The sequence below is a fragment of the Paenilisteria riparia FSL S10-1204 genome, assembly GCF_000525995.1.
GTDB classification, from domain to species: domain Bacteria; phylum Bacillota; class Bacilli; order Lactobacillales; family Listeriaceae; genus Listeria_A; species Listeria_A riparia.
In genome coordinates, this window is record NZ_AODL01000033.1 from 1 (window position 1) to 83,999 (window position 83,999).

The following is an 83,999-nucleotide window of genomic DNA, read 5'->3' on the forward strand; positions in this document are numbered from 1 at the left end:
TTGTGAAATCCGGCCTTACGCGCTAGCTCTTCGGAAACTTCACAGCCTCCGCAAAAATCAAAAGAGGATTTTCACTGTCGCCTGCTCCAGTCTTCTGTCAGAGCTGGACGAGCGCGTGCGGCACTTTGTGAAATCCGGCCTTACGCGCTAGCTCTTCGGAAACTTCACAGCCTTCGCAAAAATCAAAAGAGGATTTTCACTGCGCCTGCTCCAGTTTCTGTCAGAGCTAAACGAGCGCGTGCGGCACTTTTATTAAAATTTAGCTGCTAGTTCTCCTGCTTTTTCTATGCCAGCTGCGATTAAGTCTTGGGCTTGGTCTGGAGCTGCGTTGTGGCCTTCTACGATTACTGATTGTGGGTTTGTGATGCCGAAGTGTGCTAGTATGTTTTTCACGTAGTTAAGGGACATTTCCCAGCTTGCCATTGGGCCGTCTGAATATACGCCACCACGTGCGTTTAGTAGTACAACTTCTTTGCCTGTTACAAGACCTACTGGGCCTTCAGCTGTGTATTTGAATGTTTTGCCTGCTTGATTCAAGTAGAATAGGTATGTTAAGAACTGGGCTGGGATGCTGAAGTTCCAAAGTGGGAACGCCATAACAATTTTGTCTGCTGCTAGGAATTGCTCTAAATAGCCATTCGCAATGTCAGCTAAGCGTTGTTCTTCATCAGTCAATGCATCGCCTGTCGATTCTTTGAAAAGTCCGCTCATCATTGTTGCATCATAGTAAGGTAAATCTGCTTGGAACAAGTCCAATTCTGTAATTGTGTCTGCTGCGTTGTTTGCTTTATAGTTTTTCAAAAATTCCTCATATAACTTCACACTCACGGAACGCTCCGCTGGTAAACCATTTGCTTTAATAAATAATACATTTGCCATTTTATAAATTCCTCCAATTACTATATGTTTTAATACTTTTCTAGTGTAGCGTATATTATTTTACACTTCAAGTAATATGCTTACAAAAAATTAGTTTGTTATTAAAAATAAGTGGAAGCGTTTTCGTAAACAAAAGTTATAAAATTATGCTAAAATAAAGGAGAAATGGGGTGTTGTCATGGAATTACGAGAAATAAAGGATTCCGAAATTGGGAAAATTAAAGAACTACGTGATTACGCGTTTCGCTTCCCAGCATCCGGAGGCGAGGCAGACTTTCAATATTGGGCAGAAAATGCAAGAAGATTAGGACTTTTTTACGGAGAGTATTTGTTAGCGCAAGTTTTGACATATCCGTTAGCAGTATCGATTTTAGGGGAGCGTTTTTCAATGGGAGGCGTGGCTTATGTGGCGAGTTTTCCAGAATATCGCAACGCAGGGTTGATTCGCCAGTTGATGGAGGCGTCGCTCGAGCAAATGCGGGACAATGGGCAAATCGTGTCTTACTTAAGCCCGTTCTCGATTCCGTTTTACCGCAAGTTCGGCTACGAAGTATTTACAGAAAAAGTGGAACTTGAAATACCAGCACACGCATTGCCAGATATGGGGACAGTGCCAGGTCGAGTAATGCGCATGACGAGCGATGACGGTACAGGAATTTCTGTCGTTCGGGAGCTCTACAACCGATTCGCCTTAACGAAAAAAAGTGGCATGATGATGCGCGACGACGCTTGGTGGTTGCGAATGGCACGCCGGAAATATACGAAAGAAATCGCTGTGTATTGCGATATGAACGGCACGACAATGGGCTATATGTTGTTCACACTTGACCATGAAGTATTTAAAATTCACGAGCTAGTAGCCCTGAATTATGAGGCAGAGAAAGGACTTTGGCGTTTTGTAAGTTCACATAACATGATGGTAGACCGCGTTGTCGCGAAAAATGTTGGTTCCTTGCGTGACATCGCCCTTGCTTTCCCATCCCCAGACTTCCAAAAACGCGAAATATTGGATTTCATGATGCGAATCGTGGACGTTCAAGCCTTTTTAGAGAAGTACCGCTTTGTCAATCGCTCAGAAACAGTGCTTTATGTGGAAGTAGAAGACGAGACTGCGCCTTGGAATGAAGGTCTTTTTGAAATACGAGGAAGTATGGTGAGCCGCGTCGAAAGACCAGAAGGTGCAGGCGTGCTATCCATTACGATTCAAGGCTTAGGACAAATGATGATGGGCTTTGTGCGACCACGAGACCTTGTCTACTACGAAAAAGCCCAAGCCAGTGAAATAACCATCGAAGCCTGGGAAAAAGTAATCCCCCACATGCGCAGCGATTTTTATGACGCATATTAAATAAAAAACTGGATTTTTCGAAAAAAAATGCATTAGAATGGAACTTGTAATTGTTCAAGCCAAGCCATTTAGGCCTGTGACAACAACATTGCATTTTGGGGAAATACCCAAGTCCGGCTGAAGGGGACAGACTCGAAATCTGTTAGGCGGTTCCGGCCGCGCCGGGGTTCGAATCCCCGTTTCTCCGCTTAGAAAGAACGGAAAACACTGTAGATCGCTATGTAAGATGCGGTTTATGGTGTTTTTTTGTATGTTAAATATGGTATGATAAAAGAAGAAATTAACAGTAGGGAGGTGTCATACATTTGGCAAAGAAGATACAATTACCAAGCGGTCGATTAGCGGAACACGCCAATGTGATTCAAGCAACGACGAATACACTAACGTTACAGGCTAAGCCGAACGTGTCTTATTCGACAGGTAGCGCACAACAACTGGTGGAAAGTGCTATGGCATTCGCACAAATGACAACAAGCATGCCAATCGCGTTTCAAAAAGATACAGCAAATCTAAAACGGGTTGAAAAAGCCTTTGTCGCATCAGAAAAAGCGTTGGGCGATAGGCTCCACCAAGGCATCGCATGGATGGAACATAAAAATAAGTAAAGGAGATACATACCTATGCAACCAAGACAACGGGAAGGCGAAAAATGGGCAGAACAAATCAAAAAGGAACGACAATTCGAAGAGCTAGAACACTTATTTTCAAAAGCAAAACGAGCACAGGAAAATGTCTTGCATCTTTTTCATGAAGCATGGCAAGGAAATCGTTCTCAGCAACGTTTGGGATTGGTAGAAGATATCATGACAGAAGAATGGCAACAACGAAAAAAGCAACTGTATGCCATGGATGAAGTCTTACAAGAAGCACGTCGAGCGCACCGTCAGGAAGCCTTCGCAGCGAAGGGAGCTGGGACAGATGCCACGGATTGATATCGGGGAAGTCTCTTATTTTGTAGGCCAATTTACAAGAGAAAGTGAGCGCTTACGAGGAGCATTAACGGATTATCGGAAAGCAGTAGCGAAACTCATAGCCGATGATGCAATACAAGGTGAATTTGTCACTAGCGCCAAAAGTTACTACGAACGCATACACTATCCTATTGTAGACACAACTATCGCGTGTTTAAGCGAGGCTGACACGATTTTGAAGAAGTATGTAGCCGATTACGCCGCACAAGTTGATGATGCCACGAATTCACGATTAGATTCTGACCGATTCGAAGCGCTGTATACAGAAATTCGACGCTCGGAAAACGCGTTGGACGACTTAACCCACGCCATGGAATCGATGGCAAGTGGATTGAATATAGGGCAACAAATCGGCATGAAATTAGGTTTAGAAACAGCGATGGGACAAATCAAAGAAGAAATCAAAATTTTAGAGCGCTATCTCGATTTTGAAAACAGCCACATAAACGTGATGGATGATGTGTTGACACGGATGTACCAAGTGAAGGTCGGAGTGAATGAAATCCTAGCTGGGAAGGCATTTAACGGCACAACACACACCTATGATTCCAGTAAAATGCAATTAGGCTGGCTAGACCATTTGGTGCCAGAAAAGAAACCAGAAAAAGCCTATAACTTTGAGGAGTACACCAAGGCATTCGTGGATGGTTACTGGATTTTAAGCAAGAATGGGGTGACAGATCAAGAAGCAGCAAAAGCAACCGTTGCTTACAATGATGCTTTGAAAGATGGTACAATGAAACGTGAAGTAGGAGATGCAGATATAGACTTTGAAACAGAGTATATGTTGGCTGCAATGGAAGGCTATAATCTACTCACAGGTGAGCCAATCACGAAGGCACAAAGCTTTTCTATCATATCAGCGGTACTTATCGGTGCTGTTGCAATGAAAGGCAGAGGTATTAAAGTTCCCAGAAATAGCTTGAGCAAGATACAAAGTGACTTGAAAATCAAAGCAACTAAAGATTTAGAAATGAAAAATATCAGCAAGAAAATCATGCGACGAAGCCATTGAACTCTCCAGTACCAGAGAAGTGGCTGAAAAAAGGTGGCAGTATTTCTATAGATAGTAAAGGCACATGGAGTTATACCAACAAGAATGGTCAGACGGTGAGGTACCCGAATGGTTATCCAGACTTTAAAGATTACAGACACCCCAATGTTGAGCCTGTTACGATAAAGGTGGCTTCGCCTAAGAACCCTCAAGCCGATTTCAGAGCCGCAAACCTTGAAGCAAAATTAGATAAGAATTCGCAACCACCTGTTCCTGAATTGAGTAAGCCACCGATAGGATATACTTGGCACCATCATGAGGATGGAAAGACAATGGAGCTTGTTGAAGCGAAAATTCATAAAGATTTTAGGCATATTGGCGGACAATCTGCTGTAAATGGAAAAGTAAATAGGAGCGTGAAATAATGTTTAAGATGAACAGTGAAAATAAAAAAATAACTAGTAAGGATATTGAAGTATTTGAATCTAAGCATGGTTTAAACCTACCGCAAGAATATAAGACTTTCTTGCTTGAATTTAATGGTGGGTACCCTGAAAAATCTAATTTTATAATATCAGATGATGAAGGCGTTAGCTTAGTTAATAAATTTTATGGCATTGGAGAAGAATCAGGGGATTTAGGTGAGACATTTGAAATATTGGATGGTGAAATACCAGATGGTTTTATTTCTATTGCTGACGACCCTGCTGGAAACGAAATCTGCATAGGAACAGAGAAGAGCGAGTATAAAGGAAAAGTTTATTTTTGGCGACACGATATGGAATCTGATTCGGAAATGGAGAATATGTTTTTGCTTGCTGAGGATTTGAAAACATTTTTGAATAAATTATATGGAGATAATGATGAGTAGTTGGTACTTAAAAGCAGAAGAGGACTAAAATATACAGAAAGCTTGTTCTCCGTCTATTTCAGATTTAAAGTACCTCAAAACAGAAGAGGACTAAAACATACATTGCGATCTACGTAATCCATTTTGGGATTTAGAGTACCTCAAAACAGAAGAGGACTAAAACTCGAGTAAAAAAAGCTAGTTAGTAAAATAAGATTTAGAGTACCTCAAAACAGAAGAGGACTAAAACATGTTGTTCTATTCCTGTTCCAGTTATTAGGATTTAGAGTACCTCAAAACAGAAGAGGACTAAAACAAAGATAAATGTGGTGTGCAGGTGGTGGCTGATTTAGAGTACCTCAAAACAGAAGAGGACTAAAACATATAGAGAGGCTGTTATTGTAGTAACCATGATTTAGAGTACCTCAAAACAGAAGAGGACTAAAACCTCTGCTGTGGATAAGTGAGGAATAATATTTCCAATTACAATGGCTGTGAAGAGAACAAGTCAGCACACAACAAAGAAGATGACGAACAAAACCTCTCACCATCTTCTTAAAATTATTTGCCACAAAATTGCCACACAGCCAACATTATAAGCGTTGAAACCAGCACCACGAATACATTTCATCCAACTATCATAATCCCCGTCTCTCCACTTAGAAAGAAGGGGAAACACTGTAGATCACTGTGTAAGATGCGGTTTAGGGTATTTTTTGGTTGATTTAGTCCGGGAAATTATTACTTAGTACGTGTGATTACGCGAAGATGCAGAGTTACTAATAATTTGGTATAGTTAAACTGTTGAAAGTAAAATAGATATGTATTACAACCTCAAAACAAAAGAGGACTAAAACGTGCGGCTTTAGCTAATTCATATCTGCTGTGATTTAGAGTACCTCAAAACAAAAGAGGACTAAAACGTTCACGGTCATCCAACGGGTCGGCAAAGAGATTTAGAGTACCTCAAAACAAAAGAGGACTAAAACCTCTTCTGTGGATAAGTATTCGACAATAAAGCCATAAAAACTGTGATTCAAAGAATTGGATCAGTAGTTTTTATGGCTTTATTCAATTATTAGCAAAGTGGATAATTGCCAATGGATGTTGTTTTGCGCAATACCTTCTTGTATAATGAATATATTGATAAATATTAGCAATATCAGACACGTATGAAGGTGGAAACATTTAGCTATACAACTATAAAACTAAATGGAGCTGAGCAGACAAATGAAAATCACCAAAATGAGAGTTGATGGAAGAACTATCGTAATGGAGAGGACAAGTAAAGAAGGCCAGTTGGTTTATGAAGGTATTGATGAGAACAAGACAGAAGAAATTATATTTGATAAAAAGAAAGAGTCGTTTTATAAGAGTATTCTCAACAAAACAGTGAGGAAACTCAATGAAAAAGAAAAAAAATAAACATAAAATAGCAATCAATAAAGAAATAACAAAATTAATGTCAGCGGTATTACACCAAGAAAAACCAAACTTAAAGTTACATAATTTAAAGAGCTTGGATAAGAACGCTTTAACTCAACTATTTAAGCACGATTTCCAAAAAACTATGTCCTATCCACCCCATAAAAATGCTGAACATGTTAAATTCTGTCTTGCAGACTTAGCAGTAGAAGCAATCCAAGCATAGACGCCACTAATCCTGACTGGGCAAAACTTTTTGAAACGCTAAAGCCATACACAGATTGGGTAGAATCATATATTCACTTTAAACAAACAACAATTCAAAAATCGATTGAACAAAACAAAATACAATCAGCTCATTCACCAAGGAAATTGGTATTACACAAATACGCAACTGCTTTTTTGGAAGGAAGAGTGATGGGGTATGAGAGCTTAGCCGCTAAGTACCAATTAGCAGATTTAGCAGAGTCTTTTAAAGTAGTAGATTTAAATAAAAATAAGAATGCGAACTATGAAATCAAGAAAATTTTGCAACAACATCAACGAAACATTTTGGGTGAATTAAAAACCGACCCGGAGCTAAATCAATATGGAATAGAAGTGAAGAAGTATATAGAAAGATATTTCCCAATCAAAAGCAAACCGAAAAGAAACAAACATTCGCGGGCGGATTTCTTGAAGAAGGAATTAATCGAGTCTACAGTAAAGCAACAATTTAAAAATGCAGTGTATCATTACGTATTAGAACAAGGTAAGCTGGAAGCGTACAATCTAACAAGTCCCAAAACAAAAGATTTGCAAAATATTAGAGCTGGCGAGGCATTCAGTTTCAAATTTATTAACGCTTGTGCCTTCGCATCAAACAATTTGAAGACAATTTTAAATCCTGAATGTGAAGAAGATATTCTAGGTAAGAATTGTTTTATACAGAACTTACCAGACAGCACTGCCCGACCTAATGTCGTGCAAAAAATGATTCCTTTTTTCTCTGATGAAATTCAAAATGTGAATTTTGATGAAGCTATTTGGGCAATTAGGGGTTCGATTCAAAAAATTAGAAATGAAGTATACCATTGTAAAAAGCATGCTTGGGAAAAAAATACTCAAAATAAAAGGCTTTGAATATCGCCCCAACATGAAATATGCAGATACAGAAATGAAAGATTTGATGGACAATGACATCGCCAAAATTCCAGTATTCATCGAAGAAAAGCTGAAAAGTAGTGGAGTTATGAGGTTTTACAAACAAGAAGATTTGCAGTCTATCTGGGAAAGAAAACAAGGATTCTCATTGCTGACGACTAATGCACCGTTTGTCCCAAGTTTTAAACGTGTCTTTGCGAAAGGTCACGATTATCAGACTTCTAGAAATAGAAAGTATGATTTAGCGTTAACTATTTTCGATCGTTTAGAATATGGCGAAGAAAAATTTCGGGCACGCTATTTTCTGACGAAGTTGGTTTATTATCAGCAATTTATGCCGTGGTTTACAACTGATAGTAGTGCATTTCGAGAAGCTGCTAATTTTGTATTGCATTTGAATAAAAATAGACAGCAAGACGCAAAAGCTTTTACTAATATAAGAGAAGTTGAAAAAAATGAGCTGCCTAGAGATTACATGAGCTATGTACAAGGCCAAATTGCGATACATGAAGATGCAACTGAGGATACACCCAATCATTTTGAGAAGTTTATTAGTCAGATCTTTATTAAGGGTTTTGACAAATATATGATAGCTTCTGATTTAGTATTTATTCAGTCTCCCGAAAATCAGGAATTAGAACAAAGCGAAATAGAGGAGATGCGCTTTGATATTCAAGTTACACCATCATTTTTGAAAAACAAAGATGATTATATTTCATTTTGGACGTTCTGCAAAATGCTTGATGCCAAGCATTTAAGTGAGCTAAGAAACGAAATGATTAAGTATAATGGTGATCTAACTGAAGAACAAGAAATTATTGGTCTGGCATTGCTCGGAGTGGATTCGCGAGAAAATGATTGGACGCAGTTTTTTAGTTCGGAACAGGAATATGAGGACGTTATGAAGGGCTATGTCGGGGACGCATTGTATGAGCGCGAACCATACAGACAAAGTGATGGCAAAACACCAGTTCTTTTTCGCGGTGTAGAGCAAGCTAGGAAGTACGGCACTGAAACAGTGATTCAACGACTCTTTGATGCTAACCCTGAGTTCAAGGTATCGCAAAGTAACATAGCTGAGTGGGAGCGGCAGAAAGAAACCATTGAAGGGACTATTAAGAGAAAGAAAAAATTTGCATGATGCTTGGGCTGAAAATCCAAAAAAACCGCAAAGTGATGCATTTTTAAAAGAGTACAAAGCATGTTGTGAAGCTATTGACACGTATAATTGGCATAAAAATAAAGCGACACTTGTGTATGTCAATGAATTGCATCACCTGTTAATTGATATTTTGGGAAGACTTGTTGGCTATGTAGCAATAGCTGATAGAGATTTTCAATGTATGGCGAATCAATATTTAAAGAGTTCTGGACATACCGAAAGAGTGGATAGCTGGATTAATACTATCAGAAAAAACAGGCCAGATTATATTGAAAAGCTGGATATTTTCATGAACAAGGCAGGGCTATTTGTTTCTGAGAAAAATGGAAGGAACTATATAGCACATTTAAATTATTTATCACCAAAACATAAATATTCGTTATTGTATTTATTCGAGAAATTAAGAGAAATGCTTAAATATGATCGCAAATTAAAGAACGCAGTTACTAAATCATTAATCGATCTTTTAGATAAGCATGGTATGTGTGTTGTGTTTGCTAACTTGAAAAACAATAAACACAGATTGGTGATAGCAAGCCTAAAACCAAAAAAAATTGAGACATTTAAGTGGAAAAAAATTAAATGACAGTTATATTGAAACGAATCAAGTTTCAGAAGAGTATTGTAGTATAGTGAAGGCATTATTGGAGATGTGACGTAGGGTATTTCAATTATTAATAAAAGAATAAAGTATTAAAATACCTCAAAATAGAAGAGGACTAAAACGGACCGCATGAATCAAAAATTCATCCATATGATTAGAGTACCTCAAAACAGAAGAGGACTAAAACTGGCAATTGTTGACGAAATGATTGTTGAAAGATTTAGAGTACCTCAAAACAGAAGAGGACTAAAACAGTATATCCAACGGAACTAATTGGCATCGCGATTTAGAGTACCTCAAAACAGAAGAGGACTAAAACCTCTACTGTGGATAAGTGGGATAAGTTATTTCTAATTAACGGAGGTTAGTAGCCATAGAAAATAGAGCGTTCAAAGTGATGCTCATCCAATCGGTAGTCAATGATGCAGTATTTACTTGCAAAACAATGATGTATCCTATTTTAGTTTCGAAAGCAGTTAGGAGTACAAAAATGATAAAACTTACTTTTTTCCTCGACTCACGAGACAGTCTAAACAGTCTGATGAAGTAGAGCTAGAGCTATTCAATTCTATTTTTAACAAGGAGTTCCAAGAAAGTTATCTCTTCGTAAAGGAGGAGCAAATAGTTCTTGATGCTTTTTACCTGGAAGATTCGCTAGAACCGTTTCTCAAAAATGATGAGGTTATACGTTTATTGAAGAAAGATGATAGCAAAGCGTTACCTATCACACTTCAAGGTGAAGAAATCATTAGTACAAAGAAACTGCCAAGTGTTGATGATTTTTCGGAGATATTTGATATGGGGATATCTGTACAGTATTCTGATGACATTAGCGGCACCCAAACGCTTGCACGGAGAGGATTTTTAGCACAAAAATTAGGAGTATAAAATAAACTGCATAAACAATGAACCTAGGATTCATTATTTACACAGTTTATTTTACACTCCCTTATCTACACAGTTTATTTCATACTCCTATTATTTTTTAAATACTTTCAGAGCAAAACCTTCCATCTTTTTTACGGTTGTTAGGTTAGAACACATTAATTCGACATGGAGTACGCTACCTGATTCAATACGAACCTCACCATACTGACATACGGGAACTTGACAATTGTTTTTGAATCTTTTATCAGGTGAGCAGTTCTTATTAACTTTCAACCATTTTAATAATAATGAGAACTAATAAACTTTTTCAATAAGCATGGAGTAGAAAAATATTAGCCACTATTTTTAAAATATGTTACTAATCCTTGTAAATTGTTTCACAAAAATAATTATAACATAAAAATGAATTCAATGGATTTTAGCATCTAGTTTATGATTAAAGTGAAATTTACAATTAAATCATATAGATATTTACACATAATTGCAATCATTGGCATTATCCTAAAACAATGGTACAATTGAATTTGTTCATAAAATCACAAAAAATGAAATCATTCCCCTTTACATGCTTAGGAAAATCGGCAACTAGCTACTAAACAGGCTTTAAAATGCTTGGAATTATCAATCTATAGAAAAAAATATGCTTAAAACAATGTTTTTTGCTACAACCTTTATACATATTGGAGGACTTATATATGAAAAAAGTAACGATGGTTTTATTATGCGTTATGTTGTCAATAACAGCGACAATCGCAATTTTATTCTTCATTGGAATGCTGGATAAAACTGAGAAAAATCAAACCCAGATTAGTAAAAGCAAACAAAAAAACGCTTCAGCTAAACGAAAATAAGTTTGATCAATTACCAGATGAGCTACAGGCTGTATTAATAGCAACAGCCATGGACGAAAGAAGTATACCACCAATCAATGGCGTTATCGTATATTACAACGAAGACAGCGACCATACACTCATAAATGTCCATTCGGGTGCTGGTGTCGGACATCCAATTTATCTTGTGACGAAGAAAGAGAATGTGATTGCTCCGATAAAATCCGTTGCCTATCATGGTGTAGACGGTTACGAAAAAGCAGAAATCAAAGCCAATCCAATCTCTAAAAATGAGCTTTACGAGCAATACATTGCGGATAAAGACTTATACGATGCCGCCTTAGAAAAAACAGAACAGAATCCAGACCTAACACTAGCCGATTTCAATGAAAAATATGCCTCTACTTCTAGCGATAATACAATAGACACCACCAAATTATCAGAAGAACAAGTAAAGAAGTGGGTCAATGCCATTATGCAACACCGGTTTGATAATCATGTTTTGAAAGAGTTCCCATACACAGTCAGCATTTCATTAGACGAAAATAGACATGTTAAAGCACAGATAAATGCTACAAATCCGGAAGATACTGGCGATAGTGTGGGTTATTTTAAAATTAATGATAAAGGTCAGTTGGTTGAACCAGTACTTGGCGAGGATTATGATGAAGTTATCGCCACAAAATACATGCAAGTCGAGAATTTCTAGCAAACAAAAAAACACACCATAAACAATCCGTCTACAATGTGTCTACTTCACTATATCTTATCAAAAGCACTATGATACAAATCCTCCGCCCAATCACACCAGGCGAGTTCTTCCCTACAAATATCATCACGACGCTTCACAATCAGGTAACGCCCAAAGGAATTGCGCCATTCTTCTTTGCGGGTTGGGTCGTTTTGCAGCGCTTCTAGTTCTTCGAGTTTCGGTTTGTTAATCGAGGCTCTTTTTTTGTAGTGTCTGCGGCGGTCGTTGAATAATTGGATGACGGTGCTTTTGTCCATCAGTGCGATGACGTAGATTTTGGCTAGGAATTCATCGCGGTTGATTGGTTCTGGGGTGTCTTCTAATACCCATTCGCTGACGGCTTCGATGCCTTTTTGGGTGAGCGAGTAGGTTTTTTTCGTTGTTTCTGTGTCTGCTTCGAATTCCACGTAGTTCTGGGCTTCAAGCTTGCCAAGGACGGTGTAAATCTGACTGTGGTGTGCTTGCCAGAAAAGTTCCATATATTGTTTTAATTCATAGCCCGTGCAAGGTTTCCGCGCTAACATGCAAAGTAGGACATAACTTAGCGTATTCAATCTAAATCCCTCCAACACATCATTTATTCGTTTAGTATAACATATTCTTTTCTAAAATACATGTTAAAATATATATGTCAATATTGACATAACGGTAAGTTTAGGCGTATACTTTTAACGAGGCAATTTAAAAAACAGGAGTGGTAAACGTGGTAGAAGGAAAAATAGAACTAAAAGAGAAGGATGGCATTTTGAAAAGTTTGCTGCACCAGCCAAAACCAGTATGGGCAGTGGCTTTTTCATGTGTTGTAGCCTTCATGGGGATTGGATTAGTCGATCCGATTTTAAAATCAATTTCAGAACAATTGCATGCAACGCCTGCACAAACATCGTTATTATTTACGAGCTATATGTTGGTGACGGGGATTGTCATGCTATTTACAGGCTATATTTCAAGCCGAATCGGGGCAAAATTAACATTGCTCATTGGACTCGTTGTCATTATTATTTTCGCAACGCTTGGTGGACTTTCACAGTCTGTTGGGCAACTCGTAGGATTGCGGGCGGGCTGGGGACTTGGAAACGCGCTCTTTATTTCGACGGCGCTTGCAACAATCATCGCGGTTAGTTCGGGTGCAACGGAAAAAGCGATTATTATGTATGAAGCGGCAATGGGACTCGGCATGTCTGTCGGACCACTGCTTGGTGGCGCGCTCGGTAGTATTACATGGCGCGCACCGTTTTTCGGAGTGGCGACGCTGATGGCGATTGGATTCGTAGCGATTATTATGTTACTTGAACCAATTCCAAAGCCAAAAGTGAAATCAAAATTCTGGGGCTCTTTGATGGCATTGCGACACAAGGGCTTGTTAGTCACAGGTTTGACGGCATTATTTTATAATTTTGGATTCTTTACATTACTTGCTTATTCGCCATTTTTGATGGAAGGGTATAGCGCGATTCAAGTTGGGTTAGTATTTTTTGGTTGGGGTGTGTTGCTCGCGATTTCGTCTGTTTTCGTGGCGCCGCGATTGGAAGAAATATGGGGAACGAAGGCTGTCATGATTGGTGCGCTTGCTTTTTTTGCGATTTGTTTTGATCGTTATGGGTGTTGGCGCGAATCATAGTATGGTGATTTCGGTTTGTATTGTGATTGCAGGATTTTTCCAAGGGATTAATAATACGTTGATTACGTCGGCGGTCATGGTTGTTTCGCCAGTGGAGCGCTCGACAGCATCTTCGGCATACAGCTTTATTCGGTTCACAGGTGGTGCGATTGCGCCGTGGCTTGCCGGGAGTTTAGCTGTTTGGTTTAACCCGCACGTGACGTTTTATGTTGCAGGACTCGCTGTTATTATCGGCATTTTAGTGTTATTCATCGGCCGCAAAGCCTTGGTAGCACTTGATTAATTGGAGGGGATAGAAATGAAACTCGCAGTATTACTCGCAGACGATCAACTATCAAAAAAAATCTTAGAAAAAAACAAATCGGGCTATGCCAAGCGTTCGCAGAAGCTCCAGAAATCACGCTAATTCACGTCATCAATGCTAGAGCAATCGCGGAAGATGTCGAAGTTGGCGCAGATGTTGAGGGCAATCTGGCATTCGATGCCGAAAAACTAATAGCTGAGAAAGGAGCCGTTCTTGAAAAAGCGGGAATCTCCTATAAAACGGCTATTTTAAATGGCTTTCCAGCAAAAGAAGTAAATCGATATGCAAAAGAAAAAGCACTAGATATGATAATTATGGGACATCATGACCTTTCACTCGTACAGAAAGTTACGATTGGCAGTGTTGCCAATAAAGTAGTACAACAAGCAGAATGCCCAGTATTATTAATCAAGTAAACAAAATGAAGCAGTTTTAAAGTGTGTAATATAAATAAAAAAAAGTTGTGTATAAAATGAATTTATTTTCGTTATATATACAGCTTTTTTGCGTGCAGAATAATTGAAAGGTTAGGGTACGCCAATGTTCTACCGTATTTCCAATATGTAAGAAATAACCGTTGTAACAGAAAATACAAGATAAAGCTGTAGAAAGTGTCAAGTTGCTGTTTTTATTTCATGCTAATTTTTATAGAATGATAAAGTAAAGCAAACAGCACATTTCTCGCAAGGCGCATATTAAACGACAGCCTAAGAAAGGGGTTATTGATGTGAATGGTTTAATGGAACTGTACGAGAAAAAAGAAGTGGAGCAACTATTTAGCGAAAAGAAATTGATAAATCTTTTGATGAGTGAACATCGACTAATCCCAGAGGAAAAAAAAAATAAATAAAAAACAAATCATCATGAATGAAGGCGAAAAAAATGAATATGTCTTCTATATCAAACAAGGAATTGTCGCTTTTAAAAAAACAAGATACGTTCTTGAGTTTTTCCAAAGAAGCACATTTTGTCGGATTAGAAACGTTCTTATTCAATGATGTGCAACCATATACCGTAGAAGCAATGGAGAAATTAGAAGTACTAGTTTTTAAAAAAAATTGAGATTCTGGATGTACTAATGGCTATGCAAGAAGGCTGGTTATATCTATATCTTCTAAATAAAGAAGAGAAAATTAAGATTCAAAAAAGTTGCTCGTATCTACATCTTAAAGGAAATCATAGATCAAAGAAAATGTTGACAGAATTAGCGAAAGATTTTGGCTTTTTTGACGGAGAAGCTATTATCCTACCAAAATGTTTTGGGAAAAAATGCGTTACAAACTATTTAGGATTGAGCTTTAATACAGGAAAAGCTTTATTTGAAAAATTTAGAAGAGAGGGCTTTCTACTACCGCCAAATCAAGAAAGCGCCTTTCGAATTCACCGAGATAATTTATAAATAAAATTAAGAATAATCATTCTATATATCATTTGAAATCAGATAACAAGGGGGAGAATTGTATGTTTTTAAAACAATCACTCAGACCTGATTCCAGCTAAGTAGGGAAATAACCAGGTTAAATAATTCAACATAAAAAGGAGGCAAAACAATGAGTCAAGGTGGTAATTTAAATCCGTTGGTACCAATGACAGGTGGTGGTCCAATTATTGGCGCAGCAATGCTCCAAGGATACCCGCTAATGGCAGCAACGATTGGTGTCGGAATAGCAGCTGTGACGGCCGTTCTCTTGTTCGCTAAGAATAAACACAAGCAACACGATCATGCATAATTTAGAAAGTTACTAAATTAGAATAACCAACATTTTAGGAGGAAACACAATAATGCAGAAAAAGACACTAATGAAGAAGTGGGGTACAGGCGTACTTACTGGTGTATTAGTACTAGGTAGTTTAACCCCAGTTATTCAACCATACCAACCTGTATCCGCAGCTGAAAATACTTTAAAACAATTACAGGCGAGTGGCCAAGGTAGCGTCAGTGACGTGATGTTTGAAGATCTAAATGGCAATGGCAAACAAGATGCGGGTGAAAATACAGGAATCGCTGGTATCAAAGTAGAACTTCATAATGATCAAGGAACACTCGTAGGAACAGCAACAACAGGAGCAGACGGCAGATATAGTTTCACTGACTTGCCAGATGGTACTTACTATCTGCATGTTGATATGTCTACTCTTCCAACAGACGAAAAGCTATACACAACAGAAGGCATCAACGGTTCTGATGGAAATTCAACCTATTTTACAATTACTAATGGTAATGCCGTAACAGGTTATCATTTTGGTTTTTATCCAAACGAGGCTCCTAAACTAGGTAGTGTTAGTGATGTCATGTTTGAAGATTTAAACGGTAATACGTCACAAGATACAGGTGAAAAAGGCGTTGCTGGCATTAAAGTTGAATTGCGCAACACACAAGGCGAATTAATTGCTACTACAACAACAGGAGCAGATGGTCGTTACACATTCTCAGACGTATCAGATGGACAATATTACATCCACGTCGACCTAACAACAATTCCAAAAAATGAAAAACTATACACAACAGAAGGCATCAACGGAGCAGATGGCAATTCTAGCTACTTCACTGTTTCAAACGGTAATGCAATCACAGGCTTCCATTTTGGCTTCTATCCACAACAAGGCGCTATCCAAAGCTATGTCTATAACGATGCAAATGGTAATGGACAAAAAGACGGCGGAGAAGCTGGAATCAGCGGTGTTCACATTGCATTATACAACGAAGCAGGAACAAAAGTGGCAGACGCAACAACAGATAGTGCTGGCGCATATCATTTTGACGCACTTGATCCAGGCAGATACTATGCAAAAGCAGATATTCCATCCAACTATAAATACCAATCAAGCACATACTTTGGTGCTGACGGGACAACAGGTTACTTCTCTGTAGCTAGCGAACAAACAATTCATAATGAGTTAAACTTAGGACTTCATACAGTAGACAACTCAGCAGTTAGCGGAAAAGTAACAGACGCATCAACAGGAGCTGGACTTGCAGACACACGTGTGGAACTACATGACGTGCAAGGCAATCTAGTTGAGGCACAACAAACAGACGCAAGCGGTAACTATAACTTCACGAACGTATCAGAAGGTAATTACTATACAAAAGTAATTATTCCAAGTGGATACGAATACGCAAGCAGTAACGGTTACGGCAATGATGGAAACAGTAACTACATCCAACTCAATGGTGAAAACACAGCAAGTGGTTACTCTATCGCATTGAGAAAACAAGTAACAAACAACTCAGCAATTAGCGGAAAAGTAACAGATGCAGCAACAGGAGCTGGACTTCCGAACACACGCGTAGAACTCCATGATGTACAAGGAAACACAATTGATACACAACAAACAGACGCAAGCGGTAACTACAACTTCACAGGATTAGCAGCAGGAGATTACTATACAAAAGTAGTTATTCCAAGCGACTATGACTTTGCAAGCAGTAATGGCTACGGCAGTGACGGAAACAGTAACTACATCCAACTTGATGGTCAAAACACATCATCTAACTACACGATTGCCTTGAGAAAACAAGCCAACACAACGATTTCTGGTGTTATTAATACACCAAGCGGTCAAGGTGTCAGCGAAAACGTATCACTTTACAACGTAGACGGTACACTTGTGAAAACTGTTAGCACAAACAGCCAAGGTCAGTTTAGCTTTGATGGTGTAGCAGCAGGCAACTACTATGTGAAAGCTTCTATTCCAGAAGGCTACACATTCGAATCTTCAGAAGGATTTGGTAGCGACGGAAACAGTTACTACTTGCAAGCTGACGGCACAAGCAACATCTCGAACTTGCGCCTAACACTAGCACAAAAAACAGGTCAAATCCGTTCTACAGTCTTCAATGATTTAAACAAAAACGGTACGCAAGAAGCAGGCGAATCTGGTATTGCTGGAGCAACAGTAACACTTTACAGCAACACAGGTGCTGTTGTCGAAACAACTACAACAGATGCTAACGGCTTGTACAAATTCGAAACAATCACACCAGGAACTTACTACGTGAAAGTAACAGCACCAACAGGTTATGACGTATTAGCCAACACAGCATTCGGTGACGACGGCGTATCTGGATATATCAATATCAATGCAGAACAAACACGTACAGATATGAACGCATCACTTGTAGCAACAGCTGATCCAACAGCCGTAGCAAATGCGAAATGGATTTATCATACTGGCTTTGCACCAGACACAAATCTAGCTGAAGGTGGCGAAATCTCTGTATCGAACACATACAAAGATGGCTACAACAATAACAACGTAGATGTTGCATTCTACAATAGTTCAGACAAAATTGTAGATCCTAGCTCGTATACAACAACGCTATCTAATCCAGACCTATTCTCTGCTGTAAAAGCTAATGGAACACACATCGCGTTTACACATACAGAGAAAACAGGAAGCTCATTAGTAACTGTAAAAGACGCATCAGGCAAAGTAGTACGCACATTTACAATCACAATTACTGCCGATCCAACAGCCGTAGCAGATATGAAATGGACATATAACAAAGATGGTAGCACACCGGTGATTAACAACAACGGAACAATTGATATCACTAATAAATACAAAGACCTTAACAACTACAACAATGTAAATGTTCAATTCTACAACCAAGCAGGCGCAACATTAGATACAACAGGATGGACAACAACATTATCAGACCCATCATTAGTAACCGTTAAGAACACAGGATCACTGCTAGCATTCACACACACAGAGAAAACAGGAAGCACATTAGTAACAGTGAAAAATGCATCAGGAGAAGTAGTACGCACATTCACACTTAACATTACTGCCGATCCAACAGCAGTAGCAGACATGAAATGGACGTATAACAAAGATGGTAGCACACCGGTGATTAACGACAACGGAACAATTAACATCACGAATGCATACAAAGACCTTAACAACTACAACAATGTAAATGTTCAATTCTACAACCAAGCAGGCGCAACATTAGATACAACAGGATGGACAACAACATTATCAGACCCATCATTAGTAAGTGTTACTAACTCTGGATCACTGCTAGCGTTCACGCACACAGAGAAAACAGGAAGCACATTAGTAACAGTGAAAGATGCATCAGGAGCAGTAGTACGCACATTTACACTTAATATCACACAATCCAACGCAGTTACAGATGTTAAATGGAACTTCAATAAAGACGGTGTATCACGCCCAGTTAATAATAACGGCGTACTTGAAATTCCAAACACTTATATGAATCAATACAATAAACCACACGTAGATCTTCAATTCTACAACAGTACGGGAACACTAGTTCAACCTGCAGGATATACTGTATCATTCTCAGATCCAAGTATTGCAACAGCAGATTTAACAGATCCAAACTTGATTGCCTTAGTGCATAACGACAAAGCTGGTAGCACAAATGTAACAATTCGTGATATGGACGGAAATATTGTACGCTCATTCACATTCAAAGTTACATCAACAGATGTGGCAGCAACAGACCTTACGCTAGCAACATCAAATATCACAGCAAACGTAAATGACACAGGCAAAATCGATGCAACAGTAGCACCATCGAATGCAACAAACAAAACATTAAGCTATACTCCAGCAGACCCAAGCATCATCACAGTAGATGCGAACGGAAACTGGACAGCTAAAAAAGCAGGAACAACAACAATTGCAGTGAAAACAACAGATGGCTCTAACATCACGAAAACGATTAATGTAACAGTTGCTGATCCAAATGCAGTGGCAAGTATGAAGTGGATATACCAAAATGGATGGGCTCCAGATACGAACATTGCGAATGGCGATAACATCACGGTATCAAACACTTACAAAGACGGTTATGGAAATAACCAAATCGATGTAGCAATGTATAACAGTGCAGGAACACAGTTAGATCAAAGTCAATTCACCTACACCTTATCCAATCCTAGCCTGCTATCCGTGAGAAAAGCGACATGGCTTACAGTATTTGAACACACGGATCAAACAGGAAGCACTTTGGTAACTGCGAAAGACGCAAAAGGAAATACAGTGCGGACATTTACAATCAACATTACTGGACCAACAAACGTTTTAGCAACAGACCTTACCTTAGGAGCATCAAACATCACAGCAAACGTAAATGACACAGGTAAAATCGATGCAACAGTAGCACCATCCAATGCAACAAACAAAACATTGAGCTACACACCAGCAGACCCAAGTATCATTACAGTAGATGCTAATGGTAACTGGACAGCGAAAAAAGCAGGAACAACAACAATTGCAGTGAAAACAACAGACGGGTCTAACATCACGAAAACAATCAATGTCACTGTTAATAAGAGCATTGCTGATCGCGTAGGAAGTGTAGACTTTGAATTGGTACTCGGTCGTGGTACACCAAGTGCAAATAATGCCTATGTGTACCCACATGTTGCAGACGTTCCAGCAGGAGTAACGTATAGAGTAGTAACAACATTTAGTGGATACGATGGCACAATCCAAGTAGGAACATCGGATGGCACGTATCATCAAGAGATTCGCAGTTACGAGTCAACTGGCGCATGGGGTTATAGTGGAACACACGTCAAACTGGTTGCAAACTATCAAGGCGTTGACTATGTAGTTGCCGAAGGTGACACTGGTGACTTCATAAAACCAGCATATTCTAACCATGTATTTACAGACTGATATGTTATTTAACATTTCAAACCTAGTATTTGCATAAAAAACAAGAAAAGCTGTGGCTTTACCTTCGCATTCGGCATCACGAATGCCACAGCTTTTTATAAATTGTAACAAGGAGGAACAACGTGCTGAAAAAAAGTTTAACAGGAATTGCACTATGGATTCCCGCACTCATGATGCTTTTCGCACTCGTTAGCACGGCTATTTTACTACCATGGCAAGCAAACGGTGAATCATCTATCTGGGTGATTACAGGTATAGCAGCAGGCATCATACTTGTTTTAATAATGAGTATCTGGGGTTTTACAAAACTCTATCAATGGAAAAAAGGCTATTTCTATCTCGCATTAGGCGCCCTGATTATCGTTCCAAGAATCATTTGGATTATCTGGATTCCAACACATGCCGTTTCTGACTTTTACTACTATCATGTTATCGCAAGCTACGTCGCGGATAATAATAGTTGGACAACGCTATACGATCAAGGCATTCTATTCTACGCGCCTTATTTCACACATATACTCAATTTCTCTAAAGTACTATCGACTGTTTATCATATTTTTGGAAACAGTTATCTTGTCGGACAACTATTTAACAGCGTCTTGACATTAGCAGGAACATTTCTACTTTTTAAAGTCGTTAAAAATTGGTTTCCGCTTGGCGTTGCTGTAGGTAGCAGTTTGATTTTCGCCTTATGGCCAGCCTACTTTATGTACAGTACATTGCTTGCGACTGAACCGTTATTTATGTTCTTATTTGTTTTAGCACTTTTCTTGTATCAGCAGGTCGAGCAACACGCACCGAGCTTTATCTGGTCATTGCTGCTTGCGCTTACACTAATCGGCTTAAACATGATTCGGCCACTCGCTGTGGTTATACTAATTGCCTTTGTAATAACTTCTTTCTTACTTCGACCAAAACGCAAAGAAACACTGAAAAGATACACCATAGTCGTACTCTTGTTTCTCGTTTTCCTCGCTGGACAATCCACGATTAACAAATTGGTATACCATATCCCAACTTCCAACAGTACCATCGGATACAATGTGTTCGTAGGTGCCAATGAAAAGTCTGGAGGACAATGGAGCGAAGCCGACAGTAAGACGTTCTGGAAATTATACAACGACAATAAAACAGACGCCTCAAAAGCAGACAGCGCTCTACTTCAAAAAGGAATAGAACGCTATCAAGATATGGCTAGTAACGGCAAATTAACCGACCATATCATCACTAAAATGAAAAACTACAGTAGCGAAAGTTATGGCTACGATTGGAATGTCTACAGTGACGCACCAGAAATTTGGTATCACTCCAAAATCATTCTTGCCATTTGCAACGTATTTATGTACATCATTTTAGGATTAAATGTCCTTGCCGTCGTTCTCGCACTTTGCTTACGAAAAATAGCAGACATTTATTTATTCACCTTACTACAAGTTGGATTCACATTATCAGCGCTTCTCGTAGAAGTACAAGGTAGATATCACGTGCCTTTAATTATCGGTTACAGTGTGATTGGCGCCTGGGGTTGCTGGCAATTATATCGAATTTTAGTAGGAAAAAAATAAAAAAGAAGAAAAAACCAGTCATGCTCGAAGGTTACGACCGTCCAGAGCTACCACTGTAAAAAGGAATTCATTGTATGGAGATGAACCGATATATGAAGAAACCACGATTAGAAGAAGTCGCGTACGAATACGTATTGAAATGTATTCAAGACAACCGTCTAAAAATGGGCGACTTTGTTAGCCAGCAGGACTTGGCGCAAGAACTCAATATGAGTCGAACGCCAATCCGAGCCGCCATTACCAAACTAAGCGGCGAAGGCTACATCCGAATGTTGCCTTACCACGGGGCTTTCGTAGCCTTTTATAAAGACTTACCAGCGAAAGGATGGGATCAAGGATGAGAACACGGATTATTGCCGCAACATGTATTTTAATGCTGTTGGTGAGCGTTATTATCACCTTTGACTACATCAATGCCAATTCAGAAACACTACCAAAAGGTAACCAAACAGCCGAAATTGCAACCATTCCAAAAAGCACAACAAAAACAACAGACACAACAGCCGAAAAAAGTATCATGCCAACCCAAATCATTTTTCGCAATGGAACAAAAACACAAATTGAAAATCCAGTCCGACCTGTAGGAACAGACAAAGATGGCCGAATGGAAGTACCAGACGGAATTGACGCTGTCTATTGGTATAAATTTGGCCCATCACCTGGTGATAAAGGCAACGCAATTATTGCAGGGCACCGCGATTGGGGCGGCGAACTAGGTCTATTTAAATACCTAGAAGACATCACACTAGGTGAAAAAGTCATCATTGGCTATGAAGACGGCACACAAAAAACATTTGCAGTAAAATCAAAAAAATCCTACGCCTTTAAAGATTTCCCACAAGAATTAATGGATACAACAAAAGGTAAGCAAGTCACATTAATCTCATGCACGGGAACATTCAACCGCTCCCTAGACGGTTATCAAAATCGTGAAGTAGTCATACTTCAACCAGTAACCAAATAGAACATTATTAGGGGTTGCATACAATACAAGGAGGAATATATGAACGGATTATTAACAATTATGGCCGGAGTCAGTGTATGCTTAATCTTTATTTATTTTTCGTATACGAGCTTAATTTTGCTACTCCCCCCATTTGCAGGAAATAAAAACAAGGTGAGTGAACAAGATGACAGTGATTTAGAGTATGTTTTTCTAATCCCCTGTCTAAACGAAGAAGTTGTCATTGAAAAGACGATTCGATCGATATTAGCTTTGTCTTATCAGAAGAAGATGGTAATTGTTGTCGATGATGATTCATCCGATAATACGGTTGCTATCGTCCGCCAAATGAATCTTCCTAATGTCCGGGTTATCGAGCGCAAAAAGCCGAATGCCCAGCTAGGAAAAGGGGAATCTCTCAATTATGCTTATTCAAAAATAATAAAAGCAGCACGCCGTCTAGGAAAAAGTCCAACCAATCTCATTCTTACAGTTATTGATGGAGACGGTCGCCCAAGCGATAATTTGTTAACCGAAGCAAATCGTGTATTCCGAGATACAGCAGTTGGCGCGGCCCAAGCACGGATTCGTATTACAAACCGCAAAAGAATTCTTCCAATGATGCAAGACATCGAGTTCTACTCCACGGTTGCAGCTATTCAGAATAGCCGAGAATACACTGAAAGCGTTGGTTTAGGCGGAAACGGACAATTCACAAGGCTAAGCGCATTAGTCGAACTTGGTCCAACACCATGGTCCAAATGTTTACTAGAAGATTTCGACTTAGGTTTATCCATTCTTTTAAAAGGTTGGAAAAGCAAGTACATTGGAGACGCCATCGTGTATCAACAAGGGCTTACATCCGTGAAGAAATTTATACGTCAACGTGCTAGATGGGTGCAAGGAAATATTCAGTCCATCAAGCGATTAAGAGAAATTAGGAAATCAGATATATTAAGTAGCGCATCTAAGCTAGACATCTATTACTTCCTAGCCCAGCCGTGGATTAACTTACTCGGAAGTATCATCATGATTATTTCCTGGGGGTTAATGCTTCTGTTCTTCCGCTCCGTTGACTGGGGCGCGGGATTCACGAACACACTGCAAGACTGGGGTGCAATACTAGTCATTATCGGTTTGATTTTTGGACCAGGTCTCATTTGGTGCATTTACCACTATGAACTCGGTCGTAAAGACAAAGATGGCATTTCCTTTTTCCATTGTATGGGTGCAGGATTATTCATGCCAATTTATAACTTAATAGCCATTCCAAGCATTTGGCTCGCATTTTGGCGACAAGTAGCGCGAAAAGAAGCTTGGGCAAAAACAGAACGAGTAGCTGAATAACAAAAAAATGATAGTGAGGTTTTTATTCATGATTAAGAAGAAAATAACGATGCCTTTATTGGCGGTTGCAACAAGTGGATTACTAATTTTAGGCGCGTGTGGTACGACAGATTCATCAAGCACAGACAAAAATACTGACACGTCAACAAAAACAACCCAAACAACAAAAGAAACAACAACTAAAAAAAGACGAAAAAAACGTTGCTTGACTGGTCATATTCTGGTAGCACAGGCCCATCAGACTGGGGTTCTATCAAACCAGCCTACAAAATCAGCGACACAGGCAAGAAACAATCACCAATCAACATCGAAACAAAAGACGCAAAAGCAGACAAAGCAAAAGCTAGCGTAGCCTACAAATACCAACCAACGATGTTCAAAGTAACTCGTAAAGACCAAACAGTCCAAGCAGTTGCCCAACCAGCAAAAGGAAGAGCAGACAGCAAAATCACCGTTGCAAACAAAGAATACACACTAAAAGAAATCAACATTCATACACCTAGCGAACACCAACTAGACGGCAAAAAGTACGACGCAGAACTACAACTAAAACACGTTTCTGCAGACAATAAAACATTAATCATCAGCGTTTTCGTCAAAGAAGGCGACAAAAATCAAGCAATCGGAGACATGACAAGCATCATTGCCTCATCAGAAAACGGTAAAACAACAGCGATGAAACAAGCCGTTAGTACGCTTGGTCTTATTCCAACAGACAACAAAGCATTCGCATACGATGGTTCTCTAACTACACCAGCAACAACAGAGGGCGTGTCATGGGTTGTTTACGAAAAACCAATCACAATGTCCAAACAACAACTTAATGACTTAACAAAACAACTAGGCGACAACAACCGTCCAGTACAAAAATTAAACGACCGTCAAGTAAACAGTAACTAATTTTGTATAAATATCAAAAATAATTGGAGCATATCACATGAAAAAAGTAATGATAGTGCTTGATACGCCCGCAGAAGCTATTAGAATATGTCCCGTTATCGACAAACTAAAACAAATGCAATATACGCCAGTCGTTTTTATCTCCGAACAAGTAGAAACGGCTGGAGTAATGGATCAAATTTTGGCGTTGTTTAACGTAGAACCAAGTCATGTATTAAGCGCTGCATTAGAATCAAAGACGCTAAACCAACTCACGGCATATTCCTTGAACGAATTATCTAATACGATAAAACAAGAGCAAATCGATGCTACAATCGTGTGTGGTAATACGCGAATCGCTTTTGTAGCAGCACTTGCTTCTTATTACAATGATATACGCGTGACACAAGTACAACCACCGGCAGGAAACGACGACGAAGCCAGCGCTTTTTTGGGGAAAACCACAGAAGCATTGATGGCACCGCTAGCTACAAATCGGGTTTCTCTAGGGCTAGAACCAGCATTGTCCAAAATAACCACGCTACCGTCGATCCATTTGCCAATCACAAATAGCGACACCAAGAAAATTGTTCTGTTTGACTACCTTGGCAAATCCAATCAAAGATCCATACTCGAAAAAAGCTTCCAAGCAATGAAGCATATTACCAATATATATAAAGAAGTTATTTTCGTTATCCCGATAAAATTAACTTCATTAGTCATGGAACTTGCAAATCAAATTTTAAAAGGCCGAAAGCAAATATATTTTGTGAAGCCATTTAATATTTTAGAATATCAAAGCTTTATGCGTCGCGCGTGGCTAGTGATGTCTGATAATACGCGCTGTCTCGAAGAAGCGCAAATACTTGGTCTTCCGGCACTAATTATGAAGGGTTCGGGCAACATTGGTAGACACCAAGATCAAGGCGTTGGAACGGCAATTAATTTTTCCAAAGTACAAATTGTAAATTGGATGGAGCGACTGCTGCTGGATGCCGAATGTTACGAAACAATTAAGAATCGCCCATCATCAAAACCAAACACGCAATCCGTAGAACAAGTGATTGACTTATTGTTCCAAAATAGCTAGGAGGAGAACAAAATGTACCACGATTGGCCAGAAATGACCTTTTCAGAGAAACAAGAAATTGAATTTCATTGCACAAATCACTTTTTTATTATTCGAAAAGGGATTATTGCGATGGAGAGTAAGGCTGGCACTGTCATCGATTATTTAACTGTAGGCGATCTTATCGTCACTAATTTAATTGATGCCAATATTATTTTCTATGCAAAAACAGAGGTCCGGTTGGAAAAACGAGGCCTTAGCGCGGAGAGCGTGGATAGTTGCACCAACATGTATAACCGGCTTATGCTTGAGCGTTTGGATGAATACAAATGTGCGGCTCCAGCAAGATTAGGGCTTTGCCTGAAACGATTAGCTACTAAATTTGGAACATCAACAGAAAAAGGTACGCAAATTTTTCCAGCATTCACACAATATGACTTAGCGAATTATTGCAATCTAAAACGAGAATACGTTTCACTTTTATTGCGAAATTTAGTAGACGCAGGAGTCATCCGTGTTAGACCCAAGCCATGGTTAGTTTTAAATATGGATAAATTAGATGACTATATTTTGAAAAATGGTTTCTGATTTGCACAAGGAGCACACACAATGAAACAGATTTGTATTTTAATACCTACTTACAATGAGCAAGAAGCACTGCCTTATCTTTACGAGCGACTAAATCGAATTACCAATCAACTAACCAATTATGCGTTTACCTTTTTATTTGTGAATGATGGTAGTACGGATGGTACGCTAACGACAATTAAGAAACTAAAGCAACAAGATTACCGTGTCCGCTTCGTTAATTTATCACGCAATTATGGTAAAGAAATCGCGATGATTGCTGGATTTGACCACGTATGCGCAGATGCCACCATTTTATTAGACGCCGATTTACAAGATCCACCAGAAATCATTGTTCAAATGTTGGAATATTGGGAATATGGTTATGAAGATGTGTATGCCAAACGAATTTCCCGAAAAGGCGAAACATGGTTTAAAAAAATGGTCTTCCAAAAAATACTATGAAATCCTGCAAAAAATGGCGACAATTGATATTCCGAAAGACACAGGCGATTTTCGACTACTAGATAGGAAATGTGTTGAAGCATTAAAAGAAATAAGAGAATCACAACGCTACACAAAGGGTTTATTCAGCTTTGTGGGCTTTAAGAAAAAAGAAATCTTGTTTGAGCGTGATGCCCGTGTTGCGGGTTCCACCAAATGGAATTACAAAAAATTGTTTCAGTTAGCTATCGACGGCATTACTTCTTTTTCTGTAGCGCCTTTACGACTAGCAAGCATCGCTGGGGCAAGCATTTTAGTCATCACGGTTTTGACGCTGTTATTTACTTTTATTGAGAGCCTTTTCCTAGGTAGAGCTCCAAGTGGAACTATGGGAATTATTACAGTAATCCTATTTTTAGGCGGGGTGCAATTGGTTAGCATCGGATTATTAGGTGAATACATCGGTCGCATCTTTATGGAGACAAAAAATCGACCGCTATATTTTGTTGAATCAAACACAGAACGAGTGATTCATCAAGACAAGTCACGAAAAATCGGTTAAGGAGCAATGAAAATGGACATCATAGAACATTTTTTACGAGTGGAGTTACAAAATCAAGTAGCTTACACAGAGATGTTGCAATTCGTGGCTTCACTCTACATCAGAAGCGGTGAGTTTGAAGGCGAAGAATATGTGATTCGCAAGCTGGATCATCTTAATTTTATCATCGCGCGAGAATATATAGGGCTTGATGGGGAACGAGACATTAGCCGCCCTATCGTTATTAGTCGCCAAGCTTTGATTGCCAAAATAAACAGATACGTAGGAGCTCATGGGCTAGCACTTATTAATGCGTGTGGGTGAACTACGAACATGAAATAATGTTATTTGTTACACCACGCCAAAGTTCGCCAATTCGCGTATTTTCGTGGTGTATTAAATATAGAAACAAAATAAAAAACGGAGGATTTTACTAATGAATAAAAACATTGTCAAAATTGCAGCAGGTACCATGATTGCATCAACTATCCTTGCTGGAAACACAGGATTACCCTATAACGTAATGAAAGACCCAGTAGCACACGCTGCCACAACTAACGTGCACGGCGTACCGAAACCACCCATTGAAGTAATTAGTCTTCAAAATGGTAGTTTTGAGCAACCGGCAGTACCATACGGAGAATGGCAAACTTTCGATCAATCAGAAGTTCCAGGCTGGCAAACCACAGCATCTGATGGCTTAATCGAAATTCAAAACCATAATGAAGACAGGGATGCTGCGGATGGCGAGCAATATGCCGAGCTAAATGCATATGAAGCGTCTGCATTATACCAAGACATCGCGACCACACCGGGCGCAAAAGTAAGATGGCAAGTCTCCCATCGCGGTAGACATACGACAGACACCGCAACAGTGAAATTCGGTGCACCAGGTAATTTGAAACTAATCGATACGATGACAACATCTGTGGACGCTTGGAAAACTTACTCAGGAACCTATACTATTCCTGCGGGTCAAACCACGACGCGTTTTGAATTTGAAGCAGTCGGTGGCGATCCTACAAATGGTAACCTACTAGACAACATCGTTTTCGCAACGCAATCTTTCATCACTGTATCCGGCAACATCGACAAAACATCCGTGAAAAAAGACAAAACAGCGACGTATTCTTTTGACGCTAAAAATGAAGGTGGAATGGCATCTCAAAAAACAACATTGTCCATCCCAATCCCACAAGAAGTAACCCTAGCCTCACCAAATGTTATGGTAGATGGCGTTTCTGTGGCAGGCTCCTATGACAGCAACACGCGCATTTTGTCCATCCCACTTGGAAGCATCACCAAAGACGCAACAAAACATATCACATTCGATGTAAAAGGCGCAGTTGTAGCCAACAATGTCACAACACAGGCTACTGTAACCCATCAAGATTTAGGTTTTACAGATGAAGATTACACGAACTATTCCAATGATGTGACTTTAAGTGTACTCGCGAACAATGCACCAACAATCACGGCAACGGATCATACACTGAAAAAAGGTGGCAAATTCGACCCAATGGCAGGCGTAAGCGCAACGGATCCTGAAGACGGCAATCTGAGCAGTAGTGTTAAAATCACAGCAAACGATGTTGACACAAGTAAAGAAGGCATCTACCACGTGACTTACAGCGTAACCGACAGCGATGGCAATGTAACAACCAAACAAGTCACAGTAACAGTCACAAGCAACGACGCCCCAACGATTACAGCAACAGATCACACACTGAAAAAAGGCGCTAAGTTTGACCCAATGGCAGACGTATCAGCAGAGGATGCAGAAGACGGCAATTTAACAAAAGACATCAAAATCACAGCAAACGACGTCGACACAAGTAAAGAAGGCGTCTACCACATAACTTACAGCGTTACTGACAGCGACAACAATACGACAACCAAACAAATCACAGTAACAGTAACAAGCAATGACGTTCCAACTATCGAAGCAACAGACCACACACTGAAAAAAGGAACAGCATTTGACCCAATGTCTGAAGTAAGCGCAACAGATAAAGAAGACGGAGATTTAACAAAAGACATCCAAATCACAGCAAACGACGTCGACACAAGTAAAGAAGGCGTCTACCACGTAACTTACAGCGTTACTGACAGCGACAACAACACGACAACCAAACAAATCACAGTAACAGTAACAAGCAATGACGTTCCGACTATCGAAGCAACAGATCACACACTGAAAAAAGGAACAGCATTTGACCCGATGTCTGAAGTAAGCGCAACAGATAAAGAAGACGGCAATTTAACAAAAGACATCCAAATCACAGCAAACGACGTCGACACAAGTAAAGAAGGCGTCTACCACGTAACTTACAGCGTTACTGACAGCGACAACAACACGACAACCAAACAAATCACAGTAACAGTTACAAGCAATGACGCACCAATTATCACAGCAACGGACAAAACACTAAAACGAGGCGACACATTCGACGCCCTAGCTGAAGTAAGCGCAACAGATAGAGAAGACGGAGACCTAACAAGCGACATTCAAATAATCGCAAACGACGTCAATCCCGACCAAGAAGGCGTTTATTCTGTCACATATAGCGTAACCGACAGTGACAACAACACGACAACCAAGCAAATCACAGTAACAGTTACAAGTAACGAACTACCAGTCATTCTAGCTACAGACCACACAATCAAAAAAGGAAGCAATTTTGATCCAATGTCCGAAGTAAGTGCCACAGACAAAGAAGACGGCGATTTAACAAACGCAATCAAAATCACAGCAAATGATGTAAACACAAACCAAGAAGGTATTTATCAAATCACGTACAGCGTAACCGATAGCGATAACAACACGACAACTAAGAATATCACTGTCATAGTAACAAGCAACGAAAAACCAACTATCCAAGCAGAAGACCAAACCATCAAAAAAGGCACTGAGTTTGATCCAATCGCAGATGTAACCGCAACAGACCAAGAAGATGGTGACCTAACAAAAACAATCAAAGTCATTCGAAACACAGTAGACACAACAAAAGAAGGCGTGTACCAAGTTTCCTACGAAGTCATCGATAGCGACGGCAACATTGCGTACAAAACTATCACAGTAACTGTAACATCAAACGAAAAACCAACAATTACAGCAGAAGACCAAGTGATTACAGTAGGCGATAATTTCGACCCACAACAACTAGCAACAAGTAGTGACCAAGAAGACGGTGATCTCACAAAACAAATCGAAATCATCAGCAACACAGTAGACACATCGCAACCAGGCACTTACAAAGTGGTTTACCGTGTAACCGACAGCGACAATAACACAGTGGAAAAAACGATTACCGTAACAGTACTACCAAAAGCTGCGGAAATCACACCTCCACCAGCAACACCAGAAATTACACCAGTCGTACCAGTAAAAACACAGATTATTACACCGGTAGAATACAACACAAGCATCATCACTCCGGATAACACACCAATCGTAACTCAGACAGCATCAGAACTACCAACAACCGGAGATCAATCAACAAAAACACCAATCGTGCTAGGTGGCGCCCTAATATCTTTAGCGTACTTCCTATTCAGACGTAAAAAATAACAAAAAAACTCCCTTGCTAAGAAGCGTAATAGTTCACGCCTTCCTAGCGAGGGAGTTTTATATTATTGATATTTATTATAGAGTGTATCCGCCTTATCGCGTAGTTCTTTCATGTCTTGACGAGCTTTTATTAGCTTCTCGTCAGATTCATTTTTTGCCGTGCTTAGTTGTGTAATCTGCGTATTCAAAGCATCTACTTGTGCTTTATACTGATCTCTTTCTGATTTCAACTGATTGATAGTGTTGTTTAATTGTGTAATCGAGCCATTTATTTGCCCAATTTGCGTGTTTAAAGCACTAATATCTGTATTTTTTTGATTCACTTCACTTTGTTTGCTTTGCAGTTCTCCTATTTTGGCATTCACTTCTTGTTGTTTTACAGTAATTTGATTATCTTTATCAGTTAATTGGCCTTTTAGCTGAGTGATTTGATTCGTTAAGTCATTGATTTTCTGGGTGTTATCTTGCTTCGATTGATTCAGTTGACCAATTTTCTGATCCGCCCAATCAAGCACCTCAGAAATCCGAGCTTTGTCACTTTCACCGCCCCATAACACAGCACTTGCACCAAGCACAAGTGTACTCGTCCCCAATACCATCAACGCCACCAACGCAACAATACTAACTTTTTTCATTTTACGCATCATTTTTCAACCCCTCAATATTTATAATATTCAAAAATGAAGTAATGAGCTATGTAATGCGATGTCAGAAAAAGTAACATTTTCTGGAATCCTTTCATTAGATTATATATCAATACACGTATAAAAGTAAACAAAAATTAAATAAAAGTTTATTCAGAATGTTACGCATTTAATATCATTAATCTTTCAAATGTTAAGTTTATGTAAATACGCCTGTGGTATGATATAGAATGAGCAAGAAATATGGTACAATAAAAGCTAGCTCTGACTAAAATATAGGACGTGATAGATTCGTGGAGATTATTAAAGCGCTGATTAGCTTTATTATTCATATTGATCAGCACCTTGTAGAAATTATCAATACATTTGGCATTTGGACGTATGTCATTATTTTCTTAATTGTATTTATTGAAACGGGACTTGTTATATTTCCGTTCTTGCCGGGAGATTCTTTGCTATTTGCAGCGGGAGCATTGGCAGTATTACCTGGTTCAGACTTGAATATTTTTATATTACTTATTGTACTATGGGTCGCTGCAGTTATTGGTGATACAGTCAACTACCACATCGGTAAGAAGATTGGAACCTCCATTCCACCTGATAGCTGGCTTGGCAAAGTGATTAATCAAGAGAAAATGGATAAAGCCGAAGCATTTTTCAACAAACACGGTGGAAAAACCATTTTTATCGCTAGATTCATGCCTTTCATCCGCACATTTGCACCATTTGTAGCTGGTGCTAGCCGTATGAATTACCGCTATTTCTTGAATTACAACGTTTTAGGCGCGACGGTCTGGGTATTACTTTGTACATTAGCGGGTTATTTCTTCGGGAATATTCCGATTGTTAAAGAGAACTTCTCGCTCGTTGTACTAGGAATCATCTTCGTTTCCATCTTGCCAATGATCTTTTCCTTCATTAAGAGCAAAATGGACAACAAGAAAGCTAAATCAAAATAAGAAACCAAAGCTGGGCGATTGTGCCTGGCTTTTTTTTTAAGGTATGATGTATAGCTATGGAAGTATCCTTCTAAGGGCAATTGGACCGAGTGTTGACGCGGTTACCTCAAGCACAGGTATAGGCTGTTTGTTTCTGCTGCTTCTTTTTATACAATTAGAATTCAAAGTGTAGGTGACAATAATGTATATTAAAATGGGCCGATTTATTGCGTATTTTAATAAACTTTTTCTAACGATTGTATTATTAGATTTATTTGGCTCCAGACCAGTTAATTATAAATATTATATAATCTATATTAAGAAAGATTTAACTTTAAATAACACTATAATGTAATGTGTGTAAAATAAAACCATTGCGTGTAATTGCTGTGTGTAATGATAATGCTATTATAAATGCTGTTGTCAGCGCTTTCTTTGTTGGCATGATACTTGCAATACTGTTTAGTGTTCAGAATTCAGTAATGTGAAAAAGGGGGAAGCATGGAAGAAGCCCGAATTCTGGCGCTAATTGTAGATGGAATTTAGCAAAATACAAGTCACAGAGTAAGAAGGTACACCAGTTACGAAGAACGCGAAAAAATAAAAGAGGTGAAGAAATGAAAAAGGTAACAAAGAGGGTAGTAAGTGTTGTTTCCGTTTTGTTGTTAGTCGTTTCGTTATTTGCGTCATCAGTTCTAGGTAGTATAGGGAATTCTTCTGTGAAGGCTAAGGCCGCCAGTACACCACAATATAGAAATGTTATGTACTATGGAGATTGGTCCATTTGGGGCGGGGAAGGTCAGTTTTATCCGAAAGATATACCAGCAGATCAGTTGACACATCTTAACTTTGCGTTTCTTGATTTCGATAGTAACGGAAACTTGAAATTCACGGACAAAGATGCAGCAGTTGGCGCACCAGTTGGGCAAGACGGTGTTCAATGGGGCGGAGCTAATGCTGGTATTTTAAATGCGTTACAAGATTTAAAAGCAGCCAATCCGAATTTAAAAGTTGGTGTATCCATCGGGGGTTGGTCTAAATCAGGTGACTTCTCTGCGGTAGCGGCAAACGCAACGGCAAGAGCTAATTTTGTAAACAATGTGATGAAATTTATTAAATATACTAATATGGATTTTGTTGATTTAGACTGGGAGTATCCTGCATCTGTTCGCGCCGCTGACTTAGTGGATAACAAGAACGATGAAGGAACACCGAATGCAACTCCAGCCGATAAGCAAAATTATATTACGCTTCTTCAAGATTTGCGTACGGCGCTTGATAAACAAGGCGTTGACGTGAAGAAGAAATACGAACTTTCAGTAGCGCTACCGGCTTCTCAAAACACATTGGCAAACGGTGTGGACGTAGCGAAACTTTTCAATGTAGTCGATTTTGCGAATATCATGACATACGATATGAATGGCGCTTGGACACCGAACAGTGCGCATCATACAGCGCTCTATGGGAATCCAGATGATCCGAACTACAATGACGGTTTTTCTGTCGATCAAACGGTGAAATACTTGAAGAGCCAAGGTGCAGCGTCTGAAAAAATCGTAATCGGTGCAGCATTCTATACACGTGGCTGGAACAAGGTTGATGCGGGCCCAAGTACCACCCAACCAGGACTTTTCCAACCAGCAACAAAAAATAACAAAGACGCAGATTTATCCGCAACATATGGCGCTCCAAACGAGAAGCCGTTAGCTACTGGTGACGGTGGACGTGCAGGCGGCGTATGGGCATACAAGAGTATCGACGCTTTGAAAGCAAAATCCCCAACACTTGTTGAATATTGGGATGACGTGGCAAAAGCGCCATACCTGTACAGCAAAACTACGGGTGAGTTCTACACTTACGACAATGTGCGTTCTATCGGTTACAAAGCACAGTACGTGAAGGACAACAATCTTGGCGGTATGATTTCGTGGATGCAATCCCAAGACAAAGCAACAACATCCACAAAACGTGACGAATTAACAAAAGCGATTAAACAAGGCTTATTCGGTGCTGGCGCGCTAGCCGCTAACACAATCACGTATGCCAACTTAAACGTAGAAGCAACTGTAGCTCCTTACAGCGAAAACGGCGTTGGTTATGAAATCACAGTGAAAAACAAAGAAACAGCGAACGAAACCAATGAAGTTTTACAAGCGGTTGAATTTGCTGCTGAAACAGTGAAATTACCGAAGTTCTATATCCCTGTAAAAGCTGGTGAAACATTGACAGCAGGGGATTATAAAGCAGGAACAGTAAGTACAGCCAATGGATATACTGTTGTCGATTTAGCGTCTGTTTATGATGCACAACAAATTCCACAAGGCGCAACTTACACATTCCGCTTGAAATCGAACTTAGCATCCGTAAATGTAAACAATATCGCGAATATATCACTAACACAACGCATGTCTAAAACAGGTACTGAATTAGGCAAACAAGTTGTCTTTGGCGGAGGCGCGGTGGTTCCTGATCCTAGCGATACAGTAGCACCAACAGCTCCGACAAACCTAGCAACAGTAGCAGCAAACGTAACAGACGTAGCAGTTCCACTAAGCTGGAGCGCGTCTACGGACAACGTTGGCGTAGCAGGTTACAAAGTGTATCGTAATGGCACAGAAGTTGCGACTGTATCTGGAACAAGCTATACAGACACAGGTTTAACAGCTTCTACAGCCTACACATACACAGTGAAAGCATATGACGCAGCTGGTAATGTTTCAACGGCGAGTACGGCGCTTTCCGTAACAACAAAAGCAGGAACCGTAACACCACCAGGCTCAGGAACTTGGAGTGCTGACGCTACCTATACTCAAGGTGACCAAGTAACTTATAACGGTCATACGTATAAAGCGAAATGGTGGACAAAAGGCGATGTTCCAGGTGCAGATCAATGGGGCCCATGGGATTTAGTTAACTAAAATAAGACGCGAAAAACAGGAGAGAAGACGGCTCTCCTGTTTTTTGATGCTAAATTTATTGATAAACGATAAAAATATGCCCCAAAACAATGTTTTTATGGTATAATAAAAACAAATAATAAGTGAGGTGATAGCGATGATAAAAAAATGGAGTCAATGGTTCGGTCCGATTTTGATTTTCATGGGTGTGTTATGTCTTGTGATTGCCCCGTTCGTTCCAGTTGAAATAGATGCGGAAGGTTTTGTACACGAGCCTGGCTTTTATTTAATCCCAGTAAGCTATGTTTTCTTTCTATCTGGAATCATTGTTACGTTAGTCATGACAATACGAAAGAAATTACGCAAGCGAAACTAGAATAATGATTGGAGGCCACAAAAAGGCTCTTCAATCTTTTTTTGTTTAATAAATGGCAAAAAAGTCATATACTAGTAGTGACTACAGATTAGAAAGGGGTTTTGGAGAATGGATTTAAAAGTTACAGATACGAAGAAGTTTCATAATGGACAAGAAATTCCACTGGTTGGGCTTGGCGTATGGAAAATGCGGGATGAAAAGGAAGCGATAGAGGCGATTCAAGTTGCGATTGAGTCGGGCTACCGCGCAATTGATACAGCGAAAGTATACGAAAATGAGGAATATGTCGGTCAAGCGATTCGAGAAGCTGGCATTGCGAGGGAAGCACTAACAATCACCTCAAAGCTTTGGAATGCAGATCATGGTTATGACGAAACCTTGCGAGCATTCGATACGACGCTTAAGAAATTGCAACTAGACTATCTCGATTTATATTTAATTCACTGGCCGGTGCTTGCATATAAAGACAGCTGGCGCGCAATGGAACGGCTGCACAATGAAGGACTTATCAAATCCATCGGTGTCAGCAACTTCCACAAACATCACCTAGAAAATCTCTTCACAACCGCAAACGAAAAACCAGTTATCGACCAGATCGAAATCCATCCCTTACTGTCACAAAAACCGTTAAAAAAATATCTTGAAAGCCAAGACATTGTCCACGAAGCATGGTCACCACTCGCACAAGGCGGCGAATTACTAACAAATCAAACGCTACAAAGCATAGCCGAAAAATACAACGTTACGATTCCCCAAGTCATTTTGCGTTGGCATTTAAATAACGGCTCAGTCATCATTCCAAAATCCGTGACACCAGAACGAATTCGCGCGAACATTGATTTGTTTGACTTTGATTTAGCAGCTAGCGATATGGCTGAGATTGATTCGCTGAACAAAGATGCACGGAAAGGATCAGATCCAGATAGTGAGGAGTTTTTGGCGCGAGTTTGGAAATGAAAGGAAAACGTGATTTTTATCAAGTTTTGGATTCCAACGATATGAATGATTGTGTTTTGACGATATTTTCAAAAAGTGCTATAATGAAATAGAAAAGGAAGCCATGCGCTAACATGACTTCCTAGTGCAAACACCATTTAAGATGGTGACAGCCATATGTGAATTTTTTAAAATCCGCCTAGCCGTCAAGCTTATGGGTGGATTTTATTTTTTGTCATTTTTACTGTTCATAATCGCCACAATTAGTGCCGCAAAAGCGATTATAATTGTAAGACTTTCGAAAACAGTCATGCTTAGTCTTTTCCAGGAGAAACCATCAATAACATGGCACCACCTACTTTCATATAAAGAAGGCTGCCAACCACCATAAACTCGTTTGCATTGTTTAGTATATCATAAAAATGAGTTGCTTTTAAAGCAATGATGAAACGCATTTTGTTGCGGAAGTCGTTAGTGGGTATTGTTTATCTGATAAAGTGAAAAAAGTCCACAAAATGGTTCTAAATTCTATATAATAACAGGTAATTGTTAACAAAATAGACATACAAATGATAACGTTTACATGGTATAATATAGTCTAATCTTAAAAAAGGAGTGGATGAGAAATGAAAAAGATTCTAGCGAGTATGATGATGGTGGCAGTTCTGGCTGTAGGGTTTGTTGGTGCATCGGGAGTAGTCAATGAACAAAAAGTAGAGGCGGCAGCGGCTACTAAATTATATGTAACTGTCAACTATACATCACAGATACAATATAGTTCACTGAGTACTACGTATAAAGCAAATGGTTATACTTATAAAGGGACAGTCTATAATTCAAAGGCCCCAGCATGTTATGCGAAAGCTGTTACTAATACTTACTCTGGCTGGGTGTATAGATAAGTCAAAGCTCGCAAAGGAATAGGCCAAGATATAACTAGTGTAGCAAGACGAAGTAAAAAAGAAAACCCTATACAAGAGGTTTCAAAAACTATACAATTTGTTAGATTCGGTTTATGAGCGATAGCATATTTTTTGCATAAACGAAAAAACATACTTAGATTAAGTAGTTAAGACCGCGGCCATGATCTTAACTACTTATCTTAGTATGTTTTTATCGTAATAATATTGGTAAAAAAGAAATTATATCAAAAGACATGTGTACTAACCATGTCACCCAAACTGAATTACTTTTCTTAAATAGATAATTCAATATCAAACGGCTAGGGATAATCGTAAATAAACATTGCAGTAAGTTATAATCATACGCAGGCAAATGCCAAACTGCGAATAAAACAGAGCAGAGGAGTGTCGCTTGCCAGAACTTCCAGCCAAGCTTTTTCCATGCGGCGTAAAGGACGGCAATAGACAGCAATTCCTCACCCATTAGCATGAAAGGGATATGCTTAATAACGTAGCTCCAACTCAGAACATTTTCAACACTATTTCCTGTGTGTCCGCCAGCCATAATTGACCAGAGTCTTCCAACCAATAAACCTACTATAAATAAGAATGGAATCCCAATTAGCAACCATTTAAAGCTAAAGTGCTTAAACCAATCCAAGAATTCATTTTTCAGTAGTAGTAAAAGTACGATAAACATAATGACAACATTGAAATACATGCCAACAATTTCTAGCACAGCAACATTTAAAAAAACATAAGGTAGTAATTGGTAAGACAGGCCTACGAGTATTGTAATCAAAATGAGTATATAGCCTTGTTTCCGGTTAATAAGAGTATTTTCCATTTAACTATCTCCTTTTGGCTCTTGTTCAGTAGTAAGTACCCTCTAAACAAAGATAAGAAACCATCGCTGCAGCCCGAACTGAAGCAGAAATGGTTCCCTAACATAACAGTTAAGTAATATGGGGAATTAGCAATAACTGAAACGCTAAGTAAAGTATAAGCGATGTATGGAATAAATGCTGTGGATAAAAGATGAAATAATAAAGATGAAATCATGGAATGAGAACGCTTTCTGAAGCGTCTTTCATGTATTTGCTCTTACTTTCCTAAGGAAGCGCTTCTATATAGGAAAAATCATACAAATGTTCACGAATTATCTACAGACACGAATATGAAAATCCGATAGAATAAAGGAGTACCTCATCCCACAGGTACATCTCAGAGTACATCTCATGAGTAAAGAAAGGGCGGAGTATCTGTTGAAGGAACTTCGTCTCTTTTTGTTTTATAAAGGTATTGCCTGATGTTTGTCTCTGGGAGATTGGATTGAAACTTCGCGCGGATGCATATCGTGAATTATTAAGAGTTGCAAGATTGAGGTTTGCATTCATCAGCTAGGAAGTCGTTGCTTATTAAGTATTTATCGAATTTGGAAAAATACGGCATGGAAACTAGCGGTTTTGTTCACGGAATTGCTTTGGAGTCATGTGGTAATGATGTTTGAATTGTTTGAAGAAGAAGCTGGGTGAGCCATATCCGGCTTCTTCGGCGATGTCTTCTAATTTTTTGTCTGTATAAAGTAGTAAATGTGTCGCGTGATGGAGTTTTTGTTGGCTAATTAAATCTGTTAATGTTTTACCAGTTTCTTTACGTAGTTTATTACTTAAATAATTTTTATTGAAGCCAAAATGTGTGGCCATCTCAGCAAGTGTTAGCGTTTTGTAATTATCTTCTATGTATTCGAGCATCGGAAATAAAGTTGCGTTTTCCGAAGTACGTATTTGATATTCTTTGTTTTCATGAAAAACTCGAGCCAATTCCATAAAAATAACCGCTAAATAATGATTTATCATCTCATTTGAGTAATCTTTTGGATCGAAAAATTCGATGAAGATAAGTTTCATTACGAGTTGCAGATGATTGTTATTTTGTGCATCAAAGCGGATAAAATGATCTTTCGTGCTACTGGAGAGCGCTGCGGAAAGCAGGAAATCAGACACGATGCTTTTATTGCTTTCCAATGTTTTGATAAATGTTGTTTTGACGGTTTCACTGCGGAAAATAATGTTTAGTAAAATATCGTTTTCGCCCATTTCGGCTATACTATGACTTGTATTTTGATCGAAAAGGCAGAATTGTCCTTGTGTGAATATATATTCTTTGCCATTAATAATCTGTTTTGAAGTACCAGAATAAATGTAATTTAGCTCAATAAATTGATGCGTATGTGTAGGCATTTCTGCAAACCGATGATGTTTATTAATGAAAATATCATTTTGGCTAAAAAAGGGCGCGTCAGGCATGATAACTTTGTCTTGTTGTTTATGCACTTTAATATCATTAATGTTTTGATGGCTAATTCGTTGTTGTTTTTCAATGGTATCGTGCATTCGTAAAAACTGATCTAACTCTTCAAAATCCATAGCTAACGCGCTCCTTTCATAAGTTATATTTTCGGATAAAATAGGCTGGCGTGCAGCTCCATGCGTGACAATAGGAGTTGATAAGGTGGCTTCCATACGGTGAGAATGATAAATCGTTCGGTTTAAAAAGTTCCCAAAATGTGTCGGCGCCTTGATGTAGCATATCCCCCCAATACCCGACTAGCACTTGTTTGGCGGCTTCTTTATTGCCTACTTTTAACCAAGCTTCTACGAGAAAATGATGGGCAAATGGTGTTGTTAGACCGATTTCTGGCGCCAAATCTTGTGTTCGTTTTAGCAATGCTTCCGCTTCATTACTTGGTAAGATACCTGCTAATACCATCCAAATTTGGCCATGCCATGAAATCTGCCGGCTGGAACTACTAACAAATATTTTTTGCTCGGAATCCCAAAGATGTTTTTGTGCGGCTTTGGTAGTGTTTTCAAGTAGTGCTGTTAGTTTTTTTGTGCTTTCTGAATGAAGGATTTTTGCGAGACTAATTGCTTGTTTTAACGTGAAGATGATGAGGCCTTGGATAGGCACTTGTTTTTCTAGTTTGTCGTTCCAATCTATAAAAGCCCACCAATATGGCTGCTCTACTGCTAAATAGCGTTCATCTAGCAATGTTTCTGCAAATCGAATTTGATCTAAGGCGACCGGCCATAATTCTGTTAATGTGTCGATATCGCCAGTCGCATGATAATAATCGTGCAGCGTCGTCATGAAATAGAGCGCGTAGTCAGCTAAATACGTATCGTCAGGAATTGGCTCAGGCTCAATGAATAGATTTGCTGCCACTCGCCCATTCGCATCTGTTAAACCGGCGAACAAATACAAACAACGCTTCACTAAATCTTGATTTTGAAAAGTCTCATAGTTTGTTTGCGCTTGCAAGTATAAATCACCTAACCATAAACGTCGGTCTCGCTTCGGTCCATCTTCAAACACATCCTGCATACAATCATGCAATGTTTTCACGCTAACATCATCTAGTTTCTGAAAAAAATCACTCGTATTGGGGCGCTCTTTTAGGTTATGTGTATTCGCGGAACTTATCATCTTTATTTTAACATGTTGTAGCACTACTTTGTATTTTGGTGATGAATCAATAACTTCTATTTTCAAATAACGAAAGCTGTAACGGCGCGCCATATCAAGCGTATGTGGCAATACATCCACATGATAATGCGCTTCTTGAAGCCAAGATTTACTCAACCAGCCATCATAACTAGCAAACGGCTCAGCAATCTCGACGGGCATTTCGCCAAAAGTAAGTTTTAAATAAAGTGGCGCATCGGGAGGACTTCCAATTGGTAAAATGGAAAGACTCGGAAAACCAACAACATGTTCACCAAAATCAATCGTAATGCTATCACCTTGTCCAAGCACATAATTCTCTAAATCTTGAATCGGCGCAATTTGGCGCATTTTCCAACCGTGAATCATAGACGCATCAGCCTCAACTTCCACGATACTTTTTGCCGCAACATTCTTATGTAGCAACGGCTTGCGCAATTGTTCGGCCTTTTTTAGAAATGCTATATTTTTTTTAATAATAACATCCTCGTTCACTTGTATATTCACATTAAAAACCTCTTTCTAATCTTCCAATAACCGCGCGTCGAGCTCTTTGCGGATTGCTGGGTATAATTTATCCAACTTATAAAACGACATAATAATCATGGAAAGTACGACTAAAATAGCTGGAATCACGAGATAATTCAATTTTATGGCGAGTAGCGCATTTGTTGTCTGTGTCTGATTTGCAGCATAATGTCCCCAAGTTAAAACAATCCCAGAAATCGCACCTGCAACAGCCATTGCTACTTTTCCGATAAAACCATTGATTGCTGAAAGAATCCCAGCAGCACTAACGCCAGACTTCCATTCACCATAATCTACTGGATCAGCTTGCATGGAGAAATAAATACTCTGCCTAAGCCCATGTCCCAGTGCGGCAATTACAGCCCCAATAAGTAATCCCGTTACATTCACATTTGCCCAAATCATAATAGCAAAACCAAGCAAATTCACAGTACTGGCAATCATAAACACAGTCCGTTTCAACATCCGCCCAGAGATCACTGGTGTAATGACCGTACCAACCATCGGAACGAGCGAGCCAATACCCGCCACAACTGCCGCCAAATCAGGTCTTCCAACATTGTACGTATAGTAATAAATCAATGAACCTTGCATAAAAAAGAATGAACCCCACATAAATAAAATATTTACCGCAAAAATATACCATGGCTTGTTACCTTTCAGCGCTGAAAAAGTCTGTTTTACCGTCACTTTCTCCTGCTTCATCTTCACTTTTTCCTCGACATTGCGGAAAGTAAAGAAGAATAACAACGTTCCAACCACTGCAAAAATCACCATCGTCCAGAAAAATCCTTGTGCTTTCGAATCGCCGCCGAGCCAGCCGACTAACGGCAATGTCATAACACTAACAATCGTTGCTCCAACAAAGGAGAAAATCATTCGAACCGTTGCCAAAATCGTTCTTTCATTCGTATCACTTGTTAAGCTAGGCAAAATCGAGGCCATTGGAATATTCACCATTGTATAAGCAAGAGATAAGCCTAAATATGTAATATAAGCATAAATCAGCTTGCCCGCAGGCCCAATATCAGGAACGTAAAATGCCAAAATCGCTAACAACCCGAAAGGAATCGCTCCCAGCAAGAAGTACGGTCTTGATTTTCCCCATTTAGTATTCGTTTTATCAATCAAAATCCCCATTAAAACATCAGCAACACCGTCAACGACACGAGTTACGAGAAATAAAACACTAACTTGCACCGCCGCTAGCCCAAAAATATCTGTATAAAAATACATTAAATAAAGCGTTATCATTTGCCAAATTAAATTACATGCTAAATCTGCTGAACCATAACCAATTCTTTGCCGCCATTTAGAAATGCCTTTATGTTCTAAAGCTGTTGTACTTTCCATTGAAATTCCTCCCGAACCAATATTTCAAGTCGCGCAACCTGTTCTTTAATTAAAGCGCTTTCTGAATGATGGAACAAGTGCATTTTTACATATGTTTATGCGTGATGTACAGGTGAGCCAGAGATTGATATGACTTAAACCTGCACAGAGGTATAGCATCTGAAAGATTGTGAAATTTACGCAAAAAATGTAATCGCATACAAAAAAGAATATAATTACACGCGGCGAAATATATATAAAATCACAAACTTTTTCAGAATGTAAATATACCTATATATTCTGTGAATGATATATTGAAATTTAAAACTTGTATAAGCTATTATCTATCAATGCCATTGAAATACTTTCTAAATTATAAGCGTTCTTATTTGGTATGAAGTTAGTGCGTGTGGTACAATTAAAATATGATAGCGGTTACATTGTGAATTTAAAAATGATGGTATTTGCACTAGTTTTACGGTATGATGGTTATAGACATTGTTTCACAAAGATTGGTGGTTTGACTCGACTGGTTCTTGTTAACCACGACAACAAATAAGGGGGAAATACATATGTCAGAAGGACAGACATTAGAAAGAGGTTTGAAGAATCGTCACGTACAGTTGATTGCCATTGGGGGCGCAATCGGAACGGGTCTGTTTCTCGGTTCAGGGAAATCGATTCATTTAGCTGGGCCATCGATTCTTTTTGCCTACACAATTACTGGTATTATTTGTTTCTTGATTATGCGCGCACTTGGAGAATTACTGCTATCAAATTTAAATTACCACTCATTCGTCGATTTTGTATTTGATTATTTAGGAAATGGCGCCGCGTTTGTTACTGGTTGGACTTATTGGTTCTGCTGGATTTCTATCGCGATGGCGGATTTAACAGCGGTTGGGTTATATACCCAGTTTTGGTTTCCAAGCGTTGCACAGTGGGTGCCTGGTCTTATTGCTCTCGTTATTCTACTTGTTATGAACCTTGCAACTGTTAAACTTTTCGGTGAAATGGAGTTTTGGTTTGCCTTAATTAAAGTTATCGCGATTTTGGCGCTTATTATTGGTGGTACTTTTATGATAATCAAAGGATTTTCAACAGACGCTGGTGCATCAAGTTTTACAAACCTTTGGAGCCACGGCGGATGGTTTCCGAACGGAGCTTCAGGCTTCGTACTTTCTTTCCAAATGGTTGTTTTTGCTTTCGTTGGCATTGAGCTCGTGGGCTTGATGGCTGGTGAAACGAAAGATCCTGAGAAAGTTATTCCAAAAGCAATTAATAATATTCCAATTCGGATTATCATTTTCTATATTGGTGCTTTACTCGTGATTATGAGTATTTATCCATGGAATGACATTAACCCAGCGAAAAGCCCGTTCGTGCAAGTGTTTTCTGCGCTCGGAATCGCAGCTGCAGCTGGAATTGTTAACTTTGTCGTACTGACCTCAGCTGCATCAGCATGTAATAGTGCCGTTTTCAGTACAAGTCGTATGGTGTATTCACTAGCTAAAGAAAAGAACGCCCCATATCCAATGACAAAATTAACATCGCATAAAGTACCATCTAACGCATTGTTCTTCTCAACAATCGTTATCTTAATCGCGGTTATTCTAAACTACGTTATGCCAGAAGGAGTATTCACACTGATTACTAGTATTTCCACGGTCTGCTTCATTTTCATCTGGGGAATTACAGTTATCTGCCATCTGAAATACCGCAAAACACGTCCAGAACTTGCAGCAAAAAACCAAATTCAAAATGCCACTGTACCCAATTTCTAACTACTTAATTCTTCTGTTTTTGGCATTCATCCTTGTTGTTTTGGCGCTAGCAGAAGATACACGCGTAGCTTTGTTCGTAACGCCAGCTTGGTTTGCTCTAGTCACTGCGATTTATTTTATTCGTAAGTCGCGAGTGGAAAAACAGGAAGACAGTGCACCGAATTTAGACTAAATAATACTTTTGAAGCCTCGTAATTTTACGAGGTTTTTTTGTGTTTGAGAAAGCAGTTCTTGTCACAGAAAAACAAGCTCTGTCCCAAACGATGCGTAATTTTGACCAAATTGCGAAAAAATATTGAGTTCATAAAGAAACTCTCTATAATGAAAATCAACAGGCTTACACAAAATGAAAGAAGTATGGTTTAGGTTATTAATTTATTTTGTGAAAAATATAGCAAGGTTAAAAAGGAGGACAAGCATGAAAAGCAATAAGCAATCTACAAAAAAGGGCAATAAACTAACTAGAACGCTCGCCATGACACTAGTAGCAGGAATCGCTACAACAACACCAGTTTCTTTAATCGTAAACGCCTCTGCGGTAATAAGTCCAAGCGCAGTAGCCAATCAATTGGTAGCACCTACAATAACACCTAACGAATTCGAATTATACACAGATAGCTACATAAGAGGGACTTTTGTAGGCGATGTGAAGCGTATTAAAGTATTTGTTGAAGGCGAGAACAGTGGTGAGTACAGTGGTGGGACAGTGAGTGGAGGCGTATTCCAATTTTATGCCCGCGATAAAATTCGCAACACCCACGATAAAGTTACTGTAAAAGCGTATAACACTGCAGGTCAAGAAGTAGATAGCAAAGTATTAACTATCAAAAATGCAGATGGGACAGGCAGTATAACCGTTGATGATTTTGTATTACGACAAAGCAGACATGTAGAGGGAACATATGAGGGCAACGTAGCAAGAGTTCGCCTCAAAGTCGGTACTACAGAATATTCGGGTGGAACTGTATCTGAGGGTAAAATCGTTTTTTACGCACTCGATAAAATTAAAAGCACGTCAGAAGCAGTAGTACTAATAGGTTATGACAAGCGTGGCAACAAGATTACTGAACAAACAGTTAAAGTAACAGAACTTGGTGGAGCAATCGAAGTAAATGAATTTGAACTGTACACAGACAGTTACGTACAAGGCACTTTTACCGGTGAAGTTAGAAGCATCAAGTTAGTAGTTGAAGGTGAAAGTAGCATAGAACACCTTGGCGGAACAGTAAGTAATGGAGTATTCCAATTCTATGCCAAAGATAAAATTCGTAATTCATTTGATAAAGTGACGCTCAAAGCATATAACGCAGTGGGCCGAGAAGTAGACAGCAAGGAAATTTCAATTAAAAATGCCGATGGTACGGGGAGCTTAGTTACGAATGAATTTGCTTTAGGGCAAAGTCGAAATGTAGAAGCAACTTATCAAGGAAATGTTTCCAGAGTTCGCCTGAAAGTAAACAACCAAGAATATACCGGCGGAACTGTTGCTGATGGAAAAGCGACATTTTATGCACTCGATAAAATTAGAAATATGACAGATAAAGTAACGCTAATAGGCTTGGATCGACGCGGCAATAAAATTACAGAACAAGTTGTGAATATTGTCGAAGGCCAGGTGAACACTGCGCCAACAATTACAGGTGCTACTGACAAAACAATCAATAAAGGTACAGTTTTCAATCCATTAGAAGGTGTAAGTGCAACGGATAAAGAAGATGGCGATTTGACAGCCTCCATCCGAGTGACAGGGAATGTTGATACTGCAAAAGCAGGCATCTATGAGTTAACGTATGCTGTTAAAGACTCTGCTAATGAAGAAACCAGAGTTACACGCAAAATTACTGTTCAAGAGATAGTCGCAGCAGACCCAGCAGCCGAAATGGTTAATCCAAAAGGCAAAGTATTAGTTGGATATTGGCACAACTGGCCGGCAGGAAAAAGCGATGGATATAAACAAGGGTCGTCAGCTGCGATGGATTTAACAGAGATTCGCAAAGGATACAATGTTATTGACGTCTCTTTCATGAAATCAGCGGATGGCGGCGGAATACCGACTTTTGCGCCATATAACATGACAGATAAAGAATTTCGTGCCCAAATAGGTGAGCTAAACAAAGAAGGCAGAGCAGTCATCATGGCACTTGGTGGAGCAGACGCTCATATCGAATTGAAGCAATCGGATAAAGACGCTTTTGTAGCAGAAATTATCCGTATGGTTGATGTATATGGATTTGATGGACTTGACATCGACCTTGAGCAATCCGCAATCACTGCTGGAGAAAATCAACAAGTCATTCCAGAAGCTCTCCGTGAAGTTAAGAATTACTACAGAGCTCAAAATAAGAATTTCTTAATTACAATGGCTCCAGAGTTCCCATATTTGAAACCAGGTGCAGCGTATGAAGCGTATATTAAAGGCCTAAATGGTTACTATGATTGGATTAATCCGCAACTATACAATCAAGGCGGCGATGGTCTCTGGGTAGATGAACTAAACTTATGGCTTACCCAATTAAACGACGACTTAAAAGCTAAATTCTTATACTACATGGCAGACTCTTTCTCCAAAGGAACAAGAGGATTCTTACAAATCCCAGCCGACAAACTTGTCTTAGGAATTCCAGCAAATAACGATGCAGCAGCGACAGGATACGTGATTAAACCACTTGATGTCAAAGCAGCGTTGGATCAGTTAGAAAAAGATGGACAACCAATCAAAGGTCTTATGACATGGTCAGTCAATTGGGATGCCGGAAAAGATAAAAGCGGAAAAGCATACAATTGGGAGTTCGTTGACCGTTATGCACCGATGTTATTTAACGAAACAAAGGCAATGAAGTAAAGCGATAGTATACAAGGCTGGTTAAATAGCTTTCTGCTTTAGCCAGTCTTGAATCTGAAGAATCCCTATTTTCCAAATCGCTGAAAGGAGAATACATGAAAAAACTGATACTTTGTGCAATGTCTATGCTCGCTATCTTTGCTCTCGTTGCGTGCGATCCGACTCCAGAAGAAGGAGCGAACGATAAACAAAAAGATAGCACCAAAGTAGTGAACGAAGGCACTGCTAAACATCAAGATGTTAAGTTAACTAAAAATGTCGGAGAAACCGAAATGACTGTAGACCATATCAAACAGAAAATCATTAAGAAAAAGAAACACCTCGAATTGCAATTTAGTCTAACCAATCATTCTTCCACAGATAAGGGATTTGGTGCCAATGACTTTAGGATAGAAGCTGATGACAGTGAAACATACCGAATCGATGGCACAAAAGTCAATTTTGGCGATGTTATTGCACCGCATAAAACATTAACGGGCAGCGCTTATTTTGTAATCCCAGAAAAAATTAAAAGCATCAATGTCGTATATCAACCAGAAGAAAAAATGGAAGCGGCATGGAAAATAGATCTTGAATAATTGGTATTCTGGGCTTGTCCCAATAACACATACTAAATACTATTGAAAAGAGGGAAAAATTGTGAAAAACCGTTCAATCAAACTAGCAATGAGTACAGTTTTAATTTTACAAGCATTTCTTATTGCATTAGCTGGTGTATTTTATATGCCGCAACCACAACAAGTAAGCGCAGTAGAGAAGAGCACGACAGCATCTAAATACAGAAATGTTATGTATTACGGAGACTGGTCAATTTGGGGAGGTCAGGGAAACTTTTATCCTAAAGATATCCCAGCAGATCAATTAACACATTTAAACTTTGCATTTTTAGATTTTGATAGTAATGGGAACTTTATTTTTACGGATACAGATGCAGCTGTGAGCGCTCCGGTTGGTGAGACAGACGTAACGTGGGGAGGCCCTAGCGCTGGTATTCTAAATGCTTTGCAATCCCTTCGAGCAGAAAATCCTAACATGAAAATTGGAGTATCACTTGGTGGTTGGTCAAAATCAGGAGACTTCTCAACGGTCGCAGCAGACCCAGCGAAGCGTGCCAATTTTGTATCCAACACAGTGAAATTCGTCAAAATGACAAACATGGACTTCGTGGATGTTGACTGGGAGTATCCGGCATCCGTTCGGGAAGCAGACCTTGTAGATAACAAAAACGACGAAGGTACACCGAATTCACGACCAGAAGATAAGCAAAATTACATTACACTATTACAAGAATTGCGTACAGCACTTGATAAACAAGGAACAGAAATCAAAAAAACATATGAACTAACAGTAGCACTACCAGCACCAAAGTCAAAACTAGATGAAGGAATTGACGTTAAAGCATTATTTGATGTTGTAGACTTTGCCAATATCATGACATACGACATGCATGGCGCATGGGAAGGACAAACGGGTCATCACTCTGCATTGTACGGCAATCCAAGCGATCCATCCTTTTCAGACGGACTTTCTGTGGACCAAACGGTTGCTTATTTAACATCACAAGGAGCAGCCCCAGAAAAAATTGTTATCGGAGCAGCCTTCTACTCCCGTGGATGGAATACTGTTGCTAAAGGATCAGATCCACTTAATCCAGGTCTATTCCAGCAAGCAACAAAAGATTTTGCAGACGCAGACCGAACACCAACATGGGGAACATCGAATGAAATTGACATGGTTATCGGTGATTTCGGAAGAGCTTCAGGGACTTGGGCATATCGCAACATTGATAAATTAAAAGCAAGTGTTCCAGGTTTGACGGAATATTGGGATGGTGTAGCAAAAGCACCGTATTTATACAGCGACATAACAGGACAATTTTTCACATTCGAGAATATACGTTCCGTGACAGAAAAAGCGAAATATGTACAAGAAAAAAATCTTGGCGGCATGATTTCATGGATGCAATCTCAAGACAAAGTGAGCGCGGGATCAACAAAGCGTGACGAACTAACAAAAGCAATTAAAACTGGTTTAGCTGGCGCAGAAAAACTACCTGATCAAAAAATTGTTTACGCAAACCAAGATGTAGAAGTGACGGTAACAGCAACGACTAATTCATCTTACACAGTAAACTTGCGTAACAAAGCGGTGAATAAAGAAACGAACCCGGTTCTAAAAGCAGTAGAAGCAGGATTCAACACGGTTAAGCTACCTAAATTCTATGTAGCATTGAATACAACTGAAAGACTATCAGCTGGGGACAATCATGCAGGGGCAGTTTCACAGGCTGGAAATATGGCTGTCATTGACCTTGCTGGTGTCTATGACGGTAAAACAATTTTGCCAGGCGCTAACTACTCATTTAAATTAAATACAACAGGTAATGCAAACAAGGCGAATATTAATACAATTCATTTAACACAGCGCATGGCAACTAATCGCAGTGAATTAGGCAAACAACTTGTTTTCGGTACACAAAATACTGCTCCAGAAATTAAAGGAATAAGCAATAAAACAATCACTGTTGGAACATCATTTAATGCCTTAGAAGGCGTTACAGCTACCGATGCAGAAGATGGTGACCTAACATCTCAAATCAAAGTAACAGGAACAGTAGACACATCAAAAGTCGGTGAATATGAACTAACATACAGTGTTAAAGACTCAGCAAATGAAGAAGTAACAGCTAAGCGCACAATTAAAGTGATTGCCAGTCAAGAACCAGTAACAGGAACCATTACCCCAAGAGCTTTTGAAGTTTACAAAGACACTTATGTAAGTGGTACGTTCACTGGCGATGTGAAACATATTAAACTTGTTGTAGAAGGTGATAAAGGTAGCGAATACACAGGTGGAACAGTCAGCACGAACGGCACATTCCAATTCAATGCAACAGGGAAAATCCACAATTCCTACGATAAAGTAACAGTAGAAGCTTACAATACAGCCGGTAAAAAAGTAGACAGCAAAGCCGTCTTACTAATTAATGGAGATGGAGCAGGATCAATCACGACAGATGATTATATCCTTGGCCAAAGTAGACACATTGAAGGAACTGTTAGCGGTAACGTCTCAAGAATTCGCTTGCAAGTCGATGGAGCAGAATATGCTGGCGGATCATTAGCAAATGGCCATATCTCTTTCTACGCGATGGACAAAATCAGAACAACAACAGCTAAAGTTATTCTAGTGGCTTACGATAGACGTGGAAACAAAATTGATCAACAAAATGTCAAAGTAAGACCATTGCATACAGGTAGTGTAGCACCAAACGAATTTGTGTTGTATCAAGATAGCTATGTTACAGGTAGCTTTACAGATGATGTGAGACGCGTTCGACTAGTTGTGGAAGATGACAATGGAACCGAAGTTGAGTACGCAGGAGGAACAGTAGAAAATGGAACATTCCAATTCTACGCCAGAGATAAGATTCGTAGCTCATATAACAAAGTAACAATTAAAGCATATAATTCCGTAGGACATGAAGTAGATAGCAAAGTAGTTGCCGTGAAAAACCTAGATGGTAACGGCACAGTTGTTGCTAGTGAGTACGTGCTAGGTCAAAGCAAGTATTTAGAAGGAACTTACACAGGAAATGTTAGCCGAGTGAGATTAAAAGTAGGCGACACAGTTTACAACGGAGGAACAGTAGAAGCTGGGAAAATTTCCTTTTATGCACATGGAACAATTAAGAATACCACTGAAAAAGTAGTTTTAATTGCTCTGGATGCACGCGGTAATATTATCGACCAGAAAGACGTGAAGGTAACAACGAAATAAACGTGTATTTAGTGAAACGACAGCCTGAGACAAAAATCTATCAGTATGAATGCGTACTGGTTCTATCTCAGGCTAGACTTTCCATTATTATTTTTAACACCTATGCCTTAGGTAATTAATACGGACAAAAAAACAGTAGCTATCCAGCTTGATTGAAGAAGGTGAGAAAATTGAAAATAGCAGTGATTGGTTTGGGTTATATCGGTTTACCTACAGCGGTCATGTTCGCCAATGCAGGGCAGCAAGTAATTGGTGTTGACGTGAATCCATCTGTCATAAAAAGGTTAAATAACGCAGAATCGGGCATAGAAGAACCATTTTTACAAGAGGAGCTTGAAAAAGCAGTAAGGCAAGGAAACTTTACTGCAACTACCCAAATAGAGCTAGCTGATGTGTTCATCATTACAGTACCAACGCCAAGTAAAGAGGACTTGTGGAAATCATGTGATTTGACTTATGTGATGCAGGCGGTTGAAAGTATTTTACCTTGTCTAAGAGCAAATAACACAGTGGTCATTGAATCAACCGTTGCACCTAAAACAACTGAATCTGAAATTTTGCCATTAATAGAATCAGTAGGTTTGCAAGTAGGTGAAAATGTACATCTATTGCATTGTCCAGAACGTGTTTTGCCAGGGCGAATTATTCACGAATTAGTGCATAACGACAGAATTATCGGTGGGGTTACTCCGAACTGTACAGAAGCCGGCATTAAATTGTATCAAATATTCGTCAAAGGTCGCTTAATACCCACGGACGTGGCAACCGCAGAATTAGCTAAACTGATGGAAAATACATTCCGTGATGTTAATATAGCACTGGCTAATGAACTAGTGAAGGTTGGCGAGACATTAGAAATTGATGCGCTAAGAGTCATTGAACTTGCGAATCACCACCCACGTGTCAATATTCATCAACCAGGTCCAGGCGTTGGCGGGCATTGCTTAGCTATAGATCCGAACTTTATTGTAGCCACGGCGCCATTTGCGACACAGCTAATCAAAGAAGCAAGAAGCGTTAACGAATCGATGCCAGTATATATTTTGACTAAAGTAGAACAAATCATGACTCATATAGGCGGTAGGAAGATAACCATTTTTGGTCTAGCATACAAAGGAAACAGTGACGATACTCGTGAAAGCCCCGCGATGACAATTTACCAAGCTCTGCAAAAGCAACAAACATATGACGTAGTGGCATTTGATCCACATGTCTCTTTAGACTTTGTAAGAAAAAGACATCAACAAGGCTTTAACAAATACTGATTTACTATTAGTACTCACTGATCATTCGGAATTCAAACAAATTTCCGCTAAACATACTGCACAAATGCGAAATAAGCTCATTTTTGATACAAAAGGTATTGTACAGCAAGTCGACGCCAAAGTTAGCACCATAAATCTAGGAAATATGCATGCACTAAAAAAAGTAAGTATCATGACTTGAAAGAGAAGGTTAGGTTAGTAATATGGAAAAAATGATAGACTTGCGCATAGTTGCTAAGCGAATGAAGCAGTATCTTTGGATTCTTGTCTTAGCGGCAATATTTGGCATTGGAGGCGCGGCTTTATGGGCAACACAAGTGGCTACTCCAAAATATCAGGCAACGGCAGACATCTTCGTTAAGCCACAAAAATTAGAAACAGAAGATTTCCGACTAGACGCCAACACGAATAATCGCTTAATTAGTACGTATTCAGGCATTTTAAAAAAGTCATAAAATTATCGATCAAGTAAAAATGAAATTAGATATCAGAGAAAGTTTCCAAACAATAGTCGCCAATTTAAATATAAAAAATGAAAATGAATCGCAAATCATATCCATATCTTATATAGCAACAACACCAGAAGAAGCCACCAAAGTTGTAAATACGGTGATTAAAGTAATGGAAGCAGAGGTCGGGGTGTTGCTTGAAGGCGATACTATTAAAACTTTATCCAAAGCAACGGTAGAAGAAGCAGCGATTCCAGTTTCACCAAATATAAAAATGAGCTTGTTGATGGGGCTATTTATTGGCTTGGTGGGTGGTCTGATTATTATGGTTGTAATTCTATTCAGCAATAATACGATTAGAGAAAATGAAGACATTGAAGAGATAACCAATATTCCTATTTTAGGGGAGATTGAGAAATGGTAATAAAAAAGCAATATGCTGAAAGACAATTAATTCAAAAAGAAAAAGGTGTTATACCTGAACAGATTCGTAATATTCGTACTAGTGTTCAATATCTAGCGAATAGGCGAAATCTAAAAGTAATTATGGTGACATCTTGTAGGCAAGGCGAAGGGAAATCAAGTGCCATTGTCAATCTGGCTTATTTCATGGCCAAAAATGATAAAAAAGTATTGGTTATCGATAGTGATTTACGTCTACCAACAATTCATAAGCCATTTCAACTTCAGAATTTTACGGGGCTTACCGATTTTCTAAATGAGCTGATGGATGAAAAAGAGATTATTCAACGCGTTGTTGAAAATTTAGATGTTGTAACAAGCGGCCCATTGCCATACAATCCTACCGAACTACTAAGTAAAGCCCGTTTTAAAACTTTTATCGACACGCATCGAGGTGATTATGATTTCATTTTCGTAGATGCCCCTCCAAGTGGGTTAGCGGATAGTAAAATTATCGGAAGCGTTTGTGATAGCACGATTATTATAGTAGAGAATGGAAAAACAACGAAAAATCAGCTAAAAACATGCATCGATACATGTAAAATGCAAAATATTGATATTATTGGCGTCATTAGAAATAAGATAAGGAAGAAAAAGCATGACTCGAATTATTATTATAACTATGTTAAAGAGTAGCTTTTGGTGGGAGTCATGCAGTTAAGAGTGGGTAGAATCACAGTTGTTTTTGGCATCGTCATATATATATTGGCATTGTATATTGCCTATGTCCATTTAATTTCACCAGCATATAGTTATTATCGGCTTACCAATTTACATCCGCCATTATGGATTGTTCTACTATCCAGTTTATTAGCTATCCTACCAAGTTTTTGGTCGGAATATCACGTGCAGCGACCGTCTCAAGTGATTTACTGGATATTATATCTGTTTGCTTATATTCCTGTTATTATCATTCCAGATTTTATTAGAGAGAATGCCTGGGATTCGTTTTGGATATTTAAAGTGGTTCGTTTTTGTAGGCTTAATGATTATTCATTTTTTTAGCAAAATTTCTTTGGTAAAAATTCCGAATACTAATTTTCCAGTCGCTGCTGTGAATGTCGGGATATTTGTAGGTATGTCATTGCTTTATGTAGTTATGATTCGAGTGTATGGTTTTCATATTAATCCTGTTTCTTTTAAAGAAGTATACGGCGTAAGGGAAGTGTATCGCAGTGAGACGGGGAGAATTGCTGGGTACGCAATAACCTGGCTTTCAAAAATTATGGACATGTTTATAATGACTATTGGTATAATGCGTGGGCAGCTATTACTTCTCTTTGTAGGGATACTCGGGCAAGTGTATGTATATTCTGTTTCAGGGCACAAAAGTGTGGTGCTGTCGATGGGATTATTGTTTGTTGTTCTATTTTGTCTTAGAAATAGTGGCAAAACATTTGGTATTAACTTTGTCTGGTTCATGGTTGGCTTTGTATTGCTGGCCATTTTGGTAGATATTTTTAATGACAATATTGCATTTACAGAAGTGTTTACTAGAAGGATGTTACTTTTGCCGGGAGCTTTATCAAGTTTGTTCTTTGATTTCTTTTCAACGCATGAAAAAACATATTTAGGTCATTCTGTTTTAGGATTTTTTGTGGACTATCCGTATAAAGTCAGTCCCAGTCATCTTATCGGTTTCACCTATTTTGGTTCTGAGAAGATGTCTGCAAATGTTAATATGTGGGCTGATGCTTACTCTGCTTTTGGCTACGCTGGTGTTATTGCCTTTAGTGGGCTGCTTGGGTGTGTCCTGTGGTTATATGACAGTATTGCACAGAAACGGAATTTTGTGCTTAGTGTGGCTTTGATGGTTATGCCAGCTTGGAGTTTGGTAGATAGTTCATTTATTATTGCACTGTTCACAAATGGTATTGTGATTGCACTTGTATTGAATTACTTGTATCGCAGTGATTTATGGGAAGGAAATAAACATGTCAGCGCGAAAAATCTTAGTAACACTGTTTAGTGGGAATATGTTGGCACAGCTGATTATGATGGGTTTTGCTCCAATCATTTCAAGGCTGTATTCTGAAGCGGAAATGGGCGTTTATGCGGCGTATGTCACAGTGATTGCTATTACAGTTAAAATTGCGAGTCTAAGTTTAGAAAAAGCAATTCCACTAGAACAAGATACTAAATTGGCTAGGCAGTTATTAAGGCTTAATTTCATAATCGTTTGGCTAGTCTGTGCAGTATTGTTTGGCATATATATGATTTTTGACTGGAGTATATTACGTTTTGTTGGGATAAATCCTCATTTTTTTTCGATGCTACTACTCAGTCTAGGTATTGCTTTTACAAGTATGATACAAATTTATAACTATCAGAATATGGCGTTAGATCAGTATAGAACTTTATCTCTGACTAAATCAATGCAATTAATGGGTACTGGATTTTTACAAAGTATATTAGCTTTCCGTACTATGGGCTTACTTCTAGGCGATGTGGGTGGTAAGTTAGTCAGTTTGCTTGTTTTACGCCATGTATCTAATAAAGGCTACACGGGAAAATTAGTATTTTCGTGGACGGATATGTTTTTCTTATTATGGAAGTATCGAAACTTTATTCTTTTCTCGGCTCCGTCTGGACTTGTAAACACGCTAGCTTTACAGGTGCCACAACTTTTTATTATCGCTATTTTTGCAACGGCAGCTGGTGGTCAATATGCTTTAGTGCAGCGTGTGATTCTTGTACCAATTTCATTGCTTTCAATATCTATCGCTCAGTTTTTTTATAGTTTTGCGACAAAACGCATTGTGAAACGACCAGAGCAAGTATACCGAATGTACATGCAGATTACGTGGAAACTTGGCTTGGTGATGCTTATACCAGTGTTATTGTTAGGTGTGTTTTCACCACTTGTTTTTCCGTTTGTTTTTGGAGTGAATTGGCGTGGGGCCGGTGAGCTTGCCCAGGTTTTATGTATGCTGTTTTTTACGCAGGCGGTTTTTGGGGCCACTTCGCAGATTCTGTATGTTACGAATAAGCAAAAGCTACAAATTATTTTAGAGTGTTGCAAATTAGCAAGTATTATCGGTGTCTTTATGTTCGTGCGAGCAGACTTTCTACAAACAATGTTTTTTTATAGTGTGACTATTTCATTTTTCAATATCGCTGTTTGGTATTTAGGCTGGAGGACTTTGGTGAAGCTATTAAATGGAGTTGGGAGAAATTATGAGTAAGCGAACGATGGACTTATTTTTCAAAAGAATAATGGATATCCTCTTCAGTGTTGCGGGTTTTATTATGACTGCGCCGATAATGTTAGTTGTTGCTGCTTGTATTAAACTTGAAGATGGTGGTCCAATACTGTTTGTGCAAACAAGGACTGGAAAAGATGGCCAGCTTTTTTCCATTTATAAATTTCGATCTATGAAAGTGGAGGCGAAACAGCAAAATGAGTATGGGAAAGGTTGGGAGAGTGGTGTCCCAGATGCCTTCATATTTAAAGAAGGCTGTAGTGAAAATCCTTGCATCACAAAAGTTGGCGCCTTTATCAGAAGGACAAGTATCGATGAATTACCGCAATTTTTCAATGTGATTATTGGAAATATGAGTCTTGTGGGGCCAAGACCTGAAATACCTGACATAACACATTACTATTCAGAGGAACAAAGGAAACGACTAAAAGTTAAGCCAGGGCTTACAGGATGGGCACAGGTGAATGGTCGGAGTTTGATAACAAATGGGGAAAAGATGCAAATGGATTATCATTATGTGGATCAGCATTCTATACGTATGGATATATATATTCTAATGCTTACAATAAAGGTTGTTTTAACATTTAAAGGGGCGTTTTAGCTTAAGTGAACGGAAGGCGAGGAAACACGATGTGAGAAAAAAACGATTCTTAGTTACAGGTGGGTGCGGCTTTGTTGGCTCACAAGTACTACAAAATTTAATCAAAACCCCACATGAGATTTTTGTTATAGATAATTTAAGTACCGGAGACTGGAGCTGGATTTTAGAACGTCGTATTGATTTAAAAATATGTGATATTAGAAGTAAAGATGCCTTGGATTATATTGTAGATATTGCCCCTCATTATGTGATTCATTTAGCGGCGCAGACGGATATTCCAACATCTATGGAGCAGCAACATCTGGATGCAGATATTAATATTTTGGGGACATTGAACCTTATTCTTGCATGTAAAAAAGTCGTCAATTTTGAACGTTTTGTTTTTGCATCATCAGCGGCGGTCTACGGAAATAACACGGAGTTGCCATTAATCGAGGAGTCACGCATACAGCCCCAATCTCCATATGGCATGTCAAAAAGTATTTGCGAGCAGTACCTTTCTTTGAATGAAAAAATGGATGATTTTCCTTATTGCGCGCTTCGATTTGCTAATGTGTACGGAAATAAACGTCGAGCTAAGAAAGATGTTATTTCGAATTTCTGGGATGAACTTATTCAGCAAAGAGCGCCGATTATTTTTGGAAGTGGAGAGCAGACGAGAGATTTTATTTTTGTGGATGATATTGCGGAAGCATTAATTTTAGCAATTGATATCAAGAGAGGTGGTGTATATAATGTTTCAACAAATGAACAGACGTCCATAAATGAGGTATTCCAACGCATAAGTAATCTACTACAAATCCAATTAGATCCGGTGAGGCAAGAGCCACGAATAGGTGATGTGTATAGTAGTTGCCTATCCAATCAGAAATTTAAGATAGCAACTGAATGGGAACCGACATATACATTACAAACTGGTCTTGAGAAATTACAAGAAATAAAGATGAAGGAGACTCTCCATGCGACAAAAAATAGTGATGTTGTTATTTAACGACTTTTCCAATGATGCTAGGGTGTTGAAGGAAGGAAAAACCTTGGCGAAAGCGGGCTATTGGGTGGAATTAATTTGCATACAAGATTACAAGAAAAACATACTGCCACAGGTAGAAATTGTAGCCCCTTTTTTTTACGTAACAAGAATAGGGGGGCAAGCTAATCAGTATGCTATCTGGATAATATCATTAATCATAGGCATACTTGGACTATCAATATTAGGACAATTTTGGATTGCCGTAGCGGGTATCATGCTGTTGTTTATGTCATTCACTTCCAAAGGACATGTTTTTATCCAGCGAACAATGACTGTTATAACTATGGCGATTGTTGCCAGAAGTAGAGAAGCCGATTATTTTCAGGCTCATGATTTAAATACATTACCACAAGCTCATTTTGCAGCGAGAAGCAAGCGCAACAAAAGTCAACTAATTTATGATTCTCACGAAGTTCAAACAAGCCGCGAAGGATGTAATGGCTTTATATACAGAAAGATTGAACAGTTTTATATTCACAAAATTGATTTGATGATTGTTGAAAACAATACACGAGCTGCTTTCAATAAACAGTTGTATGGATTTTCCCCCGGTGTGATTCATAATTATCCTGAATATGTAACTAGAATGGTAGGCGGTCAGAGTATACATCGTCTTTTGGAATTATCACCAAATGAAAAAATTTTATTGTATCAAGGTGTTATTAACCCAGGCAGGGGCTTGGAAAAATTAGTAGAGGCGGTACCGTTATTTCAAGAAGGAACGCTAGTTTTATCGGAGACGGACGCCAAAAAAAGGAGCTGCAAGCAATGGTTGCCGAACTAGGTTTAGCAGCCCGTGTCAAATTTATTGATAAAGTACCATTACATGAACTAAGAAGTTATACACAGCAAGCGTTTCTGGGTTTTCAAGTTTTAAATAACACTTGTTTTAACCATTATTCTGCTTCATCAAATAAGCTTTTTGAGTATATTTCAGCAGAGGTTCCAGTCGTTTCGTGTGAATTCCCAGAAATAAAAAAAGTAGTAGAAGGTGATCAAGTTGGTATTTGTGTCAATTCTCATTGTCCGAATGCCATCGCTGTGGGCGTAAATTACTTACTTCAAAATACGGCAAAGTACCAGATATTTAAGAAAAACACACGGAGAGCCAAAAAGAAATATACATGGGAGAAAGAACAGATTAAATTAGAACATTACTATAGAACCCTCAATACAAAGGAGAAAAATGAAAGAGAAATTAGTTAGTGTAATTATTCCGACGTACAATAGTGAGGCAACCATCGCGATAACAATAGGCAGTGTTCTAAATCAAACACATAAATCCCTAGAAATTATTATTGTAGATGATGCCTCCAATGACAAGACAGTCCAAGTAATTAAAGATTTAGACAAAACGAAAATACATCTGTTCACACTCGACCAAAACGTTGGGGCGGCTGAGGCTCGGAATTTAGCATTGAGTAAAGCTAGAGGACGTTTTATCGCTTTTTTAGATAGTGATGACACGTGGTACCCAGAGAAGCTAGCTCGGCAGTTGTTGTTTATGGAGGAAAATCAGGCAGGATTTTGTTTCACAGCATATGAGCGAGTTGTTGCCTCTACTGTAAAAAATGTAGTACAAGTCCCGCGACTCCTAAACTATAATAATCTTCTGAGAAACACAATTATCAATTGCTCTACAGTAGTTATCGATCGGGACCAAATAAAAGATGTAAGGATGCCGAGTATTAGAACAAGACAGGATACAGCAGCTTGGCTTTCGATTTTAAAAAAAAGGTCATATCGCATATGGTCTGAACCAAGTTTTGGCAAGTTACAATCTTCGTAACGACTCACTTTCATCTAAAAAAGGGAAAATGGCGATGCAAACTTGGAAGATGTACCGAGAACAAGAAAAATTAAATTGTTGGCATGCGGCTATTTGTTTCACTTGCTATGCCTACAACGCTGTTCGCAAACGAATAGTTTAGACGCAATAAACATAGATAAAAACGGAGGGAATGGAAGTTATGGACAAACAGAGACAACTTAGAGAGTTGTTGGACCAAGAATTTTTTTCGAGACAGGAAGCTATTGACTACCTTGATATTTCAAAACAATGTTTTCATTCTTTAGTGGCTCGTGGCAAAATAACAAAAATCAAGAAAGGGTCTGCTGTCCTTTTTTACCGTTACGAAATCGAGCATCGGAAAAATATAGCACCAGAGTTATTTGAGAAATACCGTCCATATCAGAAATAGCTCTGTTATATTTCCTTAAACGTGTTTTTTACATCTGAAAACACGTTTTTATTATTGTGCAAAATAGTTGCCTTTGTTAAATAGCATTATTTTGAAAAGAAAGCGTTGTCTTTTTGTAGCAAAGCATATGAAAATTCATTTTTTGACTACAGCAAACAGATAGTTTACGTTCTATACTAGATAATACAGGGATGCATTGTAGGAATAAAAAATGAAAAGGTGGTTAAGATGTCAGAAAATACACTATTTGTTATGATGTTTCTTATTCATTTTATACTACCTGTACTTATTCTTCGTATAGAAAAGGTCACCCAAGTTTTACTTGTTAGTCTCCTACTTGTGTATTTCGCTACGAATTATGTTTTTTTTGGTTCATTCTTTCCAGTTTATCTCAGCATACTTTCATATGGGTTCTTAATTCTGTCTCTATATATGGTTACGAATGACACCTTGGTATCACTAATGTATTTCTTGACAATTAATCTGATTTTAAATGTATCGTGGTATTGTAGTTTTGGAATTCTATTAAGTGTTCTGGGACAAGATGGGGTTGTATTTCCATTTGCTGGACTTAGTTCGAAAGAGATTACACTAGGCTATATTGTCCAATTTTTAATTATCGTGTTGCAAAGCTTATTTTTGCGAAAGTATTTAAATCAAGTGAACATAGAAATTATGCGAAATTTAATGGATAACAGCTTATGGTTGAAAATAGTTATGCTAGGCTTACCGGTTAGTATTGAATTAGTTACATCACTCTTCTTAGTAATTCCTGAGATGGAGTACCATCATTTGCGAATGGGAGCACTGGTTATCGTTTTCTTAATGATTTACCTTGTCGGCATGCTAGCTCTAAAAATTAAGATTAGCCAGCAAAAAGCATATTTGGCGTTGACTACCATGCAACAAGAGCGTTTGGAAAGACAAAATAAAAGTTTAAAAGGGTTAAAACATGATTTTAATAATATATTGATTTCGATTCACTTTTATCTGCAGAAGAGTGATTATCGTGGTCTTGGAGAATATATGCAGGATATCGGTATGATGATGGATGATGATATTTCGCTAGACTTACCAGAAATTAGAAATACGCCAATCAAAGGATTACTGCTAGCAAAGTTGTTTCAGGCAAGAGCCGGCGGTGTTCAGGTCAATATAGAAGCAACTGAGATTATTGATCAGATTCCCGTCAGCACGGCAAAATGTGTTCGAATTTTAGGTATAATTTTGGATAATGCTATTGAAGCAGCGCTAGAATCGGAGGAGGCAACGGTGGATATTCTTATGTATAGCCAAAATAAAAGATTGTACTTTCTTGTTATGAATACGATGAAAAGAGGTTGCGACTTAGATATAGAAGCTATATATGAACCGGGCTATAGTAGTAAAGGTAGTGAGCGGGGATACGGTCTTTATAATCTTTATCAACTTGTAAAAAGTGAAAAGAAGCTGGCGTTTCAATCGAGTATAGTGAACGGAAGCTTTGTTGCTAAGTTCAGCATTATAGAAAACATTAGGGGAAGTGAAGCTCATGAAAAAACTGTATGTCATTGAAAATGAGGAAATACAGCGAGAAACGTTGTTGCAAATACTAAATCAAGATAAGATATTGTCTATGATGCCTATTGAGATAGATCAGGAAACAGCTACACCTGAAGCATTACTTGAAGATATCAGACGTAATAAAGGGAGCCATATTTACTTTTTAGACATCGATTTAGAAGCACGGTTAGACGGCGTGCAGTTGGCCATAAAGGTAAGAGAAATGGATCCAAAAGGCATTATTATTTTTTTAACAGCAATCAAAACCCGACTTTTTGAGACGGTAAATTTGGTTATTGAGCCATTGGCCTATTTAGTAAAAACAAATTTTACTTTGGCAACATTACAGTTGAAAATTGCCGAAATTTCAGCTCTAATACAGCGCAGATATGATAAAGCAGACTTTTTGATAGTGGATGTTGAGGGTATTATTCATAAAATTGGTTACGAGCATATTTACTTTATCGAAACATTGCCAAGGACTAGGAGAACAAGGGTCCACTTAGAAAAGGATGTTTTGTCGGTGAACATACCCATTAACGAGCTAAAAGGAAAGCTTATGTTCACCGAATTTTTGCTAGATTTGCAGTCTTATATTATTAACCCTTCTAAAATTGAGAACTTAGATTTGGGAAAACGGATGATTGTTTTTAAGAACAGGAAGACTGTTTTTGCAGGGAAACGGACCATTGCTAGAGTAAAGCAGTCTTTGTTGATGACACACTAGTATCTCGAGGGGGCTGGTGTGTTTTTTGTTGTTTCTGCTCCAATATGTATATTTGTGCTACAATCTAAATAAAATTATATTTATATCGTGCGAGACAGGGTATAGACTGTTAAATATGCTTTAGCAGCTGGGGGATTAGGAATGGATACAGTAATTTTAATAACGATTGTGATTGTCATTGTCGGTTTAGCTTTTGATTTTATAAATGGGTTTCATGACATTGCGAATGCAGTGGCGACGAGTATTTCCACACGGGCGCTAAAACCTCGTGTTGCGATTAGCATTGCGGCAGTGATGAACTTTTTAGGTGCGATTTCGTTTACAGGCGTGGCGGTAGCTTTAACTTCGAGTATTGTTGATCCATTTGCGCTTGAAAATGGCGAGTTTGTCGTGTTGTGTGGGTTGGTTTCAGCGGTGATTTGGAATTTGCTTACATGGGTTGCGAAGATGCCGAGTAGTTCTTCACACGCGCTGATTGGCTCGATTGCGGGTGCTTCGATTGCTTCGGCGGGGAGTTTTGGAGTGCTTAATTGGAGCGGTTTTTCGTCGATTATTATTGCGTTGATTGTGTCTCCTGTTATTGGTTTTACGGTCGGATATTTGATTTATTCGCTGTTTAAATTTCTGTTTCGGAATAAGAAATTGGTGCAGACAAATCGGCGGTTCCGCTTGATTCAAATTGGTACAACGGCGGCGCAAGCGTATGCGCATGGTACGAATGATGCGCAGAAGACGATGGGGATTATTACGCTGGCCCTAATTGCAAGTGGTTTACAGACGGATTCGCATGTGCCGTTCTGGGTGCAGGTTAGCTGTGCGGCCGCGATGGCACTAGGCTCGTCGATTGGTGGGTATCGGATTATCAAAACGGTGGGCACGAAAATCATGAAAATTGAACCGGTAACTGGTGTTGCGGCTGATTTAGGTTCGCTTTCTGTCATTATGAGTGCGACGTTGATTCATTTGCCGATTAGTTCGACGCAAGTTATTGATAGTTCGTTGATGGGCGTCGGGACGGCGAATCATAAAAAAGAGGTGAACTGGCGGACTGGGAAGAATATGCTGGTTACATGGATGATTACATTGCCTTCTGCGGGAGTTTTGGCGGCGATTGTGTACTGGATTTTAGCAGCGGTATTTTTATAATTTGTAAGGAAAGGCTGTTTGCTATTGTATCTGGATTTGAAAAAGTTGTATAATATTTGTATGGAAGAACTTGCTCAATATATTGCCGACGGTTTGAGATGGGAAGGAATAGATATATGAATCAATCTAAATATCAAGTTATTGCTGAAGATATACGTACAAAAATCGCAACAGGGACTTACCCGCAAGGTACGGCGATTCCACCTGAATTGAAACTTCAAGAGGACTATGGGGTCAGCCGTCACACGGTTCGTCAAGCAATCGCTGTGCTCGTGAACGAAGGGCTGTTGCGCAAGGAAAAAGGCTCGGGCACTTACGTAGACAACCAACCAAAGCAGGAAGATGCTAGCAAAGCAAAAAGTGAACACAAAACAATTGGCGTCATTACTACATATTTGTCCGATTATATTTTTCCCTCAATCATTCGCGGAATTGAACAAACACTGCGCAGTAAAAATTATTCTTTGTTACTCGCTAGCACAAATAATGATTACGCGGCAGAAAAAGAGTGTTTGCAAAAGATGATTGATCAAGGCGTGGATGGTCTTATTGTGGAACCTACGAAAAGTGCGCTTTATAATCCTAATTTGGCGCTGTATGTTAGTTTGCGTGAACGTGGGATTCCAATCGTGATGATTAATGCAGGTTATGAGGAATTAAATATCCCACACATTTGTGTTGACGATGTTGCAGTTGGCTATAAAGCTACGGAATGCCTTATCAAAAAGCAGCACAAAAACCTACTTTTTGTTACGAAAACGGATGATTTGCAAGGAAAGTATCGCTTGAAAGGGTTTATTGAAGCGTGCGAGGCTTATGAAATACGATTTTCAGAAGGCGATGTTATCACGTACACGACGGAAACGCGAGGGCAGGTCATCGATCAAATTTTAGCAAGGCTTAGCAAGAAAGATGTGACAGGGCTGGTTTGTTATAACGACCAGATTGCGAATTTGTTGGCCACGGAATTGATAGAGCAAGGTTATAAAATTCCTGCTGATTTTTCGATTGTAGGAAATGATGACTCTACGCTTAGTCGTGTGGGTAGTATTAAATTAACGACGTTGAGCCATCCTAAGGAAGAGATGGGAAAAGATGCGGCGAATTGGATTGTGCGTACAATTGAGACAGGGGTTCCAGAGGACAGTATTTGTTACACACCTGTTTTGATTGAGCGCGATTCGGCTAAAGAAATTTAGAAAAAGGGCAGGTACTTTTTTTACCCAGTGGGGGGTTAAGAGTACCTGCCTTTCTTTTAGGCTAGTTTTCTTTCAGCGGCTTGTTGCTCGATTTCTTCAAGCGTGTGGCCGCGTGTTTCAGGGACGCAGAAACGAATAAATAGTACGCCTAGGAAACAAATAATTCCAAAAATAGCGAAGACGAGTTCTTGCGGCATGGAGGCAGTCATGATTGGGAATAGTAGCCCGACAAGGAATGAACCAATCCAGTTGAATGAAGAGGCTAATCCAGAAGCTCTACCACGAATGGCAAGCGGGAAAATTTCGCCGACTATAACCCAAGTAAGCGGTGCCCAAGTACATGAATAGAATGCTACATAGATACAAAGAAAAATAAGCATAATCGTCGGACTGGCATCGGATTTCACGAAAGTATTTAAAATAGCTGGCAGGATAAAGGACAATCCCATCACTGTTCCACCAATAGTTAGTAGAGTGCGCCGATTAAATTTGTCTGCAATGACTAGGAAGAAAAGAGCTCCAAGAACGAGAATAACACCTTGGATGATTGGCCACATAAGTGCTTCGCTTGCAGAATGTCCAGTAGCTTTTTCAACGATTAGCGGGATGTAATAAAAAATTGCGTTCGCACCTTGAAATTGTTGGAAAGCAGCTACACCGATACCCGCGATAACAAGTGCTCTGTAACGGCCGGTGAGAAGGGTTCCCCAAGTTGTTGTGTGCGAGATTTGTTCTTCTTGTTTTGCGGTTTTAATGATTTGATCGAGTTCTTTGTCTACTTCTTCTGGTTTACGAATGTAGCTAAGAACTTTGCTTGCTTCGGCGAGTTTTTTAGATTTCACAAGGAAACGTGGTGACTCGGGAAGCGCTAACACTCCGAAGAAAAGGATAACAGCAGGAACCGCTGCGATTCCAAGCATCAATCGCCAAGCCCATGTTTCAGGTAGTCCTTTTAGTAGAAAATCAATGATGTACGAAAGGAGCATTCCGGAAACGATCATTACTTGGTTAATTCCCGACAAGCGTCCACGTAATTTAGCAGGCGCCATTTCTGACATGTAAGAAGGAACAAGTGCTGATGCGGCTCCTACAGCAAGTCCAAGCAATACTCTGGCCCCGATTAAGTAATACTGACCGTTGTGCGGAGCGAGTCCACATAGAATTGATCCAATGACGAAAACAACAGCCGAAATCAAAATCATTTTGCGGCGACCTAGTCTATCGGAAAGTATCCCAGCCATCGCGCCCCCAAATATCGCGCCGAGCATAACAGCAGATGTAATCCAACCGATTAACCCAGCATGTCCCGCGAGGTTCCAGTCATCTTGTAAAAACGGAAGTGCCCCAGTCATGACTCCGATATCATAACCAAAAAGTATCCCCCCAAATGCTCCAAAAAAGTAGATAAATGATGCAGAAATTTTCTTTTCTTTCTTCATTTTGCGTCCAACCCCTTAATGTCATAATAGATTTGCAATAATTTAATCAATGTTATGTAAGCATTTTCATTCTACAATATTTGTTCGGACATATCAAGTATTTATTCCTTTTATTTTATATTTTTAGTTGACATGTACGTACAACAAGAGTAAATTTAGAATGTAAGCGTCACTAAAAGCGATGATTTAATCCATTTTTTTAAAGGAGGTTTTTGAAATTATTACAGAAGAAGTGAAGGCACAGGAGATGTTGGACATTATTGATGGCCGTACAACTTTAGGAATCGAGTTCGGTTCGACGCGAATTAAAGCTGTTTTAATAGATTCGAAATTTAGTGCGGTCGCTACTGGAAGTTATGAGTGGGAGAATAAATTAGAAGATGGCGTTTGGACATATGCGCTTGATGACATTTGGAAGGGCTTACGAATGAGTTATCGCAAGCTCGCGTCGGAAGTTTTTGAGAAATACGGTGAAACATTGTCCGCTGTTGGGGCTATTGGTTTTAGCGCAATGATGCATGGTTACATGGCTTTTGATAAAAAGGAACAATTGCTAGTACCATTTCGAACTTGGCGCAATTCCATGACGGAAGAAGCGGAGCAGAAATTAACCGAACAATTTAGCTATAACATTCCACAACGTTGGAGTATCGCCCATTTATATCAGGCGATTTTGAATAAAGAAAACCACATCGAGCAAATCGATTACTTAACAACGCTTGCCGGCTATATCCATTGGCAACTAACGGGTGAAAAGGTCATCGGAATAGGAGACGCTTCGGGCATGTTTCCAATTGATATTGCCACAAAAACATATCATCAAAAAATGATCGAGACATTTGGTCAACTAGTGGAAAAGGAAGACGTCACGATGGATTTGCATGCGATTTTGCCGAAAGTGTTACTGGCTGGCGATGAGGCTGGTAAATTGACGCAAGAAGGTGCTTATTTACTTGATCCAACGGGAAATTTGAAGCCAGGGATTCCGATTTGTCCGCCTGAAGGTGATGCAGGAACAGGTATGGTTGCTACGAATAGCGTAGCGAAGCGAACTGGAAATGTGTCAGTCGGGACTTCTGCTTTTGCGATGATTGTTTTGGAAAAAGAACTTCAAGCAGTTTATCCAGAAATTGATTTGGTGACGACGCCATCTGGGGAACTTGTCGGGATGGTGCATACGAATAACTGCTCGTCGGACATAAATGCGTGGATGAAGCTTTTCCAAGAAGTTACGGCGACTTTTGGTTTTGAAGTTAGTACGGAGAAACTGTTTTCAATGCTGTTAAAAGAGGCGTTAAACGGTGATCCTGATTGTGGTGGATTACTTTCGTACGGTTATTATTCTGGTGAAAATATTACGGGAGTCAATGAAGGTAGGCCATTATTTGTTCGTTCTCCAGAAAGCAAGTTTAATTTGGCTAATTTTATGCGCGTTCATCTTGCGAGTGCGTTCGGTGCGATGCGGATGGGATTAGATATTTTAAAACAAGAACAGATTCAAATTGATACATTGGTTGGACATGGTGGGATTTTTAAAACGCCTGAGGTAGGGCAACGAATTCTTGCGGCTGCAATGAGAGCTCCGATTACGGTGATGGATACTGCGAGTGAAGGCGGAGCATGGGGCATTGCGTTACTTGCGGCATACATGAAATCGGGTGCGAAACAATCTTTGGCGGCATTTTTATCGCAAGAAGTGTTTAAAGATAATCATGGCGTAACACTCGAGCCAACAGAAGATGAGATGGCAGGCTACGAGGTGTTCTTGAAACGTTACCGCGAAGGATTAGAAATTGAAAAACAAGCAATTGAAAATTTGAGATAGATTGGAGGTTTTTGCGATGTTAGAAGATTTGAAAGAAGAAGTTTTTCAGGCTAATTTGGAATTACCGGAACGCGGTCTTATTAAATATACTTGGGGCAATGTGAGTGCTTTTGATAAGGCATCCCAATGTTTTGTTATTAAACCGAGTGGTGTTGGCTACGCGGAAATGAAAGCTTCGGATATGGTAGTTGTTGATTTAGATAATCATGTTGTGGAGGGGGATTTGAATCCGTCTTCGGACACACCAACACATGCTGTACTGTACAAGAACTTCCCTGAAATCGGTGGAATTGTACATACACATTCGACTTGGGCGACAATCTGGGCGCAAGCGGGACTCGACGTGCCAGCGATGGGGACTACGCATGCGGACACATTTTTTGGTTCGGTTCCTTGTGCGCGGGTTTTAACGCAGGACGAAATCGATGCTGGATATGAACACGAAACGGGCAATGTCATTGTAGAAACATTCCGTGAGCGAGGTATTAATCCAGCAGATGTTCCTGGAGTACTTCTCCACGGACACGGTCCATTTACGTGGGGGAAAGATGCATCCAGTGCTGTTATGAATGCAGTCGTGTTAGATGAAGTTTGCAAAATGAATTATTATACAAGACAACTCAATAGCTATGCAGAAGAACTACCAAAACGAGTTCTGGATAAACATTATTTAAGAAAACACGGTAAAAATGCTTATTATGGACAAGGAAAATAAAAGGAGCTGGAAGAAACATGTTAAAAGTAGCTAAAAAAGAATTTTGGTTTGTCGTAGGTTCGCAACATTTGTACGGAGAAGAAGCGTTAAGGAGTGTCAAAAAAGATGCTGAAGAGATGGTCGATGCGCTGAATGAAAGTGGCAAAATGCCATATCCGATTGTGCTAAAAGAGCTTGCAGTAACAGCAGACACGATTACAAACATCATGAAAGAAGTGAATTATCGGGATGAAGTTGCTGGTGTCATCACATGGATGCATACATTCTCACCGGCTAAAATGTGGATTCGTGGTACGAAATTATTACAAAAACCATTACTTCATTTGGCAACGCAATTCAACGAAAGTATTCCATGGAAAACGATTGATATGGATTTTATGAATTTGAATCAATCGGCACATGGCGACCGGGAATATGGTTTTATTAATGCTCGTCTTGGTAAACAAAATAAAATCGTAGTTGGTTACTGGAAAACAGATCGCGTGATGTCTGAACTTGCTGATTGGATGGATGTAGCAGTTGCGTATGAGGAAAGTTTTAATATTAAAGTGGCCCGTTTTGGTGATAATATGCGGAATGTTGGCGTAACAGAAGGCGATAAAGTGGAAGCACAAATCCAGTTTGGTTGGGTTGTTGACTATTTTGGAATTGGCGATTTGGTTCAAGTAGTTGATGCTGTGACAGATGAAGAAGTGGAGGCTTTGTTTAGCGAATACAAGCAGCTCTATGACTTTGATTATGGCGATTATGATGCGACAACTTGGGAAGCACACGTGAAAGTACAGGCTCGCCAAGAAATTGGTATTCGTCGTTTCCTTGAACAAGGCGGATATAATGCCTTTACTTCGAATTTCGAAGATTTATATGGTTTACAACAGCTACCAGGGCTTGCCGTGCAACGTTTGATGGCAGAAGGATATGGCTTTGCAGGTGAAGGAGATTGGAAAACGGCTGCAATTGACCGCTTAATGAAAGTGATGGCACACAATGAAAACACAGGTTTTATGGAAGACTATACGTATGAATTAGCGGCGGGTAAAGAAGCGATTTTGCAGTCGCATATGATGGAAGTAGATCCAACACTTGCTGTGAACAAGCCGAAAATCGTTGTTTCGCCACTTTCTATGGGCGACCGCGAAGACCCGGCAAGACTTGTGTTTGACGGAAAAGCTGGGAACGGCGTCGTTGTATCAATGGCTGATTTTGGCACGCATTACAAACTATTGATTAATGAAGTCACTGCATTTGAGCCGACAGAACCAGCACCGCATTTACCAGTGGCACGTGTTTTATGGGAAGTGAAACCTGGTTTCCATGAAGGTGTTCATGCCTGGCTAGAAGCTGGTGGTGGACATCACACGGTTGTCTCACTAAATTTAACGACAGATCAAATTCTAACTTGGGCAAAACTCGTTGGTTTAGAGACAACGCTGATTAAGTGACTTTGTTCCTTGGCCTAGAGTGACTCTCAAGAACCTATGTAGATTTTAGAATACAAAAAATATCCCTGTTCAGATTTCGTAGAACAGGGATATTTTGCTTACTCTTCGGAGAATATTTTAATGTCGCCAGAGTCTGTCTTAATATTTATTTTTGGTGAACCTTGGCGTGCGGAGAATGTCTTCGGTGTGACAACTTCGCCAGTACTTGTCTGTGTTGTAATTGGCGCTGATTTGAAAAGTGGTGACAATGTCATTTTGACTAAGCCAGATTTACTTATTGCTGTGATGTTGCCAGCGACGGTTTGCTGGTCTAGGATGATATCAGCGTCATCGGTTGTTGCAGTCAGGTCGCCGCGAATGTTGCGCAGAACTATTTTACCTGTACCTGCAGTAGCTGTTAGTTTGCCATCAAGCTCTTCCAGGATTGCTGCACCAGCTTTTGTGTTGACCTTTAAGGTTGTGACGTCATCATCGGTGGACACTATTTTCCCAGTGTTGGTTTGCAGTAGGATAGTTTCGCCGATGTTGCGATGAGATTGCACAATTCCGGATTGGCTTATGATTTGGAAATCACCGATGGAATCTTTGATAATAGTGGTCCCTTCGTCATTGTGAATCAGGACCTTTCCGAGCCAGTGCAAGAGTTCGACATCTGCTGATTTTGCTTTTATGGTGGCGTCTTGAATATCATTTTTATAACCTTCGACAAAACCAGACTGGACGGCTACTTTTAAATGTTTACTGGTGAGGTTATTGACGTCGATTTTTCCAGTTTCGCTTTCAATTACGACATTGTTAAACTGAAAATCGGAAGCTAAATGGATGGTGATGTCTTGAATGCCGAAGTCTTGTAAATTGATTTTGTTCAGCATTGGATTCGAATGTTCCATATCGATGGTCAGGTTACCTTTAGCAAGAACCGTATTATTTAACTTCTCGATTTGTTTTGGCGTTAGATTGCCATTGAGCGTGATATAGTTCTGATCACTTGTCGTCTTTTTGAAGTTGACGTCGATATTGTAGTCACTTCGTATGGTTAAGTTTTGCAGACTTTTGTTTGAAATGGACCAATTCTTAGTGTAGGCATGGCCCTGATCAATAATGTTTCCAGAAACGAGGCAAATCAGGAAACCGATACACCCAATTGCTGTTAGTAAAATCCCGAAAATAATATGCTTTTTCATCGCGATGCTCCTTTTCTAGTCATGAATTGTCGCCAAGTAGAGGCTAATAATGATGATAAAAGTAACGCAATTCCGATTAGTACACAACACAGAAACAGCTGATATATAATGACTTGTCCAATAGAAATCCAATTCAAAATATAAACGATAATAGTTACACCGCTAAATAAAATGAACAGAGCCGATAACATTAAAATAATGATTTGCCACAAGATAGAAAATAAAGACGTCCACTGAATGCGTTTTCGGTTATTCACATCATCGAGACCGTGCAGAGCAGCATCAAGTCGATTCTCCTCAAAGTAAGAAGCAACGATATGCCGTGGATCACCGATGTGAGCTAGCGCTTCTTTTTCTGTTTTTCCAGAAGCCATACTGATTTGGATATGCTCTTCGTAATCAGCAAGAAGGCTTTCGCGCTCCTCTATATCGAGTGTCGCGAAACCTTCTTCTAATAGTTTAAAAAATTCCCGTCTATTCATCTCTGTCTTCCTCCTCACGAAGATTGTTAACGTCTACTACGAATTTATCCCATTCTGTTAACAATTCGTCTAAGTATTCTCTACCTAAGTTCGTAATATGATAATATTTTCGCGAAGGACCATCTGGTGAGTCTTGTGTATAGGTGGAACAGTAGCCATCTTTCACCAAGCGGCGTAATGATGGATAGAGTGCTCCTTCTGCAATTTCAATATGTTTGTTTACTTTCTGCGTTAATTCATAGCCGTAACGGTCCTTTTTCTGAACTAAATATAGAACACAAAGTTCTAGGACACCTTTTTTGAACTGAATTGACGTACGCATTACTCGTCCTCCTGCTAACACTACTCTATTTAAAATAATAATTAATAGTTAGCCTTATTATAGCAATATCAAGGTTTTTAATCAATACATTGTTAACTACTATTTATTCTATAATAGAAAAGCCTTGACTTTATTATCCACTTGCCATATGATTGTTTTAGGTACTATAGATTAAATAATAGTGTCCAATCTATAATAGAACAGGAATAGGAGAGATTTAGATGAACAAATTTGTAAAAGTAGCAGCAGCAACAGGTGTAGCATTAAGCTTGGGATTGACAACGATTGCGCCAACAACTTCCTTGGCAGCAGAACAGATTGGTAATATCACGTATCAAGATAGCTACAAAACAATTCAACAATTTACGAAAGCAGACCTTGCTGTATTAACTGGCGTAGAAGTAACACCAGCGAATGTAAATGCAGTTTACAACCAATTGAAAGTAAACAAAACATGGACAAAAGCTGGTTTTAAAGCAACAGAAGCGAAACAAATCGCGGCAAGCGCAACAGCCTACACGCAACAATTAAAAGGCATTTTGACAGATATTGCGAAAAACAGCAATAAAGGTCTGCACCTTGCGTACATTACAACACCTTACACAACACAAGTAAACTTCGGCACATTTGGTAGTGGTAGCTCTGGTTCTACAGGAACAGACACACCGGCCGTAACACCAGCAGCACTAAGCGTTACAAAAATTCAAGTACAAATCCAGTATAAAAAGCAAGATGTAGAATTCCAATATGAAGTAAAAAGCAACGGCACTGTCAAAGCTACGTTCGAAAATGAATTCACAAAAGAAAAACTAGAAGGCGCAGCAGCACAAGCTAAAATCGAAGCAATCTTCGCTAATTTTGACATCCAAAAGAAATCACAAACACAAATCGTAAACCAAGTACTTACTAAATTAAATCTTGGCAAAGACTACAAAGAGTTTGAATTTGAAGCGAAATTCAGCAACAACTCTAAACTTGAATTTGAGATTTAGTCTGTTTTATTTTGTATCCTTTTTTGATTAGTTTGTTTTAAATAATTTAAAATACACACCGAAAATCAAAGTTAAGATTTTCGGTGTGTATTTTTTATGCAGTGATGTGGAAGATATTACTGTTATAGAACACTATCGGAAAATACGATTTTGTTGTGTGGTCAAGTTTTTTTTAATTTTTTTAAACAAAGATGTTCGCAATGAGGACCATAAAGAACACACTGAACGATAGTAATGTCTCCAAGACAGTCCAAGTTTTGAAGGTTTCTTTAACTGTTAAGCCTAGATACTCTTTTACTAGCCAGAATCCGGCATCGTTAACATGAGATAACATGAGTGATCCGGCACCTGTGGCAATAACAAGTAGAGCTGTGTTTACTCCTGTCATACTCTCTACAATGGGAGCTACAATTCCCGCTGCAGTTGTCAATGCTACAGTAGCAGACCCTGTCGCAACCCGAATCAATCCAGCTACGCAAAAACTCATAACAATAGGAGATAAATGCATTTGGCTTGAGAGATTAGCTATCGCCGTTGCTACCCCTGTATCAATCAGGATTTGCTTAAAGGCACCACCAGCACCAATGATTAAAATAATGGACGCAAGCGGTCTCATGCTTTCATCTGTTAAATCTCTAATAATATCTGCCTTTAATCCTAATCGGAAGCCTAAGAAATAATAAGCTACAAAAACAGAAATAAGTAGTGCAATGAGTGGATTTCCAATAAAGTCAATAATATTTGTAAGCTCTGTTGGCAGTTTGAAAAGTGCCGCTATCATAGTAAGTAGCATCAAGATGATTGGTAAAAATACAATAAAGAACGAAATCCCTACTGAAGGTAAACGCTTATTATCTTTTATGGTATCTGGGCGCATTAAAGTGGGTTCATGTTCAGGTGTAATTCGTTTACTAATAAATTTAGCATATAAAGGTCCAGCAATAATGCCTGCTGGTAGAGCAAAACAAATGGCGTAAAGTAAGACCTCGCTAACATTGGCATTATAGATACTAATGGCTGTCATTGCACCTGGATGAGGTGGAATGATACCATGTGCGATGGATAAACCTGCTAAAACTGGTAAACCAAGTAAGAGAATATTCTGTTTGACATTTTTTTGAATAGACAAAACAATGGGCAATAAGATAACTAAACCAACTTCAAAGAATACAGGAATACCGATAATAAGTCCTGAAAAAAACATTGCCCAAGGGAGGCGCTTGACACCAAATTTATCTATAAAGAAATTAGCAATTTGCATGCCTGCTCCAGATGTAGACATCATTTTTCCTAAAATAGTTCCTAGTGCTAAAATCCCAACGAGATGTCCTAAAACTGCACCAACACCAGTTTCAAATGCGCCGGCAATTTTCCCCCAAGGCATACCAGCAAAAATGGCTAAAAATATTGTGGCCACAGACAGGCTAAGATAAGCATGCCATTTCCACCAAGAAACTCCTAAAATAACGATCAAAATAGCGACAATTGTAATTGAAAATAAGTAAACATCATGCATATTTTTCTCCCTCTCTGTTTAGCGAATCAAAGTTTGCTGTTCGCCATTCATTAATGATTGCACGTTTTCTATGCTAGTGTACGGAACATCTCCTGGAATAGTGTGGGCCAAAACAGCATTACACACGGCAAATTCAAGCGTTTTTTCTTCGGACCAATCCTCTTGGTTTAATCCGTAAATAATTCCTGCAGCATAGGCATCTCCTGCGCCAATCCGATCATAGATATCGACACCCCTTTTTTTGACTTACTTTGAAAGTTGCTCCATCTATAAAGCCACTTAATAAATGCTGACCGTTGCTGTAATCACGGTTCGTGCCTACGTAGGTTTGCACACCATACTTTTGTTTGAAAGTTCGAATTCCTTCCTCTAGCTGGGAAAGATAGGGCTGACTAGTGTCCACAGAAATAGCTAAAAGTTCCGTTATATCTCGAATACCACCAAACACTACATCTGCTTTATATAAAATCTTTTCGTACTGCTCTTTAATAAAAAGGTGGCTATGTTCTGTATTCAAGCTTGGCCGATAATTAAAGTCAAAATAAAGTTTTTTTCCTAGCTTGTTAGCACAGGTTGCGAGTTTGAGAGCTGTTGTACGAGTTTTTTCATTGAGTAGCAATGTGATTCCGCAAATATGAATGATATCATTGGCTTCCACCGCTGCTTCTAGGTTATAGTCTTCTGGTTCCGCTTGACAGAATGCACTCGCAAGTCGATTCTGATAAGTAACAACAGTTGGCCGATTACCATATCCTAGTTCTACAAAATAGCTGCCAATGTGATGATGCTGATTAAAATAAATAAATGTGTCTTGAATGCCGTATTTTCGTATATGAGCGGCTGCCGCTTTTCCGACATGGTTATCAGGTAAACTAGTAAGCAAATTGGTTGTCATGCCGAACGCTTTTAAATTGGTGAGTAAGTTGACTCCGGTTCCTGTTACTTGGTAAGTAAGTTGGTTGGTTTGTTCAAGAAGTTGATAATCTGGCGGACTAAATCGTAAATTTACTTCTCCATAAGATAATATGTTCATAAAATCTACTCCCTAATCCGTTAATTTTTTCATTATGTCGTACAGTTTTTTCACATCTTCAGGTCGCGTGTTATTACTTTCTTTATCAATAATCGAGCTGTATACATGTGGGATAACTTTTTTAACGCCTGATTCTAAAGCGATTTTTACGATTTCTTCAAAATTATCTAGTGTGATGCCACCGGTGGGTTCTAAGTAGAAATCATTTTCTGCACAAGCTTTGGCTACTGCGCGGTACTCGTCTTCGTGTTCCAAGCCTTTCATTGGAAAATATTTAATTGAACTGCCACCCATATCTTTTAATAAGGCGATTGCTGTTTCGATAGGGACTTCTGCCGCGGCTTCTTTGCTACTTAGTGGTCCTGTTGCTAAATTGACATATCCTACACGTCCTGTTGGAGACACGAGGCCGTTGACGATAGTCTCATTTTGGTCCAGCAAAGCTCGGCTTGCACCGACTCCTGTAAATACTTGATTAACATGTTGTGGTTGAAGTTTGCTTGAAATGCGTGTTACCATAGCGCTTTGATTTGGATTTCCAGCACCCAATCCTACAGATAGTGCATTGTCTGTTGCTGCGATATATTTTTGCATATCTTCAATGGCTGATGCATCGGATGAATAGTTGATAGAGAGTACGCCTAGTACAACGTGGCCTTCTGCCGCTTCGTAACACTCTTTGGCGTTTTCTACGGAATTAGCAAGTACGTTTAAGCAAATACGATTATTTAAATAGTTTGGTTCTTTTTTCATTGTTATTTCCCACTTTCCATAATTTCTTTTAAACGATTTTCAATAAGGGCCATTTCTTCTTGGTTGACTGCTCGAATATCAAACTCAATAATGCCATTATTCGCTTGGTATTCTCGTGTGTAAATTGCAGGATCTTTTTCTTTGAGTAAAGCAATTACTTCCGTTGCGCTTTTTTCGGAAACTTTGACAGAAGCTCTGTAAATATCCCGACCGGCAGCATCTTGAACTTCTTTGGCTTCGATGCCAGAAATGTGATTTAATTCTTCGATAAAAGGAGTTAAGCGTTTTTGCATTTCTTGGCCGGTTTCGCTTGGAGTGTTGATATAGCGCTCAACTGCACCAGTAAAGGCAATGATGTTTTCTTTTCCAATTTTCATTGCTCGTCCGATACCTTTTGATTGCATTCGTACCCAACTAATAGGTTCTTTTTTGCCTATTACGAGACCGGAAGTGGGTCCATCAATAGCTTTGGCGCCACTGTAAATGACGAGTGTAGCTCCTTCTTTGGCATATTTGTATAAATCTTCTTCTGCAGCGGCATCCACAATGAGAGGGATGTTGTACTTTTGACTAATTGAAACCATATCTTTGACTGTTAGCATACTTTTTTGAACGGTGTGATGGCTCTTAATGTAGAGCAGTGCTGCGGTATTATCTGTTATCATCATTTCGACATGCGATTTTGAGCACATGTTGGCATAACCTGCTTCACGTAGTGTACCGCCTCCGAGTTCCACCATAACTTCTACTGCTGTTCCATAGTCTACATTATGTCCTTTTGGAAGGATGATTTCACGTTGCGTAAATTCTTTAGTATATGGATGGTATGTGTGGTAGTCACTTCCTTTGCCAATGAGAGCTGCGATGGATTGTGCAATACCAGCAGATGCACTGGAAACAACGACTGCATCCTCTACATCTAATAAATTTGCGATGTATGCACCAGTTTTGTTGACTAAGTCAGCCATTTCGAAAAAATTTTGTCCACTAAATTTCTGCAAAGCAACGATATCATCAGGCGTCTTGGAAACACCTAAGATTGTCATTTTACCTGAGGCATTAATTACTCTTTTTAAGTTATATTTCTGGTATAGGTTCATTTTCATAAATCTCTCCTCCAACAATTGTATAGCTAGGGATAATTAATTTTTTTGTAATTTCTTTGTTGCCATTGGAATCAACAAGCTCTTTTGTTCCTTCCACGATGTCAAATATCGTAATGTCAGCATCATAACCAACTTCTAATTTGCCTTTATTCTTCAATCGGAAGCTTTCCGCGGGATGTTCGGTCACCATTCGAATAATTTCAGACATTGAGTATCCTACAACAAGTAATTTTTCCATGGTTGTTGCTAAGTCAAAAACTGGACCAGATTCTCTATTTTTGTAGTAAATATCTGTGCTCAAGGTGTAAGGTGTTATCCCTGCTTCTTTCGCATAGCGAGCTGTTATAAAGTTGAAGCTGTCTGTCCCATGACCAATATCAAAGCGAACACCGCGTTTGTATGCATCCATTGCACAGTTTTTGATATTTTTAGCTGCTTGGTCCAGTATGCCATTTTCTTTTCCGTTGAAGCAGTGGGTCAAAACATCACGTTGGTCGAGTCTATTTAAAATCTCTAGCAACTCAGGTGGATTGGAGCCGATATGCACCATTATAGGTATATTATGAAGCTCTGCTTGTAGTTCTTTTGCTATTTCTAGTGGGATATAATTATTTTCGCCTACAACTGTTTTGCTCATGCGTGCTTTTAAGCCTAAAATAAAGTCAGGTAGTGCAGCTACTCTTTGTTTCACGAGCTGTTTTTGAATATTTTTCAGATCTGCTAGTTCATTTTGAGCGATGATTCCTGTTTTGGAAATATTAAGTAGTGCGTAAACATTTGTCTTGGCTTCACGAGTGTGCTGATAGAATTCTTGAATGGTATCGGCACCTGTGGAACCAGCATCAATAATTGTAGTAACCCCTTTTTTAATACCAATTTCATCTGGGGTATCATAGTAAAGAGGCATATCATTGTCACAGTGGACATGATCGTCAATCCATCCAGCTGAAATAAAACGCTTACTTTTTAAGTCAATCACTTTTTCGGCCGCATCGTCTTGAAGAGAAGAGGCTACGGCAATAATTTTTCCTTGTTTAATTGCAACGCATGTTGTTAGTCCATCTAATGTTTTGGCATTTTTTATTAATATATCAAACACAATCTAACCTCCTTCTTCAAACATTATAACATTATAATGTTTGAAGAGTCAATGAAGTTTTTAAACCTCATATTCAATTCGATATGGAAAAACTTTCGTATTGTAGATACCGATGGAGTATTCGATTAAAGTGCCTTCTTGATTGTATGATTGTCTCGTCCTTTTCAGTGCCATGTTTGTATCTGTTTTCAGTAGTGCTTGTTCTTCGCTATGCAACGCTACTACTTCAAACTGATCATCGAAGGAAGCTACTATTTGATGATTCTCCTTTAACAATTGGTACAAGGAGATATGGTCTAAATTAAGGTTTTCTGGTAGTACATCATTGACTTTTTGAATGTAGTGATGGTAGATAATATAAGGTTTTTCGCTTAGAAAATACATTCTTTGGATGTGGGTTACCTTTTCGTCGAATGCTTGTGCTATTACATGGTTTTCTGAATGGGAGATAGTTTCGATATTAAGAATTTCTTTGCGGATGCTGAAACCAGATTCTTCTACAATTTTTGAAAATGATTTGGCTTTCGATAACTTATTAAAAAGCTGATTACTGATAACTCGTGTGCCTCGGCCGCGTTGTTTCTCTACGTAACCTTCAGCGGCCAATACACTGACGGCTTGCCTGATTGTTACTTTGCTAACACCAAATATTTTTTCTAATTCAGGCTCGCTTGGAATATAGCTTCCAACTGGATAAGTGCCATTGAAGATATTCTTTTTTATTTTTAGAGAGATTTCTTGGTATAAAACTTTATTTGTTTTCATTTTTTCTCCTTTATTTCCTAGAAAATTTAGTTGCGGTGTTTTTTATTGGTTCAACTTTCATTATATCACGCTACGTAGGAATCTAGGAATATAAGTGGGATGGAATTTCTGTAGAGTGGTTTGAATCGGTGTTGCTACATAATATTGATTGTTAGTTTAATACGACAAAATATGCTATACGGCGTCTTGTAAGCCTTATCATTACGTGTTAAATTGTAGCTATGGAGGGGCGATGATAGCTGATGAAGTTAAATCAACAGAGTATGGAGATTTTAGAATTCTTATTGGTGCAAGAGAGTTTTGTAAATATGAATGTGATTGCGACGGAGTTGGTTATTTCAGATCGGGTTGTTCGCTATAATTTGAACAAGCTAGATCTTTTTTTAGAGGAACGAGGGCTTGAAAAAACGATGAGGCACCGCAGAAAAGGAGTGATGTTGGCCAGAAAGCAGGAGGTTCAGCCGGTCGTGGCGATGTTTAAGCAACGAATAACGCCGGAGAGGTATAAGTATAGCCAGGAGGAGATTCAGCGATTTTTGTTGTTGCGGTTGTTGCTTTGTGATGAGGCGACGCCAGTGACTTATTTTGAGCAGGTGTTGTTTATTTCGCGGACTTCGGTTTTGAATCATTTGAAGGCGATTGAGGGTGAGTTGTTCTTGAATGATTTGGAGTTGATTCATAAGTCGCGGATTGGGTTTTATTTGGAAGGTAGTATCGTGCTGAAGTGTTCGTTGTTTGCGCGGCGATTTATTCAGACTGTTAGTGTGCATGAGTTTTATCGGTTCTTGGATTCGGGAGACTGCTTGTCGAAGAAAGGTGAACTGTTTTTTAATAATCTGTTTGATTTTGATTTGTTGGAACGGATTGTGGTCGAGGTGGATGAGATTGAGGTCGGGATTGATCGGACGATGGATGATCAGCTGTACTTGATGTTACTTGTGGCTTTTGTGAAGCAACATACGCAAAAAGAGGACTGGTCTTATGCTGATTTTCGGAAAGGGCAGCCGGTGGATATGCTGGACAAAACGGTGGAGATTATTTTAAATACGGTTCGGCAATATCGTGTTGGTGAGCAGGATGAGGCCCAGATTACGTCTTTTGTGGTGGCACTTTGTGAGGATGTTGGGCGGAAGTATCGGATGGATTTTATGGATGGGGATCGGGCGTTTTTTAGGCAGCTTCGGGCGCATATTTTGTGGATGGTGCGACGGATTGAGTCGGGAGTTATGATTGAGAATCCGATTTTTCATGCGTTTATTAGGGATAATTGGGCGGTTTTTCAAGTGGTTCGGGAATGTTGTGAGTCGCTTGGGAAACAGATTAATCCGCAGGAAATGTCGTTTTTAGCGATTTATTTTGCTTCGGAGATGGAGCGTAGGAAGCATTTATTGATGGAAAAGCCGAAATTGCTCGTTGTGTGTCCGGAAGGTGTTGCGGTGAGTAATATGTTGGCGATGCAGTTGAAACAGTATTTTGAGTTGGAGGAAATCGAGATGGTTTCGCTTCGGAAAATGACGCCCGATTTGATTCAGAAATTCGATTTTGTGGTGAGCACGATTGATTTGCCGGAGTTGGATAGTTCGAGGGTTTTGCGGGTGAACGGGTATCTGCAGGAGGAGGATTTGGAGTTGTTGCAGGACCATTTGCAAATGAGATTGAAGAAGACGGAGCAGGAGGCGGTCGGGAAGTTTAGCCAGATTCTTGATATTGTGAGTCGGAATGCGGAGATTACGAATTTTAGTAAGCTGGAATTCGAACTTTTGGAAGCGCTTATTTCGGATGGTTGGGAACGGCCTAGGGTGCCGCAAATTGTGTTTCGTAAGGACATGGTCGTGCGGATTAGACGGGCGAACACCTGGCAGCAGGCGATTGAGATTGGGGCGAAGCGGCTTGAGGAGGTTGGTGTGACGACGGCGGATTTCGGACGGAAGGTTATTGCAAATATGAAGCGTTATGGGCCGTATATGGTGGTGGCGCCGGGTGTTGTTTTGGCGCATGCTGGGCCGGAAGATGGTATTTTGCAGGACGGGCTTGGTGTGACGGTAATTGAGGAGGGAATTTTGTTTTTTGATCGTTTTGATGAGCCGGTGCGTGTGATTTTTACGTTGGCATTACGAACGAAAGAGGCGCCGATTTTGGTGGAGCAGTTGATGAAGTTGATTGTGAATCAGGATAAAATGGCGAAATTTAAGGCTGGAAAATCGACAGGCGACGTGTATCACGATGTCTTGTCGGCAATTTACGAATGAGAAAGAGGTTGTATTTTATGGATGCGGAAAAGATTTCATTTTTATTAATATCGCTGGCTGGTGATTCGTTTTCTAAATTAGTGGAAGCGTTGCAGGAAGCGAAGGTTGGCAATAAGGAGCGTGTTGCAGAGTTGCTTGCGGAATCGGACGCATTGATGAATGAGGCGCACCGAGCGCAGACGGATTTGATGGTGCAGGAGAGTCGCGGAGAATCGTGTGAGATGTCGGTATTGCTCGTGCATGCGCAGGATACGTTGATGAATACAATTTTGGCATCGACATTGATTCAAGAAATGATTGAGATGTACGGCTTATTTAGGCCGATATTGGAAATGGGAGAGGTTTAGGATGAACTTAGAGCGATTGCATATTTTATTGGTTTGTAATTTGGGGGCGTCAACGGGCGTTATGGTGACGAAGATGAAGGAGATTGCCCAATCGAGTGAAAAATTACGTCAGACGGATGTTCGGATTGAGGCGCATCCTGCTGGGGAGTTGCGAGAGTATGTGGCGGACTTTGATGTAATTATGGTTGGGCCGCAAATTAAGCATCAGCTGAAGCAGTTGAGCGAGATTGCCAATGAGCATGGGAAGCCGATTCAAGTCATTGATACGAAAGATTATGGGACGGTTAACGGAGCTAATATTTTGAAAGATGCCATTATTTTGAAATTAAATGGAGAGGAGAAGGGTGAGCGTGGCTGAGAAAAAATCATTTATGAATAAATTCATCGCTTTTATGGAGAAGTACTTCGAGCCAGTCGCCGCCAAAATTGAGAAACAACGTCATATTTCATCGATTAAAAATGGGATGATTGCGCTGATTTCGGTGTTGATTATTGGTTCGTTCTCGCTGATTATTTCGGCGATTGGGAATATGTTTCCGGCGGGAAGTGTAATTAAGACATTTTTCGTGAATCATGCGGAAATGTTGAATTTGCCATTCCAGTTTACGTTTGGGTTGTTATCGGTATATTGTGCGATTACGATTTCGTATAGTCACGCAAAACAGATGAAGGCGCCGATTTTGCATAGTATTATTGCGGGTGTGATGGCGACTTTAGTGTTGAATACGAAGTTTGTGGATGGGGCGCTTAGCACGGCGTTTCTGGATTCGCGAGGGCTTTTTATTGCGATTTTTGCGTCATTGATTTCGGTGGAAGTGATTGCGTTATTTATCCGCAAAAATATTACGATTCGGATTAAGGGGCTGCCGGATGGGATTGCAACGACGTTTGAGGCGATTGTGCCGCTTGTAGTGATTTTATTTGGGGCTGTGGGGCTTAGTGTGGCGATGCAAAGTGTGACGTCGGGACAAATTATTCCAGAAGCGTTTACGACGATGTTGGCGCCAGCGATTAATAGTATTGATACGCCTTACGCGGTATTCTTAATTTGTTTCTTTGAGATGTTGTTCTGGTTTATTG

At 39.3% G+C, this 83,999-nt stretch carries 76 protein-coding genes, 1 tRNA gene, 7 pseudogenes and 1 CRISPR repeat array; of the genes and pseudogenes, 66 read left to right on the top strand and 18 right to left on the bottom strand.

Annotated features, from left to right (window positions below; translation table 11 throughout):
- Positions 1-252: 252 nt before the first annotated feature.
- On the bottom strand, positions 253-879 hold the full coding sequence (locus tag PRIP_RS14235) for an FMN-dependent NADH-azoreductase (RefSeq protein WP_036101949.1): 627 nt from the start codon (positions 877-879) through the stop codon (positions 253-255).
- 178 nt (positions 880-1,057) lie between these two features.
- Here PRIP_RS14235 and PRIP_RS14240 point away from each other — a divergent pair, with 178 nt between their 5' ends.
- The 15 genes from PRIP_RS14240 to PRIP_RS14305 all read left to right on the top strand — a co-directional run bounded on the left by PRIP_RS14240 (position 1,058) and on the right by PRIP_RS14305 (position 11,803).
- Positions 1,058-2,227: a GNAT family N-acetyltransferase gene (locus PRIP_RS14240; RefSeq protein ID WP_036101951.1), complete on the top strand. Its 1,170-nt coding sequence runs from the start codon at positions 1,058-1,060 to the stop codon at positions 2,225-2,227.
- A 97-nt stretch (positions 2,228-2,324) separates the two neighbouring features.
- Positions 2,325-2,414 (top strand) — tRNA-Ser (locus tag PRIP_RS14245).
- A gap of 118 nt (positions 2,415-2,532) precedes the next feature.
- Entirely contained in the window at positions 2,533-2,832 is a 300-nt protein-coding gene (locus PRIP_RS14250; RefSeq protein ID WP_036101953.1) for a DUF3130 family protein, read from the top strand.
- A gap of 15 nt (positions 2,833-2,847) precedes the next feature.
- A complete protein-coding gene (locus tag PRIP_RS17040) occupies positions 2,848-3,159 on the top strand; it encodes a hypothetical protein (protein WP_036101956.1) in 312 nt (103 codons plus the stop codon).
- Complete coding sequence (locus PRIP_RS17815) at positions 3,146-4,213, top strand: T7SS effector LXG polymorphic toxin (RefSeq protein WP_036101958.1); 1,068 nt, start codon at positions 3,146-3,148, stop codon at positions 4,211-4,213. Before PRIP_RS17040 ends, PRIP_RS17815 begins: the two co-directional genes overlap by 14 nt.
- Positions 4,210-4,617: an HNH endonuclease gene (locus PRIP_RS17820; RefSeq protein ID WP_052008955.1), complete on the top strand. Its 408-nt coding sequence runs from the start codon at positions 4,210-4,212 to the stop codon at positions 4,615-4,617. The genes PRIP_RS17815 and PRIP_RS17820 overlap by 4 nt, the downstream gene beginning before the upstream one ends.
- Entirely contained in the window at positions 4,617-5,063 is a 447-nt protein-coding gene (locus PRIP_RS14270) for an SMI1/KNR4 family protein (RefSeq protein ID WP_036101960.1), read from the top strand. The genes PRIP_RS17820 and PRIP_RS14270 overlap by 1 nt, the downstream gene beginning before the upstream one ends.
- Before the next feature lie 61 nt (positions 5,064-5,124).
- Positions 5,125-5,491: direct repeats of the CRISPR family, unit length 36 nt; unit sequence GATTTAGAGTACCTCAAAACAGAAGAGGACTAAAAC.
- Positions 5,492-6,272: 781 nt separating this feature from the next.
- Entirely contained in the window at positions 6,273-6,467 is a 195-nt protein-coding gene (locus PRIP_RS14275) for a hypothetical protein (RefSeq protein ID WP_149023845.1), read from the top strand.
- Positions 6,448-6,693 carry a hypothetical protein gene (locus PRIP_RS14280; RefSeq protein WP_036101964.1) on the top strand — a complete coding sequence of 82 codons (246 nt, stop codon included), beginning with the start codon at positions 6,448-6,450 and terminating at the stop codon, positions 6,691-6,693. The genes PRIP_RS14275 and PRIP_RS14280 overlap by 20 nt, the downstream gene beginning before the upstream one ends.
- The gene (cas13a, locus tag PRIP_RS14285; RefSeq protein ID WP_277620109.1) at positions 6,690-7,589 is read left to right on the top strand and encodes a type VI-A CRISPR-associated RNA-guided ribonuclease Cas13a; all 900 of its coding nucleotides are present in this window, start codon (positions 6,690-6,692) and stop codon (positions 7,587-7,589) included. Before PRIP_RS14280 ends, cas13a (PRIP_RS14285) begins: the two co-directional genes overlap by 4 nt.
- A complete protein-coding gene (gene cas13a, locus PRIP_RS14290; RefSeq protein ID WP_149023847.1) occupies positions 7,483-8,751 on the top strand; it encodes a type VI-A CRISPR-associated RNA-guided ribonuclease Cas13a in 1,269 nt (422 codons plus the stop codon). Before cas13a (PRIP_RS14285) ends, cas13a (PRIP_RS14290) begins: the two co-directional genes overlap by 107 nt.
- Positions 8,714-9,358, top strand: a complete 645-nt coding sequence (cas13a, locus tag PRIP_RS14295; RefSeq protein ID WP_149023848.1) for a type VI-A CRISPR-associated RNA-guided ribonuclease Cas13a — start codon at positions 8,714-8,716, stop codon at positions 9,356-9,358. Before cas13a (PRIP_RS14290) ends, cas13a (PRIP_RS14295) begins: the two co-directional genes overlap by 38 nt.
- A 588-nt stretch (positions 9,359-9,946) precedes the next feature.
- Complete coding sequence (locus PRIP_RS16855; protein ID WP_077913028.1) at positions 9,947-10,264, top strand: arsenic metallochaperone ArsD family protein; 318 nt, start codon at positions 9,947-9,949, stop codon at positions 10,262-10,264.
- A gap of 695 nt (positions 10,265-10,959) precedes the next feature.
- Entirely contained in the window at positions 10,960-11,115 is a 156-nt protein-coding gene (locus PRIP_RS17220; protein ID WP_159101557.1) for a hypothetical protein, read from the top strand.
- Between the two features lie 49 nt (positions 11,116-11,164).
- Entirely contained in the window at positions 11,165-11,803 is a 639-nt protein-coding gene (locus PRIP_RS14305) for a hypothetical protein (RefSeq protein WP_036101974.1), read from the top strand.
- A gap of 50 nt (positions 11,804-11,853) precedes the next feature.
- Here the strand turns inward: PRIP_RS14305 and PRIP_RS14310 are convergent, their stop codons facing one another.
- A complete protein-coding gene (locus PRIP_RS14310; RefSeq protein WP_036101976.1) occupies positions 11,854-12,399 on the bottom strand; it encodes a PadR family transcriptional regulator in 546 nt (181 codons plus the stop codon).
- Positions 12,400-12,563: 164 nt separating this feature from the next.
- Here PRIP_RS14310 and PRIP_RS14315 point away from each other — a divergent pair.
- The 17 genes and pseudogenes from PRIP_RS14315 (at position 12,564) to PRIP_RS16470 (ending at position 31,359) form a co-directional block, all read left to right on the top strand.
- Positions 12,564-13,749: pseudogene (locus PRIP_RS14315) on the top strand (MFS transporter).
- 146 nt (positions 13,750-13,895) lie between these two features.
- Positions 13,896-14,186 (top strand): universal stress protein, encoded by a 291-nt coding sequence (locus tag PRIP_RS16865; RefSeq protein ID WP_241434196.1) that lies wholly within the window; start codon positions 13,896-13,898, stop codon positions 14,184-14,186.
- 311 nt (positions 14,187-14,497) lie between these two features.
- Positions 14,498-14,620, top strand: coding sequence for a hypothetical protein (locus tag PRIP_RS18045; RefSeq protein ID WP_277620107.1), 123 nt, complete (start codon positions 14,498-14,500; stop codon positions 14,618-14,620).
- Between the two features lie 32 nt (positions 14,621-14,652).
- On the top strand, positions 14,653-14,832 hold the full coding sequence (locus PRIP_RS14320; protein ID WP_036101978.1) for a hypothetical protein: 180 nt from the start codon (positions 14,653-14,655) through the stop codon (positions 14,830-14,832).
- A 16-nt stretch (positions 14,833-14,848) separates the two neighbouring features.
- The gene (locus PRIP_RS14325; protein WP_036101980.1) at positions 14,849-15,169 is read left to right on the top strand and encodes a hypothetical protein; all 321 of its coding nucleotides are present in this window, start codon (positions 14,849-14,851) and stop codon (positions 15,167-15,169) included.
- A 151-nt stretch (positions 15,170-15,320) separates the two neighbouring features.
- Complete coding sequence (locus PRIP_RS14330; RefSeq protein ID WP_036101982.1) at positions 15,321-15,500, top strand: hypothetical protein; 180 nt, start codon at positions 15,321-15,323, stop codon at positions 15,498-15,500.
- Between the two features lie 52 nt (positions 15,501-15,552).
- The gene (locus PRIP_RS14335) at positions 15,553-20,433 is read left to right on the top strand and encodes an SdrD B-like domain-containing protein (protein ID WP_036101984.1); all 4,881 of its coding nucleotides are present in this window, start codon (positions 15,553-15,555) and stop codon (positions 20,431-20,433) included.
- Positions 20,434-20,555: 122 nt separating this feature from the next.
- Entirely contained in the window at positions 20,556-21,998 is a 1,443-nt protein-coding gene (locus tag PRIP_RS14340) for an ArnT family glycosyltransferase (protein WP_036101986.1), read from the top strand.
- Between the two features lie 74 nt (positions 21,999-22,072).
- Positions 22,073-22,339: a GntR family transcriptional regulator gene (locus PRIP_RS14345; RefSeq protein WP_077913030.1), complete on the top strand. Its 267-nt coding sequence runs from the start codon at positions 22,073-22,075 to the stop codon at positions 22,337-22,339.
- Positions 22,336-22,962, top strand: a complete 627-nt coding sequence (locus PRIP_RS16465; RefSeq protein ID WP_052008956.1) for a class F sortase — start codon at positions 22,336-22,338, stop codon at positions 22,960-22,962. The genes PRIP_RS14345 and PRIP_RS16465 overlap by 4 nt, the downstream gene beginning before the upstream one ends.
- Positions 22,963-23,001: 39 nt before the next feature.
- Complete coding sequence (locus PRIP_RS14355; protein ID WP_036101990.1) at positions 23,002-24,288, top strand: glycosyltransferase family 2 protein; 1,287 nt, start codon at positions 23,002-23,004, stop codon at positions 24,286-24,288.
- Between the two features lie 201 nt (positions 24,289-24,489).
- The gene (locus PRIP_RS14360) at positions 24,490-25,188 is read left to right on the top strand and encodes a carbonic anhydrase family protein (RefSeq protein ID WP_052008957.1); all 699 of its coding nucleotides are present in this window, start codon (positions 24,490-24,492) and stop codon (positions 25,186-25,188) included.
- 37 nt (positions 25,189-25,225) lie between these two features.
- Complete coding sequence (locus PRIP_RS14365; RefSeq protein ID WP_036101992.1) at positions 25,226-26,257, top strand: UDP-N-acetylglucosamine 2-epimerase; 1,032 nt, start codon at positions 25,226-25,228, stop codon at positions 26,255-26,257.
- Positions 26,258-26,269: 12 nt separating this feature from the next.
- The gene (locus PRIP_RS14370) at positions 26,270-26,824 is read left to right on the top strand and encodes a helix-turn-helix domain-containing protein (RefSeq protein ID WP_036101994.1); all 555 of its coding nucleotides are present in this window, start codon (positions 26,270-26,272) and stop codon (positions 26,822-26,824) included.
- Between the two features lie 21 nt (positions 26,825-26,845).
- Positions 26,846-27,809: pseudogene (locus PRIP_RS14375) on the top strand (glycosyltransferase family 2 protein).
- A gap of 12 nt (positions 27,810-27,821) precedes the next feature.
- A complete protein-coding gene (locus tag PRIP_RS14380) occupies positions 27,822-28,112 on the top strand; it encodes a hypothetical protein (RefSeq protein WP_036101996.1) in 291 nt (96 codons plus the stop codon).
- 112 nt (positions 28,113-28,224) lie between these two features.
- Complete coding sequence (locus PRIP_RS16470) at positions 28,225-31,359, top strand: immunoglobulin-like domain-containing protein (RefSeq protein WP_052008958.1); 3,135 nt, start codon at positions 28,225-28,227, stop codon at positions 31,357-31,359.
- A 62-nt stretch (positions 31,360-31,421) separates the two neighbouring features.
- Here the strand turns inward: PRIP_RS16470 and PRIP_RS14390 are convergent, their stop codons facing one another.
- On the bottom strand, positions 31,422-32,006 hold the full coding sequence (locus PRIP_RS14390; protein ID WP_036101998.1) for a hypothetical protein: 585 nt from the start codon (positions 32,004-32,006) through the stop codon (positions 31,422-31,424).
- A gap of 290 nt (positions 32,007-32,296) precedes the next feature.
- Between PRIP_RS14390 and PRIP_RS14395 the strand changes: the two genes are divergently transcribed.
- From PRIP_RS14395 to PRIP_RS14410, 4 genes are all read left to right on the top strand, one after another.
- Entirely contained in the window at positions 32,297-32,962 is a 666-nt protein-coding gene (locus PRIP_RS14395; RefSeq protein WP_036102000.1) for a DedA family protein, read from the top strand.
- Positions 32,963-33,558: 596 nt separating this feature from the next.
- Positions 33,559-35,859 (top strand): glycosyl hydrolase family 18 protein, encoded by a 2,301-nt coding sequence (locus tag PRIP_RS14400; RefSeq protein ID WP_036102002.1) that lies wholly within the window; start codon positions 33,559-33,561, stop codon positions 35,857-35,859.
- Positions 35,860-35,995: 136 nt separating this feature from the next.
- A complete protein-coding gene (locus tag PRIP_RS14405; protein WP_036102004.1) occupies positions 35,996-36,214 on the top strand; it encodes a DUF3955 domain-containing protein in 219 nt (72 codons plus the stop codon).
- 108 nt (positions 36,215-36,322) lie between these two features.
- Positions 36,323-37,171, top strand: a complete 849-nt coding sequence (locus PRIP_RS14410) for an aldo/keto reductase (protein WP_036102005.1) — start codon at positions 36,323-36,325, stop codon at positions 37,169-37,171.
- A 204-nt stretch (positions 37,172-37,375) separates the two neighbouring features.
- Here PRIP_RS14410 and PRIP_RS18310 read toward each other — a convergent pair whose 3' ends face one another.
- Positions 37,376-37,462: a putative holin-like toxin gene (locus PRIP_RS18310; RefSeq protein WP_420912130.1), complete on the bottom strand. Its 87-nt coding sequence runs from the start codon at positions 37,460-37,462 to the stop codon at positions 37,376-37,378.
- A gap of 314 nt (positions 37,463-37,776) precedes the next feature.
- Here PRIP_RS18310 and PRIP_RS14415 point away from each other — a divergent pair, with 314 nt between their 5' ends.
- Complete coding sequence (locus PRIP_RS14415; RefSeq protein ID WP_036102007.1) at positions 37,777-38,052, top strand: hypothetical protein; 276 nt, start codon at positions 37,777-37,779, stop codon at positions 38,050-38,052.
- 211 nt (positions 38,053-38,263) lie between these two features.
- On the opposite strand, the gene PRIP_RS14420 is transcribed toward PRIP_RS14415, so the two are convergent.
- The 4 genes from PRIP_RS14420 to PRIP_RS14435 all read right to left on the bottom strand — a co-directional run bounded on the left by PRIP_RS14420 (position 38,264) and on the right by PRIP_RS14435 (position 43,440).
- Positions 38,264-38,899 carry a CPBP family intramembrane glutamic endopeptidase gene (locus PRIP_RS14420; RefSeq protein WP_036102009.1) on the bottom strand — a complete coding sequence of 212 codons (636 nt, stop codon included), beginning with the start codon at positions 38,897-38,899 and terminating at the stop codon, positions 38,264-38,266.
- A 610-nt stretch (positions 38,900-39,509) separates the two neighbouring features.
- Positions 39,510-40,481, bottom strand: a complete 972-nt coding sequence (locus tag PRIP_RS14425) for an AraC family transcriptional regulator (RefSeq protein WP_036102011.1) — start codon at positions 40,479-40,481, stop codon at positions 39,510-39,512.
- Between the two features lie 16 nt (positions 40,482-40,497).
- Complete coding sequence (locus tag PRIP_RS14430) at positions 40,498-42,066, bottom strand: alpha-L-rhamnosidase-related protein (RefSeq protein WP_052008959.1); 1,569 nt, start codon at positions 42,064-42,066, stop codon at positions 40,498-40,500.
- A 15-nt stretch (positions 42,067-42,081) separates the two neighbouring features.
- Positions 42,082-43,440, bottom strand: coding sequence for a glycoside-pentoside-hexuronide (GPH):cation symporter (locus PRIP_RS14435; protein ID WP_052008960.1), 1,359 nt, complete (start codon positions 43,438-43,440; stop codon positions 42,082-42,084).
- A 551-nt stretch (positions 43,441-43,991) separates the two neighbouring features.
- Here PRIP_RS14435 and PRIP_RS14440 point away from each other — a divergent pair.
- The 21 genes and pseudogenes from PRIP_RS14440 to PRIP_RS14530 all read left to right on the top strand — a co-directional run bounded on the left by PRIP_RS14440 (position 43,992) and on the right by PRIP_RS14530 (position 65,650).
- A pseudogene (locus PRIP_RS14440) lies at positions 43,992-45,375 on the top strand (amino acid permease).
- Positions 45,376-45,678: 303 nt separating this feature from the next.
- Positions 45,679-47,037 (top strand): annotated as a pseudogene (locus PRIP_RS18130) (immunoglobulin-like domain-containing protein); the annotation flags it as partial.
- 45 nt (positions 47,038-47,082) lie between these two features.
- Positions 47,083-48,045, top strand: a complete 963-nt coding sequence (locus tag PRIP_RS17830; protein WP_036102071.1) for a chitinase — start codon at positions 47,083-47,085, stop codon at positions 48,043-48,045.
- 95 nt (positions 48,046-48,140) lie between these two features.
- Positions 48,141-48,623, top strand: a complete 483-nt coding sequence (locus tag PRIP_RS14450; protein WP_036102013.1) for a DUF4352 domain-containing protein — start codon at positions 48,141-48,143, stop codon at positions 48,621-48,623.
- An 88-nt stretch (positions 48,624-48,711) separates the two neighbouring features.
- A complete protein-coding gene (locus PRIP_RS18315) occupies positions 48,712-51,825 on the top strand; it encodes an immunoglobulin-like domain-containing protein (RefSeq protein WP_077913036.1) in 3,114 nt (1,037 codons plus the stop codon).
- Between the two features lie 170 nt (positions 51,826-51,995).
- A pseudogene (locus tag PRIP_RS14460) lies at positions 51,996-53,271 on the top strand (nucleotide sugar dehydrogenase).
- A gap of 22 nt (positions 53,272-53,293) precedes the next feature.
- Entirely contained in the window at positions 53,294-53,545 is a 252-nt protein-coding gene (locus PRIP_RS14465; protein ID WP_036102015.1) for a Wzz/FepE/Etk N-terminal domain-containing protein, read from the top strand.
- A 19-nt stretch (positions 53,546-53,564) separates the two neighbouring features.
- On the top strand, positions 53,565-53,963 hold the full coding sequence (locus PRIP_RS14470) for a YveK family protein (RefSeq protein WP_036102017.1): 399 nt from the start codon (positions 53,565-53,567) through the stop codon (positions 53,961-53,963).
- Positions 53,957-54,637 (top strand): CpsD/CapB family tyrosine-protein kinase, encoded by a 681-nt coding sequence (locus PRIP_RS14475; protein WP_036102019.1) that lies wholly within the window; start codon positions 53,957-53,959, stop codon positions 54,635-54,637. Before PRIP_RS14470 ends, PRIP_RS14475 begins: the two co-directional genes overlap by 7 nt.
- A gap of 298 nt (positions 54,638-54,935) precedes the next feature.
- Positions 54,936-55,970 (top strand): hypothetical protein, encoded by a 1,035-nt coding sequence (locus tag PRIP_RS14480; protein WP_036102021.1) that lies wholly within the window; start codon positions 54,936-54,938, stop codon positions 55,968-55,970.
- The gene (locus PRIP_RS14485; RefSeq protein WP_036102023.1) at positions 55,936-57,186 is read left to right on the top strand and encodes a lipopolysaccharide biosynthesis protein; all 1,251 of its coding nucleotides are present in this window, start codon (positions 55,936-55,938) and stop codon (positions 57,184-57,186) included. Before PRIP_RS14480 ends, PRIP_RS14485 begins: the two co-directional genes overlap by 35 nt.
- Positions 57,179-57,805 (top strand): sugar transferase, encoded by a 627-nt coding sequence (locus tag PRIP_RS14490; RefSeq protein ID WP_036102074.1) that lies wholly within the window; start codon positions 57,179-57,181, stop codon positions 57,803-57,805. Before PRIP_RS14485 ends, PRIP_RS14490 begins: the two co-directional genes overlap by 8 nt.
- A gap of 31 nt (positions 57,806-57,836) precedes the next feature.
- Positions 57,837-58,796 (top strand): NAD-dependent epimerase/dehydratase family protein, encoded by a 960-nt coding sequence (locus tag PRIP_RS14495; RefSeq protein ID WP_036102024.1) that lies wholly within the window; start codon positions 57,837-57,839, stop codon positions 58,794-58,796.
- A complete protein-coding gene (locus tag PRIP_RS14500) occupies positions 58,765-59,619 on the top strand; it encodes a hypothetical protein (protein ID WP_052008962.1) in 855 nt (284 codons plus the stop codon). The genes PRIP_RS14495 and PRIP_RS14500 overlap by 32 nt, the downstream gene beginning before the upstream one ends.
- Positions 59,604-60,041 (top strand): glycosyltransferase, encoded by a 438-nt coding sequence (locus tag PRIP_RS17845; protein ID WP_052008963.1) that lies wholly within the window; start codon positions 59,604-59,606, stop codon positions 60,039-60,041. The genes PRIP_RS14500 and PRIP_RS17845 overlap by 16 nt, the downstream gene beginning before the upstream one ends.
- A pseudogene (locus PRIP_RS14505) lies at positions 60,022-60,766 on the top strand (glycosyltransferase family 2 protein). The gene PRIP_RS17845 and the pseudogene PRIP_RS14505 overlap by 20 nt, the downstream one beginning before the upstream one ends.
- Before the next feature lie 39 nt (positions 60,767-60,805).
- Positions 60,806-61,036, top strand: coding sequence for a helix-turn-helix domain-containing protein (locus tag PRIP_RS14510; protein ID WP_241434193.1), 231 nt, complete (start codon positions 60,806-60,808; stop codon positions 61,034-61,036).
- A 228-nt stretch (positions 61,037-61,264) separates the two neighbouring features.
- A complete protein-coding gene (locus tag PRIP_RS14515) occupies positions 61,265-62,590 on the top strand; it encodes a sensor histidine kinase (RefSeq protein ID WP_036102028.1) in 1,326 nt (441 codons plus the stop codon).
- Entirely contained in the window at positions 62,568-63,305 is a 738-nt protein-coding gene (locus PRIP_RS14520; protein ID WP_036102031.1) for a LytR/AlgR family response regulator transcription factor, read from the top strand. The genes PRIP_RS14515 and PRIP_RS14520 overlap by 23 nt, the downstream gene beginning before the upstream one ends.
- Positions 63,306-63,446: 141 nt before the next feature.
- Positions 63,447-64,451 carry an inorganic phosphate transporter gene (locus tag PRIP_RS14525; RefSeq protein ID WP_036102032.1) on the top strand — a complete coding sequence of 335 codons (1,005 nt, stop codon included), beginning with the start codon at positions 63,447-63,449 and terminating at the stop codon, positions 64,449-64,451.
- 116 nt (positions 64,452-64,567) lie between these two features.
- Complete coding sequence (locus PRIP_RS14530) at positions 64,568-65,650, top strand: GntR family transcriptional regulator (protein WP_036102034.1); 1,083 nt, start codon at positions 64,568-64,570, stop codon at positions 65,648-65,650.
- Between the two features lie 56 nt (positions 65,651-65,706).
- Here the strand turns inward: PRIP_RS14530 and PRIP_RS14535 are convergent, their stop codons facing one another.
- Positions 65,707-67,089 (bottom strand): sugar porter family MFS transporter, encoded by a 1,383-nt coding sequence (locus tag PRIP_RS14535; protein ID WP_036102036.1) that lies wholly within the window; start codon positions 67,087-67,089, stop codon positions 65,707-65,709.
- Positions 67,090-67,336: 247 nt separating this feature from the next.
- Here PRIP_RS14535 and PRIP_RS14540 point away from each other — a divergent pair, with 247 nt between their 5' ends.
- From PRIP_RS14540 to araA, 3 genes are read left to right on the top strand one after another with little or no spacing between them, the layout of a single operon-like run.
- Entirely contained in the window at positions 67,337-68,914 is a 1,578-nt protein-coding gene (locus tag PRIP_RS14540; protein ID WP_077913034.1) for a xylulokinase, read from the top strand.
- 16 nt (positions 68,915-68,930) lie between these two features.
- The gene (locus PRIP_RS14545) at positions 68,931-69,629 is read left to right on the top strand and encodes an L-ribulose-5-phosphate 4-epimerase (RefSeq protein ID WP_036102039.1); all 699 of its coding nucleotides are present in this window, start codon (positions 68,931-68,933) and stop codon (positions 69,627-69,629) included.
- 17 nt (positions 69,630-69,646) lie between these two features.
- Positions 69,647-71,071: an L-arabinose isomerase gene (gene araA / locus PRIP_RS14550; RefSeq protein WP_036102041.1), complete on the top strand. Its 1,425-nt coding sequence runs from the start codon at positions 69,647-69,649 to the stop codon at positions 71,069-71,071.
- 98 nt (positions 71,072-71,169) lie between these two features.
- Here araA and PRIP_RS14555 read toward each other — a convergent pair whose 3' ends face one another.
- From PRIP_RS14555 to PRIP_RS14565, 3 genes are read right to left on the bottom strand one after another with little or no spacing between them, the layout of a single operon-like run.
- Entirely contained in the window at positions 71,170-72,255 is a 1,086-nt protein-coding gene (locus tag PRIP_RS14555) for a DUF4097 family beta strand repeat-containing protein (protein ID WP_036102043.1), read from the bottom strand.
- Positions 72,252-72,737 (bottom strand): DUF1700 domain-containing protein, encoded by a 486-nt coding sequence (locus tag PRIP_RS14560; protein ID WP_036102045.1) that lies wholly within the window; start codon positions 72,735-72,737, stop codon positions 72,252-72,254. Before PRIP_RS14560 ends, PRIP_RS14555 begins: the two co-directional genes overlap by 4 nt.
- Complete coding sequence (locus PRIP_RS14565; protein WP_036083935.1) at positions 72,730-73,059, bottom strand: PadR family transcriptional regulator; 330 nt, start codon at positions 73,057-73,059, stop codon at positions 72,730-72,732. The genes PRIP_RS14560 and PRIP_RS14565 overlap by 8 nt, the downstream gene beginning before the upstream one ends.
- Before the next feature lie 221 nt (positions 73,060-73,280).
- Here PRIP_RS14565 and PRIP_RS14570 point away from each other — a divergent pair, with 221 nt between their 5' ends.
- On the top strand, positions 73,281-74,051 hold the full coding sequence (locus tag PRIP_RS14570) for a YusW family protein (protein WP_036102047.1): 771 nt from the start codon (positions 73,281-73,283) through the stop codon (positions 74,049-74,051).
- Positions 74,052-74,232: 181 nt separating this feature from the next.
- On the opposite strand, the gene PRIP_RS14575 is transcribed toward PRIP_RS14570, so the two are convergent.
- The 6 genes from PRIP_RS14575 to PRIP_RS14600 form a co-directional block, all read right to left on the bottom strand.
- Entirely contained in the window at positions 74,233-75,567 is a 1,335-nt protein-coding gene (locus PRIP_RS14575) for a GntT/GntP/DsdX family permease (RefSeq protein WP_036102049.1), read from the bottom strand.
- A 217-nt stretch (positions 75,568-75,784) separates the two neighbouring features.
- A complete protein-coding gene (locus tag PRIP_RS14580) occupies positions 75,785-76,600 on the bottom strand; it encodes a sugar kinase (RefSeq protein ID WP_241434194.1) in 816 nt (271 codons plus the stop codon).
- A gap of 12 nt (positions 76,601-76,612) precedes the next feature.
- Positions 76,613-77,353 (bottom strand): 2-dehydro-3-deoxy-phosphogluconate aldolase, encoded by a 741-nt coding sequence (gene dagF / locus PRIP_RS14585; protein WP_036102051.1) that lies wholly within the window; start codon positions 77,351-77,353, stop codon positions 76,613-76,615.
- A 2-nt stretch (positions 77,354-77,355) separates the two neighbouring features.
- A complete protein-coding gene (locus PRIP_RS14590) occupies positions 77,356-78,459 on the bottom strand; it encodes a DgaE family pyridoxal phosphate-dependent ammonia lyase (RefSeq protein WP_036102052.1) in 1,104 nt (367 codons plus the stop codon).
- The gene (locus tag PRIP_RS14595; protein WP_036102054.1) at positions 78,431-79,558 is read right to left on the bottom strand and encodes an amidohydrolase/deacetylase family metallohydrolase; all 1,128 of its coding nucleotides are present in this window, start codon (positions 79,556-79,558) and stop codon (positions 78,431-78,433) included. The genes PRIP_RS14590 and PRIP_RS14595 overlap by 29 nt, the downstream gene beginning before the upstream one ends.
- A 60-nt stretch (positions 79,559-79,618) precedes the next feature.
- Entirely contained in the window at positions 79,619-80,323 is a 705-nt protein-coding gene (locus tag PRIP_RS14600) for a GntR family transcriptional regulator (protein ID WP_036102056.1), read from the bottom strand.
- A gap of 242 nt (positions 80,324-80,565) precedes the next feature.
- Here PRIP_RS14600 and PRIP_RS14605 point away from each other — a divergent pair, with 242 nt between their 5' ends.
- The 4 genes and pseudogenes from PRIP_RS14605 to PRIP_RS14620 all read left to right on the top strand — a co-directional run.
- Positions 80,566-82,572 carry a BglG family transcription antiterminator gene (locus tag PRIP_RS14605; protein ID WP_036102058.1) on the top strand — a complete coding sequence of 669 codons (2,007 nt, stop codon included), beginning with the start codon at positions 80,566-80,568 and terminating at the stop codon, positions 82,570-82,572.
- Positions 82,573-82,589: 17 nt separating this feature from the next.
- Positions 82,590-82,919, top strand: a complete 330-nt coding sequence (locus PRIP_RS14610) for a PTS sugar transporter subunit IIA (RefSeq protein ID WP_052008965.1) — start codon at positions 82,590-82,592, stop codon at positions 82,917-82,919.
- 1 nt (position 82,920) lies between these two features.
- Entirely contained in the window at positions 82,921-83,277 is a 357-nt protein-coding gene (locus PRIP_RS14615; protein WP_036102060.1) for a PTS sugar transporter subunit IIB, read from the top strand.
- 13 nt (positions 83,278-83,290) lie between these two features.
- Positions 83,291-83,999 (top strand): annotated as a pseudogene (locus tag PRIP_RS14620) (PTS sugar transporter subunit IIC); the annotation flags it as partial.

Excerpts from the sequence above, each read along its gene's own strand:
- PRIP_RS14615 (WP_036102060.1), top strand. The coding sequence starts at position 82,921 with ATGAACTTAGAGCGATTGCATATTTTATTGGTTTGTAATTTGGGGGCG.
- PRIP_RS14405 (WP_036102004.1), top strand. The coding sequence starts at position 35,996 with ATGATAAAAAAATGGAGTCAATGGTTCGGTCCGATTTTGATTTTCATG.
- PRIP_RS14240 (WP_036101951.1), top strand. The coding sequence starts at position 1,058 with ATGGAATTACGAGAAATAAAGGATTCCGAAATTGGGAAAATTAAAGAA.
- PRIP_RS14600 (WP_036102056.1), bottom strand. The coding sequence starts at position 80,323 with ATGAAAACAAATAAAGTTTTATACCAAGAAATCTCTCTAAAAATAAAA.
- PRIP_RS16470 (WP_052008958.1), top strand. The coding sequence starts at position 28,225 with ATGAATAAAAACATTGTCAAAATTGCAGCAGGTACCATGATTGCATCA.
- PRIP_RS14530 (WP_036102034.1), top strand. The coding sequence starts at position 64,568 with ATGAATCAATCTAAATATCAAGTTATTGCTGAAGATATACGTACAAAA.
- PRIP_RS14580 (WP_241434194.1), bottom strand. The coding sequence starts at position 76,600 with ATGAACATATTATCTTATGGAGAAGTAAATTTACGATTTAGTCCGCCA.
- PRIP_RS14410 (WP_036102005.1), top strand. The coding sequence starts at position 36,323 with ATGGATTTAAAAGTTACAGATACGAAGAAGTTTCATAATGGACAAGAA.
- dagF (WP_036102051.1), bottom strand. The coding sequence starts at position 77,353 with ATGAAAAAAGAACCAAACTATTTAAATAATCGTATTTGCTTAAACGTA.
- PRIP_RS17830 (WP_036102071.1), top strand. The coding sequence starts at position 47,083 with ATGGTTAATCCAAAAGGCAAAGTATTAGTTGGATATTGGCACAACTGG.
- PRIP_RS14235 (WP_036101949.1), bottom strand. The coding sequence starts at position 879 with ATGGCAAATGTATTATTTATTAAAGCAAATGGTTTACCAGCGGAGCGT.
- PRIP_RS16465 (WP_052008956.1), top strand. The coding sequence starts at position 22,336 with ATGAGAACACGGATTATTGCCGCAACATGTATTTTAATGCTGTTGGTG.
- PRIP_RS14420 (WP_036102009.1), bottom strand. The coding sequence starts at position 38,899 with ATGGAAAATACTCTTATTAACCGGAAACAAGGCTATATACTCATTTTG.
- PRIP_RS14500 (WP_052008962.1), top strand. The coding sequence starts at position 58,765 with ATGCGACAAAAAATAGTGATGTTGTTATTTAACGACTTTTCCAATGAT.
- PRIP_RS14280 (WP_036101964.1), top strand. The coding sequence starts at position 6,448 with ATGAAAAAGAAAAAAAATAAACATAAAATAGCAATCAATAAAGAAATA.
- PRIP_RS14565 (WP_036083935.1), bottom strand. The coding sequence starts at position 73,059 with ATGCGTACGTCAATTCAGTTCAAAAAAGGTGTCCTAGAACTTTGTGTT.
- PRIP_RS17845 (WP_052008963.1), top strand. The coding sequence starts at position 59,604 with ATGGTTGCCGAACTAGGTTTAGCAGCCCGTGTCAAATTTATTGATAAA.
- PRIP_RS14605 (WP_036102058.1), top strand. The coding sequence starts at position 80,566 with ATGAAGTTAAATCAACAGAGTATGGAGATTTTAGAATTCTTATTGGTG.
- PRIP_RS14390 (WP_036101998.1), bottom strand. The coding sequence starts at position 32,006 with ATGATGCGTAAAATGAAAAAAGTTAGTATTGTTGCGTTGGTGGCGTTG.
- PRIP_RS14515 (WP_036102028.1), top strand. The coding sequence starts at position 61,265 with ATGTCAGAAAATACACTATTTGTTATGATGTTTCTTATTCATTTTATA.
- PRIP_RS14480 (WP_036102021.1), top strand. The coding sequence starts at position 54,936 with ATGCCTGGGATTCGTTTTGGATATTTAAAGTGGTTCGTTTTTGTAGGC.
- PRIP_RS14490 (WP_036102074.1), top strand. The coding sequence starts at position 57,179 with ATGAGTAAGCGAACGATGGACTTATTTTTCAAAAGAATAATGGATATC.
- PRIP_RS14345 (WP_077913030.1), top strand. The coding sequence starts at position 22,073 with ATGGAGATGAACCGATATATGAAGAAACCACGATTAGAAGAAGTCGCG.
- PRIP_RS14470 (WP_036102017.1), top strand. The coding sequence starts at position 53,565 with ATGAAATTAGATATCAGAGAAAGTTTCCAAACAATAGTCGCCAATTTA.
- PRIP_RS14555 (WP_036102043.1), bottom strand. The coding sequence starts at position 72,255 with ATGAAAAAGCATATTATTTTCGGGATTTTACTAACAGCAATTGGGTGT.
- PRIP_RS14435 (WP_052008960.1), bottom strand. The coding sequence starts at position 43,440 with ATGGAAAGTACAACAGCTTTAGAACATAAAGGCATTTCTAAATGGCGG.
- PRIP_RS14545 (WP_036102039.1), top strand. The coding sequence starts at position 68,931 with ATGTTAGAAGATTTGAAAGAAGAAGTTTTTCAGGCTAATTTGGAATTA.
- PRIP_RS14525 (WP_036102032.1), top strand. The coding sequence starts at position 63,447 with ATGGATACAGTAATTTTAATAACGATTGTGATTGTCATTGTCGGTTTA.
- PRIP_RS14365 (WP_036101992.1), top strand. The coding sequence starts at position 25,226 with ATGAAAAAAGTAATGATAGTGCTTGATACGCCCGCAGAAGCTATTAGA.
- PRIP_RS14520 (WP_036102031.1), top strand. The coding sequence starts at position 62,568 with ATGAAAAAACTGTATGTCATTGAAAATGAGGAAATACAGCGAGAAACG.
- PRIP_RS14270 (WP_036101960.1), top strand. The coding sequence starts at position 4,617 with ATGTTTAAGATGAACAGTGAAAATAAAAAAATAACTAGTAAGGATATT.
- PRIP_RS14275 (WP_149023845.1), top strand. The coding sequence starts at position 6,273 with ATGAAAATCACCAAAATGAGAGTTGATGGAAGAACTATCGTAATGGAG.
- PRIP_RS18310 (WP_420912130.1), bottom strand. The coding sequence starts at position 37,462 with ATGACTGTTTTCGAAAGTCTTACAATTATAATCGCTTTTGCGGCACTA.
- cas13a (WP_149023847.1), top strand. The coding sequence starts at position 7,483 with ATGAAGCTATTTGGGCAATTAGGGGTTCGATTCAAAAAATTAGAAATG.
- PRIP_RS14415 (WP_036102007.1), top strand. The coding sequence starts at position 37,777 with ATGAAAAAGATTCTAGCGAGTATGATGATGGTGGCAGTTCTGGCTGTA.
- PRIP_RS14610 (WP_052008965.1), top strand. The coding sequence starts at position 82,590 with ATGGATGCGGAAAAGATTTCATTTTTATTAATATCGCTGGCTGGTGAT.
- PRIP_RS14325 (WP_036101980.1), top strand. The coding sequence starts at position 14,849 with ATGGCTATGCAAGAAGGCTGGTTATATCTATATCTTCTAAATAAAGAA.
- PRIP_RS14370 (WP_036101994.1), top strand. The coding sequence starts at position 26,270 with ATGTACCACGATTGGCCAGAAATGACCTTTTCAGAGAAACAAGAAATT.
- PRIP_RS14575 (WP_036102049.1), bottom strand. The coding sequence starts at position 75,567 with ATGCATGATGTTTACTTATTTTCAATTACAATTGTCGCTATTTTGATC.
- PRIP_RS14570 (WP_036102047.1), top strand. The coding sequence starts at position 73,281 with ATGAACAAATTTGTAAAAGTAGCAGCAGCAACAGGTGTAGCATTAAGC.
- PRIP_RS14355 (WP_036101990.1), top strand. The coding sequence starts at position 23,002 with ATGAACGGATTATTAACAATTATGGCCGGAGTCAGTGTATGCTTAATC.
- PRIP_RS14485 (WP_036102023.1), top strand. The coding sequence starts at position 55,936 with ATGTCAGCGCGAAAAATCTTAGTAACACTGTTTAGTGGGAATATGTTG.
- PRIP_RS14560 (WP_036102045.1), bottom strand. The coding sequence starts at position 72,737 with ATGAATAGACGGGAATTTTTTAAACTATTAGAAGAAGGTTTCGCGACA.
- PRIP_RS14465 (WP_036102015.1), top strand. The coding sequence starts at position 53,294 with ATGGAAAAAATGATAGACTTGCGCATAGTTGCTAAGCGAATGAAGCAG.
- PRIP_RS14400 (WP_036102002.1), top strand. The coding sequence starts at position 33,559 with ATGAAAAAGGTAACAAAGAGGGTAGTAAGTGTTGTTTCCGTTTTGTTG.
- PRIP_RS14330 (WP_036101982.1), top strand. The coding sequence starts at position 15,321 with ATGAGTCAAGGTGGTAATTTAAATCCGTTGGTACCAATGACAGGTGGT.
- PRIP_RS14510 (WP_241434193.1), top strand. The coding sequence starts at position 60,806 with ATGGACAAACAGAGACAACTTAGAGAGTTGTTGGACCAAGAATTTTTT.
- PRIP_RS14425 (WP_036102011.1), bottom strand. The coding sequence starts at position 40,481 with ATGGATTTTGAAGAGTTAGATCAGTTTTTACGAATGCACGATACCATT.
- PRIP_RS17815 (WP_036101958.1), top strand. The coding sequence starts at position 3,146 with ATGCCACGGATTGATATCGGGGAAGTCTCTTATTTTGTAGGCCAATTT.
- PRIP_RS14335 (WP_036101984.1), top strand. The coding sequence starts at position 15,553 with ATGCAGAAAAAGACACTAATGAAGAAGTGGGGTACAGGCGTACTTACT.
- PRIP_RS14320 (WP_036101978.1), top strand. The coding sequence starts at position 14,653 with ATGAATATGTCTTCTATATCAAACAAGGAATTGTCGCTTTTAAAAAAA.
- araA (WP_036102041.1), top strand. The coding sequence starts at position 69,647 with ATGTTAAAAGTAGCTAAAAAAGAATTTTGGTTTGTCGTAGGTTCGCAA.
- PRIP_RS14540 (WP_077913034.1), top strand. The coding sequence starts at position 67,337 with ATGTTGGACATTATTGATGGCCGTACAACTTTAGGAATCGAGTTCGGT.
- PRIP_RS14380 (WP_036101996.1), top strand. The coding sequence starts at position 27,822 with ATGGACATCATAGAACATTTTTTACGAGTGGAGTTACAAAATCAAGTA.
- PRIP_RS14535 (WP_036102036.1), bottom strand. The coding sequence starts at position 67,089 with ATGAAGAAAGAAAAGAAAATTTCTGCATCATTTATCTACTTTTTTGGA.
- PRIP_RS17220 (WP_159101557.1), top strand. The coding sequence starts at position 10,960 with ATGAAAAAAGTAACGATGGTTTTATTATGCGTTATGTTGTCAATAACA.
- PRIP_RS14475 (WP_036102019.1), top strand. The coding sequence starts at position 53,957 with ATGGTAATAAAAAAGCAATATGCTGAAAGACAATTAATTCAAAAAGAA.
- PRIP_RS18315 (WP_077913036.1), top strand. The coding sequence starts at position 48,712 with ATGAGTACAGTTTTAATTTTACAAGCATTTCTTATTGCATTAGCTGGT.
- PRIP_RS17040 (WP_036101956.1), top strand. The coding sequence starts at position 2,848 with ATGCAACCAAGACAACGGGAAGGCGAAAAATGGGCAGAACAAATCAAA.
- PRIP_RS14450 (WP_036102013.1), top strand. The coding sequence starts at position 48,141 with ATGAAAAAACTGATACTTTGTGCAATGTCTATGCTCGCTATCTTTGCT.
- PRIP_RS14305 (WP_036101974.1), top strand. The coding sequence starts at position 11,165 with ATGGACGAAAGAAGTATACCACCAATCAATGGCGTTATCGTATATTAC.
- PRIP_RS14590 (WP_036102052.1), bottom strand. The coding sequence starts at position 78,459 with ATGAAAATGAACCTATACCAGAAATATAACTTAAAAAGAGTAATTAAT.